Source organism: Fibrella aquatica (assembly GCF_041321135.1).
Classification (GTDB): domain Bacteria; phylum Bacteroidota; class Bacteroidia; order Cytophagales; family Spirosomataceae; genus Fibrella; species Fibrella aquatica.
Genome location: NZ_JBGGWF010000003.1, coordinates 461373 through 576715 on the forward strand (window position 1 = coordinate 461373; position 115343 = coordinate 576715).

The window sequence follows — 115343 nt, forward strand, 5'->3', positions numbered from 1 at the left end:
AAGGCTCAGGAAGGAATAGATCAATTTGCCGATCGGTGGTCGAAAGACATACTGGACAAGCAGTTGGAGATTGAAAAGATGCAGCGTGCGTATCAGGCCGAAGAGATTTTGCTAACTGATGATATGAAGCGCGAACGGCAACGGGTACTTGGCGACAAGGAGCGCGAAGCCAGAGAGTACAACAATAAAGTGTTTGGTTACGAGGGCCTGCTTTTCCAAAAAAAGAAGGAACTCATGAAAGTGCCGATGGAGTTACTGAACCGTGCCGTTGAAAAAGTGGTCTCGCAACGGAAACTCAATTTTCTTTTCGATAAAGCCAGTGAAGGGATGTTGATGTTGTACACCGACCCCCGACACGATTACACCGATTACGTGATGGAAGAGCTGGGGTTAGACCCCGATAGCCAGAAAGCGAAGCAAGCGGCTCCTTCACAACCAGCAAACAGTGCAAAACCTAAATAATAATTCAATAAACAGTCGAATGAAAAAGAATCTGGTCATGGCGCTTAGCGCAGCCCTATTGATGGGGGGCCTGAGCGCACGGGCACAAGCCCAGGCGTCGACGCCGGTTACGACATCGGCAGCGGCACCAGCCCCACGGGCAACAGCAGCTACCCCGATTAAGATTGGTTATACAAGCATGGATTACCTGCTGGGTCAGGTGCCTGAGGCAAAAGATATTCAGAACCAACTGACAATTCAGCGGACGCAGCTTGAAAATGAGCAGCAGCGGATGTCGAAAGAATTTCAGGACAAACTGGCGGCCTATGAAAAAGGGGGTGCTCAGATGTCGGAGTTGATTCGTGCTGATCGTGAGAAAGAATTGCAGGGTCTGCAAACGCGTTTCCAGGAGTTTCAGCGCAATGCCGAAACAACATTGCAGCAGAAGTATCAGCAGTTGGTAAGCCCCGTGTTGCAGAAGATCCAGAAGAACATTGATGCCGTAGCCAAAGAGAACGCGTATTCGCACGTGTTTAACCTCGATGCGGGTGCCGGTACAGCTGTAATTCTGCTATACGCTCCTGAAGATGGTAACATCTCAGATCTGGTATTGAAGAAAATGGGTGTCACACCGAAGCCGGTTACGCCGGCAGCGGCAACGCCAGCCACTACGCCTAAAAAATAAACGTATCGCAGGTACGTTAAGGCAAGCGCCCGGTCTAGTAGGCCGGGCGCTTTTGTTTTACCTAAACCCCTGAATCTTAAACAAAACAGGCGCCAAACCAGTAGATAGAGCAGTAGGTAATCAACAGATAAGATAATGCTGCACTTCGATAAACTTTCACTAAACGTTCCCGATACCAACAAACCGCGTGTGGTAATAATCGGGGGCGGATTTGGTGGTATAAATTTGGCAAAAGGCCTGAAAAACAAGGGTTTTCAGATTGTAATGTTCGATAAACAGAACTACCACGGATTTTGGCCTTTGCTTTATCAGGTTGCCACTGCAGGTCTTGAACCGGATGCCATTGCCGAACCACTCCGAAAACTTTTCGATGAGAAATACGATGATTTTCATTTCCGGCTGGTTCGGGTTACAGGTGTGAATCCGGCCACAAAAATCGTTTCCACACTCATTGGTGATCTGAAATACGACCATTTGGTTATCGCGTCCGGCTCTAAATCGAACTACTTTGGTAACGATCAGATCAAGAATAATTCGTTTCCGTTAAAAACCATTCCCGATGCCCTGAATCTGCGTAGTCAGTTATTGCAATCATTTGAACAGGCTAGCATTATCAAGGATCCGGAGACGCGGCAGAGTCTGCTGAACTTTGTCATTGTGGGGGGCGGGCCAACGGGCGTTGAATTAGCCGGGTCATTGGCCGAAATGCGGAAACACGTGCTACCTAACGACTATCCGGGGCTGGACTTCAGTAAGATGAATATCTACCTGGTTGAAGGCCTAGATCGCGTGTTGCCGCCCATGTCGCCTGAATCGGCGGCAAAAACGCAGACGTACCTGGATGAACTTGGCGTAGTTACTAAAGTCAAAACCTTGGTCGATAGTTACGATGGTCAGGTTGTGACGTTCAAATCGGGTGAGCAAATTCCGGCTCAAACGTTGATCTGGGCAGCTGGCGTAGCAGGCGCAACCATCGACGGTATGCCTGCTGAATCGGTTGAACGGGGCCGATACCTGGTTGACGAATATAGCCGCGTTAAAGGTGCAGACGGTATTTACGCCATTGGCGATATTGCCAACATGAAGTCGGAGAAGTGGCCAAACGGCCATCCGGGAGTGGCTCAACCCGCTATTCAGCAGGGGGCACACTTGGCCATGAACCTTACCTTGATGTTACGAAACGGTGAAATTCGTCCGTTCGACTACTTCGACAAAGGGTCACTGGCCATCATAGGCCGGAACCGGGCCGTGGCTGATCTATCAAAAAGCCTGCACTTGAGTGGTTTCATTGCCTGGATGGCGTGGCTCTTTGTGCACATCTGGTATCTGGTCGGTTTCCGCAGTAAACTGGTCGTACTCAGCAACTGGATCTACCGTCTGTTTACCTACGATCGGGGAACCCGGTTGATCATCCGCCCTTTTGTGCGTAAAGATGACAAAGTAGGGCAAGACTACGCTATGCGCAATGATGGACAATTGGTAACAGACCGAACCAACTCAGCTGGCTGACAATACGCTTCGCTGTCATTGGTTATGTTAACAATGAACGACAGCGAAGCGTAATAACATTTTACTCCTTAGGCTTTTCGAAGATGGCTTCGTCGATTTTTGGGTTGGCCTCAAAAGCAGTCAGGCGCACTGTAGCAGACTGACCCATCGCTTGTGTTATCACTTTGTGTGGAAGTGTCAGCGAACCTACTTTCTTATACTCGTCGTAGTCCAGCTCGGCATCAATTGTTTGGCCCATCGCCTGAATAGAGCCTTTACGTGAAGTAATCAGGTACGTTGCCGGATCAATATAGAACGTAGAGGTTCCGCCCTGAATGGGCATCGATAGCGCGAAATATTCTTTTCCGTCAACAGTCTCTTTGCCCTTGAACTCAATTTTTTGACCTTTCATCGATGCGTTGACAATTTCAAGACCGGGCAGCGTAACACTTTCAGTAACGGCTTTTAGCTGTTCGGCAGGTACGTCGCGGGCTGGCGTGTCACCTTGCTTGGCCCAACCGGTTTGGCCTTTGGTAACCACCACAATATCGTTGCCCCCCATGCTCATTTCAATGCGCGATGCCTGGTCGAAAACAACGGTAGCAGTAGCATCGATACTCTGACCCGGGGCAATAGTCGACTGGGTGTATTTGGCCGACTTAAACGCTTTTAAATTCTCGAGACCGCCCAATGCGGCCATGTGTTTATCGACAACTTCAGTGAGTGTCTGAGCATAAGAACCAACCGAGATCAGAAGAGCAGAGGTCAGTAAAATCAAGTTCTTTTTCATACGAATAGTTTGCTGGTAAGCTTTGCTAAAGGTACGAAACTACTACTTGAGGGGAAGACCGATGGCTATATCAGAATGTCATTTGCGATGGTAGAAATAGATGGGTCGGGCGAAGAGGCCTGTTTTTTCACTTGTAGTGTAGTAGCCTGATCCATCGGGGGCCCAGCAAATAGCCTCGCCCTGTGATTCATAAACGATTGGTATCATCAGCGGGGATCGTTGTAAGGCCTGTTCAACCGACTCGTCAGCCCGGCGGGTATAATAAAATAGCTCGTCATAGGCACGAATCAGTATTTCCCGGCCATTAGGCGATATGGCTGCTGCTGTCATGTAATCGAGTGGAATAACCGTTGTCAGTTCCATTGTGGTTACAGCAGTCAGCGATTGGGGGTAGCTGGCTTTGTAAACGGTGGTATATTCCTCTTTCGAAATCACGTATAGATCCAACGTACCTGGGTCGAGCATAATCGCCTCGGCGTTTTTCGGTCCATCTGGCATCTTCACCCGAATGGTCTCAATGCCGGTCACCGTTGCTCTAACGGGTTTGCTGGCTTTCGATAGCGTAGGTTCTGGAAAGCGGTAAATGATCTTAACCGGATGCTTGAATTCGTTATCGCCAATCTCTGCCACATACACATAACTTTTTCCCGGTACTGGTCCTGGTCCAACGGCAATATCTTCCCAATCGCGGTTAGTTGTCCCACTTAGTTCAAACTCGCCAACTACCGTTCCCTGCCGGTCTATCAATTGAATTTCGTTTGAGTTGCCCGAGTCTTGCTGTGTCCAGAAATAGCCGGGGTTTTGATTGCTGGGGGCAATGCCCGACGTTTCGGAAAGCGCACTGTCGGTTAATTCACCAACTTCTACCGCTTCGGCAAACAGGACCGAATCTTTCCTGACATCGCTAAAAGCATAGTCGACCAACTTGAGAGAGTCGATTGGCGCTGTAACGGCATGAGAAGCATTGTGGTGGCAACTGCTACAGGTGAGCGCGAGAAGAAGCAGTGAAGGGAGATATAACCGCATATGAATCAATGCTAATAAAATCAGTTGAGGCTATAAAAGTAGGGTTGATTACCTGAGAATGAACATGAAAAAAGGCAGGCTATGATGAGCCCGCCTTTTTCAATACAGTAAGCTACTGACCGTTACAATAAATTCCGGGCAATAACCAGTTTCTGAATTTCGCTGGTGCCTTCGCCAATGGTGCACAGCTTGGCATCGCGGTAAAATTTTTCGACCGGGTAATCTTTTATGTAACCGTAGCCACCAAGAATCTGAATGGCCTCATTGGCGACCCGAACAGATACTTCCGAAGCATACAGTTTGGCCATTGCCGACGCTTTGGTAACGGGCTTGTGCTGGTTTTTTAATTCCGAAGCGTGTTCGATCAATAAGCGTGATGCCTCGATCTCAGTAGCCATATCGGCTAGTTTAAACGATATACCCTGAAAGTTGAAGATCGCTTGGCCGAACTGTTGCCGTTCCTGCGCATAGGCCAACGCTGCTTCATAGGCGCCCATAGCAATGCCTAAACTGAGTGCGGCAATTGAGATGCGACCTCCGTCGAGAATCTTGAGCGACTGAATAAAGCCCTCGCCAACCTCGCCCAGTCGCTGACTATCGGGAATTCGGCAATCGTCGAAAATCATTTCGGCGGTTTCTGAGGCCCGCATTCCTAATTTATCTTCTTTTTTACCCCCCCGGAAACCTGGCGTACCGCGTTCGACCACAAAAGCAGTGGCGTTGCGAGGTACGTTGGGCTCACCGGTCCGGGCAATTACGACAGCCACGTTACCCGAGATACCATGGGTAATAAAATTCTTAGCTCCGTTGAGTACCCAATCGCCATTCTCCTGTTGTACGGCACGGGTGCGCATGTTACCGGCGTCTGAACCTGTGTTAGGCTCTGTTAGCCCCCAGGCACCGATATGCTCGCCTACGGCGAGTTTAGGGAGGTATTGTTGTTTCTGTGCTTCGTTGCCAAACATCAGAATATGATTGGTACAAAGTGAATTATGAGCGGCCATCGACAAGCCCACTGCCCCGTCAACTCTGGAGAGTTCAACAATGGCCGCTACGTATTCGTGATACCCCAGGCCGGCTCCGCCATATACTTCTGGAACAAGCATACCCAATAGACCCAGTGAGCCCATTTGCCGGAATTCATCGGCTGGGAAATGTTGCATTTCGTCCCACTCCCGCACATGGGGAGCTATATGCCGGGCCGCAAAATCGCGAACCGACTCACGGATAAGTTGGACATTATCAACTTGGTTTTCTACTATTTCGTTAGTCATGATAATAGGCTAAGGACTTTCGTGTTTGATGAAGTATTGCGTAAAGTATAAACAGATAACAGAATAGGGTATCCGATGTTTGTAACGACCATTTGATAAAAAAACAGCTCACGTACATATTGCTGAAATGTCAAAATAGTGTAGTGTGATCCTGATAAATTACCATATAATAATGGCTAAATCAAGTGTTACAGCCACAATACCTTCTTAGCAATAGTTTATAAATAAATCACTGAGTGAGTGTATTACGGATCAAATTCGTGCTATTCCAAAAATGATCTATTTTTGTGTCCGCTGACGGGTCATGTCAAAATAGTACAATATGGCGTGGGGCCGTTCAGTAGGTAGTAAATCGATAGATTTTAACCAATTTATATGAAAATAGCAGTAATAGGTACGGGATATGTAGGGCTGGTTACCGGCACCTGCTTCGCCGAAACCGGCAATCAGGTTACCTGCGTCGATATCGACGAGCGGAAGGTTGAAAAACTCAACAACCGGATCATTCCCATCTACGAACCCGGTCTCGATGTGTTGTTTCACCGGAACGTAGAAGAAGGTCGGTTAAAATTTACGACTAATCTGGCCGAAGGGATTAAAGGAGCCGAGGTTATTTTTCTGGCTCTGCCAACACCTCCGGGCGAAGACGGATCAGCCGACTTGAAATATATTCTGGGCGTAGCCAATGACCTGGGTCCCATTCTGGAGCAGTATGCGGTTATCGTTGATAAGAGCACGGTGCCTGTTGGAACTGCCGAAAAGGTGCATGCGGGCATTGTTAAAAACGCAAAGGTTGATTTTGATGTGGTCTCTAACCCCGAATTTTTGCGGGAAGGTGTAGCCGTTGAAGACTTCATGAAGCCTGACCGTGTGGTGATCGGTACCAAGTCAGATAAGGCCAAGGCGGTGATGAACCGGCTGTATGCGCCGTTGGTACGTCAGGGTAACCCCGTTATTTTCATGGACGAGCGTTCGGCCGAAATGACGAAATATGCGGCTAATGCGTTTCTGGCCACCAAGATTACCTTCATGAACGAGATTGCCAATCTATGTGAAAAGGTAGGCGCCAATGTTGATGATATTCGGAAAGGCATTGGTACCGACAGCCGGATTGGTAAGCGGTTCCTGTTTGCTGGCATTGGCTATGGGGGTAGCTGCTTCCCGAAAGACGTGCAGGCTCTGGCCAAAACCGCGCAGGACTTTGATTACGATTTTAAGGTTCTCCAATCGGTAATGGACGTGAACCACGCCCAGAAAAAGCGCTTATTGCCGCTCATCAAGCAGCATTTCGGGGGTGATCTGAAAGGAAAAACAATTGCTGTGTGGGGCTTGGCCTTCAAACCATACACCGACGATATCCGGGAAGCACCAGCCCTCGATAATATTCGGGAGCTATTGGCCGAGGGAGCCAAAATTACGGCTTATGACCCTGAAGCGATGGAAAACGTACGTAATATCCTGGGCAATCAGATCACGTTTGCGCACACATCATACGCCGCCCTCGATGATGCCGATGCGCTGGTAATCATGACCGAATGGCCCATGTTCCGTACGCCCGAATTCGAGAAAATGAACCTGTTACTGAAGAACAAAGTGATCTTCGACGGTCGTAACGTCTACGAACTAGAGCAAATGCGCGAGATGGGCTACACCTATTATTCAATCGGCCGCGAAGTTGTAAACAGTTAAGAGTGAATAGTTAATAGTTAAAAGTTAAAAGTTTATACGTGCCTAGTTTGTTTTCGTACGGGCGCGCCGTCAACTCTTAACTTTTAACTATTAACTTTTAACTAGTCAAACTATGAAACGTGTATTAATAACGGGCGGGGCCGGATTTCTTGGATCGCATTTGTGCGATCGATTTATCAAGGAAGGCTATCACGTCATTGCGATGGACAACCTGATCACGGGCGATCTGCGCAATATCGAGCATCTATTCAAGCTCCCTAATTTTGAGTTTTACCACCACGACGTATCCAAGTTTATCCACGTACCTGGTGAACTGGATTACATCCTGCACTTCGCGTCGCCCGCTAGTCCGATCGACTACCTGAAAATTCCGATTCAAACCCTGAAAGTAGGATCGTTGGGGATTCATAACTGTCTGGGTCTGGCTCGGGTGAAGAAAGCCCGGGTGCTAATTGCCTCGACGTCGGAAGTTTACGGTGACCCTAACGTTCATCCGCAGCCCGAAGAGTATTGGGGTAATGTGAACCCCGTTGGGCCGCGTGGCGTATACGATGAAGCTAAACGTTTTCAGGAAGCCATGACCATGGCGTATCATACGTATCACGGTCTGGAAACCCGTATTGTCAGGATCTTCAATACCTACGGGCCTCGGATGCGCCTCAACGACGGTCGGGTACTCCCCGCTTTCATCGGTCAGGCATTGCGTGGCGAAGATCTGACCATGTTTGGTGATGGTTCGCAGACCCGTTCGTTCTGCTACGTGGCCGATCTGGTCGACGGAATTTACCGTCTGCTACTGAGCGACTATGCTTACCCGGTCAACATCGGTAATCCGGTAGAGATCACCATCAAAGAGTTTGGTGAGGAGATTATTAAACTCACCGGTACGTCGCAGAAACTGGTTGTGAAGCCATTACCAGTCGATGATCCGAAACAGCGCCGCCCAGATATTACCAAAGCGAAGGAGTTGCTTGGCTGGGAGCCAAAGGTATCGCGCGAGGAAGGACTAAAGATTACGTACGATTATTTCCGGAATCTACCCCGTGAAGAGCTTTATTCGGCCGCAAATCACCGCGACTTTGCGAAAAAGTAAGGCGTATTGGTTTGGCGGTTATATTTACGTCCGGTAAGTCCATAGGGCTTACCCATTTAGCTGTCTTTAAGAAACCTGCAAGCTTTTCGTTTGCAGGTTTTTTGTTGTAATCAGCGTAGAGACGCAAAATCTTGCGTCTCTACATGCGTCAGCAATACGCTAAATCTCAAACCGTCAGAATATCTTTCTCTTTAGCTGAGTAGGTGTCGTCAACGCGGCCGATGAAGGCGTCGGTCAGTTTCTGAACGCGGTCTTCGCCTACTTTCACAGCATCTTCAGAAACGCCTTCTTTTGTTAATTTACGAATGGCGTCGTTGGTGTCTTTACGGATGTTCCGCACGTTCACTTTTGCCACTTCAATTTCCTGCTTCACCCGCTTCAGCAGGTCGCGGCGGCGCTCTTCGTTCAGAGGTGGAACGCTCAGACGAATAAGTTCGCCGTCGTTCATAGGCGCCAGGCCTATGTTGCTGTTCCGAATCGCCTTTTCAATTTCACCGATCATCTTCCGGTCAAATGGCTTGATGGCAATGGTACGGGCATCGGGTGTGGTTACCGAAGCCACGTTGGTGATCGGCGATTTCGACCCGTAATAGTCGACCTGAATGCCACCGAGCATGTCGGGCGACGCCTTCCCGGCCCGAATTTTGGTGAGTTCGATGGTCAGGTGTTTAAACGCCTTCTCCATCGTCTCTTTGGCGTCATCAAGGTATAATTCAATCTCTTCCATTTTTCTTTAAGTCTGGAAAGTCGGTTTAAAACAAATCCAAAGTCTGGAAAGTCGTTAGTATTGGGTTCCGACTTTCCAGACTTTGGACTCTGGACTTTGAACTATCTAAGCTGGTAACTCCACGGTGATTAACGTACCTACATCTTCGCCCTGCACGAGGCGGAGCAAACTGCCCTGCTCGTTCATGTTGAAAACAATGATGGGTAGATTATTTTCCTGACAAAGCGTAAAGGCCGTTAAATCCATCACGCTCAGTTTCTTTTCGTAAACGTCCTGAAAGGTAATGTGCGTGTAACGCGTCGCCGTTTTATCTTTCATCGGGTCGGCGGTGTAAACACCATCGACTTTCGTGCCTTTCAACACCACATCCGCTTCAATCTCGTTGGCGCGAAGGGCAGCTGTACTGTCGGTAGTGAAGTAAGGATTGCCCGTTCCGGCTCCGAAAATAACAATCCGTCCTTTTTCGAGATGCCGAACGGCCCGTCGACGGGCGTAGGGTTCGCAGATCTGCTCCATTTTAATGGCCGACATCACGCGGGTGTACATGCCTTGCTTTTCAAACGAACTCTGAAGAGCCATCGCATTGATCACCGTGGCCAGCATGCCCATGTAATCGCCCTGAACACGGTCGATGCCCGAGCGTTCGCCCGACACTCCCCGGAAGATGTTGCCACCCCCAATCACGACGGCCACCTCGACGCCCAGTTCCACAACCTGCTTAATTTCTTTAGCATATTGCTCTAGAATAGCCGGGTCTATGTTATAGCCGCCAGGGCCTGCGAGTGCCTCGCCGCTCAATTTGAGCAGGATGCGTTTGTACTTGGTTTGTTGAGCCATACAGAGGTGCCTTTTTTGCGGGGGCAAAGATAAGGAAACCCGCGAAAGGTAAGAAAGCTGAATGACAGGAAAGCCGCGTCTACGCAAACTCAACCAATACCTGCCCTTTCTCTACCCGGTCGCCTTTCTGAACTTTGATAGACTTCACAGTGCCGTCGCCGGGGGCTTTAATGCTGTTCTCCATCTTCATCGCTTCCAGAATCAACACGGTATCGCCTTTGCTAACTTCACTGCCCACTTCGAGACTGATGCCCACAATAAGACCGGGCATAGGGGCTTTAATGTTGTTGACTTTGCTGGCAGCCGCGTTGCTCATGCCCATTTTTTCGAGCAACAGGTCAAACCGGTCTTTGGCAAGAACGTCATGAATTCGGCCGTTGACCTTTAGCTGTACAGTCTTTGTAGCCGCATCGACCGACAACACTTCTACCGAATACGACCGGTCATCTTTCAGGATATGATACTGTCCTTCGCCCAGTTTCGACAGGTCCCAGCTATAGGGTTGGTCATTCAGGGTAATGCCCGCAGGCTGAATATCGATGCTGACGGGCGCGGCGTTGTTGACGGAAGCGGTGTACATAGGTTTGTGGTTTCGGGTTTGTAGTTTCGTGTTTGACGTTGCGCTGCCAAGTCATCAACTCCTGGACTTGGCAGCGCAACGTCAAACACGAAACTACAAACCCGAAACTATTTATTTTTTCTGCGTCAGAAAGGTACGAACGGGTTTTGTAAATACGCCTGATAAGGTCGATACGTAGACAGTATTACGGAATTGCGCTACGGAGGTAATCTTGTTGCCATACAGCCCGGTATTGTCCAGCTCAACGACAGATAAGGTTGTAGGTGTGATTATTAGCTGGAAAAGCTGGCCATTGTAGGTCGCAATGAGTTGGTCGCCCACTGTTTTATAAGTCAGGAAGCGGTATTCATTTGGCAGTTGATCAACGATAATAGACCAGGTGTTACCCTGATCGGTTGAGGCTGCCAGTTTTAGTGTACTTGTGTTGGCGGCGGTAATGCCGTAGACTGTTCCTTTAAATGTAAACAGGTTTTGAAATGAGTAAGGGTAGGTCTTTTGATAGGAGCCATCGGGCGAGATGCGGTACGTTCCGTTGCTTGTCGATACCAGAAAATAGCTGCCTATGCTACTTACTGCCTGTAAAAAATTGCCTCCCGGAAAACTGATCAATTTCGTATCGGCTGTTTTAAGCTGAACGTTTGGTGCGCGGGGTACGTCTACTGAAATCAGGGCGATGTTCGTTAATCGGCCATCAATAACCGGTGTGTTGTACGACCGGTCATACCGCCGGTAGGGGACAATAACCTGATTTTGGTCATTAGCCACCATTGTTTCGCCAATGGCAGCGGGCAACACATCAAAAGAAGCAAAGTCAGGATCAAGTGCTGGTAGACGAACAACCAGGTTAACGTAGCTCTGTACCGGGCTGGCTGTGGGAATAAGGTTGACAAAATCGTTGACGATGAACCCAATGAATGAAGGGTGCAGCAGGGGGCGGTAATCAGTACGCCCATTGGGCTGAGCCTGACCGCCATAATGAACAAAGATCGTATCTGGGCCGGGGCGCGATTGGCCCGGTGCTATGGCCGTAGTTTGGCTGCCAGCCAACATGATTTTACTGCTATCAGCGTAACTGTTGAGCTGAATTTTCCGGTCGAACAGAAAGTCTTCATTGACCTGCCAAGTCAGGCCGGGGTCAGGTAATGGTGCGGGTACGTCGATGACTTTTTCCTTGCACGACCAGATACAAAAACTGATGAGCAACAGAAGCGAAAAACCATGGGAGCGGTTCATATAGCAGGGCGGTTGAGTAATAAGGCCAAGTATACAGATCAGCTCGTAATTGACTGTTAAGTAAAGGAAAATTTAATCTACAGGGTTACCGGTAACCTATTTCTGCCGGTTCACCAGATAAATACCCAGTAGGCTGATAGATAAGCCGAGGTATTGTTGCGGGTAGATTTTCTCACCGTCGAAAAGGCCCCAAACCACGGCGACCACTGGAATCAGGTACGTTACTGAGGCCGCGAAGACACCTGAGGCCAATTGCACCACCCGAATGAACAATACCGACGTAATGCCCGACGCCAGAATGCCCAGAAACAGCACGGCACCCAGCGGCACCAATGCATCGGCGGCTATGGCCCGACTGACGAAATCGGTAGACAGCAGAAAAAAACCGGCAATGGGACCAACAAAGGCAAACGTCCAGGGTGTAGCCACAAGGGCGGGTAGGTGGCTTAAGTATTTGCCAATGAGGTTGGTGTTGATGCCATACATCAGCGTGGCCAGTACCACCAACAGTGCATAGCCATTGATGGTGAACGTACCTGTGGCGCTGAAAAATACTAGAATGAGTGAACCCACAAAGCCAAGCATAATGCCCCACACCTGATTGGCCCGAAACTGCTGCCGGAATAGCAACGTACCTGTAAGCAGTACGAATATGGGACTAAGCGAGTTTAACGTACCTGATAGTGAGCTGCTTAAGTGTGCACCTGCTTCGGCAAATAAAAAGGCGGGAAGCAGAAAGCCAAGTGTACCCGATGCCAGTAAAGCCAGCCAACGATGACGCAACGCGAGTTGCACGTCGGGCTTACGAATCTGCACCAGCATGAAGGGTAAAAAAAATAGAAAGGCAAAGAAAATGCGTCCCGAAGCCACCTGCTGTACGGTGAACGCCCCCAACGCCTTCTTCATCATGATGAACGAGCTACCCCACACCAGCGCCATACAAGTAAGCAATACCCAAGCTAGCAACGGGCGTTTTTGGGTAACAAGAACAGGCTCAGACGTAGTGGTTTCGGTCATAGATTGGTACGCTGATTTAACGGATTTAAAGGGATTGGCGCGGATTGTGTGGGTACGCGGACTAAAAGGATTCAAAACGATTTGCGCGGAATTTAGGATTTAAAGGGATTCGTGGATTGAAGCAGAGCAAATCTCTTTTAATCCAAAAATCTGTGTAGATCGTCTTAAATCCCTTTAAATCCGTGTACCATTAAACCCGCGCACTATACCATGACGCCTTCGTAGTGTTCGCTTACTTCGTGCAGGATGGTGAGCAACTCATCGTAGGTATCAGCCACGACGAAGCGCATGCGGAACTGCTTGAAATCGGGAAGGCCTTTGAAGTAGTTGGTATAGTGGCGGCGCATCTCGAAAATGCCGAGCCGGTCGCCTTTCCATTGGATAGAGAAGTCGAGGTGTTTGCGGCATGCCGTGATTCGGTCGGCAACGGTAGGCGGGGCGAGGTGCTGCCCGGTTTTTACAAAATGCTTGATCTCATTGAAAATCCAGGGATAACCGATGCTCGCGCGGCCGATCATAACGCCATCTACGCCATAACGGTTTTTGTATTCCAGCGCTTTCTCTGGCGAATCGATGTCGCCATTACCGAAAATCGGAATTGTGATGCGGGGATTCTCTTTTACCCGACCAATTAATGTCCAGTCGGCTTCCCCTTTATACATCTGCACGCGGGTACGGCCGTGAACGGTAAGCGCCTGAATGCCAATATCCTGAAGGCGTTCAGCCACGTCCATGATGTTCTTGGTGCTGTCGTCCCAGCCGAGTCGGGTTTTTACAGTCACCGGCAAATGGGTGGCATCGACAACGGCTTTGGTCATGAGCACCATTTTGGGGATATCCTGCAACAGGGCAGCCCCGGCTCCACGACAGGCCACGTTTTTCACCGGACAGCCGTAGTTAATGTCGATCAGATCGGGGTTGGCGCGGGTGGCAATGCGGGCACATTCGCCCATGGTATCGACGTCGGAGCCGAACAACTGAATACCAATGGGACGTTCGTACTCGAAAATGTCGAGTTTCTGAACGCTCTTGGCCGCATCGCGGATAAGCCCTTCCGATGAAATAAATTCTGTATACATTAAATCGGCCCCGTTCTCCTTACAAACCGCCCGAAACGGTGGATCGCTGACATCCTCCATCGGAGCCAGTAACAACGGAAAATCGCCTAATTCAATTGACCCAATCTTAACCATAATCCCAGTTTTCGCTGTACGTACTTTCCAACGTCCACTAAACTGGAATAGTTTGTTGGGGCTGAACAAGACAACAACCGCTTATCCTTTTCGCCGAAGCCAACCGGGAGTGAGCCGTACTTTTGCACCGTCAAAATTGATTCTATGCTACTTCGTCTACACATCATTGCCCTTTTTTATTTGTTTTTCACCCTTGCCGCCCACGGCCAAACCCTGCCCGTTGCGCCCACCGATTCAACCATTCGTGTCGACGGGCTGCTGACAGAAGGGGTGTGGCAGCGTGCCAGCGTGGCCGGGCAGTTTATTCAAAATTTTCCGAACGACACGGCCGTAGCCTATAACCCTACCGAGGTACGGGTTTCGTTCGATGCTACTCATCTGTACGTAGCTGTGGTTTGTTTCGACAAAGACCCGGCAAAGCGCGCCATTGCCAGCTCATTAAAGCGTGATTTCGAGTGGGATGAGAACGATAATTTTACAGTCTACCTCGACCCTTTTGGCGATCGGATCAATGGCTTCACATTCAACGTGACGCCTTATGGGGTGGAGCGGGAAGGGCAGATGTTCAACGGCGAACGGGTGGCGTCGCAATGGGATAACAAATGGCGATCAGTGGTCAAGAAATTTCCCGACCGCTGGCAGGCTGAACTGGCTATTCCGTTTAAAAGCATCCGGTACCGAAAAGGAACCACCTGGTTCCTGATGAATTTTGCCCGGCATGATCTGAAAAATAACCAACGCACCTCATGGCGGCGTGTCCCGGTTGCCTACTCCATTTCGGCCCTGTCATTTGCCGACACCGTCCGATTCAGCCGCCCATTACCCGATCCGGGGCCAAACATTTCGGTTATTCCCTATGTCAGCGGTCGGTACTGCGACGACCTGGGCGAGCCCGGCCTTGACAACAAAGGGCAACGCACGTTTGCCGGTGGTATTGGCTTCGACGCCAAAATCGGCATTACGCCTTCGCTGAACCTCGACCTGACGGTGAACCCGGATTTCTCAAATGTAGAGGCCGATCAGCAGGTAACGAACTTGAGTCGTTTCGAGATTTTTTATCCCGAACGGCGGCAGTTTTTTATTGAGAATCAGGATCTGTTTGCCAACTACGGATTTGAAAGTAATCGACCGTTTTTCAGCCGTCGCATCGGAATTAGCCTTGATACAACCACGGGTGTTATTGTGCAGAATCCGTTGCTCTATGGGGCGCGGCTGAGTGGGAAAATAGATAAAAACTGGCGGATTGGCCTGCTTAACACGCAAACGGCTAACCAACCTGGCCGGGGTATCACGGGGCAGAACTACACCATGGGCGTAGTGCAGCGGCAGGTATTTGGCCGGTCGACGGTATCAGCCATTTTCGTGAATCGGCAAAGTGTAGGCGGTTCGCCGTCAGGTACGTTGCCCGACAGTCCTGGATTTACCCGGCTGGGTGGCTTGGAATACAATCTGCAAACGGCAAATAACCGATGGAGTGGTAAAGCTTTTTACAATCAGGTATTCCGGCCGATATCGCTGAATATGGCTGGTGAGCCGGAGGGAGGGACAACTAACCGCCGCGGAAACGATACGCACGGTCTGAATTTGAATTATACGATCCGCAACCTGACCGCGTCCTGGACGCACGAATACGTGGGGCGTAATTATACCATCAACGACATTGGGTACGTGCAGCGTCGGGGTTACTGGCGAATGGTGCCTGAAGTGCAAATGACTTTCTACGTACCTGGTAACAAGCAGATTATTTCGCACGGTCCGTTTTCTGATGTCACCTTTATCCGAACGCTGGATGGGCGGCTTACTGACCGGGAGTTTAATGTGGGCTATAACGTACAGGCGCGCAACACAACAGAAGGCGGCATGGGCTTTTACCGGCATTATACATACCTGTTCAACGGCTTCGACCCAACCAATTCAGACGGACTGGAACTGGCAAGCGGTACTGACTACACCATTCAGGGGCTGTTTGGTTACCTGAATACCGATAAGCGCAATCTGCTTACCGCCTCGCTCGAAGGGTGGTCGGGTGGTTATTTTAACGGAAAAAATACGAGCCTAACCGCCCAGATTCAGTATAGATTTCAGCCCTACGGATCGGTGAGTATGTACGGCGAGTATAACAACATTCGTTTGCCGAAGCCCTATAAATCAGCAGAGTACTTGCTGATTGGACCTAGTCTGGACCTGACTTTTTCGCGAAAATTATTCTGGACAACGACCGTGCAGGTAAACAATCAAACGGCCAATACGCTATTAAACACCCGCCTTCAGTGGCGTTACGCACCGGTTTCTGACCTTTTCGTGGTGTATCAGGAAAACTACTTTCCCGGTTCATTAACCAGTAAAAACCGCGCGCTAGTGGTTAAGTTGTCGTACTGGTTTAATGTATAAGAAGGGAGTTTAGTGTTTGTTGTTTGAGGTTGCGCTGCTGAAGCAATAACTAGATTGGCTAGTAGCGCTGTCACTTAGCAAAACGCATGCTGCGCCCCGCCGGGGCTTTGGTTGGTCAGCAAATGGTGTTAATACTACCAATGCTGCGGCCCGATGGGCCTGTTTGTCGTTGTATACGTGGATGCTACCGATGGGCCCGTTGTTCGGTGTATGTGGTAATCGCATGGCGCTTTTGCTGGAGCGCGGTAGGCCCAGCGGGCCGTGGCATCGGTAGTCGGGCAGTATGGGTGCGCTAAAACTTTCAGCCCCAGCGGGGCGTAGCATGCGTTTTCTATGACAACCAGAGTTACGCTAACCTAGCAGCGCACCGCAGCGGCGAACCGCCACAAACCTCAAACGACAAACCACAAACTCTTTTAATAATCTCCCCCTGCGCCGCCGCCGCCGAAATCACCGCCGCCGAAACCTCCGAAGCCTCCACCGCCACCGCTACTTCCACCGCCGAAACCGCCCGATGAGCTACCCCAGCCAGAGAACGTAGTATAGGGTAGGAACATACCGCCGCCACCGCCGCGATACCGGGTTCCGCCTTTACCGCCGCCACCTCTGGAACGGACGACAAGGAAAATAATGACGCCAATGATGATGAGCCAGATGAGGATTTCGCCCCCGCCCGAATCACTGTCTGATGCCGGATCGGCTTTGTACTCACCCGTGGCCCGCCGGAACATTTCGTCGACGGCTTCGTCGAGGCCCTGATAGTACTGCTGCTGCTTAAAATTGGGGACGATAATCTGACTCACAATACGCTTGGCAATAGCATCGGGTAAAACGCCTTCCATACCGCGACCAGTGGCAATAAAAATCTTACGGGTACCGGTAACCCACAGCAACACAACGCCGTTATTTTTGTCTTTCTGCCCTACACCCCACTTACGACCAATAGAAAAAGCATAGTCGGCGGGTTCGTAAAGCCCTGTCGATTTCACTACGACAATGGCTAGTTGCGACGATGTTGAGTCGTTGTAGGCTACAAGCTTACGCTCCAGCTGCTGCACTTCTCCCGGCGATAGCATACCTACCAGATCATTGACCAAACGTGGTGGCGAAGGGCGGTTGGGCAGTGAATCGCTGGGTACGTTCTGAGCACGAATCGTCAACGACAGCAACGTACCGATGAGCCAGAGACCGACAAACAGCCTGGAAGAAAACAGCCGGGAAACAGAGTGAATGACAGTCACGGTTAATAGTGGAGATCAGGCCGAGATGACGTCATCTTAACCAAATGAAATATCGTCGGGCAACTCGTTGACATCGTCGCTGGCCCGGGGGAAAAATGCTTTCAGGTGCTGCCCGGCGCGCTCGATGCCCTGACTGAGGCCGGTGGTATAATCGTCGGCGGCGAAATGCTGGCGCATCAGGTCTTTAGTGCTTTGCCAAAAATCGGACGGCACTTTAGTGTCAATGCCGCTATCGCCCAGAACGGCAAACTTTCGATCATCATGAGCGAGATAAAACAGCACGCCGTTTTGCTCTTTTGTCTGGTGCATGCCCAGATGCCGAAACACCTCGATAGCCCGTTTCATGGGGTCACCATTGGGGCAGTTTGCCTCCACATGCACCCGAATTTCGCCCGACGTTTGGCGTTCGGCTTGTCGAATAGCAGCAATAATCTGCTGCTGCTGCTCAGGAGTGAGGATCATAGTTTATCAATTATCAGTGAACAGTTATTAGTGAACAGTTATAGTAGCTTTTCTGAGAAACTCCGCTTATGGGCGGGCTATGCCTGAGCAGCGCTGATAACTGTTTACTGATAACTGTTCACTGAACACTTATTTCTGCGTACCGAAATCAACGGTTGGGGCGCTTTGGGCGGCAGCGCTGGCTTCAAAGAAACCTTTCTTCTGGAAGCCGAAGATGCCAGCGAAAATGTTATTCGGGAACGAACGGACCGACCCGTTATACGTACCCACAACGCCATTGAAGTCGTTGCGGGCAACGGTAATCCGGTTTTCGGTGCCTTCCAGTTGCGCCTGTAATTCAGAGAAGTTCTGTGTGGCTTTCAACTGCGGGTAATTTTCTGACACGGCCAGTAGTCGCGACAGTGAACCACCTAGCTGATCCTGTGCTGCCTGAAATTTCTGGAGGTTTTCGGGGGTCAGCTGGTCGGCGCTGAGTTTGATGCTCGTGGCTCCCGCCCGCGCTTCAATAACACTCTGTAAGGTGCTTTTTTCGAAATTGGCTACACCCTGAACAGTCCGAACCAGGTTCGGAATCAGGTCGGCGCGACGTTGGTATTGCGTCTGAACATTAGCCCAGGTTTTCTCAACGTTATTATCTTTTTCAACGAGTCCGTTGTATGAACTACAGCCGTACATACCGAAGATGGCAACAACGACAACTAAAATGATTAATCCTTTTGACATGGTTTTACGTGGTTTGGCCGAATTGGCTTTGGTTCAGTAAACGCTTCAAAGCTAAGAACAGTTATGAATTATCAGTACCAATTATCAATGACCGGTCCCCGGCGTACAGGATTGGACGAAATGAGAGTTAAGAATTAAGAGTTAAGAATTAAGAGTTGCTTCGCTTATCAGCCAAATGGAAAATAAGCGAAGCGACTCTTAATTCTTAACTCTCAATTCTTAATTCATTAAAACGCTTCCCCGATGGTTAGGTAAATACCGCTGGCGCCGAGGCTGGCGTATGGAATGCCCCGGCCATAATCGAGGCGGAGGTTGACGAGGTCACGGTTGACGCGAAAACGGAGACCTGCGCCGTATGCGGCTTTGGGGTCGTCGAGCCGTAGAAAATCACGGCGGTTGCCCAACGTACCTACTGACCCAAAGGCTACCGCACCCAGTCGCCCCCATATGCGGAGGCGTAGTTCGGCTTGCAGCAAAGCCATGTTCTCGTCGCGGAAACGACCTTCGTAGAACCCGCGTCCACGTTTGGTGCCGCCAATCAGCGAGAGAGCGTTGAAAGGAGCTGAGCCAGCCCCTGTAACGCTCAGTACATAGTTGAGCGCCAGCGTAGCCCGTTTGCCAAGCGGGTGGTAGGAAGAGATGTCGGCAACGTACCTGTCGAAACGTACCTGACTACCTACAGCGCGGCCATGACCCAGGTACGTTAGGTCGGCCACCATGCCCCGGCCGGGGAAAAATACATTATCGCGCGAATCGTAGAAAAGGCCCGTTCCCAAACCAGAAAGCAAACTGCCCGATGCACCAGGAATCTCCCGTCCGGATACGTTGCCATTGGCTAGTGCGCCATTGGCCACCACGCTGGTAATGGCGTACTTTTCGTATTGATACCGAAGCCCCGCGTACAAGCCCCGGCCGGGTCGGGCCTGATCGACCTGCGTGATGCGTTGGAAGACATTTACCCGTACGCGGGGGAAATTGACTCCGTAGAGTTCGGCAGGTACCTCGCGCTGCCCCTGACCAAAGTAATAATAATTGTAGCGGTAGTAGCCCAGTTCACCGTTGGCGAAATACTGGTTGTTCTTGTAAAATAGCTGGAAGGGCAGGTAAAACAGCAGTTGCTTATTCTGCGTATAGGCAGCACCGAGTGTCGCCTGCGAGGGACGTACCTGCCGACTGCTATCACCCCGAAACCGGAACGTAGCGGTAGCTGCTACCCCATAAGCCAACCGGGTTTCGGGGGTGTAGTAAACTAACGGCAGCGGTAACAGGCTGAACCGTTTGGGGTTGGTGGAATCGGGCGGAGTAAGTAAGCAGGTCGACAGTAGTAGTGCGTGGAGCATATCTGTTTATACGCAGAAGGCAGAAAGAAGGTTTTGGTGGCGCACAGGCGGTTGGCTATCTTCGGCGTGGCTATTCGCCGCATTCCTATGCTTACCCGAACTTTTGTCAATTCTCTGCGTCAGTGGCCCTTACTGGTGCTTCTTTTCCTGCTCACGCTGTTGCCCGCTATGCCTGTATCGCTGGCTCTTTTTGGCACAATAGACAGCGAAGCAAACGGATCACTGGCTCCGCTGGCGGTGCTCCCCGAGTTCAATTACACCATTTTCTCCGACTTTATGCACGACCACGGAAACGCCATCTGGCCACTGATTCGGGCTGGCTGGTGGACGGCCGTGCTGTCGTTGCTGGTGAGCGTATGGGCAAGGGGAGGGGTACTGTACAGTTTCACCAACGGCTTTCGGGCGGTCTCTTTCTGGCAGTCGGGCACCCATTATTTTGGCCGGAATCTTCGCCTGTTGGGCGTCACCAGTTTGTTTGTATTGCTCTGGCTAGTGGTTTTAATTCTGGTCGGCAGCGTTATTGGCCTGTTGCTGGATGTCGTTTTCGACGATCCGTTTACCGAACGTGGGTACGTTGCCATTGGTGTGGCCGGTAGTCTGGTTTTCGGGCTTGTGCTGGTTTGTCTGCTGTGCACCAGTCAATATGCCAGTGTACTCATGTACCATACTGATGAAACTGCAGCGTTTCGGGCTTTTCGCCAAAGCTGGCGATTTATTGGGCAGCACCGGCTGGCCACGTTTGGTCGATACCTTCTGCTTATTTTAATCGGTACGGCACTGTTTGGTGGCTATTTCTGGGTTGAATCACTAGTTCAGGCGCACAACTGGCTTTCTATTGGGTTGGTCTTCGTCATACAACAAGCGTTCGTCTTCAGCCGGGTAGCGCTGACGGTATGGTCACTGCGCATTGCATTCGATACCAGCCGAACTTTACTTATAAACCCTTCCTAATCATGCAAAAATCGTTACCCGAAACCGGCTCGACTCAGAAGGCCGTTGGGCTGTTCAGCCTGCCCGTCATTGTGGCCGCCCTTGGCTATTTTGTCGATATCTATGACCTTTTACTGTTTGGTATTGTTCGTGTGCCCAGCCTGAAAGCACTGGGCCTCAGTCCCGAACAGATTTCGATCGAAGGCACGCGAATTTTTAACTGGCAAATGATTGGTCTGCTGCTGGGCGGTATTCTTTGGGGTATTCTGGGCGACAAACGGGGCAGGTTATCGGTGCTCTTTGGTAGCATCATCACTTATTCTGTTGCCAATATCGCCTGTGGATTCATTCCCAACGTGACCTTTATGGAACCAACCAGTTACTACGCCCTAATGCGGTTTGTGGCGGGTATTGGCCTGGCGGGTGAACTTGGCGCAGGCATTACACTCGTGAGCGAGGTATTGCCCACCCGGCTGCGGGCCATAGGCACCTCGCTGGTGGCGGGCGTTGGTTTGTCGGGGGCAGTTGTGGCTTATTTCACCGTTAAACTGTTCGACTGGCCGTTGGCTTATTTCATCGGCGGCGGGTTAGGCATTGGTTTGTTGCTTTTACGAGTTGGCGTAGTCGAGTCGGGCATGTTCCAGAACGTATCGGCCGATAGTTCGGTCAGGAAGGGGAATTTCTTCGCTTTCTTCACCAATTCAGACCGATTGAGCCGTTACCTGAAATGCATCGGAATTGGCATTCCAACCTGGTTTGTCATTGGCGTGCTGGCCACGTTCGCCAATGAATTTGGCGAAGCCATGGGTATCACGGAAGAGATTAAACCTGGCCTGGCCATTATGTGGTGTTACGTAGGCCTGTCGACGGGTGATTTGGCAAGCGGATTTATCAGTCAGGCGTTGGCTTCGCGTAAAAAGGCTGTTTCACTGCTCATGCTGTTTACCTTGCTGTCGACGGGCGTTTACCTCTTTGGTGGACTAAAAACCGCCGATTCGCTGTACGTTACTGCCTTGGCGCTAGGGTTCGGCATTGGCTACTGGGCTATGTTTGTCACCATCGGTGCCGAGCAGTTCGGGACTAATCTGCGGGCCACCGCCGCCACCACCATTCCAAACATGGTACGCGGGTTAACTTTTCCCATGACAACGCTGTATCAGTTTGCCAAGCCATTGCACGGCGTAATCTACGCTGGTGCCATTGTGGGGCTCATCGCTTTTGCCCTGGGTTTCTACAGCATCCTGACCATTCCCGAAACCCACGGGAAGGATATGGATTTCATTGAAGAGTAACTGGGTGAATTGGTGAGGAGTGAAGGGTGATGCTCCGCTAAGGTACCGTTACTATCCTCGGCAGAGCCTCACCCCTTACCAATTCACCCTTCACCAATTTACCCCTTGCCCTTCACCCCATGCCCCCCACCCTTCACCCCCCGCCCCTCGCCCCTTCCTTATCACCCCTGTGGTCGTTGCCCGTCATTGTGTCGGCGCTTGGCTTTTTTGTTGATGTATACGACATGCTTATTTTCAGTATTGTTCGGGTGCCGAGCCTGCAATCGCTGGGCCTGAGCAAAGAGGAGGTTTCGCGGCTGGGGGCATTTATTCTGTATTTTCAGCAGGCTGGACTACTTGTTGGGGGCATTTTGTGGGGTATTCTGGGCGATCGGCGGGGCCGAATGTCGGTGCTTTTCGGGAGCATCGTGATGTATTCGCTCGCCAATATTGCCTGTGGCTTTGTGCCGTACATCACCATCGTAGAACCCACCACCTACTATGCCCTGATGCGATTTGTGGCCGGGGTGGGGCTGTCGGGTGAAATTGGAGCTGCTATGGTGCTGGTATCCGAAATTCTGCCGCGGGCGATTCGGGGCTACGGTTCGTCGATTGTGGCGGGTATTGGGTACCTGGGTGCTGGTGCCGCCTATGCCACCAGTCGATTCTTCGATTGGCAAACAGCTTTCTTCGTTGGCGGTGGAATGGGGTTGGCTCTGCTGCTGCTGCGCGTGAGCATGTTCGAGTCGGGACTATTCACAAATCTGAAGCAGGAACAAGAAGAAGTCAGTCGGGGCGATTTTCTGTTTTTCTTTCGTCGGTATGATCGGGCTATAAAATATTTCCGGTGTGTGGCAGTCGGGTTACCAACCTGGTTTATTGTGGGTATCCTGGCCACCTTCGCCAATGAGTTTGGCGAGGCTATGGCGCTGGGTACGTCGGTAGAGCCGGGTCGTTGTGTTATGCTGCTCTATATCGGACTGGCGGCCGGCGATTTGCTGTCAGGGCCGCTGAGTCAATGGTTACGCTCGCGGAAAAAGGCGGTAACGTACCTGCTCATCAGTAGTTGTGTGTTGTGTACGGTATACCTGTTCGGAGGGGTGAGAAGCGCCGATGGCCTCTATGTCATCTGTTTACTGCTTGGAATCTGCACAGGTTATATTGCCATGTATCTGACCATGGTAGCCGAACAATATGGTACCAATCTGCGCGCAACAGCAACTACCTCGGTGCCAAGCATTGTTCGTGGCATGCTCATTCCGATGACGCTTGGTTTTCAGGCAATGAAACCAGCCCTGGGTACGTTGGTGGCGGCGGCGGTGTTGGGCATATTTGTATTTGGACTGGCTTTCTGGTCGTTATCACGTATGGAAGAAACCTTCGCCAAGGAACTTGACTACGTTGAAATATAACCCTTTCCAACCTTTGCGCTTCGTTGCGAATCAAGCGTGCATAGACTACTACTCATTATGAAAAAGATAGTGCTTATTGCGTTGATAGCGCTTTCGGCTACTTGTCAGAACAAGACGTCGATCAACGCAGATTCACCTGTTCTGGAAATAGACGCGAGGGTTATTGGCGATAAATTGCCGGTAGATGGTTGTGGCGCACATTTGTGGCTAAACATCATCAGCCCATCGTCTGACTCGCGGACGTTTATGCGTCTGCCTACCGAAGCTACCCGGAAGCTGATGGATAACGTGATTAAGGCCGAAATCGCCGCCCAGCCCCCCGGCGCCCTCTGGATGGGTAGCAAAGATGTGCGAATTCGTTACCGGGAGACGAAACAGATGGCTACGCTTCTCTGCGGCTGGAACACAAAACAGGAGCTTAAAGCCGTTGAAATTTTAGCAATTACGCCACAATAGTTATGCGCATAGAGCACTTGGCCATTTGGGTTCGTGATCTCGAAAAGATGCGTTCATTCTACGAACACTATTTTCTGGCTACCGCCAACGAGAAATATACGAATCATACTAAAGGCTTTTCGTCGTACTTTCTGTCTTTCCCTCAGGGTGGCCCACGTCTCGAACTAATGCAGATGCCCGGTATTCCCGATACGCAGAATGATGTTTTGGCCCAGTTTTCGGGTTTAGTTCATTTTGCCATCTCGGTAGGTAGTGTGGCTCAGGTCGACGCGTTGACTGAACAACTGCGTGCTGATGGGTTACCAGTAGTGGGTGAACCCCGGCAAACGGGCGATGGATATTACGAGAGTGTTGTATTCGATCCAGAACAGAACCGAATTGAAATTACTGTCTGAGGCTTACTGCGCTAATTATTGAGGCGACAAAATATCCATCAGGATAGAGGCGATATAATCCCGTTTATTGTCAACAATATCATGGCGGCTCTCTGCCAGAATGAACTGTTTGAACTCGGCGTTTTGTAGTTTTTTCCTGGCAAAAGCCACATTGGTTGGGTACACCAGTTCATCGCGTTGACCGTGAAGCATGGTAATACCTGCTGTGATACGCGACCAATCGGGCAGTATGGCTTCCAGTGCCTTGCGGTGGGCCAGTTTTTCATCGTTTGCCAACCGAAGCAGGGGCGGTACAAGCGCTCTGAGTGGTGGTTTGTCTACCCAGTAACTGATGCCGTAGGTACGTTCCAGCCCCGGACCCAGCGCCGATGAGACAAACACAACCTGATCGATAACGCCAGGATTGTTCATAGCCAGTCGTGCCGATACAGAACCCCCATACGACGAGCCCACAATGATCAATTCGGCGGCAGCCTTATAGCGATCGATCAACGGTTGCAGCAGTTTAGCCTGCCGACGAATAGATGGTTCGACCCAGCCAAAGTCAGAATATCCATAACCCGGCCGATCAACCGATACTAGCTGAGCACGTGCGAGTAGGGCAGTATCTTTGAAAAAACCATTGAAGAATGACAGGGAACTTGGTGCTCCATGTACGAAAATGATGGTTGGCTTCCCCGCTTTTCGGGGCGTTTCCATGTAGCGAATGGTGCGATCACCAACCTTGTAGCGCCTTACGGCGGGGCGAATCGATTGCGCGGAAAATTCGGCCTTAAGGTCAGCATCAGATTGACGAAAGTCAACGAGCCATGCTATTGCCAGCGAAATACCGATTAGCAGAATGAGTCCGGTAAGACTCCAGCCAAGAATTCGTCTTACCTGTTTCATAGTAGTGTGAAGCAATACTGAAGTAGAAGTCCTATTCAATCAACCTACACTACACTGGAAATTGTTTGACGTCTAAGGGTATTCTAAGTTTTAGTGTCGAGGTTTACGAGTCAGATTTCCCATTCCACGGCCAGAAAATGTGTCAATTCACCCTGACTGTTGCGCAGAGGATCGATTTCGATTTGGCAAACGTACAATTCGCCATTCTTGCGGTAGTTAACCATTGTTGCCTTCACGGGAAGGGCCCGGCGCAGGTGATCGCCAATGCGAGCTTTTTCGACGGGGTTAGTTTTTTCGCCTTGTAAAAACGCCGATGTACGGCCAAGGACTTCGGCCGTTGTATAGCCAGTTATTTGTAGAAAGCTATGACTAGCCCACAAGATGGTTTTCGACAGGTCGGTAAGAATAAGGGTAGAGCCTTCGTTCAACGCGTTTAGGTAGCCGTGTTTCTGGTTACGTGTCAAACTCCAGTCGAGTGTGGTTGCCAACTGGTTGAAGGTTGCTGTCTCTTTCAGTTTAGCTTTCCGCTCGGCTTGATCCATCAGGAAGACTTCCATGCATGGGGCTGGGTACGATCGGTATCCATCGGCGCTAAATGGCTGACGGGTTCGGTGTTGTAAGTCTACGTATGCCTGTGAAAATACCATTATGTTACGAGTAGAGTAAGTTGTATTAACCGGAATATAGCTACGTACTTATAAATAACCAAATAAGCTGCAAAAATTTTAGCAGAATACGGAAGGCATAATTTTTTTTTAATTGTATGTACCTGTAAGCCAGTTAGAAAACGATAAGAGCGCAAAAAATGTTATTTTTTTTCGATCAGAGACTTGCACCAAGTACTCTGACGCTATACTTTTGCACCACGATAAACGACAACGGCAACGCAATCGGCATCGTAAAATACATAATCTGGTTCGGTAGTTCAGTTGGTTAGAATGCCGCCCTGTCACGGCGGAGGTCGCGGGTTCGAGTCCCGTCCGGACCGCCAGATTAGTTAAAATGTCCTGTAAATCGTTGATTTACAGGACATTTTCGTTTTGTGTCAATTACGTGAACGATATGGATAGTTGGCGGAATAGAGCCAGACGTGCATTAACAAGAAACCCCAGCTTCATACTGAGCCGGGGTTTGCCATAACTACTTATCTAGCATTAAATTCGTTGGTGGCGTTTCCAAATGCTTTTGGCTTAGCCAATGAGCGTTTTGTTATCACTACCTATTTGGCAAATGACGTGCTGAAAATTCAGAAAGAGATGGCAAAGGTGTTAACCGACGTTTATTTGTGGACGAATTGAACGCCACCTAGAAAATAGGCTCATCAGTGCTTTATTTCGATACTAGTCCATATGTGGACTGGTCGTTGGCAGAGCAGCATAATTCCTTGGGAGGTATTCTGCCTGTCACTCGGCTACAGGAACTGTGCGTTTGGCTAAGAGCCTGTAAAAGAATTTATGCTGTGGATTGGTTGAGTAGAAATTGGGTAGGCTCGATAGTACACCTTCGGTATTTGTTGTCTCACTAACTCGTGGTTGCCCAAACGAACCTACACTAGTACGTATTTTGGGTGTGCCTTCAAGGGCAGGGGCCTTTATCAATAGCCAGAAAGGAGTGACCCAGGATAAGAGTAAAACAACCGCCATCACAGCCATCTTGGGGAAATAGTGCTTTTGATGGTATAATTCCCGAATAGCCAGCAAGGTAAGCACCAGAAGTACCGTTAGAACTGGTATCGATCCTCTTGTGGCAAAGTCTTGCCAAACACCAGATTCACAGGCAGGGATGAGCAACAATAGCCAAAAGGCAATCCAGTATGTTTGTTTGTTCTTCAAATAGATGGTAGGAGTAAGCCATCTTATCAGGGCAAAAAACAGACCTGCCTCCACGACGAACGTGATGAAGTAATTCATAATGAGTTCGATGTTTTCCCCCCATGGTTTTCCAACCAGTCTTTCAGGGAAAAATCGAGTACTTAACACTGAGTTGTGTGCATGGTAGAATGCAAGATATGGAAACCCAATAGCTAACACGGTTGCAACAACGCTCACGCTGTTTATCTTGCCGAATAAGTCAATAATCAGAGAAAATAGTTTACTGGTTTTATGTTGGCGATATACATCGATGCAAAAGTTAATTGCATAGAACAGTACAAGCACGATGAAGGGAAATGGGGCGTAAGCAAAGAGCATTCCGATGGGTAATATTGGTATCTTTTTTTTATAATTTAATACCCATAGTGTGATGATCCAGGTTGGAACAACTTGATTAAAAACATTGAATAGATCAGTTGTGAAGGATGTATATGAGTAATAAAAGTACATTTCTATCGCTTCAGATAGACCTACGATATGCCTCTGGATAATGAGCTTGCCTAGCACGTCTAAACCACTCCATAATATAAAAACGATTGTGGATAGGACTATCATTTTGTAATTTAATAGCCTGAATAATAGAAATAGTGCTAATAAAATTCCTATAAACGACCATACAAGCAAAGCAGCATTTGCAGCATTCGTACCATATGCCTTCCCGATCAGGGCTGCCGGTAGCCAGAAAGTTAAATAATAATTAAGACCAGCATAGTTTCCAGCCAAGAAGTCAAGATCTATGGCTGGTGAAAATTTGTAATAAATGGGCCATGAATAGTTTATCATGTCTGCAAAGACGGCATTTCTGAAATTATGATCCCAATCCTGATTTGAATAACCCCCTATTCCTGAAAGATATACCCACACAAAGGCGAGTATACTGACAGAAATTAATTTCCACATTGATAGTGTTGTATCTTCATTTCTGATTTCAGAATACGTATCTTTCAAATACGACCAAATCCCTGTAATTAGTAGTAACGCTAGCGGAATACTGATGTATAGTTTTATCCATCCGAGTAGGAAAATAAGAATCGGAATGCTTAAATAACTGAATATAACGTAAATGAGTATTTTTTCTACTGATTTATTCATGCTGAGTGTATGTACTAGTTGATTTAACGATGAGTATTTTATGTAAAATTGGTAGCATAGGTGAATGAACTCTTAATTGCAACACCTTTTACAAATCTGACGTAAAAGTCTTTACGCTTTACTGATAGCTAAGACGATTTAGAGCAATGTTATTTAATGGGATTCACCTAGTCATGTAAAAGGACGTGCGCATACCAGTTTATCTGTAGTACTGTAGTTGGCTATTGGTTTTGTCTTGTGACCAACTTTTCTCTGTAAATATGAGATTTATCATTCCTGTGGACATTGAGCTGTATAGCATTGAATATCTAATCCTCAATAATAGACAGTGTAGTCGTAAATTCGAGATAAAAAGCTGATTTTCATTTATTTGATTATGCTCTACTAACGTAAAATTTGTTTCTAACTGAGAGAAAATAGTTTTCGAAATAAGCTGTCAGTAAAAAACCAAGATTTATGCTGATTATTGAAGTTAATGCAAACAGTATATATTTATTTATAGTCAAGTAGGAAGAAACAAAATCTGTGAAAAATATATTAACAGCCATATGAATCAGGTAAATAGAGTAAGAACAGAATCCGATTTTGCTAATTATATTTACAAGGTGATCGGAAAATACAGTTGTTAATTTTTTGTCTATGTTGTTGTTGGAAATGAAAAGAATAAGAATTAGTCCAAAGCTGATATAGAGCAAGGAGAATCCAATTGTATTTACGAATAAAGATCCTAACGGATTGATGAAAGGTGTCCAGACAAGGCCGGCGATTATGATGAAATACATCAGTGACCGGTTAAACTTACTGATCGCCACGAGTTTGTCTTTATTGAATTCCTGCCAATAGCCGATCAATACCCCTGCTAATAAAGAATCGATTCTCAGATGGGTCATGGTGAAGTTATGAGCAGGTTGATCTGAAAATGCTACATTGCTGTAAACTCTGATGAGGAAACAAATTGCCATGGCCAACACAATGCCGATCTCTAGTTTATTGAAGCCATTCTTATAGGTATTGGTAGTTATATCCGTTTTTTTTCCTTTCAAGATGAGCCATAAAATGAGAGAAAGAGTAATGTAAAAATGTTCTTCTACGGCTAATGACCAGCTTGCTTCGTATGCGTAACCCCAACCCGATACATAATTCTGGGTAAAAGTTAAATCGCCAATTAATCCGGTAACTGAAACGTTTCCTACAACTAGCAAGGGAATTAAGTATATGATGTAAGTCAGGTAATACAGTGGATATATTTTAAAACCTCTTCTGATTAAAAAAATACCAGGTTTAATAGAACCGTACTTTTTGTATTCTCTGAATAATAAACCAGAAACAAGATAGCCACTCAGAACAAAAAATAAGTCAACCCCAATCCATCCCATTCGTGTTGTAAAGTCGAAAAGAGGGCGATGCCTCAGCAGAACTAATAGAATAGCTACACCTCGCAAAAAATCTATTTCTCTTAGTCTACTGGTATTAGCAAGCATACTCTCTATTTACTGATTGAACGAATTTTACCAACTAACTTTCAGAATCGATGAAAGTGTGGAATACATCTGTCTATGCACCTTGTAAGCTGAATCAAATAGAGTGTAATGACACTACTTGTTGACGTTTTGGTGTTATCAGCTACTTGGTGTTTTCGATTGAACAGGTACTTCTACGTTCAAACGCAATATCTGGTAGAATGGCTTTTTGAAATGTGTATTTCTAATATAGATCTAATATTTTTCTATTTATTGGTACATATATTAATTAGAAGGGAGTCAAATACTTCAGGCTTTTTACTAGTTATTAGTTGCTATACTTTGATTATAAAAAAAAGTACTTATTCTCAAAAAAATTTCGTGTTAAATTAGGGATTTTTGGATATATACTTAAAAAAGACGCATTAGAGCGATTGGTTATCAGTTGAGTAGGTAGTCAGGTACGTTAGCAAAGTAGGCGTGAATTGAGTCATGCCCTTGTAAGCGAGCATGGAGGGTGGGGTGGTGCTAAACACCTGAGCCAGTTGGATAGCAGCGTTGCTACGGGCGGCTAACTCGGCCGATAACTGATTTTGATAGGTGTGAATGCCGAACAAAATGGCGCCCGATCGGGGAAGCCGTGTCAGCGTTTGCCGTTCCAAACGAAGGAAAAGCCTGTTGCCAATGGTATCAAGTGTTAGGTCAGGCAGGCAGTCGGTGAGGAGTTGATCGAGGAAGGGCGTGTGCCGACTGGTCATGTCGAGCTGATCGGTTACTTTCACGCTCCAGTTTACGCGCCAAACCGGACGACCAACTGGTAGGCGTTCCATGAGTTTCTGCGCGGCCAGAATCATGGGTTCAACAATGGGTATGATGGGCGCATGAATGTGCCAGAAAGGAAGGCCTACTTTTTCGTCGAGGCACCAGCCGTTTCCGAAGCAGAGTTGACCGCCCACGAGCGTTGCCTCGGGCCCCGTTAATAGCACGAGATCTTCCTGTACCTGCCGCCCTACCCAATCGAGTGGCGCCAAGGGCAACGTACCTGAATCGCCAACGGTGAACGCTGTTTCCGTATTTAAGAGGTGGTTATGCCAGCGCCATTGATTTCCCTGTTGCTGTAGCGTGAAATGTTCCGGATAAAGCCGGATCAACTGTTTCAAAACAAGTTCCAGCACTTCCCATTGCGCCGTTTCGTGACCTGGTAATAGTTGGTAGTAATAAGCCGGGAGTTCGGTCAGTAGTTGCTGTTTCAGAGCGGTTTCGGTCTGATAGTGAGCATCTACTTCAACAAGGCGGTCGCTCTCGGGCAGAGGGGCCGTCCCCATTTTGTGGTTGAATGGCTGGCCGAACGGAAAATAAGGAAGCATGAAGATCAATATGGGCGTGTTTAGTGAAGTAAATAGCCTTCTATCCCAAATAAATAGCTGGTTTGGGCTGTTAATGCCAATGATAATTTTGTTACTTTACGACAGACTTCACGCATTTCATTAACTCATCATGACTTCACGCAGACAGTTTCTTCGTCAAACCGCCGTTGCTGCTACAGGGGCTGTAACCCTTCCGCCATTTTTACCCGAAACAGTAGGTCTGTCGTTACCGAATGCTGGGTTAAAATCGCCGGGTGAATGGGCAACAGATGAAGATTTCTGGGCACGGATCAAGTCGGAGTATACGGTATCTCCCAATATACTCAATTTGAACAATGGCGGTGTTTGTCCGCAACCCAAAGTAGTGCAGGATGCGCATATCCGGTTTTATCAGTACAGTAACGAGGCGCCATCGTACTATATGTGGCGGATTCTGGATCAGGGACGCGAAGCCCTGCGCGATAAACTGGCTGAGTTGGCGGGATGCTCGTCTGAAGAAATAGCGATTAACCGAAACGCTACCGAGGGTTTGAACACAGTCATTTTTGGCATGAACCTGAAGCCCGGCGATGAAGTGGTGCTGACCAAACAGGATTACCCTAATATGCTGAATGCCTGGAAACAGCGCGAAAAACGGGACGGTATCAAACTGGTCTTTCTGAACCTGGAATTACCCAGTGAGAATGAAGCGGCGCTCGTCAATCAGTATGTCAGTGCCTTTACGTCGCGTACTAAAGTGGTACACATTACCCACATGATCAATTGGATTGGACAGGTGATGCCGGTACGTAAGATTGCCGATGAAGCCCATAAACGCGGCATCGAAGTGATTGCCGACGGGGCTCATTCATTTGCTCTGTTCGATTTCAAAATTCCCGACCTCGGCTGCGATTATTACGCTACCAGCTTGCACAAATGGCTTTGTGCGCCATTCGGTAGCGGTATGCTGTACGTTAAGCAAAATAAGATTAAGAATGTGTGGGCTCTACTGTCGAACAACGAACCGGATGGTCCCGATATTCGTAAGTTCGAGAGTTTAGGCACCCGCTCGTTTGCCTCTGAAATGGCCATTGGTACGGCGGTCGATTTTCATAATGGTATTGGGTCGGCCCGTAAGTTTGCCCGCGCGCACTACCTGAAAAATTACTGGATGGAGCGCGTGCGCGACGTGCCCGGCGTGAAACTTCACACCTCGCTCAAACCAGAGTGGGCCGGTGCCGTGGGCCTTGTATCCATTGATGGGATGAAACCTACCGAGGTGGATAGTCAACTGATGGGTAAATACAAGATTCACACGGTAGGCATCGATTGGGAGAATATTCACGGCGTTCGGGTAACGCCCCACATCTACCATTCGCCCAAAGACCTTGACCGGCTGGTGGCGGCCATTACAGCCATTGCTGCCAAAAACCGGAAGAGCTGATCGTTACCCGATTTTTTCTTTGTGCATCAGCGTGGCCACACCGCGTGTGGTCACTTTCTGCGTCTGTGCATCCCGAATCTCACCCAGAATCTGCGCAGTGTGTTTTGCCGCGTCGATCGACTGTACGGTGAAGGTTACTTCGTAGTCGGTATCTACAAACATGGGCCGAAGAAAATCCAGCGTTTGCGCCAGATACACCGACCCTGAACCAGGAAATTCGGTGCCCAGCACTTTTGTAAAAATACAGGCACCCAACATGCCGTGAATGATAGGACGCTTGAATGGAGTTTGGGCCGCAAAATCTGCATCGAGGTGGAGCGGATTATTGTCGCCGGTAACGCGGGCAAAGTCAATTACGTCTTCCTGCGAAAAGCGAAAAGCGTGGCGGTGAGTATCGTTAATTTGCATGGGTTTAGGGGAAGAGTGAGTTACGTAGTTAACATATGGTTCTGAATAGCCTCTTGCGTCTGCCGGGCTACCTGTTCGCCGGTTAGACCGGCGGGTTCAATGGGGGGCAACACGGTCCAGGTCATGCGGCTAAACGGCCGGAGCGGAAAAAGACCCTGGGGATTAAAATGTCCCGTACCGTCGATGACAATAGGCACAATGAGGGCGTTGGGACATTTACGGAGCAGGATAGCCAGTCCGCCACCTGCAAATGGTTTGGGTTTTCCGTCGCGGCTGCGGGTGCCTTCGGGGAAAATGACAACTGAGCAAACGCCTTCCTTCAACCGTTGCCCTAATCGCCCCATCTCGCTGAGCGCCTGTCGGGGGTCGTTTCGGTCAATCAGAGCTGCGCCGCTTTTTCGTAAATTGTAAGACACGCTGGGCGTTCCCCGGCTCAATTCGATTTTCGAGACAAAAACGGGGGTGTAACGCTTCAGATACCAGGCAATCGGCGAAATGTCGAACATGCTTTGGTGGTTGGCAACAAAAATCAGGGGACGATCGGTGGGAGGGGTGTAGTTGAACAGAAAACGGTGTGTAGATCCGGTCAGTATCCACCCCTGCACAATCGAGAAATTGAGCCAGTCGGCAACCGGCTTCTGAGCGGCACGTCCTCCCAGTGTAAACGCCAAAAACTGAGCCGCATGGAACAGCAGCAGAATAAGAGAGAAATAAATGAGATAAACTGCACTGAGCAGGTATGCAATTGCCTGTTTCAAACGTTGATACTAATAATAACTTGTGTATACCGCGCAAAATTAAGTAATAAGCCCGTTCTTGCTTCTTTTTTTAGTAAACAAGCATTCGTAGTAGTAAACTCAGCTCTACAAATACCGGAGCACCACATTCCGTAACAAGATACCAATCCATGAATTCCCGCATCGAAGTCATGCAGTTCATCGGTACCAAGATCGACACGATCATGACCGACTACCTGAAGCCAATTGAGACCAACTGGCAGCCTACCGATTTTTTGCCCGACTCAACCAAACCGACGTTTTTTGATGAAGTGCGTGACTTGCGTGAGCAAGCGGCTGCCCTCCCGTATGATTATCTGGCCGTGCTGATTGGTGATACCATTACTGAAGAAGCACTTCCCACGTACGAAGCCTGGTTGATGGATGTTGATGGGATTGATCAGACCGATCAGAAGGGTTGGTCGCGTTGGGTACGTGCCTGGACCGCCGAAGAAAACCGGCACGGCGATCTGCTCAACAAGTTCCTGTACCTCTCTGGTCGTGTAGATATGCGGGCGATGGAAACGTCGACTCAATTCCTGATTGCCGATGGGTTCGATATTCAGACGGGTCGCGATCCGTACCGTAATTTCGTATACACCTCGTTTCAGGAGTTGGCAACCAATATTTCGCACCGCCGCACCGCTACGTTGGCCAAACAGGCAGGTAACAATTTACTGTCGCAGATTTGTGGCGTCATTGCCGCCGACGAAATGCGCCACGCTAAGGCCTATAAATCGTTTGTTCAGGAGATTATGGAGCTAGACCCGAGCGGGATGATGCTGGCTTTCGAAGATATGATGCGGAAGAAAATTGTGATGCCCGCTCACTTTTTGCGCGAAACAGGTGTGAAGATGGGCGATACCTACAGTCACTTCTCTGATGCAGCACAACGCCTCGGCGTCTACACGGTTCAGGATTATATCGCCATTATGCAATCGTTGTTGAAAGACTGGAAAATTGATGCGGTAACGGGCCTGAACGATGAAGCCCAGAAAGCGCGTGATTATTTAATGGCACTTCCCAGTCGCCTCGCCCGTGTAGCTGACCGCACTAAAATCCCCGAACTAGCCTACGAGTTTAGCTGGATAGCGTAGTGAGAAACAAGAGATAAGAGTCGAGAAGCAAGAGATAATAGTCAAGAAGCAAGAATGGCTTCGCTTGATCACTAGTTGGTGACCGAGCGAAGCCATTCTTGCTTCTTGACTATTATCTCTTGCTTCATACTTCTAAACCAAATGCAATGGCGCTGAGGCCATTTGGCGGTGTTTGCCGCCGGGTTGCAGTTTTTCGATCTCACGGATAACGTCGACGATCCCTTTCAGCGGAATTTTTACCCAACTGGGCCGGTAGCTGATTTCATAACCGAGTTCGTACACTGCTTTCTCGAGGAGGTAGATCAACAAGAGGTAATTGATTTCGCCGTTGTCATAAAACATCGGGTGCGGCGAGCCGAACGTACCCAGATAAGCGTCGAGGTAGGTGTCGCGGATGAGTTTGTACCAACGGTCTGAAACCACCTGTAATTTATCAGGGTCAATTCCTTCGGTCTCAGCCGAGTTGAAGAGCTTGGCCGAAACGGCGTAGTGATAGGATCGAATCATGCCCGCTACGTCTTTCAGAGGCGAATGCTTGATCTTTCGTTCGGCAATGGTGCTCTCTGGTTCGCCCTCGAAATCAATGATGACGTAGTCGTTTTGGGTGGCCAACACCTGTCCGAGGTGGTAATCGCCGTGGATGCGCGTGCGGCACGATCCTAATTCGCGGGTTTGAAAGTCAGCCACAAAGTCGTCGATCATTTCTTTGGCCTCCATAAACACCCACGCCAGCCGCTGCGACTGTTCATCCAGTTTGTCGTAATTGTTGACCAGCAAGTCGTAGCGCCGGTCGAGCAGATTGGTAAATCGGCCGGCCAGAAACGTGCGGTATTCATCCGTAAACGGTTCTGACAGAAAAGCCGGATTGTCTGTTTTGCTGTAGAGGGCCAGATGCATTTCGGCTGTACGTTGTCCGAGCAGCGCCACTTTCTCAAACACATCTTCTTTCACCGTAAATACCCGGTTGGGTACGGCATACAGAAAATCGTTGAGGTAATCGCCGGTCATGGCCCAACTGTCTTTGTCATTGGCTACCATCCGTTGCATCATGCCCAGGGTAACCTCTTCCTGCCCGGACTGATGCCACGTGAAGCTGCCCGAATAGGCTGGAATAGCCCCAAAACTGCCCGTTTCTGTCAGAAAAGCCACCATTTCAACTTCAGGATTGGTTTGTCCAAACAGTTTCCGGTACAGTTTCATGAAATACATATCGTTAAAAACCAGTGCGGAGTTACTGGAATCAACGGGCAATACGCGTGATGTAACCGTGTCGGTATCGAGCAAGCCTTTGCCTTTCTGAAAGGTGATGTCTCCTTCTGTTTGATTGGCCATTAGGTTGTGGTAGAGCATTTCCCGGAAACCCGCGTCATAGATAGCATCAATCAGCCAGCCGGTTTCACTGGCAAACGTTGCCTGCGCCAGTAAGCCTTTGTCAGGTACGTCGCCTTTCACAACCGCATCGGTGATAAACGAAAGCGGAAGCAAATACTGCTCGGGCTCACCATCGGCGTAGCTTACGTGAATGATAGCCAGGTAGTAAACGGCTGCGCTGCCCGGAAGTGGCAATACGGTAGAGAGGCGGAAGCCGGTTTGCTGACGTGCTTTTCCGGCAAACCAGCGGCTACTGTTCAGGTACGCGGGCAGAATGTCGGTAGCTAATGTTTGCGCGACTTCGGTGTCGTCAGCAAAGTGTGTCCAGGGGGTTAGGGTGTTTAACGGCATAACGTTGCAAAAGATCTGTATAACGTTAAAAAGGGTCTGTTGGCTCGATAAGTTTAAAGTTAGCGGCAAAAACGAATCAACCTACCTCCCTACTCGTTATCTCTTTGTATCTTACTTTACTATGCTGTTCGATAATCACAATCGCCCCATCACGTACCTGCGGCTGGCCGTTACCGATCGATGCAACTTGCGTTGTTTCTATTGCATGCCCGAAAGCGGCATTAAATACCTGCCCAAGCAGCAACTGCTTACCTATGAAGAAATGGAACGGGTGGTGGCCGTGCTGGCCAGAATGGGCGTGTCCAAGCTTAGGCTAACAGGCGGTGAACCGTTTGTGCGGGCAGGTCTAATGGATTTTATGGAACGGCTATCGGTTATTCCGGGATTGACCGAACTGCACATGACCACCAATGGTGTGCTTACGGCTCCCCATGTGGCACAGATGGCACGCCTTGGCGTGAAGTCAGTGAATTTGAGTTTAGACAGTTTAGACCGCGGTCGTTTCCATCAGATCACCCGCCGCGATGAGTTGCCCGCCGTGCTCGGTACGCTGGATGAACTGCTGGCGCACAACATCCGGGTGAAGATCAATGCTGTAGTAATGGATGGTCAGAATATAGAAGATCTGTATTCACTGGCCGAGTTGGCACGTACCCAGCCTGTTGATGTTCGTTTTATCGAAGAAATGCCGTTTAACGGGGAAGGGAATCACTACCCTGTTCTAACTTGGACACATCAGCGTATTTTGCAGGAGTTACGTTCGTATTATCCCACGCTCGAACAACGGCCTGCGGCCCCACACGCCACGGCTGCTACCTGGCAGGTACCTGGTTACGTGGGTACGTTAGGCATCATTGCGGCTTACACGCGCACTTTCTGCGGAAGCTGTAATCGTATCAGAATGACGGCGCAGGGCATGCTGAAAACGTGCCTCTACGACGATGGCGTACTCGATATACGAGCGCTTCTTCGTGGGGGGGCCTCTGATACGGAGTTATCGGCTGCTTTTCTGAAGGCGTTCGCGCATCGCCCGCTCAACGGTTTCGAAGCCGAAAAACACCGCCAGCCCGTCACCGAATCCATGTCGACGATTGGAGGGTGATGGAATTAAGAATGCAGAATTAAGAATTAAGAATGGCTCCGCTTACAGCACAGTACGTCTATAAGCGGAGCCATTCTTAATTCTTAATTCTGCATTCTTAATTCTTCCCCCTAACCATTATCTCTGCCACGGCTTTGATGTGCCCGGCGGGGGATGACGGCGTGTTGACGAGTTGGATATTAGCGGGCAGTCCTTGCGCAACAAGGTCGTTTATCGGGGTGCTAAACGTGCTTCCTTCCGGGCAGAATAACGTAGCCGATACGCTGAGGCGTTGCACACTGTCGGCCTGTTCATGGGCAAATGCGGCCTGATAGCTCAGCGCATAGTTGGAGTTCGTATTTAAAAAATCCAGTGCTGTTTGCTGCGTTTCTTCAGGCGTAGGGGCGGGGTTTATCCGGTGAGTTTCGTCGGTCATGAACCACGGAAAATACTGAATAAATCCGTTTGCCAGTTGCCAAACCCTGGTCAGATGACTCCCATCGGCTTGAGGCGTCAGATCGGGAAACGCGTTGGTCAATATGGCCTGTCGTTCTTCGTCAGTTGTCTGAAAAGCATCGTCGAGCAGCACATTCGCTACTTTATCGGGATACGCATTGGCATAGGCGAGGGCAAGTTGTGCGCCGGTGCCGGTACCATAGAGAATAACTTGCCGTAGTCCCATTTCCCGAAAAAGAGCCCGGAAGTGAGGGAGATAATCCTGCAATGTGGCGGGTGGTCTGGGCAGTGGGTCGGTGCCACCGTAGCCGGGAATGTCGGGGGCCAAAATTCGCATCTTGGGCCTGAGAGTGGCTAGTTCGGCGAACAAAGGGGCAAACATAGTCGAACTACGCGGCAAGGTGTGAAGAAGAACAATAGCCGTTTCAGCCGATGAGTCACCTTGTTGGCGGTAGTGCCAATAGCGGTTTTCAACAGCAAGCAGGTGGCGCGTAGGCATGGGAAACAATGGTGGTAAAAGTAGTATCGGTACATAGGTAATATAGCCCATGTAGGATATAGGAACAACGAATTTAGCCCGTTTTTAGCCTTTTCAGCGCTTCTTTATCGAGAATATGGGCTTTTACCCCGATAAGTGTACGGCCTGAGGAAGAAATCAGTTCGCTACTACACAAAAAATCCGGCGGCTTCAGTTGGTGAACTGAGGCCGCCGGATTCAGAAAAGAAAGGTAGGAATAGTCTGGAAAGTTAGTTGCTACATGGCGAACCGTTCAATAGATACGTGTTTCTTGAGATTGCCCAGCGCGCCAAAAATCAGGTTATACACCGATTGAATATTGATATCCATAAGCTTCGAAATTTCTTCGTTGCCCATGTTTTGGTAGAATTTCAGGTAAACAGCTTCGCGCTGCCGGCGTGGTAACCGGTCAAGAGCGCGGGTGAGGCAACTGTTCAGATGCGTGTCTTCTTCAGTCTGAATCAGGGTCATCTCGTAAGAGCGGTCGCTGTCGGTGAACCCTTCGCCCGGACGAAGATCGTCGGGGTTGCAGAACTTCTGTTCGGCCGTGATATGGCGAACCAACTTGCGCTTGATCGAGGCCATCAAATAAAAACGAACTGAGGTTGTTGGCCCAATATTCTGACGGTGCCGCCAAAGCTCAACAAACAGATCGTGGATGCAGTCCTTAATCAGAGCCCGATCCTGCGAAAAGTGGCTACAGTAATGAAACAAAACATTGACGTACTCCTGATAGAGGGTGGCGAAAGCCGGCTGATTACCAGACCGAAATTCGTCCCACAACTTAACTTCATCGATTTTGGGAGACGTGCGCTGCCGTGCCATATGGGTAGTGTATTAGTTGAGAGGACTACTGTAAACCTATTAATCTTTTTCTAATTATTAACGGCAAAATCCTAAAAAAAGCTACACCTGTATAAAAAGTACTATAGTTGGGTAAAATAATACACTCTTTGTAACTAGCGATTGAGAGCCATTTATTGACAGATGGTCATTTTGTAATTTCCAAGCCGGTGAATCGAAAAGTGCTACCGTCGAAAAGTCCCTTGTCGCTTAGCTTAAGGGCGGGGATGACTAGCAATGCCATGAAGCTAAGGGTCATAAACGGAGCGTTCAGCGTACTGCCCAGTTCCTCTTTCACAAACTTATCCAGTTCGGCATATTGGTTGGCCACAACGTACCCATCAACGTCGGTCATGAGGCCTGCCACGGGGAGTGGTAATAGCTTACGGATGTAGAGCGGTCCGGTTGTCTGCGATAAAACACCCACGGCCGATAAGCCACCTCGCTCACGAATCACGGCATTGACCGCCTGAGCCAGACTTTCGTCGTCGCAGCCCACAGCGGTAATATTATGCGAATCGTGCCCGACTGATGAAGCGATAGCCCCCTGGGTGAGACCAAAGTTTTTAATGAATCCGATAGCAATGGGGGCATCGGCGTAGCGATTCACTACCACAATCTTAAGTAGGTCACGGGTTGGGTCGGCTACCCAGGCACCTTTCTCAACACTACCTTCGAGGTGTAGTTCATTGGTGATTAGCTGCCCATCTATGGCTTCAATGACGCGGAGCAAACCATAGGGTCGGTGTGCCTGTAACCAGAAATCAGCGGCCTCTTTGGGGGTGCAGTTAAATTGATTTACATGTTCGCTACGCTGATCGGGAAGATAGGATTCTCCGTCTTTGGCCACAGTTTCGCCGTTAATGACGGTTTCGAGCACGCGAAAATCGGTCAGGTCGGTCACTACGATATAATCAGCGGGGTCACCTTCGCGGAGTAGCCCCACCGGGAGCCGATAGTGCAACACTGGATTGATACAGGCGGCTCGTAGCACATTCCAGCGATTATAGCCTGCCCGAACGGCCCGCATAACCAACTGATTGATGTGCCCTTCGGCCAGCGTGTCCGGGTGTTTATCGTCGGAACAAAACATGACAAGTTGCGGAAACTCATCGACCAGCGGAATCAGATCATCAAAGTTACGGGCGGCGCTTCCTTCCCGAATCAGGATGTTCATGCCCCGCCGGGCTTTGTCGAGGCCTTCGTCGTACGTCGTGCATTCGTGATCAGTTTCAATACCGGCGTCGATGTAACGTTGGGCGTCGTTTCCGCGCAGGCCGGGCGCATGACCATCTACGGGTTTGCTGAAGGCTTTAGCATACGCGATTTTCATCATCACGTCGGGGTCTTCGTTCAGCACGCCGGGGAAATTCATCATTTCGGCCAGATAGCCAATATCGCGGCGACCCAGCAAGTGTTTCACGTCGTTTACACCAATAGTAGCCCCTGCCGTTTCAAAAGGAGTAGCCGGTACGCAGGAGGGGGCACCGAAGCAGAATTTAAACGGAGTACGTTCGGCATCGTCGAGCATATACTCTACCCCGGCTACGCCAAGCACATTGCCAATTTCGTGCGGGTCAGATACGGTCGATACGGTGCCATGCACGACTGCCAGCCGGGCAAACTGAACGGGAGTCAGCAGCGAGCTTTCTACATGAACGTGGGCATCAACAAAGCCGGGCAGCACATAGGGCTCGCCAATCCGTTCGGGTCCGAGCCGGTCGATCTGCGCAATCCGGCCACGATCGAGATGAATGGTGCCGTAGTAGATCGACTTATCGAACAGATTGAGAATATTGGCAGTCAGCATAAAGTAAGTTGAAGCCCAAAGAGGGTGTGTGAAGCGGGTGAAAGATCAAATGTTGGCAAAAGGCATGCAGAATCGCAACTCTATTCAGAAAGTTTTAGCTTACGTACGCAAGGGTATATAGCCCGATAAGGCTACTTTTTTACTCACTTACCGACTGAGTGTCCAATACACATGCCAGACTCACTGTTAAAAATTCATCCTGACGACAATGTTATTGTAGCGTTGACCAACTTTCCCGCCGGAGCAACGGTCACCTATAACGGTCAGCCCTATCTGTTGCCCAATGGCGTAACAGCCAAACACAAATTCGTAACCGAGGCCCGTCAGCCCGGAGATCCCGTCTATATGTACGGTGTAACCGTGGGACGGGCCACGCAGTTTATCCAACAAGGCGAAGTAATTACCACATTCAACCTTCGTCACGAAGCCGATCCCTACGGACTAGCTCAACGGCAACCTTATACGTACTTGCCGCCCGACGCTTCGGCCTTCGCCGAGCGGACGTTTATGGGCTACCATCGGCCTGACGGACGGGTAGGAACACGCAATTATTGGCTGGTGATTCCGCTGGTTTTCTGCGAGAACCGGAACGTGATGATCCTGAAAGATGCCTTCGAGCATGAACTCGGTTACGCCCAGTCTGACCAGTACCGGACTCAAGTGCGTGAACTGCTGCATTTGTATCAGCACGGGCAGCTCGATGTGATCAAGAAGATGGAGCCGTTCGTTTCGCCCGAGCAGAACAAAACGCTGCATCTGGAATCGGACGTTGCCGGGTCAGGTACGTTACGTCGTCCGTTTCAACACATCGATGGCATTAAGTTTCTGACGCACGAAATGGGCTGCGGGGGTACCCGTCAGGATTCGGCAGCGCTTTGCTCACTATTGGCGGGCTACATCAACAACCCAAACGTGGCCGGCGCTACGGTACTCAGCCTGGGGTGTCAGCATTTGCAGAGCGATATGCTCGAAAAAGAAGTGCGCCGCCAGAATCCGCACGGGAAAAAGCCACTGCTGATGTACGAACAGCAGGCCGGTACGGAGTACGAACTGATGACTCAGGCCATTAAAGACACATTCCTGCATCTGATCGAGATCAACAAGATAGAGCGAAAACCTGCTCCGCTGAGCGCCTTGTGTGTAGGATTGAAGTGCGGCGGCTCCGATGGATTTTCGGGTATTTCGGCAAACCCTGCCATTGGCTATTTGTCTGATTTGCTGGGTACGTTGGGCGGAAGAACGGTATTGGCTGAGTTTCCTGAACTGTGCGGTGCCGAACAAAACCTGATCGACCGGATGCCTGATGATCAGCGCGCCGAGAAATTCATGAACCTGATGCAGACCTACGCGGCGCAGGCCGAAGCGGCCGGATCGGGTTTCGACATGAACCCGTCGCCTGGCAACATTAAGGATGGTTTGATCACCGATGCTATTAAATCGGCGGGGGCAGCCCGGAAAGGCGGTTTAGCGTTGATTGCCGATGTGCTCGATTATACCGAACCCATCACGGCACCGGGGCTCAATCTACTTTGTACGCCCGGAAACGACGTAGAAGCCACGACCGGCATGGCCGGGTCGGGGGCTAATTTGATTTTGTTCACCACCGGCCTGGGTACACCCACAGGTAATCCCATCAGCCCGGTCGTGAAAATTTCGACCAATACGACGCTGAAAAACCGAATGCCCGACGTGATCGACTTCGACAGCGGCCCGGTTATCGACGGTCAACAAACGATTGAACAAAACGGCGTGGCCTTACTCGACTGGCTCATCGGCCTGGCGTCAGGTACGTACCTCACCAAAGCCGAACAACTCGGCCAAGACGATTTCATTCCCTGGAAACGGGGGGTATCCTTATAAAGAGTTCAAAGTCTAAAGTTTAATGTTCAAAGTACGCTGCTGCCCTACCGTGTTAATGCTCGCAGCGCACTTTGAACATTAAACTTTAGACTTTGAACTCACTTCTCTTCTATGTTCTCACTTCAACACAAAACAGCCCTTGTTACGGGCGGGGCCAGCGGAATTGGGCTGGCTATATCGGAAACGTTTGCGCAGGCGGGAGCTAGCGTGCATATTCTGGAACTGAACCTGGCTGCTGCCGAAGCCGCCGCCGAACAGATACGGGCCGCGGGCGGGCAAGCGCAGGCGCATGGCGTCGATGTGTCGTCGCAAGCCGATGTGCAGGCGGTGGTTGATCAGATTGTGGCCGACGGCCCCATTCATGTGCTGGTCAACAATGCGGGTATCGCCCACATTGGAACGGCTGAGTCAACGGCTGAGGCTGATTTCGACCGTATTTTTTCGGTTAATGTCAAAGGCGTATACAATTGCCTGCATACCGTATTACCTCACTTGAAAGCCAACGGCGGCGGGGTGGTGCTGAATATGTCGTCTATTGCCGCCACGCTGGGATTGTCTGACCGCTTTGCCTATTCCATGAGCAAAGGAGCCGTATTAAGCATGACGCTGTCGGTAGCAAAGGATTATCTGGCGCACGGTATTCGCTGTAACTGCATCTCGCCGGCACGGGTACACACTCCTTTTGTGGATGGATTTATTGCCAAAAATTACCCCGGTCAGGAGGCCGAGGTATTTGCCAAACTGTCGGCGTCGCAACCCATCGGACGGATGGGGACGCCCGCTGAAGTGGCAGCACTTGCCCTGTATCTCTGCTCTGATGAAGCGGGCTTCATTACCGGTAACGACTACCCAATGGATGGGGGTGTGGTCAGGTTGAGTACGTAGTTTGTTAAACGCATGGCTTTTGACCCTTACCTGACTTCCTACTCAAATGAACGTTAAGGCCCTTAGCGTCTTGCTCCTGATCAGTCAGTTTGTGCTGATTGGCAGGGCGTGGGCGCAGGGGCCGGGGCCTATCGTGGGGCGGGTTTTCGATGGGGAGACGAACCAGCCGGTGCCGTTTGCCAGTGTATACGTCAATGCATCTACGCGGGGCACCACAGCCAATGCCGAGGGACAGTATCAATTGACCGGTGTGCCGTCAGGATCGGTTGAACTGGTGGCGTCGGCGGTGGGGTACGAAACCGTTCGTCAGCTTATTCGGCTGGGGGACGTTAAAAACCGGCGCGTGAATTTTATGCTCAAGACCGACGCCATTGGCTTGAAATCAGTGACGGTAACGGCCAAACGGTCAGCGGCTTATAACCGGATGCTGAAACAGTTCAAGCGTGAATTGCTCGGCGTAAATCCATCGGCCGATAAATGTGAAATCATCAATGCCGGGGTTGTTTCGCTGACCATGAACGACGGTCACTTACAGGCTACTGCCTCTGAACCGCTGGTGATCGAGAATAAGGCGCTGGGGTACCGGCTCACGTATCAACTGTTGTATTTCGATAGCTATCGGAGTGCCACCTACTATGGTGGTGCCAGTCGGTTCGAGGCGTTGACATCCCAAAACAGCGAACAGGGCGATCGGTGGGAGCGGAACCGGCAACGGGTTTACTTGGGGTCAGGACGGCATTTACTGGCTACCTTACAAACTGGTACGTATGAGCGCGAAGGTTTCCTGGTTTTTGAATCCAACTTCGCGTTGTCTTCTGATCCAGCAGTGCCTATTGCACGGTTCAGCAATGAACCGCCCTCTAAATCGGTTTCGGCCGATAGCCTGTTTACACCCGCTGAACTACCTACGGAACGTCTTTTTTACAGCTCGAAACCGCTCGAAGTGTTTTACACCCGGCAACGGGCGCTGACACCTTACAAGGGATTTCCATACGCTTACTCGCTCGTGTATATGCCCAAAGGCCCGGCTACGGTAACTACCGACGGGTGGGTAGTGCATCCGAACGGCATGGAAATGCGGGGTGCGTTGAGTAATGATCGGCTGGCTACGCTACTGCCCGCCGACTGGCAACCGGCCATAAAAGAGCTTCCCTTACTGGCATCGGTTCCTAAACAAGGTATTGTTTTGCCCACCGATGCCTTTACCGATTCGGTAGCCGTAAGCTGGAAGCGGAGGCAGACAAACCAGGCACCGGCGGTATTCCTGCACATCGATAAAGGGACCTACGCTACCGGAGATCGGCTCCAGTTTAGCGTATTTATGCTCGATTCGAAAACCCAATTGCCTATTGATAACCCCGTCGTCGACGAAGAGTTGCCCTTGCATATTGAACTCATTGCTCCCGATGGACGGCAGCGGGTTCATCAGTGGGTACGTACCCAGGCCGGGCGTACGTCGGGCAGTTTTCGGCTGTCTGATTCGCTGGCTAGCGGGTCGTATCGGCTGTTAGCCTATACTGAAGCCGATCGGGGAAACGTTCGGCCCGCCTTTGAACAACGAGTGTCGATCATTAACGCGAGTAATGTCGGCAACGGGCTGTCTACCACGATGGCTAAACCGATTCGGCCGTTGGTCGATGTGCAGTTTTTGCCCGAGGGCGGGCGTTGGGTAGCGGGTTTGCCAACACGGATGGGAATTAAAGCCGTTGATCAGCGGGGTCGGGGCGTTCTTATTACAGGCCGTATTCTATCAGATCAACAGGCTGAAGTTGGTCGGTTTACCACTAACGCATTCGGGATGGGTAGTATCGACCTGGTGCCGCAGGCAAACCGAACGTACCTGGCGCAGGTACGTTGGGCTACCGATTCGGCCCTGATTACGCTACCCGCCGTCGATTCGGTCGGGTTGGTGCTGGCTACCGATATGGTCACCGACAGCGCTACCCTCAGCATTCGGGTATGCGCCTCGGCGACGTTGGCCAGTCAACCAGTTTATCTGGTCATTCAAAGCCGGGGGACGCTGGTGCAGCAGACCAAAATTCAACTTCAGCATGGTGCGGCCAGTCTGTTTATTCCCGCCGCAAAATTACCGGTAGGTGTGGCGCAGGTGACCTTGATGAACGCGTTGGGACAACCACAGGCCGAGCGACTGGTGTTTATTCCCGAACGACTGTTGCCCACGGTAGCCGACGTTTCCACCGATAAACCGACCTACTTACCCCGCGAATCAGTTACGTTATCTGTGCGGATAGCCGACGGTTTTGGTGATCAACTCGCTATTGTTGGATCGGCGGCGGTGACAGACGCCCAACAGGTGCCGACCGATTCTATTGAGGCTACTCTGATCACGCACCTGCTGCTGACCGGCGAATTACGGGGTAGGGTAGAAGCACCTAACCAATACCTGACGAGTAACGGCATATCCGCTCGGCGAGCCATTGACGACCTGTTGCTCACCCAGGGCTGGCGGCGTATTAACTGGCGTGTAGAACCAGGTAAACCAATGCTGCCTGCTTCGTCGGTGCCCGGTATGGTTGTATCGGGTACGGTATTCGACAAGCGAAATCGCCCGCTGACCGGGGCGAATCTGTTGCTGACATTCAGTAATAAGGCTGAAAATACCTTTGCCCGAACAACCCGTTCCGATACTCAGGGGCGTTTTACGATCGATAATCTATCGCTGACTGATACGGCTCTGGTGCAGGTACGTCCAATGACCGCTGCCTTTAAAACTATTGCTGACACCCGAGTAGTGCTCGACGCACCGGGACGCTTGTTTGCGTTTACCGATACTGCCTCCGGGCTTGACCTGACCACCCTGAAACCGACCATTGCGCTGATGCAACAGCGGCAGGCTAGTGATCCTGAACAGTATCGCGATAAAGACGTGCGTCAGTTGAAGGAGATTGTAGTCCGTGCCCGCCGCCCCGACGATGACCGGCAGGCACGCCGTTTCAGCCTCCACGGCGCGGCAGATGCAACCGTTGTTTTCGATGAAAATGCCCGTTCTTTTGCCAACGCCTACGACATGATGATTGGTAGAGTGCCCGGTGTTCAGGTACGAAGGCGAACCCTTAGCGATCCGGGTGGCATGAGCGGTGGCTATACCGTTACCATGCGTGGGCCGAGCTCGCTTGGGCAGAACCTGGCACCGCTCTACGTGATTGACGGGGTTTCTATGGACGAAAATGGTGATGGAACAGCGCTGTATATGCTCAATCCGGCCGAAATTGAACGGATTGAGGTACTGAAAAATAGCGGTGGCGCTATGTACGGTGCGCGTGGCGGGGCAGGCGTCATTGCCTTCTTTTCCAAAAAAGAAACAGCCAACCAGCCTGTAGAGGCTGGAAAGGGTGAACCGGAGCTCTTTGTCAATGGCTTCCAAACCGACCGGACTTTCTACACACCACGTTACAGTAGTTTGCCGGACAGTAACGCCACCAACGTACCTGACCGGCGCGATGTGCTGTATTGGAAACCGGACATGGCCACGAGTTTGTCGGGTTTTTCGACGCTGAAATTTCCATTGACAGATATGGTTCGTACCCTTCGGCTAACCATACAGGGTATAACTACGGATGGTCGACCGATATTTATCCACCGTTTGATAAACGTTCGTTGAATGAAAACAGGCCATTCCTAGTTTTGCTCCCATGAAAAAAACGATTACCTACCTCACTATCCTCAGTCTCGTTTCCATTTTTTCGACAGCTTACGCCCAGCAATCGGCCGATTTACCACCCGATGAGCCGGTGGTGATGAACGGCATTGAATATGGCTATACGATTCGTAATGAAAGCAAAAAAGATGTTGGCAATAAAGGCTCTTTTTCACGCTATGAAGTCACACTGTATGTGACCAATCGCAGTGGGTGCAGCAAGATTATGATGCCCCGCCAAACCTTTACCGGCCTTCAATACCAGGATCTGCTGGCTGATTTCGATTGCTTAAATGCTACGGGAATGCGCCTGACATCGAAAAGTGGTACTCTGAAAGCCAAGGAGTTTTTTGTACCCTACAGCACCAGCGCCAAGGGACCGGATGGAAAGATGGTGACTACATCGGTGCAGGTGCGGGTGGGTAATATGCTGCGAAACGGGGAATCTGTGGCCAATGATGTGATCTTCATTGTTCCCGAAGGGGAAAAGCCATCATTACGCGTCCGTATGCATCAGTTGGGCGACTTCTAGCCATCAGAGCGGCATTACCAGTTTCACGTGCGTGTTCATGAAGCCCATTCGTTCATAAAATTGGTGGGTACGTATGCGCCGTTGGTTCGAGGTTACCTCCAGGCTCAGCCAGCCTTCGTCGCGGGCCAGAGCGGTTACATGCTCGATCAATAACTGCCCAATCCCCTTGCTTCGCCAATCGGGTACTACATACATCTCCTGAATTTCGGCCACCGGCCCGGCGTGGTGCAGCAACTGCTGTACGTGGCAATCCACAAAGCCAACTGGTACGTTGTCGGCGAGCGCCACAACGTACCTGATAGCCGGGTTATTTAGGTGGTCGAGAAAAATAGACTCGAAAGCGGCGTAGTTCAATATTGTCTCCTCCAGGTCGCACAGACAGTCGTAGAAAAAGGCCAGATCTGACTGGCGAGCTGGACGGAGGTTAATCATAATCGTATGTGGATTGTTGAGTGTTAATCCCGGTCGCAATCCAGCCAGTCGTAGCCGGGGTCGATGGGAGCACCATCGGGGGCAGGGAGTGTAGTGTTGGCGGCGGGTTGTTGCGGGTTGCGCTCATACTGCTGAATGAGCCACAAAAGTTGGTTGGGATACGTCTCCGTGATGGTATAATTCAGCGGGCTGGCTGTCGCTTTGTTAACCAGATACTGCTGCCGAATCCGCTGAATGGCATCATGGGCCGTTGCCCGCACTCGTCCATCAGTGTCGCGGTTGGCGGCCAGTTCAATCAGGCTTTCCAACAGGCGACGGCTGGTTAGCTGGCGAATCGCTTCGGGGTACGTTGGTGCTTCACCAAGGCTACGGTTCATGGCCCCGAAGGTGTTGTTAATAAGCCCGTTGATCAGGTCTGTCAGGCCGGGCATAGCTGGGTTCAGGGCCTTCTGATTCAGCAAACGGGCGCAGCGTTCTGGATTGAGCAGTAGCCGAAGGGTTAGGTTGGCGGCGGCTTCGGGCGGTCCCATCGGGTCGAACGTGAGCCCGGTATGGCGCTTGAACACTTCGCGCGGGTTGGCCGCAACGCCAAATGCCCGGGGTGGAATCAGACTCAGAATACCCGTTGGTAGGGCGAGAACGCTTGGGTCTAACGTACCCATCAAGGCCGTCATAGCCCGACGCTGTTGCTCGGGTGCTACCGTTTGGGTCACCACCTGCCCATCGCCGCGCAGGGCATAGCTGTAGGTAACGCCGCCCAATACTTTACTGGCGGCTTCAACCTGGTAGCGGTGAAACATATACATGGGCACCAGTACTTCTTCCAGATTGGCCATCGGCATGCCCACCGGAATTTTTGACTCACTGAACTGACTAAGCGCAATTTTGCGGACAGCCATTGTCCGAAGCAATTCGCTCGTGGCATCAGTAGCACCATCCCAAAGGTGAGTCTGGGGGTGCGCGCTACCCTCGGGCCGGGCATCCTGGTCGCTCAGGAATTTCAGGCCCCGCTTCAGGTAATTATCAATGATGGCTTTCAGCCCCGCGCTTTCGTCGGTTCCCTTCGGAAAATCCTGATAGCCGTACGCAATGGCTACTTTGTCCCATTCACCAATGCCGAGGGCATACGCACTATCTAGCTTTAGCGTGTTAGCTGGCCCAATAGTTACGTGTGGATGCGGATAGTCCATAACCGACGATCGGTTGACGGTGCTGGCAATGTAGTTGTGCGGTAGTCCAAGCGTGTGGCCAACTTCGTGAGCGGCCAGTTGTCGTAGCCGGTTTAGCGCCATGGGCATCAGCGCGGCGGTGTCGGCCCGGTTGTTCTCGTAACGGGCGGTCAACCCCTGGGCAATCAGGTAATCCTGGCGTACCCGGAGCGAACCCAGTGTTACTTTCCCTTTTAGAATTTCGCCCGTGCGTGGGTCAGTGATGCTGGCCCCGTAGCTCCAGCCGCGCGTTGACCGGTGAACCCACTGCACCAGATTGTACCGAATGTCCATTGGGTCGGCATCGGCAGGTAGTAGTTTTACCTGAAAAGCGTTCCGATACCCTGCTGCCTCAAACGCCTGATTCCACCAGCTGATTCCCTCCATCAGTGCCGACCGGATAGGTTCGGGCGCGCCGGGGTCCATGTAGTAAACGATGGGCTTTACCGGGTCGCTGATGGCTGCCGAAGGGTCTTTTTTGGCCAGCCGGTGCCGCACAATGTACCGCTTGGTGATGGGTTGACTAACCGGTGAGGCATAGTCATAAAAATCCATGCTGTTCATGCCCGACCGGGGGTCGAAGAGGCGGGGTTTGTACGAACCATCGAGCGGAGGCAGTTCAACAAACGAATGGTGCTGACGCATGCTGACCGCCGTAGCCGTGGGCACCACCTGCCGCAGGTACGTACCTGGCGCATCGCCGGTCAGGGTGATGGTTGCCTCAAATTCGGTGTTTTTCGGGAAAGCTTTGGTGCGGGGCAGATATAAGGCGCAACGGCTGGCGTCGACCCGAAACGAGCCCTGCCGGGTTTGGCTGATGGCCTGCACGGCTCCCACGGCATCCTGCAACAAAAACGGCGTCAGATCAACCAGTGCTTTGCCAGCCTCCTCGGCCACTACCTCGAATCCGGCATGAACCGATTGGGCAAACGACTCAGCCACCGCCCGGCGTTCCAGCGAATCGGCGCTCAGGGCACGGTAGCCATAGTTGGGTTCAATCAGCAGGACCTTGTTGCCGGTTCGCTCAAAACGAACCACGTGTTCGCCGCCGAGCCGCCCCCGGTCGAGGCCAATGTCGTTAGAGCCTACTCCCTGCGCCAGAGTGGGGTAATACAAAAATTCCTGCCCGAACTTGTCGATTTCGAGCCAGATTTTGCCCTTTTTGGCGTCCCAGTAATAAGTCATGAAGCCCGGATGTTTCTCCATGCCTGTCGTAAACGTGGCAATGGTCTGGGCAAATAGTGGCCTGCTCACGAGCGTGAACAGCAAAATGTACAGTAGGCGCATAGAGGAAATGATGAGTGTTCTGGAAAAATACCCCGTAGAGGCTGTAATAGCAACAAAACGCTGGATATTGGACGCTGGATGTTAGACGCTGGACATTGGATTTTCGAGATGAGCCTATTCATGTCTAGCGTCCAGTATCCAATATTCAACGTTTAACGTCCAACATCCAGCAGCTTACACTAAGTAGGTAGCCACCATGATTGACTTCTGATTATAGCTAGCTTTAACGCAATTCAGCTAAATTGGGCTGCTTCTTCGTTATTCTGCAAAACAACGGTTCTACATTTCACTTACCTATTTAACTAACCTCTGATAATGGCTCAATTGCCTGCTATTTCACGCGCCGACTTCCTGAAAACAAGTGCATTGGCGCTGACACTTCCCCTCCTGACCCGTTTCGATGCCCAGGCCAAACCGATTAAAAATGTAGGCCTGCAACTGTACACGTTGCGCGGCGACCTAAGCAAAGATCCTGATGCTACGCTGAAGCGGGTTGCTGAAATCGGCTACAAAGAGGTTGAAACGTTTGGTTATAACGACGGTAAGTTTTTCGGCAAAACCCCGCAGGCTTTCAAAGAACAACTGAAAAGTCTGGGAATGACCTCGCCAAGTGGTCACTACATGCCCAATCAGTTGAAAAGTGGCTGGGATAAAATTGTCGATGATGCCGCTACCATTGGTCAGAAATACATGGCCTGCGCCTACATCATGCCCGACGACCGGAAAAAGGCTGATGATTACAAAGGCTTTGTCGACTTATTCAACAAAGCGGCCGAAACGTGTCAGAAAGCGGGTATTCAGTTTGTGTACCACAACCACGATTTCGAATTTCAACCGCTGGATGGACAAATCGGCTACGACATTATTCTGAAAGGCACCGACCCTAAAATGGTGAAGATGGAGCTGGATTTGTACTGGACTATCATTGCCGGTAAAGATCCCGTTGAACTATTCAAGCAGAACCCCGGTCGTTTTCCGCTGGTGCACATGAAAGATATTGCCAAAACCGAGAAGAAAGAGTTTGCCGAAGTAGGCACCGGCTCGGTCGATTTCCAGCGCATTCTGGACGCCGGTAAAATGGGTGGCGTTAAGCACTATTTCGTCGAGCAGGATGCTGTTGTGAAAGGCACGCCTCTGGAAGCAATTGCCGTAAGTTACAAAAACATGAAAAAGCTTAGCGTGTAAATTAATACGCGTTTTTATTAAATCAGAAAAGCCGGATACGTAACGTACCCGGCTTTTCTGATTTAGTCGTTTGCTGTAATTAGTCGACAAACTGCCGACGAATTTTGTCGCCTGCATCGCGAAGACCAGCGCCCCATGAACTGCCGCTACCTTCGGCAAATAAATCTTTACCGGGAATGCCAAGCCTCCAGCGCACCGTTTTGTTGTCGGTCGGATTACTGCCCTCTTCGCGGAGATAAATGTCGGCCGCAACAATGTCGTTGCGGAATTTCATGATCCGACGCAACTCTTTTTCAACTTGCTCAGCTATTTCGGGAGTCTCATCGAAACCTACCGTTTGCAGGTCCATTTTTATGCTGTCTACTGTATATTCCATGGCGTTGTTCTGATTTGAAAGTGTTACCGGTAAGGTTATTTTGAGCTAGAAGCGGTATAGCGCTGCCACGTTGACGGGAGCTTCCTGACCCAGGAAGTCAACGTCGTCGAGTACATACACTTCGCCGCCATACTTAAGCGTCAGCAACGCAATTTTTTCGAGCAGTGATTCGTCGCCTTCCTGATACTCATCGTGTATGGTGGCGGTCAGCGTTTCCTGGTCGAAATGACCCCACAATTCGGCATCGGCCCGCATAAATAGCACCTCGATCCGGCCGGTAACGCCCGATTCCAGCAAATGCCGCACATCGTGTGAGATGAGGTCACCGCCGCTGCTGTTCTGGTATTGAGTGATGCGCTGTTGCCGAACCTGATCGAGTGTGTCGCCCAGCAGTTCGTTGGCCATGCGGTGCATTTCACTGGGCTGAATATGATCGAAGTTACCCGTAATGCCTTCTTCGAGCAGGTGCGGATACGTGTTTACCTGCCTGTAGATGGGTTGGTAATAGGCTACCGAAGCCAGCATCAGGGGTACATGCTGCGTACCAATCTGTTCAGCGACACCCTCGTTGATCTTGCGGAAATAATCGGCCAGAAGGTGATCTTTTTCTTTCTGCTCCCGGTTCGAATCATCGCTCGTGTACATCGTCGATGCACCTCCCTGTCCCGTGCTTCTGCCTTGTAGCTCTTCTTCAAAATCGTAGAACATCGTTACCTCATCCAGCCCCGACGTAACCACTCCCGTTGTATCGACCTCGGCCATCGAAAACGCGTTGGCCCGATGTAGTTTGATGCCGTTTTTACTAAGCTGTAACAGGTAGTAATACGGAAAAGGCTGAGCAAATGGCAATAGTGGACGTACCTGAAAACGGGTGTCGAGCCGGGATTCATCGGGTAACGGTAGCGGGCTGTGGAACACGCCGAAATAGTCGGGGCTTCTAAACACGGCCAGACCCTGCTGTTGATGATGCCAGAAGTCAGCGTCTGCCAGCAGAGCTTCCAGTGGTTGCATCAGGTCATCTACATCGTTGCTTCGCAGCGATTTTGCTTCCAGGGCAAGCCGAATGGTTTGAAGGTGGTTTTTGAAGGCAATAGTATCCTGCCGTTCATTTACTTCTTTTCCACGTTGGTGTGTTGGGATGAAAATAGAAATTGATTGCTCGTGCGTTTTACCGGCTAATTCGAGCAACGTTTCTTTCCCACTGTCTATTAAAGTCATAACGTTGTGAGTTAATTGATACTGATTCGGCGTAGATACACCGTCTTGTATTAACCCTCCCAGTTGGTATTTGGCTTTAATAAAGTAGCATTCTAACCTTTTTCTAAGCCTTGCGGCCGTCGTGATTCAATGGGAAATTTTCTGATAAGCATAAAAAAAGCCGGACTAGTCCGGCTTTTTTTATGCTTATCAGAAAGCAAAATTCTTACAAAAATGATAGTAAGTAGTAACCGTGCCGCTCCTGGCGGGAGTCCGATACTTGCTACTGTTTCAACGTCCATTCACGTATCTCTACAGGTGCTTTCTGAAGGGCATTATACAGCTCCCGGTCATCGGAAAATATGAGCTGCGATACCGTGTTGAACTCGAGATGAACGCTGAACTCAGGTACGTTATAGGGCCAGGGGTCAACGCATAAAGAGCCGTCGATACGCTGAGAAACATAATAATGCTCGCCATCAGGACCAACACTTATTTCCAGACGACGACCTTCGGGCGGAACCTGATTCTGGCAAAGAATAAGCGAAAAAGCATCGCACCACTGCACGAACTTGTAGGCAGAGAGCGCAGTGGCTTTTGTGACGCCATATTGCCGCCGCCACGACTGCTGGTTCTCCTTTTGCTGATCCAGAAAATCGGCTAGTTCGGCTGATTCACTGCGCTTTTCCTCATAAAGAAACGAAGCGTGCATGGAAACCATCAGGGCGTTCCACCGACTTTTCTGTAGGGCAACGCTGATCATATTCTTCGCCTGTTCTACAGAGAATTCCAGCACCTGAAAATGAAGGGGAGCCCCTGCTTTTGTCAGGTGGTTCCTGTCTTCGTATGGGAGTTGTCCGTCGTCGTGCTCGGTTAGGGCAATCAACGTTTCGGGCCAATGCTGAGGCTGCTTGTCCGGGAGCCAGTGCAGGGCAAGCTGAAAGGCAAGCAATCCATGAGCGGGCTGATGAATTATTTCCCAACCAGTATCGACAAGCAGAACAATCATAACAGAAGGTTTGACTAGTTATTGGTCACCTTCACGTTCTCGCCTTCTTTGTAGGTGTCGCCCGTTACAGCAGCGCGGGCCATTTCGAAGAGGCGGACAATTCGGCTGTCGTTTGAGTCCCAATACTCAGCCATTTCAGTGTGTACTTTCAAAAGAGTCAGTTCTGGGTCGCTCTTGCCATTCGGAAACCAGGGCTTGGCCATGTCGGACCATAGCTCATCAATTTTGGCCCGGTTGTCAACTTCCTGAGCGGTACCCGAAATAGATACGTAGTCGGCATCGGCCACATCGGCAAAGCTGAGGTTTACCTTACGATCGCCGTGTTCAACCTGATCGACTTTAGGCGACGATTTTTTGGTGAAGAACCAAAGTGTTCCATCGGCGTCTATCTGCATGCAGGCCATTGGTCGACTAACCAGGTTTCCCTGCTCGTCGACGGTAGTCATCATGGCGATGCGGATATCTTCGACCATATCCTTAATCTTGGTCAAACCGGCGTTTTTCTGTTGTTGAGTTTCCATAGTGTTGAGTGAAAAAAGTAAGTAATGAATAAGTCCAACGATATACGTTGCTTTACGGACGTACCGAAATGTGGTAGACCGAAGCAACGTTTATCGTTGGACTTGGCACTTAAAGTGAATTAATTGTAAAGCGCATCGCGCAGGTCGATTCCGTAAAATCTCGACACTGACGTTGCTTGTGGGGCTGTATCTGAATCGCGTTGCGTGCCCATTCGTAAAATGGCTGAGCAACTCAAAATGGTTTGCTGACACATGGCATACACCTGAGTAGCCCGGTCACCGCTAAGTTGTTGTGCTTCGTCGGCACATTTTTCGCACACTTCAATGCAGGTTTGTGCCAACAAACGGGTGTTTTCTGACCCACGAACATAAAGCATGGCCACCTGACGGCATAAATCAGCACAGTCGAGGTTTAGAAATATGAATCGGTACCAGTTTTCGATATCGGCCGCCCGAGATGACTCGGTAGCCGCTTCATCGCACAGTGTAGCACAACCTGTGAGGGTATCGTAGATGGTTTTATTCCAGGTCATTGGTTCAATCGTTTATCGGGTCATTAATCAGGCCTGAGGGAATGTGTAGACCGACGCATTCTGAGTGTCAGGAAAAGCAGCACGGGCTTGTCGACGGGCTTCTGTAATGCTGGCCTGAATAGCCTCTTGACGGTTCATGTTGCCATGCGCCATCATCAAGTTGGCTAACTCAATAGCTTTCGCCCGGGTACTAGGGCTCAACGACCGCATTGCGGCGGGAAAGTGAGTAGGGGTCCAGTTCATAGAAGTCATCATAATACCTGCTGTTCGGCTCAGATAGATAAATAATTGTGCCAGATTATCAGGATTCGGTGATAGGGTAGGGGTTGGGGCTGTAAATGATTGACTGGTAAGGAATTAATCAGCGTAAAGGTTTGCCTTTTCTGATTTTTAGATATGTAGTTGTGGAGGAACTGTGGAATTACTTGCCCACCTTTCTCCACAAAAAATCCCCGACTGTGGAAGGCCGGGGAATCAGATAAAGCATAGGTAATCTGATTAATCGTTTATCAGACGTTCTATCTACTGCGAAGTAACTGAGTAGTTTTATTTTAAATCCAGCGCATCGACGCGGTCATCAACGCCGTCTTTTACTGTTTCAATAGCCTTCTTGGTCGTTGTCCAGTTAGCGGCCGTCACCTGATCAAGTTGTTTGAGCAGCCCGGTCATAGTAGCCCGCTCCTTTTTGAGAGTCGATACGGCTGTTGTCATCTTTGTTTTGTCGGAAGCTGAAGCGGTATTCATGTCGCGCTCATACTTGGCCACTTTCTCGTCAATGTCTTCGATTTCGGCGTTCAGTTCCTTCCGCATATCATCGCGGTCGGCATCCCAGGTTTTCTTGAAATCTTTCCGGGCCGAGTCCAGATCAGCCTGTTTATCCATGACTTCCTCCTTGGTAGCGCCTTCTACCTGCGCGTTTACCACCTCCTGTTTCGCTTCGGCTACATCTTCAGCCTTGTTCTCGGTCTTCGATTCGCAACTGAGCTGGAACGTACTCAGCGAGATAGCCAGCAGCGCGGCCATGTAAGTCGACTTTTTCATAACGTGTTTTGTTTTGATTGAGTAGTCTGTTTGTTACGTGTATCCATAACTATACCCGCCTTTACCAGTAACTTTGACCAACCCTAAAGGTTCTAGTTCATTAGTTACAGCAACGAGAGAACGACTCAATTTCAGGTACGTCGATGTATATAGACAAAATAGAAATCACCAATATCCGCGCCATTGAACACTTTACGATGACGTTCAAACAGCACGCCGGATGGCATGTATTGATTGGCGATAATGGGGCGGGGAAATCGTCATTTGTCAAGGCTATGGCAGTTTGCTTAATAGGTGATGAGACCCCAGCCGTCAGAGAGAATATGTTTGAATGGCAAAGAAATATTTCTGTTAATGGTGAGATTATTGCTGATTTTATAGATCCTAAAATCGTTACTAAAATAAAATTTTTGTCAATGGGTGTCCCAGCTCATACTGGTGCTATCACATCAAGTATTGCTGGGAATCCTTTCAAGCAAGAATTTTCAATGGCGTTTGGTCCATTCCGTCGATTTACCGGTGGTCGAACCGAAGACGCTGGTATATTTAAATCTCATCCTAAGGCTGCAGCTCACTTGTCTGCGTTTGGCGAAGATGTCGCTCTAACAGAGGCGCTTACATTTATTCGTGAACTGTATATTCAAAAGATTGACAATAAATCTAACGGAGAAGAACTAGCTGGAATTGAGCGTTTTGTGAACGAATCAAGTCTGCTTCAATCTGGAGTTAAAATCGAGAAGATAGATTCTACAGGTATTTTCTTCCGTGATGCAAACGGCAGCACCGTTCCTGCTACTCAGCTGAGTGATGGATATAGGTCGATTCTCAGCCTTACATTCGAGATGTTCCGCGAGATGATTCGCCTTTTTGGAGCTGAGAAAGTGTTTGAAAATATTTCGCAGGGGAAAATGACCATCGACGTACCTGGCGTAGTCCTGATTGATGAAGCCGATGCTCATTTACACCCTACCTGGCAAACGCGTATCGGTCATTGGTTTGTAGAGCATTTTCCGAACATTCAATTTATCGTTACTACCCATAGCCCGCTCATTTGCCGTGCTTGCGAGAAAGGCTCAATCTGGCGTTTGGCCGCACCCGGTAGCGATGAAGAATCAGGCGAGATAACGGGTACTCAGCGTGACCGGCTGATTTATGGTAATGTACTCGAGGCATACGGTACAGAGGCATTTGGCGAAAATGTTAGTCAATCAGAAGCCGGTAAAGGTATGGGTGAGCGGTTAGCCTATTTAAATATGCGCTCCTTTCAGGGGTTAATTACTGAAGCCGAACGCACCGAACTTTTTGCTCTGAAAGCTAAACTGCCTACTGCCGGATGATTCAGCTTACTTCGTCGGGACTTGAGCCGGAAACCATAACATCACTTGCTCAGTATCAACAGGAACTGACTGATAAAGGCGATTACACTGCTCAGGTACGTTCTGTAGAAACGGTGTTTAACAGATATAACAAAAGGGGAAATAAGGCTTTTGACGATGTTAAGAAGAAACTAACCGATATGTGCTGTGGAGCTATTCGCTGCCATTATTGTGAAGATAGCGAAGCTGATTCTGTTGAACATCATGCCCCCAAAAACTTGTATCCTGACTTGTGCTTTAGTTGGGATAACCTATTCTACGCCTGTAGCTCATGCAACCGGCCCAAGCGCTCCCAGTATGCCGTATTTGGTTTGGCAAGTAACCAACTTATCAATGTCCCCGGCCATCCGCGACAGTTTCAGGGAGAACAGCTAACACCACCACCGCAAGGCCGACCCGTGCTGTTGAACCCCCGCGTCGATAATCCGCTTGATTACCTTTTTCTTGACATACAGGGCCGTTTTGAGTTCTCCATTTTCAGCCAGCCAGGTACGTTGGCTTATGATCGGGCAAAGTATACCCGTGATACGTTGAAGCTGAACAGGCCTGCCCTTTATGAGGCACGAAAGTCGGCTTATCTGAGTTTTGAAACAGCACTGGAACAATACATTTCGTTGAAAAACGCGGGCGTACCAGCAGATCGTTTAGCTAAAAGTAAAAACGCAATTCAATCGGCGCATCACCAAACGGTGTGGCAGGAAATGAAGCGACAACGTCATCTTATCTCTGAATTGTCTTCTCTTTTTGCTGAAGCACCCGAAGCGCTAAACTGGTGAATAACTCTGCGTAACTCTGTGTTGCCTCTGCGTAACTCCGTGGCCAACCTTTTTTGCTCTAAAATTTCGTACCTTTGCAGTCTGATTCTTAGAAAAGTACAAATGAACAGAGAGCAGGAAATAGCCCGTCGGCGGACCTTCGCCATCATCAGCCACCCCGATGCCGGCAAAACAACACTGACCGAAAAATTGCTGCTTTTTGGCGGAGCCATTCAAACCGCGGGCGCTGTAAAATCCAATAAAATCAAGAAGTCGGCTACCTCCGATTTCATGGAGATCGAAAAGCAACGGGGTATCTCCGTGGCTACATCGGTGATGACGTTCGACTATGACGGCAAGAAGATAAATATCCTCGATACACCCGGTCACAAAGATTTCGCCGAAGACACCTACCGCACATTGACCGCAGTGGACAGCGTTATTCTGGTGATCGACTGCGTGAAGGGCGTGGAAGAACAGACCGAACGGCTGATGGAAGTGTGCCGCATGCGCGATACACCCGTCATCATCTTCGTGAACAAAATGGACCGCGAAGGGCGTAACCCGTTCGATCTGCTCGATGAGCTGGAAGAAAAACTGAACATCCGGGTACGTCCCCTGACGTGGCCCGTCAACATGGGTTCCGACTTTAAAGGTGTATATAGCCTCTACGAGAAAAAGTTATATTTCTTCCGTGTCAACAAAACCAAAGTTGAAGACGATGTACTGCCCATCGACATCAACGATTCGTTGCTCGATGAGAAAGTAAGTGCCCGTGATGCGGCGCAACTGCGCGAAGATGTAGAACTGATCGAAGGTGTATATGACCCTTTCGATGTAGAAGAGTACCGCGCCGGCCGTATTGCTCCCGTCTTTTTCGGATCGGCGGTAAACAACTTTGGCGTGAAAGAACTCCTCGACGGTTTTTGTCAGGTATCGCCCGAGCCCATTGCCCGGCCCACCGATAAACGCATTGTGGAGCCCGAAGAGCCCAAGTTTAGCGGCTTTGTCTTCAAAATTCACGCTAACCTCGACCCGCGTCACCGCGATCGGATTGCGTTTCTGCGCGTTTGTTCGGGACTTTTTGAACGCGGTAAGTTCTATCACCACACCCGCCTCGACAAAGATGTTCGGTTCTCGAGTCCATTCAGCTTCATGGCCGATGCCAAAGCGGTGGTTGATGAAGGATTTCCCGGTGATGTGATCGGCCTATATGACACAGGTACGTTCAAGATTGGCGATACGCTAACCGAGGGTGAAGACTTTAAATATCAGGGTATTCCAAGTTTCTCGCCAGAACTTTTCAAAGAGTTGGTGAATCTGGATCCCATGAAAACCAAGCAGCTTGACAAAGGCATTCAGCAATTGACCGACGAAGGGGTAGCGCAGTTATTTACGTTAGCTTTGGGTAACCGTAAGATTGTTGGAACAGTGGGTGAACTGCAGTTCGAGGTAATTCAGTACCGCCTTGAACACGAATATGGTGCCAAGTGCCGATGGGTACCTATGAACACAAGTCGCGCCTGCTGGATTACGGCCGACGATAAAGTAAAACTGAACGAATTTATTCGTTTGAAGGGCAATCAGGTGGCTTATGATAAAGATCAAAACCCGGTTTTTCTAGCCGAATCGGACTGGATGTTGCGGATGAATCAGGATAACAACCCCGATATCACGTTCCATAAAACATCAGAGTTTAAGACCGAAATGGTGTAAGAAACTAACATATACACCCTGTAAAAGGGCCAGTCTGTACCCAGGCTGGCCTTTCTTTTTGCCTGAGATGAAGCTACTTGTTTAAAGAAGCTACTTGCTTAGAGCGGCTGTAAAGAAATTTTAATATAACAAGTCTATAGGATGAGTAGTTAGTTCTGAAAAATCAAACAAACTGTTATGAAAAAGTTAATCTTGTTTGCCGCCCTCCTTATTGCTGGTACGTCCGTTTCTTTTGCGCAGGACGATGCCGCTAAAGCCGCTAAGAAAGAAGCCAAAATGGCCAAGAAAGAGGCTAAGAAAATGAAGCAGAGCGCTGATGTTAACGGAAGCGATATGGCAAAAGATGTGGCTAAGGATAGCAAGAAAGCTGCCAAAGCCGCTAAGAAAGAGGCTAAAGACATGAAGAACTAATAGCCTGTCTATTCTGAACTGGTAAATGCTCATACCGCCCGGCCAACCGGGCGGTATTGGTTTATGTGGATGAGCCACTCAACTCGCATAGAACTCAACAGGATGAATACTAACCAACATTTTTTGGCTAAACAGCAGGCGCGGCGCGCGTTCATGCAACACCTTGGTCTCGCTGCTTTGTCTATTCCTACATTAGGATCCATTGGACTCCAAGGATGCTCTTCCGGGTCAAAATCAGATTCGTCGGATACCGGCGCTGATTCGGCTGATACCGCTAATGGAACAGCTACCCGAAAACTCGGTATTGCGCTGGTTGGGTTAGGGTTATATAGTGAGGGTGAACTGGCTCCGGCTCTACAGGAAACACAATACTGCACGCTATCGGGTATTGTGACAGGAACACCCGAAAAAGCTGAGAAGTGGAAGCAGAAGTATAACATACTCCCGGCTAACGTATACAACTACGAAAACTTCGATCAAATTGCCAATAACCCTGCTATAGACATCGTGTATGTAGTGCTTCCCAACTTGCTTCATGCCGATTTCGTGGTTAGGGCGGCAAAAGCAGGTAAACATGTGATCTGCGAAAAGCCAATGGCTACCACTACCGCCGACGCCGAACGGATGATTGCTGCCTGTAAAGCCGCCGACAGACAGCTGTCTGTTGGTTATCGCTTACACTTTGATCCCTATAATCGCGAAATGATGCGATTGGGACAAGGGCAGGTCTTCGGTTCAGTAAAGCAACTTGTTGCTGAGCATGGCCAGAAACAGGAAAACGACACACCCTGGCGCTTACAGAAGGGAGCCGGTCCGTTGCGCGACGTTGGCATTTATGCGCTACAGGGGGCTATTTATACGAAGGGCCAAATTCCGGTTTCGGTAACGGCCAAGTTTCATCCGGTAACCGATCGCGAGAAATTCAGTGAAGTAGAAGAGGGCCTGGATTTTCAACTCCAGTTCGCCGACGGGTCGGTTGCTGATTGCAAAACCAGCTATAACGACAAGTTCAATAAACTACGCGCTGAGGCTAGCAAAGGTTGGTTTCAGCTCGATCCGGCTTTTGCCTACAGAGGACTGAAGGGCGAAACAAGCGAGGGGAAGATGGACATCGAGAAGGTGAACCAGCAAGCCCGCCAGATGGACGCTTTTGCTCAGTGTTTACTTAACGACACGCCCACGACGGTTCCGGGTGAATTGGGTTTACGTGATGTTCAACTGATCGAAGCCATTTTTGAAGCAGCTCGCACGGGCAAAAAAGTAGACACCAGTCGCGTTAGTCAGGTAATGGGTACAAAAATGGCGTAGCTACTGGTACGCTGGCAACGATTAATTGGCAACGTACCCAATAATCAACCTTTTCGTGCTACTGAACGCCGATTAAGCCGTATTTTTCGGGGTAATGATTCCACTATACCAAATCATACCCTATGCGTCAATTTTTCACTTCATCTTGCGTACTGCTCACGCTGCTGGCAGGGCTAAGTCCGGCCCAAAGCCAGGCCCAGTCGAAGCGTGGCAAAACGGCGGTTGTTAAGCCTGCCGCTGCCACTTCTGTCAACGCCAGTCTGCTGGGCGGTATGCGCTGGCGAAACATCGGGCCGTTCCGGGCGGGACGGTCACTGGCCGTAGCCGGTCACGCCGATCAGCCGCTCACGTTCTATTTCGGCGCCACGGGCGGCGGCGTTTGGAAAACCACCGATGGCGGTCAAAATTGGGCCTGCACATCGGATAGTACGTTCGGCTCTTCGTCGGTTGGGGCTATTACGGTGGCTCCGTCTGACCCGAATATCGTGTACGTAGGCATGGGCGAAGCCGAGATTCGGAGCAATATCAGCTACGGTGACGGAGTCTACAAAAGCACCGATGGTGGACAATCGTGGCGGCATATGGGGCTCAAGCAGGCCGACGCTATCGGCAATATCGAGGTGCACCCGCAAAACCCGAATCTGGTGTATGCGGCCGCGCTGGGAAATCCATTCGCGCCAAACGCCGAACGGGGTGTGTTCCGGTCAACCGATGGAGGTACGTCGTGGACAAAAGTTCTATTTAAAGATGATAGCACCGGGGCCGCCACGGTCCGGCTCGATCCCAGTAACCCGAGTATTGTGTATGCTACCCTCTGGCAGGCGTACCGCAATGGCTATTCGATGAGTAGTGGCGGTAAAGGTTGCGGCCTTTACAAAAGTACCGACGGTGGTACTACCTGGGCCTGTTTGAACGAAAAGCCAGGAATGCCCCGTGGTATGCTGGGTAAAATTGGTCTGGCCGTAGCAGCCTCGAACAGCAATCGACTGTATGCCCTGATCGAAAATGCGAAGGGCGGACTTTATCGTTCCGACGATGGGGGCGAGCATTGGTCGCTGATCAACGAAGATAAAAATCTGTGGCAGCGTCCCTGGTATTATATGATGCTGGGCGTTTCACCACAAAACGACAATGACCTGATTGTGTTGAACGTGAATGCCTTACGGTCGAAAGATGGTGGGAAAACCTTTGCCCGTGTTCCGGTTCATCATGGTGACACACACGATGTTTGGTTTAACCCGAAAAACCCGTTGAACTTCGCTATTGCCGATGATGGCGGCGGCGAAATTACTTTCGACGGCGGGCGCACCTTTACCGATATCGACGTACCCACGGCGCAGTTCTACCACGTCTCGCTCGACAATGATTTTCCGTATAATGTCTATGGGGCGCAGCAGGATAATTCATCCGTTCGCATTGCCAGCCGCACCGATGGATACAGTATTGATCAGAAAGCCTGGTACCCGGTAGCGGGTGGCGAAGCGGGTTATATCGCAGCCGATCCGAAAAACTCCAAAATTACGTTTGGCGGTGAATACGACGGGTTTATGTCGAAACACGATGCACAGACGAACCAGACTTCTGCCATTTCGGTCTACCCGGAAGGAGCTATCGGCGCGCCTGCTTCAGTGAAGAAATACCGGTTTCAGTGGACGTACCCCATCCTGTTTTCGCCGCATGACCCAACCGTACTGTATGCCACCTCGAACCACGTTCACCGCTCAACCGACGCCGGTCACTCGTGGGAGGACCTGAGCCCTGACCTGACGCGCCACGACCCCAAAACGATTGGCGAAACTGGTGGCCCGATCACCAAAGACATGACCGGCGCCGAGATTTACGCCACCATTTTCACCTTCGCCGAAGCGCCCACCGAAAAAGGCATTCTCTGGACCGGGTCAGATGATGGCCTTGTACACGTAAGCCGCGATGCAGGTAAAAACTGGCAGAACGTGAGCCTGCCCACAAGTCAGCTTCCCGATTATTCGATGATGAGCCTGATTCACCCGTCGGAGCACGTACCTGGAAAAGCGTACCTCGCCGCCAACCGGTATCTGGGTGGCGACCGGAAACCGTATCTCTTTAAAACAACCGATTACGGTAAAACCTGGACCAGCATTGTTACTGGCATTCCCACCGACGAGTATTGCCGGGTCGTACGCGATGACCCTGAACAACCCGGACTTCTCTTCGCTGGTACCGAACGCGGTATATATGTATCGTTTAACGATGGCGGAAGCTGGCAGAAAATGAACCAGAATCTGCCCATCACGCCCATCCGTGATTTGCAGATTCACAAGCGGGAAAAAGATCTGGTGGTAGCCACCCACGGCCGCGCTTTCTGGATCATGGACGATATTACGCCGTTGCGTCAATTTGCTCGCGAAGTACAGGCCGGCGAGGTACGTGCCGATAAAATGCGACTGTTTGCGCCCCGTCATGCCTACCGTATGGAGGGTGGAAATGCCAGTCGGGGTGGGGTGATGAGTGCCGGTGAAAATGCCGAAAACGGCGTTATGGTGCGGTATTTTCTGCCCGCAAAACCCACTAAAGAACTTCGTATGCAGTTTTTGACCGAAAAAGGCGATACCATCATTAGTTATTCGGATCGGAAAGACAAGAAGGGCAAACCGCTGACGATCTCGAAGGAGTTTTACGAAGATGTGAAGGTGACACGCGCCGGAATCATAGCAGCACAACCCGGTCTGAATCAGTTTGTGTGGGATATGCGCTACCCCGATGCCGCGGCGGTAGAGGGCCTGAACGTGATGTGGTCGGGCGATGGTATCGGTGCCAAAGCAGTGCCGGGTCGGTATCGGGTGCGTTTGCTGCACGGCGATTCGCTGGTAAGTGAGCAACCGATCGAAATCCGCAAAGATCCCCGCCTGACAATTTCTGACGCTGACTACGCCGAGCAGTTCGCGTTCATCAAAAAATGTAATGACAAACTGTCTGAAGCGCATCGAGGTATCAACCAGATTCGGGCTGTACGCTCAGCGGTGAACGGGTATCTGGGTGCGGTGAAAGACAGTACGGTGACGAAGAAGTTCACCACCGTCACCAAGCCCATGCTGGCTGAACTCGATGTATTGGAAGGTACGCTGATGCAACCGAAGGCCAAAGCGCAACAGGATGTACTGGCTTTCCCGATCCGCCTGAACGACAAAATGGCTGGACTGGCCTCTATGATGGCCAACGCCGATGGTAAGCCAACTAAAGCGGCGCACGTTGTTTACGCTGACCTGGCCAGCCAGATCGATGCTGCATTGGCAAAGCTGAAAGAAGTAACCGGCAAACAGGTACCGGCCTTCAATCAACTGGTCACCGAGCAAAAAATTCCCGCTATCGTTGTTGATAACAAAGGGTTCTGATTGCTTTTACAACCTGGTCGGGTGTTTCTTGCGGAAGCAGGTGACCCGCGCCGCGAATGATGTGCAGCCATGCCTGAGAAAGGTATGGCTGCACCTGTTTTGGCTGTACTGAAGGAGATAACGCTCTGTCCTGATCACCCGCCAGAATAGTGACAGGTACGTTCACCCGGTGCATGCGATCGGTAATATCGTCGCGGCTACCAACGGCGGGCCACGCAACCCACCCTTCGGGCGAGCTACGTAAATTGTCGTCTATAATAGTTTGTCGAACATCTGCTGAAATGGGTAGATTGGTAATGTTGTCGGCGGTTTTTTCGGCAGCTTTGCGTTGTTTGGCTGGCGAAAGGCCGGGCTTGTCGAGCATCTCTTGCCGATCTTTGTCTGCGATTGGCTCAGGGCCGGGCGGCGAAGGAGCTAGCAAGAGTAAGCTCTGTAAGCCGGGAAACGAAGGCGTTGCCAACGTACCTGCAGCTATAGCCAGCGCAATCTTTCCGCCCATCGAATGGCCAACCAACAGAAACGGTTTGTCGCCAACCTGGGCAACTAATACGTTGGCCACCGCCTCTGCTACGTCATCAACAGTCTGATGAGCGGATAGCGCCGGAGAGTCACCAAAACCGGGCAGGTCAATAGCCAGGCAGTGAAATTCCGTGGCCAGTTGGTCCAGCACTGCATCCCATGACCGGACGGAGCCACCATAGTAATGCAGAAAAATAATAATGGGTCCGGTTGGCTCTGGCGGGGTTCTGGTAAGGGTGTAGAGCATTTTTTTAGTCAATGTTTAAAGTCTAATGTTCAAAGTTGCTTTGCTGATCAACGTTTGGTCTAGTACTCTTCCAATCTAATTTCTAGACGTCGGGATGACAAAAGCGATGCTTATTCAAACAATTAAATTGGCAAAGCACTAATAGCGGAGCAACGTTAGACCTTGAACATTAGACTTTGAACCATTTAAAATTCCACCTTCAACTTCGCGGGCTGATCGGTGATTTCCAGCATTTGGCCGTAGGGAACAATGGTGATCTGACCGAACTCCTCCAGAATGAGCCTATAGGCATCGGCAACGGGGCGGGGTTTGCGGTCGAGGTCGTAGAGGCCACAGGCATTTACGCGGTTGTTTTCTTCGGCAAGGCCGGTATCCCAGTCAATCTGATCGATAAGGCTGTACCAGGTGAACCCCATTACCGGAACCCCGTCGCGCCGCATCTGCATGACGTTGATCCACTGCTTGTAGAGCCAGGTAGCGGCGTTTTCTGCCTCGAAAACGTTCGTCTCCGTGTGCATCACCGGCTTGTGATACCGGTTGTAATACTGCTTTGTAATCTGATACCAGCCCAGCACATCCATCGAACTCATCATCTCGCCGTTCGGTAGCTTAATCTTTTCGTTTCGACCGTAATAGTCGTTACCCATCACCTGATAACCCGGTGGCTGACCCGCCATGAACCACTCGTATTCCTTACGGGTCATGCCATTATCGAGCAGGTAAAGGCAGACATCAGCACTGGGTGAATGCGCATACAACAGATCGAGCGATAGAAAACGCAATTCGTTGTGTAACTTAATTTCTGCCGTGGGTTGCGAGCACACTTCATGGATAAATTCGGCGCTTTCGCTCTGCACAATGACCACATCGGGGCGCTGTTTGGCAATCTGCTGCGTACCCATGATACTGGCTGCCACACAGTGTTTCAGGGCCGTTACAAAAGCTTTGTCAGTTTTTAGCTGCTCATTCCAGATGCCGTCTTTAGCGCTGTGGCGGGCTGTTACATAAATCTCGTTGACCGGCGTGTAGAAACGTACCCACGGATACCGTTTGGCTACGGCAGCGCAGTACTCGGCAAAATGAATGGGTAGTTCGGGGTTCTGAAAATTACCCACCCAGTCGGGTACGCCGAAGTGCATCAAGTCAAGAATAGGGGTGATTCCCTGCTTCTTGATCTCATTCATGACCAGATCGGCAAACTCCCAGTCAAATTTTCCCGGCCCCAAATGAATGTTGTAATAAGGCAGGCCGTAACGCAACACCTTCAACCCCAGTTCTTTCACCAGGCCAATGTCTTCTTTGTAACGGTCGTAATGCCCACATTCGCGTAGCTGATCGCGCCGAACTTTCCCCTTCCTGATGGTGGGGTATGAACATTCGATGCCCGTGGCGAACATGAAGTTTGAGGGCGACCCGTCGGGGAGGCCATTGCCGTTGGAAGCCGTTGAGCCGCCGTACTGATCACCTTCGTAGTTGCCCGACCCGAAGTGTTTTTTGATGTGTCCTAAAAATTCCATGTTGAGTAAATCAGGTTATGACTGGCGAAGAAAATGGTCGGCAGTACGGAGTGAAAGGGCCATAATGGTAAGGGCAGGATTAACACTCAGGGCCGAAGGGAACGTAGAGTTATCGCTGATGTACAGATTGGGAACGTCGAATGATCGGCCGTATGCATCGACCACTGCCTGATCGGGTGAGTGACCCATTCGGCAGGTGCCAATCACGTGAGCCGATCGTGGAAAGGCCCAGACGTTTTTGGCACCCGCCGCTGCCCATATGTCGCGCATGACGCGGTCTGCATGGGCGTTCATCTTACGTTCATTTTCGCCGTTGGTAAAGTAGATACGTGGTTTTGGCAGACCACGGACGTCTTTTTCATCCGACAATTCGAGGTAATTGTGCGCATAAGGCAATCCGTCGCCGAGAATGTTGATGCCCGCCACATGATTGTAGCGGCTCATGGCGTTGTGCAGGGCCGGCCCCCAGAGCCCAATCCCGCGCGCTATTTGTTTTACGTAAGTAACCGGCATTACGCCAATAGATTGCAACAAATAACCGCCCGCAAAATCGGCAGAACCACCGGCAAAAGGGCGGTGCATATCTTCCGAAATCAGGCCGCCCGGAATGCCTTTGTAGGGGCGTACAGTCTCCTCAAATTCACCCCAGATTTGTAAGCCAGCGTGCGCCATTACGTTACGCCCTACCTGACCACTGCTATTGGCTATCCCATTGATCAGCAGTAAACGGGGTGTTTCAACGGCCCCGGCGCAGAGAAAAACGGCCTTACATCGCTGCCGGTAGGTTTGCCCGTTTTGTACATAAACAACCGCCGTGATCCGTCCCTGACTATCGCGCTCGAAACTGGTGACGAACGAATCGGGGCGAATCTCTGCCCCGTGCTGTCGGGCCAGGGCCAGGTACGTTACATCCATACTGGCTTTGGCTCCGGTGCTACAACCGGCCTGGCAGAACCCCCGATTGGTACAGGATTCTCGCCAACCCACACCGGGCTGGAAATATCGTCCCGACAGCGCTGCGTTGGCTGCCGGTGAGGTACGTATACCTACTGCCTCCGAACCGCGTTGCATGAGCTGAGCAGCTCCGTTCAGTGGGAGCGGAGGGAGTGGGTAGGCCTGGGTACGTGCCGGCCCCCAAGGATAGTGAGCCGGTCCTGAAACGCCCAGAAACTGTTCTATTTCGTTGTAATACGGTTCAATCTCGGTGTGAAAATCAACCGGCCAGTCGGCAGCAACGCCAAACTCGGTGTGCATCCGTAAATCGTCGGGTTGAGCACGGGGGGTATAGGCGGTAAAGTGCAGGGTAGAGCCACCCACGCCCGTTCCCGAATTATTGGCCCCAAAGGCGAGTGGATCCCGGCCCGCACTAAGACGTTCGTCGTTCCAATAGAGAAAGTTCTGCGCCCGCTCGTCGGTGGCATAGTCGGTCTTCGGATCTTTCTCCGGGCCGGCTTCCAGCGCCACTACCTGCTTACCTGCCTGAGCAAGGCGGGCAAGGAGAGGTGCGCCTCCGGCACCAGTGCCAATGATCACGGCATCAACGATGTCGCTTGTTTTGTAAGTACGTCCTGCTTCAGACGGTTCAGTGCTCGATAAAGTCGGCATAGGTAAAGTAGCACCGAAGCTCCAGCTTCGGTAGTAGTTTCTGGTCTAATGACTACCGAAGCTGGAGCTTCGGTGCTACGTTACAATTCGTTGGGCTCCCAGTCTTCTCGTTCGTTGAGACCAATTCGTTTCCAGCCGGGTTTGTCGGCCATGCCAACGTACCCAAACGTTTCCTGAACAAGGGGGTGGCTGTAATAAATGGATACTAACTCGGACAACAAATCTTCGAAAAAACGTTTTGGGGGCAGGGTCTGCCAAATCACTCCAGGTGCTGCGCCTTGCTGAATCTGCCCGATTAGTTCATCCTGCTGTTCTTCGGTCAACTGGTCGAATGACTGACCATATGCGGCTTGTGCCGATTCGTGAAAGCCCTTTATTCCCTGTCTAAATGCTTCATGGTCAGCGGGTAATGCATCAAATCGCCAGCCATCGCCTTCGTTGTTCGCCAGTCTTTTGTCAATCGGTTCAACCAGCTTCACAACGTACCCGGCATCGGGGTTTTGTGGAATCAGTCGGTCGGCAATTCGTTGCAGCGTGTCGGCTTCCTCGGGACTGAAAAAGCGGAGTGGCGTTGGAGACTGCGTGAGTCGTTGACTAAGAACTTCACGGGTCTTCGGGCTCACATGCTCGGTGTTCAGTAAAGCCCGAACGGTCCCGGCCGGGTAGTGGGTCGACTGGCTCATCCGAGTTTGCCGCCTGTTACTTCCACTAAACTACCCGTCATGAAACTACCGTCCGACGAAGCCAGCAATACATAGGCCGGGGCCAGCTCTTCAGGTTGTCCGGGGCGAGCCATAGCCACTTCGTATCCAAAGTTCTCAACTTCATCCATCGGCATCGTACCTGGAATGTTGGGCGTCCAGACGGGGCCAGGTACTACGGCATTCACACGAATACCGCGCTCGCCTAACTGAATGGCCAGCGACTTGGTAAAGGCATGAATAGCCGCTTTGGTAGCTGTGTAGTCGACCAGAATGGGGTTTCCGGTAATACCCACAATACTGCCTGTATTCACAATGGCGTCGCCCGGCTGCAAGTGGGGTAGGGCAGCCTGCGCCATGAAGAAGTAGCCGAAAATATTAGTCTCGAAGGTACGGCGAAGCTGCTCTTCCGAGATGTCTTCAAACTTTTCCTGGGCCATCTGGTAGGCGGCATTGTTGACCAGAATATTCAGCTTGCCATACTCATCAACTGTTTGCTGAACGGCGTCGCGGCAGGCATTCGACTGGCGAACGTCAGCCTGAATAACCAGGCATCGCCCCCCTTTTTCTTCCACCATGCGTTTTGTTTCGGCGGCGTCGTCGGTGTTTTCATTATAAAGAATGGCCACATCTGCGCCTTCCATTCCGAACGCAATGGCTACGGCCCGGCCAATGCCCGAGTCGGCACCGGTAATGAGCGCTACCTTACCGCGTAGTTTGTCGGCGGGTTTATAGTTCGATAAATCGCTGTCGGGTTGGCGTTTCATGTCCGCCTGACGGGCTGGATAGGGTAATTTCTCCCCTTTTATATCGTCGGAACTGGGACGAGATTCCTGGTTTTGCATACCGTTAAGGAAATAGTGTACGTGTTATCTGCTCAACTGGCAAAGGTTTGTGTTGGTTAAAAAGAGGCCTGAACGGGCCTTTTTTTGTACTTAATATAATTTTAACGGCGCTTTGTCGCTATTTTAATGAGTGAGAAAGAGTTTAGCCAATAATCTGCCCAAATCGGGATTGATTGCAGGGGGAGTTCATTGGATAAGTAGTCTTTTTCACTCGTTCTAATTGTGATGGATACCCTGTATTTTTCTGATATGAAAGTTCTGGTAGTAGAAGATGAGCCTAAACTAGCCTCCTTTGTGAAAAAGGGGCTCGAAGAGCAAAAATGCGAAGTCGATTTGGCCTTCGATGGTCAGATTGGCCGTACTATGGCGCTTGGTAACAGCTATGATGTCATTGTGCTGGATGTAAATCTGCCCAAAATCAACGGCTTTGAATTAGCCCAGATCATTCGGCAGGAGCAGGTACACACACCCATCCTGATGCTGACCGCCATGGGGTCTGTCGATGATAAAGTAGCCGGTTTTGAAGCGGGTGCCGACGATTATCTGGTGAAGCCCTTCGAGTTTCGCGAGCTGATGGTCCGTATCCGGGCACTGCATAAACGCGGGGCGGAGGGGGGGAGTGGCCTCAGTGTGTTGCGGGTGGCCGACCTGGAACTGGATCTGAACGAAAAGATAGCCCGGCGCGGAGGGAAACGAATTGAGTTGACAGCCAAAGAGTTTGGCCTGCTCGAATACCTGATGCGAAACCGGGGGCGGGTTGTTTCCCGCGTGGACATTGCCGAAAAAGTCTGGGATATTCATTTCGACACGGGTACAAACGTGATTGACGTATACGTGAATTTTCTGCGCAAAAAGGTCGATAAAGAATTTCCGACCAAGCTCATTCATACCGTGATTGGAATGGGTTATATCATGAAAGACGAGTGACGATCCGTGCCCGGCTAACGCTGCTATTTTCACTGTTGGTAGGTTCTATCCTGCTGTTGTTTTCGGTCTCGATCTACATTCTTTACAACCAGTATCGGGAGGTCGACTTCTATGATCGTTTGCGCGAAAAAGCGCTGACGATGGTGCGGGTACGTGAAGACGCCGGCGATGTAGCCAGTGCCGATCTGCCTGTGCTGGTTAGCGAGCGAATTGCCATTTACGGGCCGCGTAACCAGCTTATTTTCTCTGCTGGTAAAAAGCCAAATGTTGCTTTGTCAGCTACCCAATTCCAGCAAATTCGGGAGGGGCGTGAGGTTCGGCTAATGCGTCAGGATTTTGAAACAATCGGTATTCGCTATCAGAGTAAGGTGGGGCAAAAGCTGGTGGTGGTGGTTACAGCCTATGACCAGTATGGGTTTATCAAGCTGCGGCGGCTACGCGAAATTCTAGTGTTCGGGTGGCTGGCCAGCTTTTTCATTGTTGGTGTAGCAGGCTGGCTGTTTGCCTCCGATGCGTTGCGGCCGGTTTCTGAAATCATTGATCAGGTAAATGATATTTCGGCCACCAATATTCACGAACGACTCCATGTAAACCGAAAGCGCGACGAACTGGCCGAACTGGCGCGGACGTTCAACAACATGCTGCATCGGCTTGAAGAAGCTTTTGTGAGCCAGCGCAGTTTTGTTTCCCACGCCTCACATGAGTTGCGTACGCCCCTGGCCATCATGCGCGGAAATATTGATGTGGCCCTGATGCTGCCCCGTGATGTGCCTTACTACGAACAAACGCTGGCCGATGTGCTCGATGAAGTGCAAACCATGATCGACCTGTCGAACGGGTTGCTCGATCTGGCGCGTGCCAGTTCTAAATCAACGGCGGTTTCTTTCCGCCCCACTCGTTTGGATGAGTTGCTGTGGCAGGCCCGGACCAAGCTTTTGTCGACCAACGCGGCATACGTCATCGACATCGATTTTGAGAATTTACCTGAGCAAGATGACGACTTAATCATTGGGGGTGAAGAGGCATTGCTGCGAACGGCGTTTCAGAATCTGATGGAAAATGGCTGTAAATATTCTAAAAATGGCAGCGTAACCGTGCGTATCGCGTTTGCTCCCAACCAGATTCAGCTCACCTTTGCCGACACTGGCTACGGCATTCCGCAGGAAGCCCTTCCGCATTTGTTTGAGCCCTTTTATCGGTCGCCGCACACAACCAGCGTGGCACCGGGGCACGGTATCGGCCTGGCGCTCACCCACCGGATTGTCTTGTTGCACAATGGGCAAATCACGGTTCATTCTGTAGAAGGAAAAGGAACTACCGTTACGGTGCAGCTGCCGTCAACAACGGTGCATCGGGTAGCGGCAAGCGCCTGAAAAAGCCTACATATAGCCTGCTGAACAGAAATTTTTGCCCGAACAATACCCAAAAATCGCATTTTTCTGCTTTCCCCATTGAGCGGCCGAACGTACCTGAGCCAGCCTGATGCTGCTGTTTGTCTGCCAGTTCCTTACCCTTTTTTCTATATACTCTATGTATCAACGACTTATTCTGGTAAGCGCCTTGTGGCTTACTGTGTTTTTAAGCTGTGCACAGCCTCGGTCGGCTGATGTGCCGTCGGCACCCGGCCGCTGGTCATCGGCAAGAGCGAGTACCTGGTACGCCAAAGAACCGTTTTTGTTCGGTGCCAATTATAACCCGGCCAACACCATCAACGAACTTGAATTCTGGCAAGCCGAAACCTTCGACCCGGCCACCATCGACAAAGAGTTAGGCTGGGCCGAGCAGATGGGTGTCAATACCATGCGGGTTTTTCTGCACGACCTGCCTTATCAGCAAGACGCCAAAGGGTTCATCAAACGAATTGATACCTTCCTGAGCATTTGTCAGAAGCACAAAATCAGGCCGATGCTGGTACTTTTTGACTCGTGTTGGGATCCTCAACCCAAATCGGGCAAGCAGCGCGATCCTATGCCGGGCATCCACAATTCTGGCTGGGTACAGTCGCCGGGGGCCGATGCGCTGACCGATGTGTCGCAACACCCGAGGCTAGAGGCGTATGTAAAAGGTATTGTGGGCGCGTTTGCCAACGATAAGCGCGTGTTGATGTGGGATATGTGGAATGAGCCCGACAACACCAACGATAACAGTTACGGCGCTAATCATACCATTAAAACGGAGTTACCCAAAGACCGGAAAATAGCGATCATTGGTCAACTGTTGCCGCAGGTATTTCAATGGGCCAGAGCCGTGAAGCCGACTCAGCCGCTCACGTCGGGCATCTGGAAATCGTTTGTGGATGATTGGACCAATGCCTCCGCTATTCCCGAATTTAACCGCATGCAACTGGCCAACTCAGACATTATCACTTTTCATCAGTATGCCGATGCGCCCGCTCTGGAAAAGTTGATTGCCGGTTTGCAGAAATTGGGTCGGCCGTTAATCTGTACCGAATTTATGGCGCGTGGAGTGAATAGTAAATTCCAGACGCACCTGCCCATTGCCAAACGTGAAAAAGTGGGGATGATCTGCTGGGGATTCGTGGCTGGTAAATCACAGACATACATGCCGTGGGATAGCTGGCAGAGACCATACGTGAACGGCCGAGAGCCAAGTGTGTGGTTCCACGAAATTCTGAAGGGCGACGGCACGTTTTATGACCCTGCCGAAGAGGTCGCGATCAAAGCCGCGATGGGGAAGAAATAATAGGGTAAAGGGCTTCACCGGGCCTTGCCCGCTGGGACATAAAAAAGCCGCACTGGAGACCCCAGTGCGGCTTTTACTTTGATAGTCAGTGACCGACTATGCTTTTTTTGTTTTGGCAGCTGGCTTTTTAGTCGCCCCCTTCTTGGCTGGTGTGCCATCGAGAGTGTTGATCCAGGTAGCCAGTTTCAACGCATCTTCTTTAGGAACCTGCTTCATAGGAGCCATGGCAATGTAGCCTGGCCAGTTGCTTGGTTTTGGATTATAAATCAACTCCACAATCTGTTCGTTTGTGTAGTTGCGTTTGGCCACGTCTTTGTAAGCCGGACCAACCAAACGCGCCTCTACCTTATGACAGGCGATACAGGTGTATTTGGTCATGAGAGCCTTCATATCGTCAGGAATGTTATCCTGGGCCTGGGCCGAGAATGATGCCGACAACAGACCGGCGGAAGCAAGGAGGAAGCCGAACGCTTTTTTCATCGTAGAAACTTGATTGGCAATTGGGTGACTAAGTTGTATTGTCGAAATAAAGAGGAAACAAAGGTAAACCGGTGTTGGTGCTCAATACAAGCGATTACCGACTTGTTACCCCTGTAACAGTTATAAGACTGCTTTTTACCCGAAAAGTTTAATCGGAGTTGAAAATGAACTGAACGAACTTGCTCAGCCCGGGTTGGGTTTTGCCTCTATGACAACCTACGACTTCAGAACGTACCATACCCGGTCGATCAATGCCGCTACGGCCGAGGAACGGGCAGCTATCAATCAGGAGCTGAAAGACGTATACGCTAACCTGCCCGACGATGAGAAAGTAGCCTTCAACGAGCAACTTCAACGTTTCCTTGCCAGGGAGGTGGGCCGCCTGAAATCAGATTACGAATCGGTGAAAGGGGGCATGCAATGATAAGAGCCAAAAAAAGCTGGGTACGTTAGAGACGTACCCAGCTTTTTTACGAAAACAGGTGCTAATCAGTCTTTCAGGCTACTCAGGTACGTTTTGTTGCCGTTTTTATTGATGTAGTATTTACCACCGCGTGGGCCGGTCATCACCTGCTCACCGTTCGGGCCTTTCATCGACCGATCTACGGGGGCTTTGTAATCAGCGGGTGAGGCTTTTACTTCCTTCGTTTTGGCAACTTTGTCGGCTTTCTTCTCCGCTTTGTCGGCTACTTTATCGGCCTTCTTTTCTGCTTTATCACCCACTTTCTCCGCTTTCTTTCCAGCCTTGTCAGCTTTATCGACGGTGGCCTCTTTTTTAGCCTCCTTAGCTGCTTTCTTTTCTGCTTTAGCTAGTTTGGCGGCTTCTTTATCTCCGTCGTCTTTTGCCTTTTTCTTGTCGGCCTTTGCTTCTTTCTTGTCGTCTTTCGCGGCCGACTTATCCGCTTTCTCTTTCTTGGCTTTCTCTTTCTTAGGCTTGGCGTCCTGAGCAGGGGCCGTAAACGCAATCATCAGGCCGAGGAGGAAGGTCAGCCACAACGTGGATTTTTTCATGTGAATGGTTTGATTAAGGTTAACTCGTTCATTGGACGAAAAAGTGAGGGGGAAGTTGCCGAAAAACATCCAATTGCCCAAAGAAACAGTGTATTTCTGTTAAGTAATAACTACAAACTGTTTAAGGATACCAGTTAAACCGCCTGCTCGTCAGTTTGCGGAGCGGGTAAGCCGGTTGCTGTTGCTTTGCAGCGCTCACCTTTCGCCGACTCTCTGGTTTTCCGTATCTTTACTAGACTAAATTTTCGCTTTGCCACCGTATGTTAACAGGACAATCGCCCCTCCCAACTCGTCAGGAACCCACCGGTCAGGACCCCGTTTCGTACCTGAAACGGTACTATGGTTATGATCGCTTCCGGCCAATGCAGGAGGCTATTATTCAGTCGATTGTGAGTGGCCGGGATACCGTTGTGCTCATGCCGACCGGCGGCGGAAAATCGGTCTGTTTTCAGATTCCGGCCCTGATGATGCCCGGCCTGTGTGTGGTTGTCTCGCCGTTGATTGCGCTGATGAAAGATCAGGTAGAAGCCTTGCACCTGAATGGTATTGCGGCGGCATTTATCAACAGTTCGCAGGGCGCAAAAGAGATGCGGGCGGTGGAAGCCAACTGCCTGAACGGTACGATTAAGTTGTTGTACGTGTCGCCCGAAAAGCTGCTGTCCGAATCGTTCTACGTGTTCCTGAATCGGATGAAGCTGTCGATGTTCGCCATCGATGAAGCACACTGTATTTCGTCGTGGGGGCACGATTTCAGACCGGAGTATACGCAGTTGAATACCTTACGAAAGTGGTTTCCGAGCGTACCGATTATTGCCCTGACCGCCACCGCCGACCGCCTTACGAGGCAGGATATTTCTGACCGGCTCGATATGCGAGATCCGGCCGTGTTTATCGCCTCGTTTAATCGCCATAACCTGAGCTTACAGGTGATGCCCGGCACCAACCGCATTGGGCAGATCACCAAACTGCTGAGCCTGAAACCCGATACGTCGGGCATTATCTATTGCCTGAGCCGGAAATCGTGCGAAACGCTGGCGACGAAGTTGATGGAGAAAGGTTTCTCGGCCGCGTTCTACCATGCTGGTATGGAATCGGGTGAACGTGCCCGGATTCAGGAAGCGTTTCTGCGCGACGATGTGAAGATCATGTGTGCCACCATTGCCTTCGGTATGGGCATCGATAAAAGCAACGTGCGCTGGGTGATGCACTACAACATGCCCAAAAATATTGAGGGCTATTACCAGGAAATTGGCCGGGCCGGGCGCGACGGATTGCCCTCGCAAACGGTGCTGTTCTACAGTTTTGCCGATGTGGCCACCTATACGCAGATGCTCACCGAAAACAAGCCGGCCAACCTGGAATTGCAGTTGGCCAAGCTGGAACGGATGAAGCAGTATGCCGAAGCCAATACCTGTCGCCGCCAGATTCTGCTTTCGTACTTCTCGGAACAGCTACCCGAACCCTGCGGCAACTGCGACGTTTGCCGCAACCCCCGCGTAACCTTCGATGCCACAACGGTGGCACAAAAGGCGTTGTCGGCCATTATCCGACTGGGCGAACGCGTACCTATGAACGTGCTGATCGATGTATTGCGTGGCTCGCGGAGTAACGCGGTGATCTCCCAAGGCTACGATAAGATTAAGACTTACGGAGCCGGAGCCGATCTGAAATTTGAAGAGTGGCGCAGTTACCTCCATCAGCTCATTAATATCGGTGTAATTGAGGTAGCCTACGAAAATCACTACGCCCTGCGCAAAGGGTTATTGGCCGACGATGTGCTCTTCAACGGAAAAACGATCAGCCTTGTCCGGCCCGACGATGCCCCCAAGCCGGTGGTGGAAAAAGCGGCACGTACCCGCACCGACGGAAACCGCGACGAATTGTTCGAGCGGTTGCGTGTACTTCGCAAGCGCATTGCCGATGCACAGAACGTGCCGCCGTATGTGATTTTTACCGACTCAACGCTGGAAGATATGGCCCGTCAGCGACCCACTTCGCCCGACGCCTTCCGAAACGTATCGGGTGTGGGTGAACGAAAGCTGGAAATGTTTGGCACCACCTTCCTGACCGAGATTGCCGGCTATTTGGGAGTTAGTGTGGGTACGGCTTCCACGCCGGGAGGCCCGGATGTCCGTCGCCCGCGCGAAACGGCGAAGCCTAAAGGCACCACCCAACAGATGACGCTGGAGCTGTATCAGCAGGGCATGACTATTCAGCAGATTGCGCAGGCACGCGAGCTAGGGCCATCGAGCATCGCCAATCACCTGATTCAGCTCAGCCAGGGCGGATTTGATGTAGACCTGGAAAGCCTGATTACGCCTGCCGAACGCCGCGAAATCGAAGCCGCTATTGCTACGGTTGGCCTCGAAGAAAACCGCACCAAGCCCGTTTTCGAACACCTGGAAGGCCGCTACGATTACGGAAAAATCAACATCACGATTGCGTTAATGGGGCGATGAGAAGGTTATTTCTCCAGAAAATTACCGGACTCGATCAACGTCTGTTGACCGTCTGGCTTCAGAAATACATACATCTGGCAACGTACCTGGGTTTCACCCATCTGCACAGGTACATCGAGGCGGGCGTATTCATCGTCAGCCTGGTTTTCGATGCCTTCGTACTCGTCAAGCTGTTCTAGAATCGTTTCGTCGATCAGTGTAAATACATCGCCCCAAACGCGGTAGGGGCTGTCGGGTTCGTAGGTAGCGCCGGGGTACCAGCCTAAGTTGAACAGGCGACCAGGTACGTAGCCGTGACCAAGCAGTGTTGCATTTTTTCGCAACAGTTGCGCCATCGGGTTGTCATAGGTATTGCGTAGGGTGCCGTAGACGAATAGATGCATGTAAACTTCGTAAAGTAAACTGAGGTTGTACAAATTTGCGTCCGTAAAATTGTACAACATACTAACAGAGGAGCATGTAAGTAGTTAGCTTGTCGGATTTCCGGCAGAATTTACGCGAAAAACTAGACGCCGTGGTCAACGACGCAGATGTTGTGGTGGTAACCGTCCTAACAACAAGAATGCCGTGGTGATTTCGCTGCATGAATACAATGGCTGGCAGGAAACGATGCATCTATTAAGCTCGGAGCGTAATCGCCAACGACTGGCGGCCGCTATTGCGCGCGCTGAACAGGGGCACTACGAAGCGCATGATCTGATGGATGACGAGTAATCGTATGAAACGACAACTATCGTGGGATCCTGATGCCTGGTCAGATTATTTGTATTGGCAACCGACTGACAAACAACTACTAAAGCGTACTAATGGGTTGATTAAAGATTGCATGCGATCCCCGTTCGATGGGATTGGCAAGCCGGAGGCCTTGAAAGCCAATTTACGCGGCTACTGGTCATGGCGTATTACCGATGCACATCGGTTAGTGTACAAAGTAGATGATGAACGTATGCTGATCATTCAGTGTCGCTTTCACCACTAGTTTGATCGTTTCAAAACTCACTTCTTTTCGAAATCATATATGCATTCTGAAGAACCGCAAACCCGCCATAGTCAACGATTGCCCACGTTGCTCTCGGCGCTGCATATGCTCTATGTAGGCCGGGCATTGGCAGGTTTTGTTGCCGACGAACAGTCCCCACGCCTGCTGGTGGATTTAGGAGTGGTAGATACGACCATAGAAGCATTCACAGATGAAATCTGTGCAACCGAACTACTCCATGAGGCCGCGGTGCTGGTAGGGGATGTAGAGTAGGGTCTAAAGTTCAAGGGTTCAACCTCTAAAGTTGCTTCGCTTTATTTCAATGCGGAGCAACTTTAGAGGTTGAACCCTCTAATTTTCAAAAAACAAAGGGTTCAACGTAGATCCGCATTTATATATAGCGGAGCAACCTTGAACACTTAGACATTGGACTTTTGAACCAAGTTTATTTCACCGCCATTGCCATCTTCACGGCTTCGTAGGCGTTGACAATGCCGCCCGATTTGCTGAGGGTGCTGAATGGTACCATTGACCCACCGGCGCGGCCCGGCAGACGAACCATTATATCGGGTTTATAGGCGCTCTTCATCAGAATGTCTTTCACCTGAATGGCGGTCAGATTTGGGAAATACGAGCGAAGTAACGCCGCCACACCCGCTACGCAGGGAGCCGCCATGCTGGTGCCTGTCAGAGCCTGATAAGTATTGCGCGGCGTTGTGGCATCAATATCGGTGCCGGGGGCAAACAGATCCACGCGGGTGCCGTAGTTCGACGATGAAGCAGGCAGGGCAGAACCCAACCGACGGGTCGAATTGCCTACTGTCATATAATTTTTAGCGATGGTGCCGTTTTCGTACTCCGGGCGTGGGTACGTTGGTAGTGAATCAACGTTTTCACCGTTGTTGCCCGCCGCATGAACCAGCAGCACATCTTTCTCTTCGGCATATTTGATAGCTGCATCAACGGCTTCTTTATACGGCGAAAACCGCTTTCCGAAACTCATGTTGATCACCTTCGCTCCGTTGTCAACGGCGTAGCGAATACCATTGGCTACGTCTTTGTCGCGTTCGTCGCCGCCACTTGGGACCACGCCAACCATCATCAAGCGTACGTTGTCGGCTACACCGTCGACGCCAGTGCCGTTGCCCCGTTTTGCGCCAATGATACCGGCTACGTGGGTGCCGTGCATGGCCAGTTCTTCCGAATTGCCAATAATCAGTTTAGGGCTTCCGTAAAAGCGCTCATTCGGATTGTTCGGGTCATCGCCAACAGCTTTACGTGCGCTTGTGGGCGGTGTTTCGCCGCCAACGTCAGAAAGCACAAGCGGTTTCAGTTGACCGTACACCATTTTGACGCGGGTGATCAGGTTATCGAACGTACCTGCCTGTGGCGAGAAAATTTCGGTCAGCAGGTTTTTGGCGCCTAAAGCGGCTGTGTCTGTACCCGTTTGGGCGCTGGTAATACTTTCGCGCTCAAACGGCTTGCCGACCAGCAGTTTAGCCATAGCATCCATGCCTCGGCCGTAGGTAACCGAATCGCGCACAAGTACGCGCAATGAGTTGGCGCGGGCGTTGGTAATCTGATACCTTCCTTTTGCTTGTTGGTAAATGGCGTACTGCTTTTTCTCAGCAGCCGATAATTTAGTAGTATCGGCTTTCTCAAATTTAGCACCCCATTCCGTCGTGATCTGCCCTACTTCGTCCAAGTCGGCTTCATAGGTCGTGCCGTCTTTGGCACCCATGAAATTCCAGCCGTTTATATCATCGACGTACCCGTTTTTATCATCGTCTGCGTTATTGCCGGGTGTTTCTCTTGGGTTTTTCCAGATCACATCACGCAGGTCTTCATGCGCAAGATCGATTCCGGAATCGACTACGCCGACAGTAACGGGAACCGATTTGCGGCCTTTCAGCAGTTGGTACGCTTTATCGAGACTGATGCCGGGAATAGAATCGGTGGCGGGATCTTTATACGACCACTGGTTGAACCTCGTGGATGGATTGAGCGATTGCGCCGCCCCGCAGATAGGCAGGCTGAGGCTGGCCATCATGGCCAGCGCTAAAGGCCCGGAGAGTGATGTTTTTTTCATTACCCTAAATAACGCTGAAATCCTCGTTTATGTGTAGTCACTTACAGGTTATAGCAAGAGTAAATCTATTTTAGACCTAACTTGCGGGCATTAATCAACGCGTGTTGCTGTCCGTATGAACATCCACGAATATCAGGGTAAAGAAATATTGAAACGCTACGGCGTTCGGATTCAGGAAGGCATCGTTGCCGAGTCGCCCGAAAAAGCGGTTGAAGCCGCCAAATTGATCATGGCACAAACAAACTCGAAGTTTGTCGTCGTGAAATCGCAAATCCATGCCGGTGGGCGCGGAAAAGGCCAGATTAAAGGCGGTACGCAACGCGGCGTAGCCCTCGCCAAATCGGTCGACGACGTGCGCGAAATCTCTAAGAACCTGATCGGAAACGTGCTGGTAACTATCCAGACTGGTCCCGAAGGTAAAAAAGTGAATAAGGTGTTGGTAGCTCAGGATGTATATTATCCGGGCGAAAGCGATACCAAAGAGATGTATATCGGCATTCTGCTCGACCGCGCAAAAGCGTGTAACGTCATCATGGCCAGCACCGAAGGGGGCATGGACATTGAAGAGGTTGCCGAGCATACGCCCGAAAAAATCGTTAAAGAATGGATCGACCCAACGGTTGGTCTGCAACCGTTCCAGGCTCGGAAAATCGCGTTTGGACTGGGTATGACCGGTGAGGCGTTTAAAGAGATGGTCAAATTCGTGACTGCCCTTTACAAAGCCTATGTAGACTCAGACGCGTCGATGTTTGAGATCAACCCCGTTCTGAAAACATCCGATAACAAGATTCTGGCCGTTGATGCCAAAGTAGACATCGACGACAATGCCTTGTACCGTCACCTCGATCTGGCCAACTACCGCGATGCTTCGGAAGAAGACCCCCTCGAAGTAGAAGCATCAGCCAACGATCTGAACTATGTAAAACTCGACGGTAACGTGGGTTGTATGGTAAACGGAGCCGGTTTGGCGATGGCTACCATGGATATCATCAAACTGTCGGGTGGTGAGCCGGCCAACTTCCTGGATGTTGGGGGTGGAGCCAACGCCAAGACGGTAGAAGCCGGTTTCCGGATCATTCTGAAAGACCCAAATGTAAAAGCCATTCTGATCAATATCTTCGGTGGTATCGTTCGTTGCGACCGTGTGGCCACGGGTGTTGTTGAGGCGTACAAAGCCATCGGCGATATTCCGGTTCCAATCATCGTGCGCCTTCAGGGCACCAACGCCGCCGAAGGCGCACGCATCATCGACGAGTCGGGCCTGAAAGTGCAATCGGCCGTTGAGTTGAAAGAAGCCGCTGAGAAAGTTCGTCAGGTGATTGCTGCTCTGTAACGTACCTGCTTTTTTACATAATAAGGGCGCTCTTGGAAACAGGAGCGCCCTTATTATGTAAAAAAGCAGGCTAGGCTAGAGGCTGGCACGAGTAAACACTCGCGCCAGCCCGTAGGTACGTTTGTTAACTAACTATTTGTTCGAACGGCTGCTTTGAAGTGTAATCACCTCAATCCGCTTCAATTCATCATTGACTTTGTAATAGAGGATTATTTGCCGATTTACTATGCACTTACGGCAACCTGGCATGTGTGCTGACGCTCTGTACATGTAAGGCATGGAAGCCAATAATTACACTTTATCTGAGACAGCTGAAAGGAAATCTGTCTTTACTTTTTGAGACCAGTTTTGGCCCAAATAGTTTACGATGTAGTCCAGTTTTGTAACGGCGTGTTCTGAAAAAACAACTTCATAAGGCGTGTCCATTACTGATATCGGGCAAAGACTGTAGCCGCTGATTTGACTCGGTTCGCCTCCAAATCGGCCAAGCCTAGTTGAATGTCAGCTTGTTGTTCAGGCGAAAGGTCATCCCAGAAATCACGTTCGTTAGCCGCTTGACTATCTAACAACGTATACACTGCTGTCAGCAGGGTTTCATCGGAAACGACATCAACCAAGCGATGAATGCCTGTTTTTATATCTGTAACGCTCAGGTCTTTTTTAGTCAATTTACGTAAGATCTCTTGTTTTTACAATAGTCTTACTCTACAAACTCACCATCTGTTTTCCCGGCTTCAATTGCTGGGTACGTCCCTGCCAGCGAAGTGTGCCGGGAATGCCGTCGGGTAAGGTTACTTCGCCGGTTAGCGTGTTGTTGGGGCCTTTCTCGAAGCGAACAGAGATCGTACCAGCGGGGTGGGGGAGGCTACCGGCTACGCGGGCTAACGTACCCAGATAGGGCGTGATGTTGACCGAACGGAACCCCGGCTCGGCAGGATTGATGCCGCACACCGTCGACAGAAATTCGTAAACCGGCGAGGCACTCCAGGCGTGGCAATCCGAGCGGGTTGGCTCGGGCTGTTCGGCGAAAGTGGTTAGGCCGTTGGCAATCATGGTGTGCCAGGGTTGCAACTCAGAAATGAATGCGTCGCCCATGCCGGTTTTTTTCAGCGCCTGAAACAGATAAAACTTGAAGTAATACGTAGCGGGTCGTAAACTGTCCGCCGACGTGGGGCGCATTAACGTCGTCAATACGCTGCGTTGCTGAGCGGTCGGTATGGCGTTGGTCAGTATAGCCAATAGGTTGGCGTGCTGGCTGAACTGAGCTTTGTCGGGCGTATCGGCCAGCAGGCCACGGGCCGGAACCCAGCACCGATCCATCACTACTTTGTTGAGTCGGCGGGCTACTTCGCGGTAGTGTTCGGCTTTCTGATTCTGGCCGTAATGCGCAAACAGATCGGCGGCGCGCAGGTACGTATACGCCTGTTGCAGGGTCAGAATGCTCGAACCGCCCTTATGTGCCCCCGCCGGAACGCCCCCAATGTTATCGGCCTGATTCCAGGGCCACGCCCAGTCCACGAAATTCCACCAGGCAAGGTCGCCATTCAGGCCGGTAACGGGGTCGAGGCGAGTTTCGTGCCAGTTCAGCACGCGTTCAATACCGTCGAGGCGTGCGCTGACAAAGGCGTCGTCGCGACGGTGCATCCAGAAATCGTGAACCATGCACACCCAGAACAGCGAAAATGGGGGAATCACCTGCTGGTCGGCAGAAGGGTAACGGCTTTGGGTGAGGCCTTCGGGAAGGCGGCTGTTGTCATATTCGAGCAGTGCTTTCCGCATCAATCGATCGTCGCCGGTAACATACAGCGAAATCAGCGATTGAATCCGGGTGTCGCCTACGTATTGCAACTGTTCATAATAAGGGCAGTCGAAATAGGTTTCTCCCGCGCAGAGCTGGGCTGTGCGCCAACCTACGTCCCACACGCGGGAAAGGCTACTGTCGGGGGTGGAAAAGGTTGCTTTTTGTTCGAACGGATAAGCCGAGTAATCGCCCTGTAAGCGGTTAACGGTGAGTGGCTCGTCGGCCGTCTGAATCGATAATTGCAGATAACGGTAGGTCCTGAACCAGAGCGGCCGAAAGAGCCGTTGTTGCCCGCCATCGGCAACGAACTGATCGTCGAAACCAATAATTTCTTTGCCGTCTATCTCGTCTCGGTTGCCTTTTTGGCCTTTCGCGTCGACCAGACTTTCGGCGTAGGTCAACGTCATCGACGCGCCTTTCCCCGCCGAAACCGTTAGCTCGGGATAGGCGTTGGTCAGCGTTTTCTGGTCGAAAAGAATCGTGGCTTTGGTTTTAGCGGGGACAACGAACGTAGTTTTACCTGCTACAAACCCGCCCGGAACGGTAACTCCTTCGGCCCGGCGTATACCGGACAGTTGTACCGGCCGACTCTCCATTGGCGGGATGGTTCGTGGTACTAAACCCCAGTTTCCGTCGGATCCCAGACCACGCGCTTTGGCCGAAAACCAGGTTGGCTTAGCGGGTACCCAGGCGCTATCATTGAAATCGGTTTTTTCCCAACCCCACGGATAGAGACTGGCATCGACCCGATCACCATCGCCAACCACGATATACGTTTTCAGGCGAGCAATATCATTTTTTACAGGTACGTAGGCGGGGTTCTGCAACACTTTCCAGGTGGCATTGGTGTTCACGATTTTCTCGGCCTCACCATCGCCCTGCATAATAAAGCCCAATTGGTAGCTCATTTGTGATACCGGAGCCGACTCGCCGAGGTGCCATACCTGAGCCGCCAGCACGTTGGTACCCGCCTGCATGAACGGAGCCAGATCCAGCGTTTCGTAATTCCAGTGCTGCGGGTCGCTCCGGGCAGGGCCAATGGCCACCGCTTTGCCATTCACAAACAACCTATACCGGTTATCGGCCGATACATGAACCACAAACCGTGCGGGTTTCTGCGGAAGACTAATGCTTTTGCGGAAGTGATAAACGCCGTATTGCCGGACCAATGTTGATGGGTGAACCAACCACTTCGCGTCCCAGGTTTTCGTTTCCCATTTTGAAGACGGGGTACTTTTGGGCGGCTGGTAAACAGGCTGGGCACAGAGCGTAGAACCGAATAAAAAGAGGAGGAGTAGAGGTAGGTGGCGCATGAAGCAAAGATAGGCAACACAGGCTTCAGCCCGTCTGATAGGGTTTTCCGTGTTTGATGCGATAACCCGCGCGCGTTAAAGCGGGTAGATCTTCCCGTGAATACCCGATCCTGTAAGCGTAATACACTTTACCGGATTAAAACTACGGTCTGAATCGCACAGACTGCGATCGGTCACTGTTATGATTACGTTATGCTATGACAAATTGCCTTGCTGAGTTGTTAACTAGTCAGGCCCATACTCTGGTTACGAATTACTTTTATGCATATACAAAATACACGTCGTCAACGGGCTGAAAAATTGGAACCTTTGTTCCTCACGAAAGATAGTCGGCAACTGCATCTTAACCGCTGGTTTAACCGACTTTGTGGCGTAACCGGGTTATTGTTGCTAATGGGTAGCCCGGCACAAGTATGGGGGCAGAAAGGACCCGGTACTTTTTTTAAACGCGTTGCTGACCAATTTCTTAATGATACATTGCCCCCTTCCAGCCCCCGGTTGCTTTTCTACCCAACGCTGGCCTATTCGCCGGAGACCAGTTTCGAACTGGGACTGTCAGGATTGTTACTGTTTCATGCCCGAAATGACCTTAAACGCAGCCGATTAAGTGAGATTCAGGCGTTTGGCTTTGGTACACTAAAAGGGCAGTACGGGTTGGCTATCGATAATTTTGTGTACGGTTTCGATGATCGCTGGGTTTTGTTGGGCCGCAGCCGATTCCAATATTTTCCCCTACTTTATTATGGTGTTGGACCCGTTCAAAACGAGAACGAACCCGCCCGCATCGATGGGACGTACCTGCAAATTCGGCAACGGGCTCTCAAAAAAATTGTGCCTAATCTGTTTGGCGGTATTGAGGTAGATTTTCAGTCGTTGGCTGGTGCTCAGTTTATTCAGCCTATAGACAGAACTTATGAACGTCCCCGTGGCAGCAGCGGTACGACCAACTTAAGCACTGGAGGCGGTCTGGTGTACGACAGCCGCCGAAATCCGCTCAATACCCGACGTGGTATCTACGCGGAACTCGCCTACCTGCGTTCGTACGATGGCTTTATCAGTGACTATTCGTTCTATAGCGCCCTGCTCGATTTTCGTAAATATTTTGCCTTATCCAAAAGAAGTGTTTTCGCTACGCAGGTATATGGTTTGCAAACCGGGGGGGCTGTGCCGTTCAATCAGCTGGCGCTGATGGGGGGCGAAATGATTCAGCGGGGTTTCTACGCCGGGCGTTACCGCGATCGCAGTCAACTGGCGGCTCAGGCCGAATACCGGCTATTGCCTTTCCCGTTCAGCAAGCGGTTTGGCGGGGCCGTATTTGCCTCGGCCGGAGCCGTCGCGCCAAGCTGGGACAAGCTCCGCTGGCGCGACGTGCAGCCTACCGGTGGGGCGGGATTACGCTATCTGTTGTATCCCAAAAAAGATGTTTTTTTACGGTTCGACGTGGGCTTTACCCGTCAGGGTACCGGATTTTATATTTTCACGGGTGAGTCTTTTTGATGGAAGCGCGCGTACCTAGTTGCCCGATCTAAGCAATCCTGCCGGCACGCTGAGTTCGCCGGTTTGGGGGTCTATCAGGCCATTGCGTTCGTCTTCAATGTCGGTAGCCTGGGTGTACACGTCTCCGGCAATAGATCGGGCGCGAAGTTCGGTTTTGAACTGGCGAATACGCGACGTACGGTCTTCAGCATCTTCGGGGCCGCCGTAGTTGGCAAAGCCAAAGCCGCCCCACTCGCTCACAATAAGTGGCACCTGTTTCCGGTAAAAGAATGGATCGCCCACTACCAGCGGAAAAGCCGCCACGCCTTCCAGATCACCGCGCGTAAGCCGGTCGAGCAGGTTGCGCCAGTGGCTGATATCTGGTGTGTAAAGGTGAACGGTGAGCAGATCAGACTTCAACCGACCTTCCTGCGAAATGTGCCGCCAGCCATCGTTATCGACCACCAGAAACTGTGGGTGATTGATATGCATATGGTGATACATATCTACGATATACTGCCGTGTTTCGGGGTTGGTGGCAATGTCTTCGGCACCCCAGTCTTCGTTGTACAAACTCCAGATAATGACCGACGGATGGGTTTCAATCAGGGTCAGCATTCGCTCCAACTCGGCGCGGTGGTTGGCGCGGCTTCGGGCGTTTGATCGGTGCGGACTGGGCACTTCCACCCATAACAGCAAGCCTAGCTCGTCGGCCAGGTTGTAAATGCGCGGATCGATACCGGCAATGTGTACGCGTACCAGATTACAGCCCAGGGCCTGCATGGCGTAGAAATGGCGTTTCATTTCTTCGTATGTAGCACGACCGGGTTGGTAAAGAATACCGTCCAGGTACGTCGACTGTCCGTTGAGATACACACAACACCCGCGCGATTCCACTTTGCGTAGTCCGAAGTGGGCTTCTATCTGGGCTTTGTTGCCTTTCTCGTCAATCAGTTGTGCCGTTAGGCGGTATAGCTGCGGGCTGTCGGGCGACCATAGTTTAGCGTCGGGCAGTTTGACAACCACGCGTTGGTTTTTCTGGCCAAACTCGAGGTGCAACGGAAAATCGTCGGTAGCCAGTGGACCTGCCTCCGGGTTGGCCTGATCATCAATCTGAAGATGCAGCGTGTAGTGACCGGGGTCGTGAATGCGGGTGGTAAGGTTGAAGCGCACGAGGTCATCTTCAATGATGCTGACCACGCCTATCCGTGACCGGAGGCGGTTGCGTTCAACGGGTTCGAGCCATACGCTGCGTACAGCTCCGGTGTAAGTTTGATACCAGATGCCACCCCGTTTATACACCGACGACTCCTGCTTTCCGCGCGGCAGATCGGCATCCATGGTATCGGCAATGCGCACCGTTAGTCGATTGGTGGGCAACAGTAAACTCTCGCCCAATTCGTAGGAAAAGGACGTGTATTCGCCGTAATGCACACTTTCCCCTTCAATGGTTTGCAAAGGCTTGCCGTTCAGCCACACCTGTGTTTCGTAGCCGCAGGCACCAAACGTAAGCTGGAACATGGGTTGCAACTGGTTACCGCTATTGGGTTCGCGGTCAGGTAAGTTGAATTCCCGTTCGTACCAAACGACCACTTTATCCTGCCAACCCGGTCCGTCTTCTAGCTGATGGGCCTGGGCAATGTGGTCTTCCACCGATCCGGGCCAATGGGCTGTGTGTGGGTATTCGTGACCCAACTGCCACTGTTGCTCGAGTCCCTCATCGTTGAGGTCGTGCGTAAACCGCCATTCGCCGTCGAGCAGCAGGTACGTATTCGAGCGCAGAACGGCGCGCGGAAGTTCGTTGATTGGACCAGTCACAACGGCAGGCGCTGGCAGACTCTCTGTTAAGTTGAAATTTCGGTACGTTGGGTGCATGTTCAGGAACGTAGTTGATACGTACCAAACCCGCCCCGGCCCAACGGGTTCACCGAAACTGATTTTAGGGTGTTTGGATATCAGATATCGGATACTGGACGCTACACTTGCTTACCAAATCCGACAGCCAAAATCCGACATCCAACATCCTATTTCATTTCCCTGAGGCAGAAGCCGTACATAACGGCGAAGAGAACGCTGAAGAAAACACTGAACGATGTACCCAGACTAGCTAGCCCGACGAAGTAGAGGGGAAGACCGAAGCCTAGCAGAGCGCCTACGATATAGATGTAGAACCCGATTTTACGAAGTCTGAACATCAGGCCCACGCCGAGCAGTGTAACAAGGGAGTAAACGAGTTGGGCCATGCTAAGTTGCCGCACCACACGCGGGTCTTCGGGCATTGGGTTGTCGCTGTTGGCTCCGCTGTCTTCGTAGAAGTTACGAGGGTCGCGCCGATCGGGGTTGGCTTCGTTGCTTGGTTTGTGGCCCGTAAACGGCGTTTTCGCCACCTGATCAGGATCAGAAAGTGCCACGCTACTTTCAATGATGCCCCAGCCACAGCTAAGAAACGAGAAAATACAGAGTATGGTAAGAAATTGAGAGCGCATAAAGGGAAGTTTGATGTTTGTGGTTTGATGTTTGAGGTTGCGCTGCCAACCAACTAACTTTTCTCAAGCAGCGCAACCTCAAACATCAAACCACAAACATCAAACTATTATTTAGTTGTGAACTTCTGGTTACGGCAATAGTTTTACCCCGTAGAGTTTACAAAAAAACCATATTTAAACCAGAAACATGACACTTCAGGAACTGACTGACAATATCCGCACCCGCGTAGCAAGCGCTGATAGTCTGGATGCTACCGCTAAACTCGTTACAGATCAGGGTATTGTCTTTATCGATGCCAAACAATCGCCCACTGTTGTGACAAACGACGATCAGCCTGCTGACACGGAATTACACGTTAAAGTGGCCGATCTGGAGCGCATGGCAACGGGCGACCTGAACCCGATGATGGCCTTTATGACGGGAAAATTGAAAGTAAAAGGCGACATGGGCATTGCCATGAAGATGGGGCAGGTAATGGGCTAGTTTTGATGAGTGAAAGAGTGAATGGCGAAAGAGTGCACTGGAATTGAAAAGGGGGGAGAGCGAATGAGTTAACAAATTAGTAATTTGACAGCTTGATCACTTTTTTACCATTCACTCTTTCGGCATTTACTCTTTCACTCTCGTGACTTCTCGTAGAACCTTCATCAAATCGGGTACGCTGGCTGCGGCGGCGTTCACTATTGTGCCTCGTCATGTACTTGGAAAAGGATTTATAGCTCCTTCCGATAAGCTGAACATAGCAGCCGTGGGGTGCGGCGGAAAAGCAGACGTAAATATTCGGTTGGCCGTTAACGGCGGAACCGACAATGTTGTGGCTCTATGTGATGTCGATGACCGGCAAGCTGTGAAATATCGCGCTCAGTTTCCGAAAGCCCCTTATTTCCGTGATTATCGGGAAATGCTCGACAAGGCAGGTACGTCTATCGATGCCGTCATTATTTCGACGCCCGATCATATGCACGCGCCTATTGCCATGGCGGCCATGAACCTTGGCAAGCATGTGTACGTAGAAAAACCGCTGACCCACGACATCTACGAAGCCCGAATGCTCACTGAAGCTGCCCGGCGTAACAAGGTCGTGACGCAGATGGGCAACCAGGGCAGTAGCGGTGATTCGACCCGATATATTGAGTCGCTGATTCAGGCAAAAACAATCGGTCACGTGCACACCGTGTATTGCTGGACCAACCGCCCGGTTTGGCCGCAGGGTGTTCAGTCGCCAAAAGACAAGAGAGAATCGCAACCGATTCCGGCCGAAGTAGACTGGAACAAGTGGCTCGGCACCGCACCGTACCGCGATTATCACTCGGCTTATATGCCTTTCCGGTGGCGCGGCTACTGGGATTTTGGCACCGGTGCGCTGGGCGATATGGGTTGCCATTTCATGGACGTACCTTTCCGGGCGCTGAAGCTCAAATACCCCACTTCGGTAGAGTGTAGTGTTGGCTCGGTGTACGCCGATTTTTTCAAAGAAGCGCACTTCGATGACGTTTGCCCCCCCTCGTCAAGCGTACACATGACCTTTCCTTCCGATGATAAGAAGGTGAAGGAAATAAAACTGTCGTGGTTCGACGGCGGCATTCGACCACCGTTGCCGGAAGGTGTTTCGTATGAGCAGGTCTTTTTTAATCAAGATGGCGGAATGCTGTTTATTGGGTCGAAGGGAATGCTATCGGCGGGGCTTTTTGGTGATGGCTACAAGCTACTGCCCATTGAAAAATTTGCAGCCTACAACAATGGACGTACCCAGGTTGCACCCATTCGCCCGCTGGTAGATGGCAAAGTAGACGGTCATCAGCAGCAGTGGGTAAAGGCCTGTAAGCAGGGGTACGGTGCCTACACCTCGTCGTCGTTCGATCAGGCGGGGCCACTGACAGAAACCGTACTAATGGGTAATCTGGCCACCCGCAGCTACCTCGCCCGCGAAAACGGTCAGTTTACCGGGCGTAAAAAGCTGCTGTGGGATGGTGAGGCCATGAAAATCACCAACTTCGATTACGCCAATCAGTTTGTTAAACGTGACTACGCAAACGGTTACACGCTATAGAAGTCGTTTTAGGCTTGGCGTAACCTCCTCCATGGAGCTACGCCAAGCCTGGAATTGACGCGTATTTGCTTGTCGCTTTTTTAACAAGTCATGTCGGCCAGACTTTTGCGGGCGGCGTCTAGGTCGGCTTTGGGAATGGTGGTGCACCGTGCGGCGGCATCAATGTAGGCGTTGGCTGCTGTTTTGTAGGCCTGGCAGTTGGCCGGTGTCGACGACGTAGTAAGGTTAACGGCGGCCTGCTGAAGGGCCTGAGCCCGGGTTTCGGCTAGCTGGCAACCATCGGGGCTTACGGTATCACTGCTTTTTTTGCAGCTAAACAGTAGAACAACACCGGTGAAAAGGGCGAGAGACGTGGTGCGGATTTTCATGATAGCGTTATGACTAAATTGGTTTATTAGCCCAAAACTGATGGCATCAATCAAATAGTCAGGTACGTTGTTGAGTAAACGGCTCACTGACTGACTAAACGGTAGGTGAGGCGGCGATGCAGTGCATTTTGAGTAGGTTTGCACCTCTAAGTCAATATGATGCGCGCCTTATTACTGCTTTTTACTTTTATCCTCGCCGTTCCTTCCCTTTTAATAGCTCAATCGCCGGTACGATACACGGTTAGTGGCTACGTTCATGAAGCAGGTAGCCGCGAGGCTTTGTTGGGGGCAACCGTTCAGCTCAACGGACGGCCTGTGGGTACGCAAACCAACACGTTCGGGTTTTATTCCATCACCCTGCCCGCCGCCGACTCGGTCACGTTGACCTTTTCGCTCATTGGCTATCAGGCCCAAACCCGCACGTTCGGCCTCCAACAAAACCAGGTGGTGGGGGTTGAACTCGCCGCGGGTGAACTGCTCAATGAAGTAGTCATCAACGAAAAACGGCAGCAGGATCGGGTCAGCGATAATCCGCAGATGAGTCAGATCGATTTGCCTATTGCACAAATCAAGAAGATTCCGGCTCTGTTGGGCGAGAAAGATGTGCTGAAAGTATTACAACTGATGCCCGGCGTGCAAAAAGGCTCGGAAGGCCAGAGCGGACTGTATGTGCGCGGCGGTGGCCCCGACCAAAACCTGATTGTGCTCGACGATGCGGTGGTCTACAACGCCAGCCATCTGTTCGGCTTTTTCTCGGTCTTCAACGGTGATGCGCTGAAAAGTGTGGAGCTGACCAAAGGCGGTTTCCCGGCTCGTTATGGCGGACGGCTCTCGTCGGTGCTCGATTTGACCATGAAAGACGGAGCCCGGGATAAACTTCATGGTGAAATTGGCCTTGGCCTCATTGCCAGCCGGGTTATGCTGGAAGGGCCATTGACAAGCGGCAAAAAGCCGGGACAGCGAGCCGGGTCGTTTGTTGTTTCGGGTCGCCGAACGTACCTGGATGCTATTCTGGCGCCCATCGTTAAGGCACAAACTGACGGTGAAACGGCGGCAGGTTATTATTTCTACGACCTGAATGCCAAAGCCAATTACGATCTGGGGCCCCGCGACCGTATTTACCTGAGCGGCTATTTCGGGCGCGATAAGTTCTATGCCAACGATAACACCGACAACACGGGTATTGCTATGGGTTGGGGCAATGCCACCGGTACCCTGCGTTGGAATCACCAGTTCAATCAGAAGCTTTTCGCCAATACGTCGCTGATTTTCAGTAATTACGAGTTCATCATTAACGCCAATCAACTCATTGATTCGCAAAATCGATTTGTGCTGGATTACACATCGGGCATTCGTGATTTTTCGCTGAAACACGATCTTGATTTTTACCCTGCGCCAAATCACGCTCTTCGTTTTGGCGTGCAAACAACGGCGCACCGCTTCACGCCGTCGGCCATTGTGTTGCAGAATAACAGCCTCGCTAATCTCAGGCGCGAAGTAGATCAGATTGATGTGCTCGAATCGGGTATTTACGCCGAAGACACCTGGCGGCCCAACGATCACTGGCGACTGAACGGTGGTCTGCGCATTAGTTCTTTCCTGGGTAACGGACTTGGGTACGTTCGGCCAGAGCCGCGTTTGTCGGTAGCCTATGTGGTAAAACCCGATATGTCGTTCAAAGCGTCGTATGCGCTGATGAATCAGTATGTTCACCTCCTGAGCAACACCGGTATTGGCTTGCCCACCGACTTATGGGTACCGACTACCGACCGGGTACGTCCGCAACAATCGCAGCAGTGGGCCGTGGGGTTTGTCACCGATTTCCCGAAGCAGAATCTGGCGCTTACGGTGGAGGGGTATTACAAACGAATGGACAACATTATCAATTACCGGGAAGGAGCCAGTTTCTTGCTGGTCGATGATCCAACGTCGGCTAATCGGGTGCGTTGGGAAGATAACGTAACGGCGGGTCGGGGCTGGAGTTATGGCGCTGAGTTTTTGCTCCACAAAAAAGAAGGTCGGTTCAGTGGTTGGCTGGGCTACACCCTTTCCTGGACTCAATGGCAGTTTGCCGAACTCAACAACGGAAAACCGTTCTTTCCGCGCTACGATCGCCGGCACGATATATCGCTGGTGGGCATGTATGATCTGAACAAACACATCACCCTTTCGGCCACGTGGGTGTATGGAACGGGTCAGGCATTGACGGTGCCTAATGCCCGCTACCGATCATTCGGACTAAGCAATAATCTGGCCTACACCCAGGATGAAAACGGAACCATCACGGGTGTCAATCGCGTGCTGTTCGACGGGGGATCGGGTGTGCGTGATTTTGGGCAGGATAAGAATGCGTTCCGCGCCGAGCCCTACCACCGGCTCGATGTAGGAATTCAATTTCACCGGAAGAGGCGTCGGCACGAAAGCGTCTGGGATATCAGCGCGTACAACGCTTACAACCGACGTAATCCGTTTTTCTATAATATCGAGAGTAAACGACAGACTGCTGGTCAGCCCGATATTACGGTGCTTTACAAGTATTCGGTGTTTCCGGTAGTACCTGCCATTAGCTATTCGTATAAATTTTGATCCGGCTGTATTCGTAAGTCAGTATGAAAATAGTACACTACTTCCCGGTCTGCCTCCTGTTCTTATCCGCCTGCGGAAGTCTGAAAAATGAGGTAAGCCCCACGCTATTATCGGGCGAGGGCGAAAAACTGGTTGTCAACAGTTACATCTCTCCGCAAGACACCATCTTATCGGTTAAGGTGTCGCGGTCTAAACCGGTCATTGGCGAACAAACCGATGAACTACCCTACAACGTAACCAACGCCACCGTGTCGCTTAGCGATGGCAGTCAGGTAGTGGTGTTGCGCTACCAGGGCGACAAGCAATGGTATCAGGCCAATGCCCGCTTGTTGCCTATTCTTACCGGGAAAACGTATACCCTCACTGTCCGTACACCCGATGGTCGGCAAGTTACGGCTAACGCAACGGTGCCCAGGCCAGTACCTGTCAATCAGGGCGTGCTGGATTCAGTGGTGGTTACATTGGGAAACCGATTACAGAAAGTATACTCGGTGCGGTTTGATTGGCAGGACCCGGCCAATGAGCGCAACTTTTACGAATATGCGGCCTACTTCAACTGGAATCCGGGGAATACGTACCCTATCAACGGGCAGGTAAGTGCAGCCATAAACACACTACGGTTGCTGGTTTTCCCACGAGAAAGCAGAACAGGCAATCTCATCACCGATGATCGGCAGGATGGTGCCTTACTAACCTCGCTTTCTGCGGAGGTGGGGCTGGTAGAAGTAAACGCTACATCGGCGAATGCACAGGCCGCGCTGAACAGGTTAACGTTGGGAAACGTATTGCCCGAACCTCAGGTACGTATGCAACTACTCAGCACCGAAGAACTTTATTTTCGGTATACCGATGCCATTATTCGTCAGCGCGAAAACCGCAGTAATCCCTTCGCTGAACCGGTCTTGATACCTACCAACATCCAGGGCGGATTAGGCTGTTTTGCCGCTTACAATCGCAGCGAAAAAGTGTTTAAGATCCGGTAGACGAATAGTTGTAGTCTGACAAACGAAACCTGTAACGTACCTGTAGGACGTGGTTAAAGCGGCCATCGCTTTCCTGACCACACGATTTTCGGGCAGTAGCAACAGGGCCAAATGGGGTGTCTGGTTAGTTTGGTTTGGTCACGGTTTCCAGCCGGGTCTGAATCTGTTTGATGGCGTTGAGCGTTTCGCGTTGCAGGTCACGCATCTGGTCGGCGGGTAAATCCTTCAGAGTAGCATCTGCGTGCTTGTGATGCGCATGATCGCCATGTTCATGACTGTGATTATGCGGCATACCCGGCACTTCAACCAGGTTCGCTTCCCATTCTTCGAAAGCAGATTTCAGGCTGTCGAGCGTAGCCATTCTGGCTTCCGTAGCGGGCATTTTAGCGGCCATCATCATCGTTTTTAGCGAGTCTATCTGCCCAATCTTTGGCTCCAGTTCGGCCTGAATGGCTGTGGCCTGTTCGTGGTAACGCGCCGCTTCTTCCAGCGTTGAGTCTTTTTTATCAGACGACGAACAGGCCGACAGCAAGCCGCTCAGTACGAGTGTGCAAACGGAATGAGTAATCTTCATAGCCTGTAGTATTAAACGAATTTATGCGTTAGGCCACTGTAATCTGAACGCGTTGTGTCAGGTCTTCAGTAAGCAGTTCCCGATTGATCCAGGCGGCGGCTTTAGAACCATTAGCAACGGCTACTGCCACCTGTCGGAACGGCGTGGTGATATCACCGGCGGCGAACAGGCCAGGTACGTTGGTCTCGCCAAATTCAGTCACCTGAACGAAGTTTGTCTCGGTTAAAGTACACCCTAACTGAGTCGCGATGTCGGTATGGTGCCGGAACGGAATACGCGAGAAAATAGCTGTCGGATGCGTCCGCGTTCCGTCGGTGAAGAGCAGCGCCGTTAGCTGTCCCGCATTGTGTTCAATGGCCTTGAGGGGCGTTTCTATCAGGGGAATATGAAGCTGTTCCAGTGTTTGTCGTTGTACATCGGTTAGCGTCGACGGGCCATTGGTGTAGAGGGTCAGCTGATTCGTCCAGTGCTGAATAAGGGTGGCCATTTCGTAGCCCATTTCGCCATTGGCCAATACACCCAGCGGCTGTCCATACACCTCGTAGCCGTGGCAGTAGGGGCAGTGCAGCACCAAACGGCCCCAGCAATCGGCGAAGCCCGGCAGGTCGGGCATGATGTCGGCCACGCCAGTAGCCAGTAGTAGTTTCCGGGACGAAAAAACGACGCTATCGGCTGTTGTGACTGTAAATCCGTTGGGTGTCTGCGTAGCCGAAACCACTGTATCGCTCCAAAACTGAATGGTTGGGTAGTGGCTCACCTGCTCGCGGGCGATGGCCAGAAGCTGAGTTGGCGTTTCGCCATCGCGGGTCAGGAAACCGTGCGAATGAGGCGTTTGGCGGTTGCAGGGTCTGCCTGCGTCGATCACGAGCACCCGGCGTAAGGAGCGACCAAGTAGCATGGCGGCACTCAGCCCGGCATTACTGCCACCCACAATGATGACATCGTATGGTTGTTTCACGTTCATGTTGTTGTAGAGGTTACTATTTATTCCCAGACGGGGAAGGGGTCTTTAAACGGGCCTTTGTTGTCCATATGCGCTAGTTCCAGATCAGTACAGAGGCAATCCTGTAACTCGGCCAGAATTTGCGCCTGTTGCAGGTCCTGCCCAATAATGACCAGCTCATTTTGTCGATCGCCGTAGCGTTTGTGCCAGCGCGATTCTATGCTTTTCTGATTCTCCAGAAAGGAAGCATACTGAGTACGTTGCCCAAAAGGCATAGATGCCCACCAAACACCCGCCCGCTCGGCCCGCAGGCTACCCCCGGCCTGACTGAAGTTCAGGGCGTCATTGGGCCGCGAAGCCAGCCAGAACAGGCCTTTGCTGCGAATGATGCCCGCCGGAAAGTTTTCGCTCAGGTATCGCCAGAACCGAACCGGATGAAACGGCCGACGGTCGCGAAAAACAAACGAAGCAATACCATATTCTTCCGTTTCGGGCGTGTGGGCAATGCCATCGGTGTGGTTCTGCAACTCCTGAATCCAGCCCGCCGATTGTGAAGCTTCCTCAAAATCGAACAAGTGCGAATTGAGAATCTGAGCCGGGTCGACTTTCGAGAACGTAGATTCTATGAGCCGCGCCTTCGGATTCAGTTTGTGCAGAATGGTCTTTAGCTCGCCCACTCGGTGGCGGCTCAGCAGATCCGTTTTGTTGATGATGATGACGTTGGCAAACTCGATCTGCTCGGTCAGCAGGTTCACGATCGTGCGCGTATCGGCCGGGTCGTTGTTTAACTCACGGTCATATACGTTGTCGGTTGAGCCAAAATCGGCGGGAAAATTGAACGCGTCGACGACCGTCACCAGCGTGTCGAGACGAGAGAACCGGGAAAGATCGATGCCTTTCTCGTCGTCGACAAAGCTGAAGGTCTGAGCCACGGGCAGTGGCTCAGAAATGCCCGACGATTCGATGAGCAGGTAATCGAATCGGTTTTCGAGTGCCAGCTTTTCCACTTCCAGCATCAGGTCTTCGCGCAACGTGCAGCAGATACAGCCGTTACTCATTTCGACTAGCTTCTCCTCCGTGCGCGAGAGCATGTTCTGCTCTTTCACCAGTTGCGCGTCTACGTTCACCTCGCTCATGTCGTTCACAATCACGGCTACCTTCAGACCTGCTTTGTTGTGCAGAATGTGATTGAGTAAGGTTGTTTTTCCCGCGCCCAGAAAGCCACTGAGCACAGTCACGGGGAGTTTTTTTGTCAGTTTCATTGGTCAGTGACTATTAGTGAGCATGGTGATTACGGCAGTAACGAATGTTGGCCAGATGACTGATAACAAGCCCTAACGAGGCAGCATAGGCCATATACTCGAAGCGCGGGTCAAGGTCTTCCAGTAACAAGCCGGTGGCAAACAGAGTCAACAAACTCCACAGAGCCAACCGGATCGGTCGAGACGTATGGCGCGTGGCCGACCAGACAGCCACAATGTTGATGGCTATAAAGAGATAATCCAGGCTCAGAAACCCAATTCTCAATGAATCGTGGTTCAGTAGGGTGGAGGTCATTACCAGAATAGGCGTGATGAGGCAATGAATAATACACAGCACAGAGCCGGTAATGCCGATATAATCGGCTTTTGAGTGAGCAGGCAGCGATTTCAACATAACGGTACAAGTAGCTGGTCAATAAGCTAGTGTTCTCATAAATGCAACAATGTTGCAAATAGAAGTGTTTTTTCTCTGGTAAGCAAATCTGATTGATATTATTTGCAGCAATGTTGCAAATGAATTATAAACTGTCAGTCAAGCGGCTATTAGCCAGTCAGTAAGTCATAGTGGCCAAGTCATGCCGTAATACGTATGCTAGGTTTCGCAGTGTTTTTGCGTTCGGCATGGTCAGTAAGTTGATCCCGGAACCGCTTAACTGCATACAGACTATTCTTTCTTCGGCGTATTTTCCAACCCGATTGGCTTAAATATCCTCTTACTCAAAAACACGTTTATGAAAGCACTAGTACTGGCAGCATTGCTCAGTTGGTTTACCGTTCACAGTACATACAGTCAGTCAAGCCCGTCGTCGACCGTTACCATCAGTGGGTACGTTCGGGAGGCGGGTTCGCAGGAAGCCCTGATTGGCGTAAATGTGTACCGAACAGGTTCAACTATTGGTACTACCACCAACACGTATGGTTTCTATTCGCTAACTCTACCGGCGCAGGATAGCCTTCAACTTACGTATTCAATCGTCGGATACGATACCCGGTTAGAGCGAGTTGCTGCTCGGACAAGCCGAAAAATAGACGTGTCGCTTACTGCCGGAAAGTTGCTCGATGAGGTGGTGGTGCGTTCGAAAGTCGATCAGACTGTGAGCGATAGCCCACAGATGAGCCAGATCGATGTACTTATCTCGCAAATCAAGAAGATTCCGGCGCTATTGGGCGAGAAAGATGTGCTGAAAGTACTGCAGCTAATGCCGGGGGTGCAGAAAGGCTCGGAAGGGCAAAGCGGCATTTACGTACGCGGCGGTGGCCCCGACCAAAACCTGATTGTGCTCGACGATGCGGTGGTGTATAACGCTAGTCATCTATTCGGTTTTTTCTCGACTTTTAATGGTGATGCGCTGAAAAGTGTGGAACTGACCAAGGGTGGTTTCCCGGCCCGCTTTGGCGGTCGTCTTTCATCGGTTATTGATCTGAATATGAAAGATGGGAATAAGGAAAAACTGCACGGCGAAGGTGGCATAGGTCTGATCGCCAGTCGTTTGACCTTGGAAGGGCCACTAACAAAGAAGAAATCAGGTCCGGGCTCAACCTCGTTTCTAATCTCGGGCCGCCGAACGTACCTGGATGTGCTGGCTGCTCCGTTCATTGCCGCCGAAAGCAACGGCGAAACCAGCGCGGGTTATTATTTCTACGACCTGAATGCCAAAGTCAATACCGAACTGGGGGCTAAAGACAAATTGTATCTGAGTGGTTATTTTGGTCGCGACCGGTTCTATGCCAACGATAATTCATCGGATAACGAGAGCCTTAAAACGGGTATCGGCTGGGGAAATGCTACCGGTACGTTGCGTTGGAATCACCTGTTCTCCGATAAAATCTTTGGCAATGCGTCGTTAATCTTCAGCAAGTATGATTTCTCGATTTCGGCCGATCAGAAAGATACCTTCGCCAATGAAACCAACGAATTTTCTCTCCGTTACACCTCTGGCATCCGTGATTTCGGTATCAAATACGACCTCGACATTTACCCTAACCCGCTTCATTCACTGCGGGTTGGCGTGCAGGCTACAGCCCACCAATTCACGCCCAGCGCCATTGTGGTGAAAAACACGGAAATAGCCGAGAACCGGAGCGAGGTCGATAAGATCAACGTAGTTGAGGCGGGGCTTTATATTGAAGATACGTGGAAGCCCAATGCGAAATGGCGAGTGAACGGAGGGTTGCGACTCAGTACATTTCTGCACGATGCCGTTACCTATGTTCGGCCAGAGCCCCGACTGTCGATGGCCTACGTAATCAAACCCGATTTGTCGGTGAAAGCATCGTATGCCCTGATGAATCAGTATGTTCATTTGTTGAGCAACACCGGTATCGGCCTGCCCACCGATCTGTGGGTGCCCACCACCGACCGGGTACGTCCTCAGCAATCGCAGCAGGTTGCGATTGGCATAGCGAAGGATTTTACCAACGGACCTTCCTTTACCCGCGACCTCACGCTGACAATAGAAGGGTACTACAAAGGCATGGATAACATCATCAACTACCGGGAAGGTGCCAGCTTTTTGCTCGTCGATGACCCTACCTCGGCCGAGACAGTACGTTGGGAAGATAATGTAACGGCAGGTCGGGGCTGGAGCTATGGGGCTGAATTTCTGCTGCAAAAGAAAGTGGGCCGGTTTAGTGGCTGGCTGGGCTACACCCTCTCCTGGACTCAATGGCAATTCGCTGAGCTGAACAGCGGTAAGCCCTTCTTCCCACGCTACGACCGCCGACACGATCTTTCGCTGGTAGGTATTTATGAGCTAAGTCCACGGGTTACGCTGTCGGGTACATGGGTGTATGGCACGGGTCAGGCATTAACGTTGCCAACGGCCCGCTATAATGGCTATGAGCAGGGGAGTGGTAATTTTTACAGTGGCTCACCGGCCAACATTCCGCTGGTTCAGCAGCTATTCGGTTACGGTCGTGAAGTAGATGAGTATGGCGAGCGAAACAGCTTTCGGGCCGAGCCCTACCACCGTTTCGATGTCAGTTTCCAGTTTCACAAGAAAATGAAGCGACACGAACGTACCTGGGAATTTAGCGCCTACAACGCCTATAACCGGAGAAATCCGTTTTTCTATCAATTAGACGATGTGTACACGCAGGGTGCAAACGGACAGTCGGGAACCGTGCGCACGGTGCTGAAACGGTATTCGGTGTTCCCAATCGTTCCTTCTGTTAGCTACAACTTCAAATTCTGATGAAAGCAATTCACATCGCCCATCTCGCTCTTGCTCTGATCCTGTTAGCCGGGTGCGACAGTCTACAGCAGGAAGTCGATCCATCGAAAATACCTACGGCGACGGCAAAACTAGTGGTGCATAGTTATATCTCGCCCCAGGATACGCTGTTGACGGTTGTTGTTGAACGCCCTAAAGCCATATTAGGCGAACAGTCGGGTACCAGTTTCAACAGGCAATACTTAAGCGACGCCACGGTTGAGCTGTCGGACGGGAGCCGTTCGGTTCAGTTGCCTTTTTCGTATCAAGATCAGCTGTATGTGCTGAGGGCTAGTAATCTACCCATTCTGGCCGGACGTACCTATACCCTTAGGGTAAGTGCGCCCAATTACCCCGCCACCACGGCCCAATGCACCGTTCCCGAGGCGGTTGTTCCTACCGATATCCGGGTTGATTCGTTGATTGAAAATCAGTTTGGGCAGCCGCGCACCATCATTTACGGGCGCCTATACTGGAACGATAAAGCTGGTCAGCCCAACTATTACCGCGTAATGGGTCGGTTGAGGCAGACTCTCCTGAATGCCCCAAACAACTCGGGAGACCGCACATCGTTCACGTTTGAGAGCCCGCTTTCTTTTCCAGAAATTACGTTTACGACTGATAAAAACAGGGATGGGGAAGACTTTTTTTCGCCACGGGGCGAGCAAAATCTCTACTATTCCCCCACAAATCCGGTAGTGTCCAGTTTGCTGACGATGACATTGAACAATATCGACGCGGAATCGTATCGGTACTATGACGCCATGAGACGGCAGAGTAGTGCCGGCGACAATCCCTTTGCTGAGCCGGTTCAGGTACCTACTAACATTCAGAATGGTCTCGGTTGCTTCGGCGCCTTTAATCAGGCCACACGAACGGTGAGGGTGAAGTGAAAAGGGGTCTAAATGTCTAAGGTCCAATGTCTAAAGTGGCTCTGCTGATAAGCAAGGCTGCTTTGAACATTGGACCTTAGACATTTAGACCCTTTTTATTAAACTACGGGTGCGCTGTTGATCACCTCGGTTTGCTTACGGATCGATTCCATGTGGATGATCTTGTAGATCTCTTCCACCAGTTCAGGATACAGGTTGAGCTTAGTGCCCAACTGTTTCCGTGACTCCAGAATTTCTTTCCAACGATCGGGCTGGAACATCGATACGTTGTTATCGCGCTTGTATTCGGCCAGTTTTTCAACCAGAGACATACGAGCGGCCAAGTGTTCAACCAACTGACGGTCAACGCTATCGATTTTCACACGGATCTGCTCCATCGCACTCTGGAACTCCCGATCGCTCGATTCGAGCTGACGGATGTGCAGGTGTTCGAGCATCTCGCCGAAAGCGGCAGGAGTCAACTGCTGAGCCGCATCGCTCCACGCTTTATCGGGGTCAATGTGTGATTCAACGATCAGACCGTCGTAATTGAGGTCCATGGCCATTTGAGCCAGTTCGTTCAGGTATGCCCGTTTGCCGGCCATGTGGCTAGGATCACCGATGATCGGCAGGTGCGGGAACATGGTACGCAGTTCGATCGCCATTTGCCACATCGGAATGTTGCGGTATTTGCTGGCTTCGCCCGTCGAGAAACCACGGTGAATGGCACCCAGTTTGGTGATACCGGCACCGGCAATCCGCTCGAATGCACCAACCCAAAGGGCTAGATCAGGGTTAACCGGGTTTTTCACCAGTACAGGTACGTCAACCCCTTTCAAGGCGTCGGCAATTTCCTGTACGTTAAACGGATTCACAGTTGTGCGGGCACCTACCCAAAGTATATCGACGCCATATTTCAGGGCCAACTCAATATGTTGTGGAGTAGCTACTTCAACGGCAAACGGCAAGCCTGTTTCGGCTTTGGCGCGCTGAATCCAGGCCAGAGCGGGTTCGCCCATGCCTTCAAAGCTACCGGGACGTGTCCGGGGTTTCCACACGCCGGCACGAATCGCATGAACCTGCCCCAGCGCAGCTAATTGGCGGGCGGTCTCAACGAGTTGTTCTTCTGTTTCTGCACTGCAAGGCCCTGCAATAATGAGGGGTTTGCCGTCGGTCTTAATCCACGAATCGAGCGGCTCTACGGCTAAATCTGGTTTCATGATGTTACTTGTACGCTAGTTGTAAAATTGACTATTTCGCTTGTGAAATTTCCGGTTTCAAATTTATAGTATCTTTGCAGGAGCAGAAGCCCATACAGAGGCTAATTATCACCCAAAAGTTGTACGATTAGTAGTCTGTTGAAAAAGTAGAGTATAGCTTGAAAACCTTTTTTGGCCTAAAATACGTTTATCTGTCGGCTGTTAATCTCAAGCTACTGAACGACCGTATGGCGAACGCACCGGAGACGGCGCATTGACTATGTCGAACCGAAGTAATCTAATCACATCCCCCGTCCAATCGGCTCAAGTTCCACAGGGAACTACTGTAACTCAGCCGGTATCTTTTGAGGACACGTCGATTGCCTTCTCTTCCCAGTCGAATTTCAAACTTCGAAAAACGTACTGGCTCTTTGCGTTGATGAACCAAGGATGGCTCGTAAAAGTAGGGACTTTTTTTATAAAACTGGCCTTCAAGTTACAGCTTCCCATTAAAAAGCTCATCAAGATGACCGTTTTCGAACAGTTCTGCGGAGGTGAATCTATCCGCGATTGTGAGAAAACAATCTCTGACCTGCACACGGCGCAAGTTGGTACTATCCTCGATTACTCCATTGAGGGTGAAGAGAATGAGAAGTGCTTCGACAGCACGGTACTGGAAATCCTGCGCACCATAGAACGCGCCAGCGAGTCGGCTGATATTCCGTTTTCTGTCTTCAAGGTCACTGGCCTTGCCGAAACAGAGTTGCTCGAAGCCGTGCAACGCGGCGATCAGTTGACCGAAGCTGAACAGGCTGCTTTTGAACGCGTGCGGGAGCGGGTAAATACGCTCTGTAATCGGGCTCACGAGCGTAATGTTCGTATTTTCATAGACGCAGAGGAAAGCTGGATTCAGGACACAATCGACTGTTTGGCCTACGACATGATGGACCGCTACAACCATGAGCGTTGTGTGGTGTATAATACGTACCAGATGTACCGTTGGGAGATGTATGATCAACTGGTGAAAGCAACCGAACAGGCCCGCGAAAAAGGATACCTGCTGGGAGCCAAACTAGTTCGGGGAGCTTATCTGGAAAAAGAACGCATTCGTTCGCACGAAGACGAATATCAGGATCCGATTCAGGCAACGAAAGAAGATACCGACCGCGATTTCAACCGCGCTATCGACTTCTGTTTATCAAACCGTGATGAAGTGTCGATCTGCTTAGGCACACATAACGAGTATAGCTGCCAGTACACGATTGCCCTGATGAAGCGCATGGGTATTGCGCCAAATGACCCCCACATTTTCTTTGCCCAGTTGCTTGGCATGAGCGACAATATCTCGTATAACCTGGCAAACTCGGGCTATAACGTGGCCAAGTACGTTCCTTATGGCCCCGTAGAGGCAGTGATGCCCTACTTATTCCGCCGGGCCGAAGAGAATAAATCAATAGCCGGTCAAAGCAGTCGTGAATTTACCCTCGTGAAAAGCGAGCTCGAACGCCGTAAAGGCTGTAAAAATTAGTCCAAAGTTCACCGTCTAAAGTCCAAGGTTGCTCTGCTGTAAGTGTGCCAAGGCAGCACAACTTTGGACTTTAGACGGTGAACTTTGGACCCTTTTTCTATGATTCAGAAAAACCCGATCCGTTTTTTTTTGCTGGCGTTAGTGCTGATTGGTATTGATCAGGCGTCCAAACTTTGGATTCTCCAGTATATGCAGGAGCACCTGTATATGCCGATCAATGTGATTGGCGACTGGTTCAAATTCCAGTACGTACTTAACCCCGGCATGGCGTTTGGGATGGAGCTGAATCACCAGTACGGGAAGCTGGTTCTAAGCATTTTCCGGTTGTTTGCTATGGTGGGTATCGGATGGTATCTGGTTTATCTGGCTAAACACGGTGCTCCAAATGGCTTACTCTACGCCATGGCCCTGATTTTAGCCGGTGCCATTGGCAACGTAATCGACAGCACGTTCTACGGAGTTTACCTGCATAACGCACCCTATGGAGCCCCAACTCCCTGGTTTCACGGTCAGGTAATCGACTTTATTTTCTTTGATCTGTGGGAAGGCGTTCTACCTCGATGGATACCAGTCTGGGGCGGCAGCTACTTCTCCATGCCCATTTTTAACTTTGCCGATGCCTGCATCTTCGTGGGCGTTTGCCTGATTCTGTTCTTCCAACGCCGGTTTTATCAACTACAGGCTGAACGCGAAGGCTTGCTCGCCGATGAGCCTGATGCTAACAATGAGTCGGTTTTGCCGATGTATGAAGCTACCCATGAATTGAGCACTAATGAGGTACAGGAAGTGCACACTACACCCGAAACCAACGCCAGCGTTGAACAACCGGCTACTGAAGACATACCCTCACCATCGTCAACGGATAAGCCATTCCCGGTTTCAGACGAGCCATTGAAAGAGAAAGAGGCTTAAATAATTGATGTTGCCATGAAAAGAGGGTCATTACCACACGGTGATGACCCTCTTTTTATAATACGAGAACGTACTTACTTCAACACTGTCAACTTCACTGAGGAATCCGTGCCGATCCGGATCGTATTCTTTTTGAAATCAGCTTCTGATGCCGTACTGATATTGACGAAGGTTTGCGGGTTCCGGTCGACCAGCGGAAACCACGATGATTGCACCTGAACCATGAGGCGGTGTCCTTTTTTGAACGTGTGAAGAGCGTCGTTCAGCGTAAAAGTTACAGGCGTGGTTTGACCCGGCACAAAGGCTTCCGGCTTCTCCATCGATCTTCTGAATTTTCCCCGCATCACATCGCCACGTACCAGCCGCTGATAACCACCCATCGTGATGTTCTTTGAGTTTGGGCCAGGCGGTCCGACGGGTCGGTTGGCTGTAGTGTCGGGCAGTACGTCGATGAGCTTTACGATAAAATCAGCATCACTGCCTGTCATTGCTACCCGTAAGTCAACGGTAATGGGGCCGGCCAACGTAAGATCAGTTGCGAGCGGTTCGGTTTGAAATACTACTACGTCGGGCCGTCGGGCTGCGAAACGCTGGTCTTCGATCATGTAAGCATTGTTCCGGCGCGCCCAGGTCCCGTCTGTATAAGGCACTGGTTTGGCCGGGTCGCTGACGTATTCCAGAGCGACAGCGGGGTTGCCGTTGAAGGTGGAGTTCAGTTTGCCATTGGCCGATAGAAAGAACGACTGCTCGGTAGCGGCTTTAGGCGGCCAGGTCTCGAACGTGCGCCACTGATTCGCACCGGTGTCGAACATGCGGGCTTCGGTGGGTACGTAGCGCCCCTGATCTTTCAGGTGATACAGGAAAAACGGCGTTTCCACCGAATCGCGGTACATTTTGGCGGTGTTGCTGCCAAACTGAAAGTCGCCGAAAGACGTCCATTCGCGGCGTGCCCAGGCTCCGTGGGTCCACGGCCCCATCACCAGTTGATTTCGGTTATTGGCGTTCTTCTCCAGCGTTTGGTACGTATTCAGGGCACCGAATAAATCTTCGGCATCGTACCACCCACCCACAACGAGCGTAGCTGGCGGCGTAGCACCGGAACGTACCTGACCAAGATGCCGCCGAATGTCGCGGCTTTGCCAATAGGCATCGTAGGTTTCGTGCGCCAGGTATTCATTCCAGATCTTCCCCTTGTTGTTGTAATAAGCGGGGCCATTGGCATTTTTCAGGGGCCCAAGGTCAAGGAAGAACTGATACGCGTCTTTGGCTTTGTAGCTGAACACTTCGGGATAATCCTGGACTGGTCCGGTGCGCGGAGCATCGAAATAATTCATGAACGAGAAATTGTCGAGCAGGAAAAATGCGCCATTGTGCCGTGCATCATCGCCCATGAACTCATCGGTGACCGGTGCCTGTGGCGAAACGGCCTTAATAGCCGGATGCGCGTTGGGCAGGGCTGCTGTGGCGTAGAAACCGGGGTAGGAGATGCCCATGATGCCTACGCGCCCATTGTTGTTGGGTACGTTCTTCAATAGCCATTCTACCGTATCGTAGGTATCGGTACTTTCGTCGGTTGGCCCCGCAGGTACAGCCTGCCCCGCCACAGCGGGGTTAGCGTTGGATGTCGATTTGCGAGCCGACCGGGCGGGCCGGGGTTTCTGATGTGGTGATGAACTGGGCGTATTCTGACCTGGCGTGGATTCGCCCGGAGTCATCTCTTCGAACTGACCTTCGCTCATGTAGCGACCGCGAACGTCTTGATTCACGAAGATGAATTTCTCCCGCGAGAGTTCTGGTGATGGGCCGGGGCCTTGTTTGGGGTAGTTTGTTTCGCCGTAGGGGCCTGCCGAGTAGGGGGTACGTTCCATCAGAAACGGATACGGCTTTGCCGACGACGCATCCTTTGGTACATAAATAACCGTATAGAGTTTGGTGCCATCGCGCATCGGAATCTGCCGATCGATCTTTGTGTAATTGGCGCGAACAAAGGCTGTGTCGGCTGGAGACTGTGCGAAGGTGCAGGAAGCGAGTAGCCAAAACGACAGCCCGGCGAGTACGCGAAAGTTCATTGGAGGAGTGTATGTTACAGGAACAAAATTACAATGAATAGCTCGTATCCGAGTTCTGTGAAATGTCTTCTTGAATAGCGTAAAAGTGCAATTGTAAGGGTGATTTGAATTAAAAATGGTGTATGTGCTTGAGTGAATCTAATTTTTTCGTTAGTTGGGAAATCGAACTCATTCAAAACACTTGATAACGCCCCCATACACCTTACTAATTGACCTGCATTACTTTCCTTGCCTCGATGTGATGCGTGGAATGGCTAATGCCGATCAAGTACTGATTGAGGCCTACGAGAACTACCAAAAGCAAAGCTACCGTAACCGTTGCTATGTACTGACCAGTAATAAAATCGATTGCCTGACCGTACCTGTACTGAATAGTAACCGCCGGCAACCGGTTCGTGACGTACAGATTGACTATAGCCAACACTGGATTGACCGGCACCTGCGCTGTTTGCAATCGGCTTACGCTAAATCGCCGTATTTTGAATACCTGATGCCGGAGATAGAACAAATTTTAAAGCAGCACCCTCCGTTATTATTTGACCTGAATTGGTCGCTACTGACATTGTGTCGGAAGTGGCTCCGATTGAGTACTCCGATAAGCCTGACAGAATGGTATGAAAAGACGCCTGAAACCGGCGTTTTTGACGCCCGTTCACTCTTTGAACCGGGTCAACATACCGAAATTGGACTGTTTGGTCCAATACCCGCTTATCAGCAAAACTTTGGTGCTGAATTTGTACCAAATCTCAGTGTATTAGACTTGATGTTTGCGGGAGAAACAATGAGTTAAAGAGTGATTAACTCCCCTGAACAAACCCAAATTAAAATACGTTATTTCAGTAAGACGCTAATACGATTAGGAACCCCAAGCGAATGGAAGCAAAATTCTCAAACCGCGTAAAAGAAGTTATTTCTCTCAGTCGGGAGGAAGCTTTGCGGCTCGGTCACGACTATATCGGTACCGAACACTTGCTGCTGGGCATGATTCGCGAGGGCGAAGGCGTGGCGGTGGGGCTGCTCAAGAAATTGTCGATTTCACTCGACGAACTGCGCATCACTATCGAACAAGCCACGAAAGGAACCGCAACCAATAACGTTAAAAATCTGGCTAATATCCCCCTGACCCGTCAGTCGGAGAAAACCCTGAAGATTACGTACTTAGAAGCGAAGATTTTCAAGAGCCCGCTGATCGGCACAGAACACCTGTTACTGTCGATTCTGCGCGACGAAGACAACGTTGCCACGCAGATTCTGCACAAATTCAACGTCAACTACGAAGTAATCAAGGAGATGCTGGAATATCAATCAACCGGAACTCAGCCCAATATGGCGCATGATACCGACGACGACGACGAAGCCTCTCGGGGTATGTTTGGCGGCGGCAGTGGTAGCGGCACCGGGCAGGGTAAAGACAAAGGCTCAGAGAAATCGCGTACACCTGTACTCGATAATTTTGGCCGTGATCTCACTAAATTTGCCGAAATCGGCAAGCTCGACCCAATCGTTGGTCGTGAAAAAGAAATCGAACGCGTAGCCCAGATTTTGAGCCGCCGTAAGAAAAATAACCCGATTCTGATCGGCGAGCCTGGTGTTGGTAAAACGGCCATCGCCGAAGGTCTTGCTCTTCGTATCGTTCAGAAAAAAGTATCGCGGGTGCTGTTTGGCAAGCGCGTCGTTACCCTGGATTTAGCTTCTCTGGTGGCCGGTACCAAATACCGTGGTCAGTTCGAAGAGCGGATGAAGGCTGTAATGAACGAGCTCGAAAAATCGCCCGAGGTCATTCTGTTCATTGATGAGTTGCACACGATCGTGGGTGCAGGTGGTGCCTCCGGCTCGCTCGATGCCTCGAACATGTTCAAGCCTGCTTTAGCGCGCGGCGACATTCAATGTATTGGTGCTACTACCCTGGATGAATACCGTCAGTACATCGAGAAAGATGGCGCTTTGGCCCGTCGTTTCCAGATGGTGATGGTGGATGCTACGTCGATCGATGAAACCATCGAAATCCTGCACAACATCAAGGATAAGTACGAAGATCACCACCACGTAAACTATACGCCTGAGGCTATCGAAGCATCGGTAAAACTGTCGGAGCGTTATATCTCTGACCGGTTCCTGCCCGATAAAGCCATCGACGTAATGGATGAAGTAGGTGCCCGCGTACACATCAGCAACATCACTGTTCCCGAAGATATTCTGAAGCTCGAAGAGTCGATCGAGAATATCAAGAAGGAGAAAAACCAGGTGGTGAAAAGCCAGAAGTACGAAGAGGCCGCTCAACTCCGCGATAAGGAGAAGCGCCTGATCGATCAACTGGACCGTGCCAAGCAGGCTTGGGAAGAAGATACCAAGAAGCGCCGCTACACGGTGACCGAAGAAAACGTGGCCGAAGTGGTGGCCATGATGACTGGTATTCCCGTGACGAGCGTATCTAACGACGAGGGTAAGAAACTCGTTCGGATGGGCGACGAACTGAAAGGCAAAGTAATCGGGCAGCAGTCGGCGATCGACAAACTCGTGAAAGCCATTCAACGTACCCGCGTTGGTCTGAAAGATCCCAAAAAACCAATCGGTTCGTTTATCTTCCTCGGTCCAACGGGTGTAGGTAAAACCGAACTGGCGAAAGTGCTGGCAACGTACCTGTTCGACAAAGACGATGCGCTGGTTCGGATCGACATGTCGGAATACATGGAGAAATTCAGCGTATCGCGGCTGGTTGGTGCACCTCCAGGCTATGTAGGCTACGAAGAAGGTGGTCAGTTGACGGAGAAAATTCGTCGCAAGCCTTATTCAGTTGTGCTGCTGGATGAGATCGAAAAAGCGCACCCGGATGTGTTCAACATTCTGTTGCAGGTGCTCGACGATGGTATTCTGACCGATGGTCTGGGTCGCCGCGTCGACTTCCGGAACACGATCATCATCATGACCTCAAACATTGGGGTACGTGACCTGAAAGATTTTGGTGCCGGTATCGGTTTTGCTTCGAAGCGTTCTGCCGAAAGCCAGGATGAAGTCATGAAGGCTACCATTCAGTCGGCGCTCAAAAAAGCGTTCTCGCCTGAGTTCCTCAACCGTCTCGACGATGTGATTGTGTTTAACTCACTGCAACGTGAAGATATTCACCACATCATCGACTTGATGCTTGGCAAGTTGCTGGGCCGCGTACTAAACCTGGGGTACAACGTTGAACTCACCGAGAAGGCGAAAGACTTCCTGGCCGAGAAAGGCTACGACCCGCAGTATGGTGCCCGTCCATTGGCCCGTGCCATTCAGCGTTACCTCGAAGATCCCGTCGCTGAAGAAATTTTGAAAGGCGAGTTGAAGGAGGGCGACGTAATTCAGGCCGACTACAGTGGCGAAGGCGAATCGCTGACGATTAACGTGAAAAAACCGGAGACAGTAGCTGAATAAGCAGAGTCCCGTTTCATAAACAAAACCCCGGATGGTGCATCACTGTCCGGGGTTTTTCGTTGTAAGAATACGCTCTATATATCTATTAAATCGATGTATGAAATATTCTGTACAACTTTTCGCGTCTTTATTCTTCCTGATTCAGGTGTTTAATAGCCATTTGGTGCTGGCTCAAACAGAGAAAGGCGTGGGTTGGTGGTCGGGTAGAGTGGGCTGGCAGCAGCGTAACAATGAGTCGTTTCAGAATACGGCTGAGCAGTCTACACTCACAATTTTGCTGACACAGGGTACCTTCCTGCGCGATAACCTGCTGGCGGGAGCCGACCTCGGGCTAACCCGAAATCGGGATTTGAACCGGCAGGGATTCAACTTCGATGCCCTCACCGATTCGCGCCAAACGAGCTTTGGCGCCACTCCTTTTTTGCGGCGTTTCTGGGGCGAAGGCACCTTGCGTGGGTACGTTGGCGGTGGACTGGCCGTCTCGTATGGTCGCGATCGGCTATTTACGGCCAACACGCAGCAGCGCGTTTCTGAGCAGGAATCAACGCAATGGCGGTTGAGCCCGGAATTTCAGGCGGGTATGCTTTATGCTATTACATCGCGGTGGGGGCTGGAATTGAGCACCCGGTCGGGGTTGGCACCCGTAGCGTTTACTAACCTGAACCTGGGGCTGGTTGTCTTGACCGATGTGCCTGACAAACGTAACGTGATCTCGTCGAAGCGAGTACAGAATCAACTGCTATCGGGCAACTGGGTGGTAGGCGGCACGTTTGAAGCAGGTAGCAACCGGCAGCAACTGACATCGGGCAGCGATCAGTTAACGACCGTTCAACGGCAAATTACGCAACAGTTCGCCTTTAGCCCCTCGGTGGGCTACATGTCGGGTAAACGATGGGTAGTAGGCGTGGCCGTACCATTTCGGCAACAGGAATTAACGAATGAGTTCAACCGTTCGCCCACCAATACCCAAACGGGGAGCGTACTCACCCGATCAATCGGCGTTGAGCCGTTTGCCAAAAAATACCTGTCGAAAAGGCAGTTTGGTCCCTATGTGGCGGGGCGTGTGGGCTGGCGTAGTGAACAAATCTCCGGCGCGGCTACCGCCGAATCGAGTGCAGAAGGCTACAACTGGCGGCTGAGTGGAGGTCTGGCGTATCTGCTTGGCACCCGTTTTATTGTGGAAGGCGAAATAGGCGGCATAGGCCGTGAATGGAACGTGAACCAGTCTAGTGAAGACAGTAGAAACACTACTGATTTGAGCCTGTCACTACGCCCGGCCTTTTCCCTGACCTACGTGTTTTTGTGACTTTAAATAGATTTAACACGAATTAATAATATATCTTGTTAAACAATGAGTACGTTTGGTTGCATTAAATGGCAATAAACAGACTCATTATGAAAAAGCTTTTCACGCTCGTTGTCGGCGCTATGGTTGCCTTGCCAACGTTTGCACAAACACAAAAGGGGCAATCCATTACGTCGGGAAGTGTCAATCTCTCGTTCAACAGAGGCAATCTTGATGATAATAAGATCACTACGTATTCAGCAGGTTTTCTGGTTAATCGCGGCCATTTTGTCAAAGACAATTGGCTATTTGGGTACACGGGAGGGTTTAGCTATACCTATGGTGAAGCAAAGTCGGATGGCTTGAACTTCACAAGTTCAATTACTGCGCCTTCATTTAGCGTAGAAGCAGGGCTTCTCCTACGTCGATACTGGCCTATATTGGATCGGCTTCATGTATATGCAGGTGGTGGCCTGGGTGGCAATCTTTTCAAATCCAGATATAATGATCGCGCGTTCTCGGGTGGTACTATTGTTAGAGAATCGACTGCCTCATCGTCGAACTGGCAATTGAGACTAAACGGACAGGTTGGAGCACTTTACACGCTCACAAACCGGATTGCCATCGAAGCGGGCATCAGCAATGATTTTCCGACGGGGTTGTACAACGCTAATTTTGGTGTGGCTATTCTAGCCGGAAAACAAAGGGCAACAACCTCTAATTTGTCTGACTTCACCGCGCCACAGACACAAAAAGGGCGTTGGTTGCTCGGCGCATCAGCTTCTTCTTCAGGAAATAGCCAGACTACTGAAGATACTGGTACATCCCGTCAGTCGACGGCTACAACGGGTTTATCGGCCGGGTATTTTGTGAGTAACAACAGGCTGGTCGGTCTGGCTCTTGGTTATTCGGCCAATCGTCAGGGAAATGCCGATGCACCGGGTGCGGTAGGGTATGCAGCAACAGCCAATCTCTTTGTTCGTTCCTACATGGGCATAAGCCGGTTACGACCATTCATAGAGGGTAGCGGAGGATACGGAATAGATAGGTCGGTGGCTAGTAATACTGTAGGGGCACGTCATGTAGGGGCAAGTGTCAGCGCCGGGTTAGCCTATATGGCTGGTGAGCGGTTCATTATTCAGACAACACTGGGGTCACTGGATGGGCGCTACAACTGGTATCCCACAGAAGGAGAGGGCTCGGTTATTTCCAATTACACGATCAACGCTCGGGCCACCACGCTGTCGAATATATCGGTAGCCTATTCGCTATAATCACTTCATGGCGGTAACGCACTCGGCAACCTTATCGGTGTTGATGATGTCGACACCGAGTTTACGCAGCTTTTTCCAGGCTTCGGGTTGGTCGGGTGCGTTCCAGAAGCGGATGGGGCAACCAGCTTCGTGCGCCCGTTTGATGATGCGTTTCAGT

At 50.8% G+C, this 115343-nt stretch carries 101 protein-coding genes and 1 tRNA gene (2 of these 102 cut by a window edge); 48 read left to right on the forward strand and 54 right to left on the reverse strand.

Annotation, left to right across the window (positions count from 1 at the left end):
- The 3 genes from ACAW87_RS09565 to ACAW87_RS09575 all read left to right on the forward strand — a co-directional run.
- Window positions 1–462, forward strand: the 3' portion of a protein-coding gene (locus ACAW87_RS09565) for an OmpH/Skp family outer membrane protein (protein ID WP_370723150.1). 120 nt of this gene lie to the left of the window's left edge; 462 of the gene's 582 nt are visible here — the last part of the coding sequence; its start codon lies beyond the left edge, outside the window; its stop codon occupies window positions 460–462.
- A gap of 19 nt (window positions 463–481) precedes the next feature.
- Entirely contained in the window at window positions 482–1126 is a 645-nt protein-coding gene (locus ACAW87_RS09570; RefSeq protein WP_370723151.1) for an OmpH/Skp family outer membrane protein, read from the forward strand.
- A 135-nt stretch (window positions 1127–1261) separates the two neighbouring features.
- Complete coding sequence (locus tag ACAW87_RS09575) at window positions 1262–2635, forward strand: NAD(P)/FAD-dependent oxidoreductase (RefSeq protein WP_370723152.1); 1374 nt, start codon at window positions 1262–1264, stop codon at window positions 2633–2635.
- A gap of 61 nt (window positions 2636–2696) precedes the next feature.
- Here ACAW87_RS09575 and ACAW87_RS09580 read toward each other — a convergent pair whose 3' ends face one another.
- From ACAW87_RS09580 to ACAW87_RS09590, 3 genes are all read right to left on the reverse strand, one after another.
- Window positions 2697–3404: a hypothetical protein gene (locus ACAW87_RS09580; protein WP_370723153.1), complete on the reverse strand. Its 708-nt coding sequence runs from the start codon at window positions 3402–3404 to the stop codon at window positions 2697–2699.
- Window positions 3405–3482: 78 nt separating this feature from the next.
- Window positions 3483–4430, reverse strand: a complete 948-nt coding sequence (locus ACAW87_RS09585) for a hypothetical protein (protein WP_370723154.1) — start codon at window positions 4428–4430, stop codon at window positions 3483–3485.
- A gap of 122 nt (window positions 4431–4552) precedes the next feature.
- Window positions 4553–5704: an acyl-CoA dehydrogenase family protein gene (locus ACAW87_RS09590; RefSeq protein ID WP_370723155.1), complete on the reverse strand. Its 1152-nt coding sequence runs from the start codon at window positions 5702–5704 to the stop codon at window positions 4553–4555.
- A gap of 375 nt (window positions 5705–6079) precedes the next feature.
- On the opposite strand from ACAW87_RS09590, the gene ACAW87_RS09595 reads away from it, so the two are divergent.
- Window positions 6080–7393, forward strand: coding sequence for a UDP-glucose dehydrogenase family protein (locus tag ACAW87_RS09595; protein ID WP_370723156.1), 1314 nt, complete (start codon window positions 6080–6082; stop codon window positions 7391–7393).
- A gap of 112 nt (window positions 7394–7505) precedes the next feature.
- The gene (locus ACAW87_RS09600) at window positions 7506–8486 is read left to right on the forward strand and encodes a UDP-glucuronic acid decarboxylase family protein (protein ID WP_370723157.1); all 981 of its coding nucleotides are present in this window, start codon (window positions 7506–7508) and stop codon (window positions 8484–8486) included.
- Between the two features lie 166 nt (window positions 8487–8652).
- Here the strand turns inward: ACAW87_RS09600 and frr are convergent, their stop codons facing one another.
- The 6 genes from frr to dusB all read right to left on the reverse strand — a co-directional run bounded on the left by frr (window position 8653) and on the right by dusB (window position 14073).
- Window positions 8653–9213, reverse strand: a complete 561-nt coding sequence (gene frr / locus ACAW87_RS09605; RefSeq protein ID WP_370723158.1) for a ribosome recycling factor — start codon at window positions 9211–9213, stop codon at window positions 8653–8655.
- Between the two features lie 105 nt (window positions 9214–9318).
- Entirely contained in the window at window positions 9319–10050 is a 732-nt protein-coding gene (pyrH, locus tag ACAW87_RS09610) for a UMP kinase (protein ID WP_370723159.1), read from the reverse strand.
- Window positions 10051–10129: 79 nt separating this feature from the next.
- Window positions 10130–10630: an acyl-CoA carboxylase biotin carboxyl carrier protein subunit gene (locus tag ACAW87_RS09615; RefSeq protein WP_370723160.1), complete on the reverse strand. Its 501-nt coding sequence runs from the start codon at window positions 10628–10630 to the stop codon at window positions 10130–10132.
- 111 nt (window positions 10631–10741) lie between these two features.
- Window positions 10742–11863 carry a hypothetical protein gene (locus ACAW87_RS09620; protein ID WP_370723161.1) on the reverse strand — a complete coding sequence of 374 codons (1122 nt, stop codon included), beginning with the start codon at window positions 11861–11863 and terminating at the stop codon, window positions 10742–10744.
- Window positions 11864–11959: 96 nt separating this feature from the next.
- Window positions 11960–12880 (reverse strand): DMT family transporter, encoded by a 921-nt coding sequence (locus ACAW87_RS09625; protein WP_370723162.1) that lies wholly within the window; start codon window positions 12878–12880, stop codon window positions 11960–11962.
- 203 nt (window positions 12881–13083) lie between these two features.
- Window positions 13084–14073, reverse strand: coding sequence for a tRNA dihydrouridine synthase DusB (dusB, locus tag ACAW87_RS09630; RefSeq protein ID WP_370723163.1), 990 nt, complete (start codon window positions 14071–14073; stop codon window positions 13084–13086).
- A 144-nt stretch (window positions 14074–14217) separates the two neighbouring features.
- Here dusB and ACAW87_RS09635 point away from each other — a divergent pair, with 144 nt between their 5' ends.
- Complete coding sequence (locus ACAW87_RS09635; protein WP_370723164.1) at window positions 14218–16464, forward strand: DUF5916 domain-containing protein; 2247 nt, start codon at window positions 14218–14220, stop codon at window positions 16462–16464.
- A gap of 416 nt (window positions 16465–16880) precedes the next feature.
- Here the strand turns inward: ACAW87_RS09635 and ACAW87_RS09640 are convergent, their stop codons facing one another.
- The 4 genes from ACAW87_RS09640 to ACAW87_RS09655 all read right to left on the reverse strand — a co-directional run bounded on the left by ACAW87_RS09640 (window position 16881) and on the right by ACAW87_RS09655 (window position 20230).
- Window positions 16881–17705, reverse strand: coding sequence for a TPM domain-containing protein (locus ACAW87_RS09640; RefSeq protein WP_370723165.1), 825 nt, complete (start codon window positions 17703–17705; stop codon window positions 16881–16883).
- Window positions 17706–17741: 36 nt separating this feature from the next.
- The gene (locus ACAW87_RS09645; protein ID WP_370723166.1) at window positions 17742–18167 is read right to left on the reverse strand and encodes a TPM domain-containing protein; all 426 of its coding nucleotides are present in this window, start codon (window positions 18165–18167) and stop codon (window positions 17742–17744) included.
- A gap of 129 nt (window positions 18168–18296) precedes the next feature.
- Window positions 18297–18890: a LemA family protein gene (locus ACAW87_RS09650; protein WP_370723167.1), complete on the reverse strand. Its 594-nt coding sequence runs from the start codon at window positions 18888–18890 to the stop codon at window positions 18297–18299.
- A gap of 227 nt (window positions 18891–19117) precedes the next feature.
- Window positions 19118–20230, reverse strand: a complete 1113-nt coding sequence (locus tag ACAW87_RS09655) for a BamA/TamA family outer membrane protein (RefSeq protein WP_370723168.1) — start codon at window positions 20228–20230, stop codon at window positions 19118–19120.
- An 87-nt stretch (window positions 20231–20317) separates the two neighbouring features.
- Between ACAW87_RS09655 and ACAW87_RS09660 the strand changes: the two genes are divergently transcribed.
- The 5 genes from ACAW87_RS09660 (at window position 20318) to ACAW87_RS09680 (ending at window position 24694) form a co-directional block, all read left to right on the forward strand.
- Window positions 20318–21181, forward strand: a complete 864-nt coding sequence (locus tag ACAW87_RS09660) for a hypothetical protein (RefSeq protein ID WP_370723169.1) — start codon at window positions 20318–20320, stop codon at window positions 21179–21181.
- A gap of 2 nt (window positions 21182–21183) precedes the next feature.
- Complete coding sequence (locus tag ACAW87_RS09665) at window positions 21184–22452, forward strand: MFS transporter (protein WP_370723170.1); 1269 nt, start codon at window positions 21184–21186, stop codon at window positions 22450–22452.
- A gap of 119 nt (window positions 22453–22571) precedes the next feature.
- Window positions 22572–23843, forward strand: coding sequence for an MFS transporter (locus ACAW87_RS09670; RefSeq protein WP_370723171.1), 1272 nt, complete (start codon window positions 22572–22574; stop codon window positions 23841–23843).
- Between the two features lie 57 nt (window positions 23844–23900).
- The gene (locus ACAW87_RS09675) at window positions 23901–24299 is read left to right on the forward strand and encodes a hypothetical protein (protein ID WP_370723172.1); all 399 of its coding nucleotides are present in this window, start codon (window positions 23901–23903) and stop codon (window positions 24297–24299) included.
- 2 nt (window positions 24300–24301) lie between these two features.
- Window positions 24302–24694, forward strand: a complete 393-nt coding sequence (locus tag ACAW87_RS09680) for a VOC family protein (protein ID WP_370723173.1) — start codon at window positions 24302–24304, stop codon at window positions 24692–24694.
- Window positions 24695–24709: 15 nt separating this feature from the next.
- Here ACAW87_RS09680 and ACAW87_RS09685 read toward each other — a convergent pair whose 3' ends face one another.
- Together ACAW87_RS09685 and ACAW87_RS09690 are read right to left on the reverse strand one after the other, a co-directional pair.
- Window positions 24710–25582 (reverse strand): alpha/beta fold hydrolase, encoded by an 873-nt coding sequence (locus ACAW87_RS09685; RefSeq protein ID WP_370723174.1) that lies wholly within the window; start codon window positions 25580–25582, stop codon window positions 24710–24712.
- A 110-nt stretch (window positions 25583–25692) separates the two neighbouring features.
- A complete protein-coding gene (locus ACAW87_RS09690; RefSeq protein WP_370723175.1) occupies window positions 25693–26229 on the reverse strand; it encodes a PAS domain-containing protein in 537 nt (178 codons plus the stop codon).
- A gap of 267 nt (window positions 26230–26496) precedes the next feature.
- On the opposite strand from ACAW87_RS09690, the gene ACAW87_RS09695 reads away from it, so the two are divergent.
- Window positions 26497–26573: transfer RNA gene (locus tag ACAW87_RS09695), tRNA-Asp, on the forward strand.
- A gap of 412 nt (window positions 26574–26985) precedes the next feature.
- Here the strand turns inward: ACAW87_RS09695 and ACAW87_RS09700 are convergent.
- The 3 genes from ACAW87_RS09700 to ACAW87_RS09710 form a co-directional block, all read right to left on the reverse strand.
- Entirely contained in the window at window positions 26986–28545 is a 1560-nt protein-coding gene (locus ACAW87_RS09700) for a hypothetical protein (RefSeq protein WP_370723176.1), read from the reverse strand.
- 374 nt (window positions 28546–28919) lie between these two features.
- A complete protein-coding gene (locus ACAW87_RS09705; RefSeq protein WP_370723177.1) occupies window positions 28920–30026 on the reverse strand; it encodes an acyltransferase family protein in 1107 nt (368 codons plus the stop codon).
- 404 nt (window positions 30027–30430) lie between these two features.
- A complete protein-coding gene (locus tag ACAW87_RS09710) occupies window positions 30431–31372 on the reverse strand; it encodes a heme-dependent oxidative N-demethylase family protein (protein ID WP_370723178.1) in 942 nt (313 codons plus the stop codon).
- A 130-nt stretch (window positions 31373–31502) separates the two neighbouring features.
- On the opposite strand from ACAW87_RS09710, the gene ACAW87_RS09715 reads away from it, so the two are divergent.
- On the forward strand, window positions 31503–32795 hold the full coding sequence (locus ACAW87_RS09715) for an aminotransferase class V-fold PLP-dependent enzyme (protein ID WP_370723179.1): 1293 nt from the start codon (window positions 31503–31505) through the stop codon (window positions 32793–32795).
- A 3-nt stretch (window positions 32796–32798) separates the two neighbouring features.
- Here ACAW87_RS09715 and ACAW87_RS09720 read toward each other — a convergent pair whose 3' ends face one another.
- Window positions 32799–33203 carry a MaoC family dehydratase gene (locus ACAW87_RS09720; protein WP_370723180.1) on the reverse strand — a complete coding sequence of 135 codons (405 nt, stop codon included), beginning with the start codon at window positions 33201–33203 and terminating at the stop codon, window positions 32799–32801.
- A 20-nt stretch (window positions 33204–33223) separates the two neighbouring features.
- The gene (locus ACAW87_RS09725; protein ID WP_370723181.1) at window positions 33224–33961 is read right to left on the reverse strand and encodes a lysophospholipid acyltransferase family protein; all 738 of its coding nucleotides are present in this window, start codon (window positions 33959–33961) and stop codon (window positions 33224–33226) included.
- 149 nt (window positions 33962–34110) lie between these two features.
- On the opposite strand from ACAW87_RS09725, the gene ACAW87_RS09730 reads away from it, so the two are divergent.
- Complete coding sequence (locus ACAW87_RS09730) at window positions 34111–35076, forward strand: acyl-ACP desaturase (protein WP_370723182.1); 966 nt, start codon at window positions 34111–34113, stop codon at window positions 35074–35076.
- Window positions 35077–35208: 132 nt separating this feature from the next.
- Here ACAW87_RS09730 and ACAW87_RS09735 read toward each other — a convergent pair whose 3' ends face one another.
- Window positions 35209–36798 (reverse strand): putative maltokinase, encoded by a 1590-nt coding sequence (locus ACAW87_RS09735; protein ID WP_370723183.1) that lies wholly within the window; start codon window positions 36796–36798, stop codon window positions 35209–35211.
- Between the two features lie 121 nt (window positions 36799–36919).
- On the opposite strand from ACAW87_RS09735, the gene moaA reads away from it, so the two are divergent.
- Window positions 36920–37900 carry a GTP 3',8-cyclase MoaA gene (gene moaA, locus ACAW87_RS09740; protein WP_370723184.1) on the forward strand — a complete coding sequence of 327 codons (981 nt, stop codon included), beginning with the start codon at window positions 36920–36922 and terminating at the stop codon, window positions 37898–37900.
- 97 nt (window positions 37901–37997) lie between these two features.
- Here the strand turns inward: moaA and ACAW87_RS09745 are convergent, their stop codons facing one another.
- The 3 genes from ACAW87_RS09745 to ade all read right to left on the reverse strand — a co-directional run bounded on the left by ACAW87_RS09745 (window position 37998) and on the right by ade (window position 41505).
- Window positions 37998–38834 (reverse strand): alpha/beta fold hydrolase, encoded by an 837-nt coding sequence (locus ACAW87_RS09745; protein WP_370723185.1) that lies wholly within the window; start codon window positions 38832–38834, stop codon window positions 37998–38000.
- A gap of 255 nt (window positions 38835–39089) precedes the next feature.
- Window positions 39090–39677 carry an RNA polymerase sigma factor gene (locus ACAW87_RS09750; protein WP_370723186.1) on the reverse strand — a complete coding sequence of 196 codons (588 nt, stop codon included), beginning with the start codon at window positions 39675–39677 and terminating at the stop codon, window positions 39090–39092.
- 166 nt (window positions 39678–39843) lie between these two features.
- Window positions 39844–41505 (reverse strand): adenine deaminase, encoded by a 1662-nt coding sequence (gene ade / locus ACAW87_RS09755; RefSeq protein WP_370723187.1) that lies wholly within the window; start codon window positions 41503–41505, stop codon window positions 39844–39846.
- Window positions 41506–41676: 171 nt separating this feature from the next.
- On the opposite strand from ade, the gene ACAW87_RS09760 reads away from it, so the two are divergent.
- The 4 genes from ACAW87_RS09760 to ACAW87_RS09775 all read left to right on the forward strand — a co-directional run bounded on the left by ACAW87_RS09760 (window position 41677) and on the right by ACAW87_RS09775 (window position 48440).
- Complete coding sequence (locus tag ACAW87_RS09760; protein ID WP_370723188.1) at window positions 41677–43365, forward strand: UxaA family hydrolase; 1689 nt, start codon at window positions 41677–41679, stop codon at window positions 43363–43365.
- Between the two features lie 111 nt (window positions 43366–43476).
- The gene (locus ACAW87_RS09765) at window positions 43477–44250 is read left to right on the forward strand and encodes an SDR family NAD(P)-dependent oxidoreductase (RefSeq protein ID WP_370723189.1); all 774 of its coding nucleotides are present in this window, start codon (window positions 43477–43479) and stop codon (window positions 44248–44250) included.
- A 46-nt stretch (window positions 44251–44296) separates the two neighbouring features.
- The gene (locus ACAW87_RS09770; RefSeq protein ID WP_370723190.1) at window positions 44297–47872 is read left to right on the forward strand and encodes a carboxypeptidase-like regulatory domain-containing protein; all 3576 of its coding nucleotides are present in this window, start codon (window positions 44297–44299) and stop codon (window positions 47870–47872) included.
- Window positions 47873–47903: 31 nt separating this feature from the next.
- Window positions 47904–48440: an ABC transporter permease gene (locus tag ACAW87_RS09775; RefSeq protein WP_370723191.1), complete on the forward strand. Its 537-nt coding sequence runs from the start codon at window positions 47904–47906 to the stop codon at window positions 48438–48440.
- 3 nt (window positions 48441–48443) lie between these two features.
- Here the strand turns inward: ACAW87_RS09775 and ACAW87_RS09780 are convergent, their stop codons facing one another.
- Both ACAW87_RS09780 and ACAW87_RS09785 read right to left on the reverse strand, forming a co-directional pair.
- Window positions 48444–48872 (reverse strand): GNAT family N-acetyltransferase, encoded by a 429-nt coding sequence (locus tag ACAW87_RS09780; protein WP_370723192.1) that lies wholly within the window; start codon window positions 48870–48872, stop codon window positions 48444–48446.
- Between the two features lie 23 nt (window positions 48873–48895).
- Window positions 48896–51367 carry a zinc-dependent metalloprotease gene (locus ACAW87_RS09785; protein ID WP_370723193.1) on the reverse strand — a complete coding sequence of 824 codons (2472 nt, stop codon included), beginning with the start codon at window positions 51365–51367 and terminating at the stop codon, window positions 48896–48898.
- A 315-nt stretch (window positions 51368–51682) separates the two neighbouring features.
- Here ACAW87_RS09785 and ACAW87_RS09790 point away from each other — a divergent pair, with 315 nt between their 5' ends.
- Window positions 51683–52552 carry a sugar phosphate isomerase/epimerase family protein gene (locus ACAW87_RS09790; RefSeq protein WP_370723194.1) on the forward strand — a complete coding sequence of 290 codons (870 nt, stop codon included), beginning with the start codon at window positions 51683–51685 and terminating at the stop codon, window positions 52550–52552.
- Between the two features lie 79 nt (window positions 52553–52631).
- On the opposite strand, the gene ACAW87_RS09795 is transcribed toward ACAW87_RS09790, so the two are convergent.
- From ACAW87_RS09795 to ACAW87_RS09825, 7 genes are all read right to left on the reverse strand, one after another.
- Window positions 52632–52928, reverse strand: coding sequence for an HPF/RaiA family ribosome-associated protein (locus ACAW87_RS09795; protein WP_370723195.1), 297 nt, complete (start codon window positions 52926–52928; stop codon window positions 52632–52634).
- A gap of 45 nt (window positions 52929–52973) precedes the next feature.
- A complete protein-coding gene (locus ACAW87_RS09800; RefSeq protein ID WP_370723196.1) occupies window positions 52974–54146 on the reverse strand; it encodes a baeRF7 domain-containing protein in 1173 nt (390 codons plus the stop codon).
- 262 nt (window positions 54147–54408) lie between these two features.
- Entirely contained in the window at window positions 54409–55134 is a 726-nt protein-coding gene (locus tag ACAW87_RS09805) for a DUF3891 family protein (RefSeq protein ID WP_370723197.1), read from the reverse strand.
- 14 nt (window positions 55135–55148) lie between these two features.
- Window positions 55149–55655 carry a pyridoxamine 5'-phosphate oxidase family protein gene (locus ACAW87_RS09810; RefSeq protein WP_370723198.1) on the reverse strand — a complete coding sequence of 169 codons (507 nt, stop codon included), beginning with the start codon at window positions 55653–55655 and terminating at the stop codon, window positions 55149–55151.
- 119 nt (window positions 55656–55774) lie between these two features.
- Complete coding sequence (locus tag ACAW87_RS09815) at window positions 55775–56188, reverse strand: four-helix bundle copper-binding protein (protein ID WP_370723199.1); 414 nt, start codon at window positions 56186–56188, stop codon at window positions 55775–55777.
- Between the two features lie 27 nt (window positions 56189–56215).
- Entirely contained in the window at window positions 56216–56431 is a 216-nt protein-coding gene (locus tag ACAW87_RS09820; protein WP_370723200.1) for a hypothetical protein, read from the reverse strand.
- Window positions 56432–56734: 303 nt separating this feature from the next.
- On the reverse strand, window positions 56735–57229 hold the full coding sequence (locus tag ACAW87_RS09825) for a hypothetical protein (protein ID WP_370723201.1): 495 nt from the start codon (window positions 57227–57229) through the stop codon (window positions 56735–56737).
- Window positions 57230–57372: 143 nt separating this feature from the next.
- On the opposite strand from ACAW87_RS09825, the gene ACAW87_RS09830 reads away from it, so the two are divergent.
- From ACAW87_RS09830 to ACAW87_RS09855, 6 genes are all read left to right on the forward strand, one after another.
- On the forward strand, window positions 57373–58566 hold the full coding sequence (locus ACAW87_RS09830) for an AAA family ATPase (RefSeq protein WP_370723202.1): 1194 nt from the start codon (window positions 57373–57375) through the stop codon (window positions 58564–58566).
- A complete protein-coding gene (locus ACAW87_RS09835; RefSeq protein ID WP_370723203.1) occupies window positions 58563–59381 on the forward strand; it encodes an HNH endonuclease family protein in 819 nt (272 codons plus the stop codon). The genes ACAW87_RS09830 and ACAW87_RS09835 overlap by 4 nt, the downstream gene beginning before the upstream one ends.
- 102 nt (window positions 59382–59483) lie before the next feature.
- The gene (locus ACAW87_RS09840) at window positions 59484–61076 is read left to right on the forward strand and encodes a peptide chain release factor 3 (protein ID WP_370723204.1); all 1593 of its coding nucleotides are present in this window, start codon (window positions 59484–59486) and stop codon (window positions 61074–61076) included.
- 177 nt (window positions 61077–61253) lie between these two features.
- Window positions 61254–61487, forward strand: a complete 234-nt coding sequence (locus ACAW87_RS09845; protein ID WP_370723205.1) for a hypothetical protein — start codon at window positions 61254–61256, stop codon at window positions 61485–61487.
- 102 nt (window positions 61488–61589) lie between these two features.
- Complete coding sequence (locus ACAW87_RS09850) at window positions 61590–62795, forward strand: Gfo/Idh/MocA family protein (RefSeq protein WP_370723206.1); 1206 nt, start codon at window positions 61590–61592, stop codon at window positions 62793–62795.
- A gap of 122 nt (window positions 62796–62917) precedes the next feature.
- Entirely contained in the window at window positions 62918–66166 is a 3249-nt protein-coding gene (locus ACAW87_RS09855) for a WD40/YVTN/BNR-like repeat-containing protein (RefSeq protein ID WP_370723207.1), read from the forward strand.
- Here the strand turns inward: ACAW87_RS09855 and ACAW87_RS09860 are convergent.
- The 5 genes from ACAW87_RS09860 to ACAW87_RS09880 form a co-directional block, all read right to left on the reverse strand.
- A complete protein-coding gene (locus tag ACAW87_RS09860) occupies window positions 66138–66932 on the reverse strand; it encodes an alpha/beta fold hydrolase (protein WP_370723208.1) in 795 nt (264 codons plus the stop codon). The two genes, ACAW87_RS09855 and ACAW87_RS09860, sit on opposite strands and share 29 nt — an antisense overlap.
- Before the next feature lie 185 nt (window positions 66933–67117).
- Window positions 67118–68449 carry a family 1 glycosylhydrolase gene (locus tag ACAW87_RS09865; protein ID WP_370723209.1) on the reverse strand — a complete coding sequence of 444 codons (1332 nt, stop codon included), beginning with the start codon at window positions 68447–68449 and terminating at the stop codon, window positions 67118–67120.
- Between the two features lie 15 nt (window positions 68450–68464).
- On the reverse strand, window positions 68465–70054 hold the full coding sequence (locus tag ACAW87_RS09870; protein WP_370723210.1) for a GMC family oxidoreductase: 1590 nt from the start codon (window positions 70052–70054) through the stop codon (window positions 68465–68467).
- A gap of 80 nt (window positions 70055–70134) precedes the next feature.
- Window positions 70135–70737, reverse strand: coding sequence for a gluconate 2-dehydrogenase subunit 3 family protein (locus ACAW87_RS09875; protein ID WP_370723211.1), 603 nt, complete (start codon window positions 70735–70737; stop codon window positions 70135–70137).
- Window positions 70734–71600 (reverse strand): SDR family oxidoreductase, encoded by an 867-nt coding sequence (locus ACAW87_RS09880; RefSeq protein ID WP_370723212.1) that lies wholly within the window; start codon window positions 71598–71600, stop codon window positions 70734–70736. The genes ACAW87_RS09875 and ACAW87_RS09880 overlap by 4 nt, the downstream gene beginning before the upstream one ends.
- A gap of 249 nt (window positions 71601–71849) precedes the next feature.
- Here ACAW87_RS09880 and ACAW87_RS09885 point away from each other — a divergent pair, with 249 nt between their 5' ends.
- The 3 genes from ACAW87_RS09885 to ACAW87_RS09895 all read left to right on the forward strand — a co-directional run bounded on the left by ACAW87_RS09885 (window position 71850) and on the right by ACAW87_RS09895 (window position 75230).
- Entirely contained in the window at window positions 71850–72527 is a 678-nt protein-coding gene (locus ACAW87_RS09885) for a response regulator (RefSeq protein ID WP_370723213.1), read from the forward strand.
- A complete protein-coding gene (locus ACAW87_RS09890) occupies window positions 72524–73900 on the forward strand; it encodes a sensor histidine kinase (RefSeq protein ID WP_370723214.1) in 1377 nt (458 codons plus the stop codon). Before ACAW87_RS09885 ends, ACAW87_RS09890 begins: the two co-directional genes overlap by 4 nt.
- A 157-nt stretch (window positions 73901–74057) precedes the next feature.
- A complete protein-coding gene (locus tag ACAW87_RS09895) occupies window positions 74058–75230 on the forward strand; it encodes a cellulase family glycosylhydrolase (RefSeq protein WP_370723215.1) in 1173 nt (390 codons plus the stop codon).
- A gap of 96 nt (window positions 75231–75326) precedes the next feature.
- Here ACAW87_RS09895 and ACAW87_RS09900 read toward each other — a convergent pair whose 3' ends face one another.
- Entirely contained in the window at window positions 75327–75710 is a 384-nt protein-coding gene (locus ACAW87_RS09900) for a c-type cytochrome (RefSeq protein ID WP_370723216.1), read from the reverse strand.
- Between the two features lie 208 nt (window positions 75711–75918).
- On the opposite strand from ACAW87_RS09900, the gene ACAW87_RS09905 reads away from it, so the two are divergent.
- Window positions 75919–76134: a hypothetical protein gene (locus ACAW87_RS09905; RefSeq protein ID WP_370723217.1), complete on the forward strand. Its 216-nt coding sequence runs from the start codon at window positions 75919–75921 to the stop codon at window positions 76132–76134.
- A gap of 65 nt (window positions 76135–76199) precedes the next feature.
- On the opposite strand, the gene ACAW87_RS09910 is transcribed toward ACAW87_RS09905, so the two are convergent.
- Entirely contained in the window at window positions 76200–76721 is a 522-nt protein-coding gene (locus ACAW87_RS09910) for a hypothetical protein (RefSeq protein WP_370723218.1), read from the reverse strand.
- A 260-nt stretch (window positions 76722–76981) separates the two neighbouring features.
- Here ACAW87_RS09910 and recQ point away from each other — a divergent pair, with 260 nt between their 5' ends.
- Window positions 76982–79180 (forward strand): DNA helicase RecQ, encoded by a 2199-nt coding sequence (gene recQ / locus ACAW87_RS09915; RefSeq protein ID WP_370723219.1) that lies wholly within the window; start codon window positions 76982–76984, stop codon window positions 79178–79180.
- A gap of 5 nt (window positions 79181–79185) precedes the next feature.
- On the opposite strand, the gene ACAW87_RS09920 is transcribed toward recQ, so the two are convergent.
- A complete protein-coding gene (locus ACAW87_RS09920; protein WP_370723220.1) occupies window positions 79186–79563 on the reverse strand; it encodes a gamma-glutamylcyclotransferase family protein in 378 nt (125 codons plus the stop codon).
- A gap of 187 nt (window positions 79564–79750) precedes the next feature.
- Between ACAW87_RS09920 and ACAW87_RS09925 the strand changes: the two genes are divergently transcribed.
- The 3 genes from ACAW87_RS09925 to ACAW87_RS09935 are packed head-to-tail and all read left to right on the forward strand — an operon-like array spanning window position 79751 to window position 80432.
- Complete coding sequence (locus ACAW87_RS09925) at window positions 79751–79894, forward strand: type II toxin-antitoxin system Phd/YefM family antitoxin (protein ID WP_370723221.1); 144 nt, start codon at window positions 79751–79753, stop codon at window positions 79892–79894.
- A 4-nt stretch (window positions 79895–79898) separates the two neighbouring features.
- Window positions 79899–80159, forward strand: a complete 261-nt coding sequence (locus tag ACAW87_RS09930) for a Txe/YoeB family addiction module toxin (protein WP_370723222.1) — start codon at window positions 79899–79901, stop codon at window positions 80157–80159.
- Window positions 80160–80198: 39 nt separating this feature from the next.
- On the forward strand, window positions 80199–80432 hold the full coding sequence (locus ACAW87_RS09935) for a hypothetical protein (protein ID WP_370723223.1): 234 nt from the start codon (window positions 80199–80201) through the stop codon (window positions 80430–80432).
- A gap of 172 nt (window positions 80433–80604) precedes the next feature.
- Here the strand turns inward: ACAW87_RS09935 and ACAW87_RS09940 are convergent, their stop codons facing one another.
- Window positions 80605–82248 (reverse strand): S8 family serine peptidase, encoded by a 1644-nt coding sequence (locus ACAW87_RS09940; RefSeq protein ID WP_370723224.1) that lies wholly within the window; start codon window positions 82246–82248, stop codon window positions 80605–80607.
- Between the two features lie 115 nt (window positions 82249–82363).
- Between ACAW87_RS09940 and sucC the strand changes: the two genes are divergently transcribed.
- Window positions 82364–83581, forward strand: coding sequence for an ADP-forming succinate--CoA ligase subunit beta (gene sucC / locus ACAW87_RS09945; protein ID WP_370723225.1), 1218 nt, complete (start codon window positions 82364–82366; stop codon window positions 83579–83581).
- A 425-nt stretch (window positions 83582–84006) separates the two neighbouring features.
- Here the strand turns inward: sucC and ACAW87_RS09950 are convergent, their stop codons facing one another.
- Together ACAW87_RS09950 and ACAW87_RS09955 are read right to left on the reverse strand one after the other, a co-directional pair.
- Window positions 84007–84249 (reverse strand): hypothetical protein, encoded by a 243-nt coding sequence (locus tag ACAW87_RS09950; RefSeq protein WP_370723226.1) that lies wholly within the window; start codon window positions 84247–84249, stop codon window positions 84007–84009.
- Between the two features lie 37 nt (window positions 84250–84286).
- A complete protein-coding gene (locus ACAW87_RS09955; protein ID WP_370723227.1) occupies window positions 84287–86695 on the reverse strand; it encodes an alpha-L-rhamnosidase-related protein in 2409 nt (802 codons plus the stop codon).
- 300 nt (window positions 86696–86995) lie between these two features.
- Between ACAW87_RS09955 and ACAW87_RS09960 the strand changes: the two genes are divergently transcribed.
- Entirely contained in the window at window positions 86996–88192 is a 1197-nt protein-coding gene (locus ACAW87_RS09960; protein WP_370723228.1) for a BamA/TamA family outer membrane protein, read from the forward strand.
- 15 nt (window positions 88193–88207) lie between these two features.
- Here ACAW87_RS09960 and ACAW87_RS09965 read toward each other — a convergent pair whose 3' ends face one another.
- Both ACAW87_RS09965 and ACAW87_RS09970 read right to left on the reverse strand, forming a co-directional pair.
- Window positions 88208–90046: a glycoside hydrolase family 2 protein gene (locus tag ACAW87_RS09965; protein ID WP_370723229.1), complete on the reverse strand. Its 1839-nt coding sequence runs from the start codon at window positions 90044–90046 to the stop codon at window positions 88208–88210.
- Between the two features lie 149 nt (window positions 90047–90195).
- On the reverse strand, window positions 90196–90657 hold the full coding sequence (locus ACAW87_RS09970) for a hypothetical protein (protein WP_370723230.1): 462 nt from the start codon (window positions 90655–90657) through the stop codon (window positions 90196–90198).
- Between the two features lie 187 nt (window positions 90658–90844).
- Between ACAW87_RS09970 and ACAW87_RS09975 the strand changes: the two genes are divergently transcribed.
- Both ACAW87_RS09975 and ACAW87_RS09980 read left to right on the forward strand, forming a co-directional pair.
- Window positions 90845–91141 carry an SCP2 sterol-binding domain-containing protein gene (locus ACAW87_RS09975; protein ID WP_370723231.1) on the forward strand — a complete coding sequence of 99 codons (297 nt, stop codon included), beginning with the start codon at window positions 90845–90847 and terminating at the stop codon, window positions 91139–91141.
- Between the two features lie 142 nt (window positions 91142–91283).
- Window positions 91284–92708 (forward strand): Gfo/Idh/MocA family oxidoreductase, encoded by a 1425-nt coding sequence (locus ACAW87_RS09980; protein ID WP_370723232.1) that lies wholly within the window; start codon window positions 91284–91286, stop codon window positions 92706–92708.
- An 80-nt stretch (window positions 92709–92788) separates the two neighbouring features.
- On the opposite strand, the gene ACAW87_RS09985 is transcribed toward ACAW87_RS09980, so the two are convergent.
- Complete coding sequence (locus tag ACAW87_RS09985) at window positions 92789–93076, reverse strand: hypothetical protein (protein ID WP_370723233.1); 288 nt, start codon at window positions 93074–93076, stop codon at window positions 92789–92791.
- Between the two features lie 159 nt (window positions 93077–93235).
- Between ACAW87_RS09985 and ACAW87_RS09990 the strand changes: the two genes are divergently transcribed.
- Window positions 93236–95662: a TonB-dependent receptor gene (locus ACAW87_RS09990; RefSeq protein WP_370723417.1), complete on the forward strand. Its 2427-nt coding sequence runs from the start codon at window positions 93236–93238 to the stop codon at window positions 95660–95662.
- A 23-nt stretch (window positions 95663–95685) separates the two neighbouring features.
- Window positions 95686–96645, forward strand: coding sequence for a DUF4249 domain-containing protein (locus ACAW87_RS09995; RefSeq protein ID WP_370723234.1), 960 nt, complete (start codon window positions 95686–95688; stop codon window positions 96643–96645).
- A gap of 124 nt (window positions 96646–96769) precedes the next feature.
- Here ACAW87_RS09995 and ACAW87_RS10000 read toward each other — a convergent pair whose 3' ends face one another.
- Genes ACAW87_RS10000 through ACAW87_RS10015 form a run of 4 tightly spaced genes read right to left on the reverse strand, consistent with a single transcriptional unit; the run spans window position 96770 to window position 99818 of the window.
- Window positions 96770–97219 carry a hypothetical protein gene (locus tag ACAW87_RS10000; protein ID WP_370723235.1) on the reverse strand — a complete coding sequence of 150 codons (450 nt, stop codon included), beginning with the start codon at window positions 97217–97219 and terminating at the stop codon, window positions 96770–96772.
- 28 nt (window positions 97220–97247) lie between these two features.
- The gene (locus ACAW87_RS10005) at window positions 97248–98183 is read right to left on the reverse strand and encodes an NAD(P)/FAD-dependent oxidoreductase (RefSeq protein WP_370723236.1); all 936 of its coding nucleotides are present in this window, start codon (window positions 98181–98183) and stop codon (window positions 97248–97250) included.
- Window positions 98184–98203: 20 nt separating this feature from the next.
- Window positions 98204–99424 (reverse strand): GTP-binding protein, encoded by a 1221-nt coding sequence (locus tag ACAW87_RS10010; RefSeq protein WP_370723237.1) that lies wholly within the window; start codon window positions 99422–99424, stop codon window positions 98204–98206.
- 13 nt (window positions 99425–99437) lie between these two features.
- Window positions 99438–99818, reverse strand: a complete 381-nt coding sequence (locus ACAW87_RS10015; RefSeq protein ID WP_370723238.1) for a MerC domain-containing protein — start codon at window positions 99816–99818, stop codon at window positions 99438–99440.
- 337 nt (window positions 99819–100155) lie between these two features.
- Here ACAW87_RS10015 and ACAW87_RS10020 point away from each other — a divergent pair, with 337 nt between their 5' ends.
- Both ACAW87_RS10020 and ACAW87_RS10025 read left to right on the forward strand, forming a co-directional pair.
- Entirely contained in the window at window positions 100156–102618 is a 2463-nt protein-coding gene (locus ACAW87_RS10020) for a TonB-dependent receptor (protein WP_370723239.1), read from the forward strand.
- Entirely contained in the window at window positions 102618–103529 is a 912-nt protein-coding gene (locus ACAW87_RS10025; protein ID WP_370723240.1) for a DUF4249 domain-containing protein, read from the forward strand. The genes ACAW87_RS10020 and ACAW87_RS10025 overlap by 1 nt, the downstream gene beginning before the upstream one ends.
- 98 nt (window positions 103530–103627) lie before the next feature.
- Here ACAW87_RS10025 and ACAW87_RS10030 read toward each other — a convergent pair whose 3' ends face one another.
- Window positions 103628–104728, reverse strand: coding sequence for a chorismate mutase (locus ACAW87_RS10030; protein ID WP_370723241.1), 1101 nt, complete (start codon window positions 104726–104728; stop codon window positions 103628–103630).
- Window positions 104729–104987: 259 nt separating this feature from the next.
- Between ACAW87_RS10030 and ACAW87_RS10035 the strand changes: the two genes are divergently transcribed.
- Together ACAW87_RS10035 and ACAW87_RS10040 are read left to right on the forward strand one after the other, a co-directional pair.
- Window positions 104988–106235: a proline dehydrogenase family protein gene (locus ACAW87_RS10035; protein WP_370723242.1), complete on the forward strand. Its 1248-nt coding sequence runs from the start codon at window positions 104988–104990 to the stop codon at window positions 106233–106235.
- A gap of 99 nt (window positions 106236–106334) precedes the next feature.
- Window positions 106335–107147, forward strand: coding sequence for a lipoprotein signal peptidase (locus ACAW87_RS10040; RefSeq protein ID WP_370723243.1), 813 nt, complete (start codon window positions 106335–106337; stop codon window positions 107145–107147).
- Window positions 107148–107221: 74 nt separating this feature from the next.
- On the opposite strand, the gene ACAW87_RS10045 is transcribed toward ACAW87_RS10040, so the two are convergent.
- Complete coding sequence (locus tag ACAW87_RS10045) at window positions 107222–109216, reverse strand: CocE/NonD family hydrolase (RefSeq protein WP_370723244.1); 1995 nt, start codon at window positions 109214–109216, stop codon at window positions 107222–107224.
- Between the two features lie 181 nt (window positions 109217–109397).
- Between ACAW87_RS10045 and ACAW87_RS10050 the strand changes: the two genes are divergently transcribed.
- The 4 genes from ACAW87_RS10050 (at window position 109398) to ACAW87_RS10065 (ending at window position 115186) form a co-directional block, all read left to right on the forward strand.
- Complete coding sequence (locus tag ACAW87_RS10050; RefSeq protein WP_370723245.1) at window positions 109398–110006, forward strand: WbqC family protein; 609 nt, start codon at window positions 109398–109400, stop codon at window positions 110004–110006.
- 83 nt (window positions 110007–110089) lie between these two features.
- Window positions 110090–112627 carry an ATP-dependent Clp protease ATP-binding subunit gene (locus tag ACAW87_RS10055; protein ID WP_370723246.1) on the forward strand — a complete coding sequence of 846 codons (2538 nt, stop codon included), beginning with the start codon at window positions 110090–110092 and terminating at the stop codon, window positions 112625–112627.
- A 97-nt stretch (window positions 112628–112724) separates the two neighbouring features.
- Window positions 112725–113933, forward strand: a complete 1209-nt coding sequence (locus ACAW87_RS10060; RefSeq protein ID WP_370723247.1) for a hypothetical protein — start codon at window positions 112725–112727, stop codon at window positions 113931–113933.
- Window positions 113934–114022: 89 nt separating this feature from the next.
- Complete coding sequence (locus ACAW87_RS10065; protein WP_370723248.1) at window positions 114023–115186, forward strand: outer membrane protein; 1164 nt, start codon at window positions 114023–114025, stop codon at window positions 115184–115186.
- Here ACAW87_RS10065 and ACAW87_RS10070 read toward each other — a convergent pair whose 3' ends face one another.
- Window positions 115187–115343: the 3' portion of a PI-PLC domain-containing protein gene (locus ACAW87_RS10070; protein WP_370723249.1), read on the reverse strand. It continues 608 nt past the right edge of the window; only the last 157 of its 765 coding nucleotides appear in the window; its start codon lies beyond the right edge, outside the window; the stop codon is at window positions 115187–115189.

Coding starts and splice junctions, on each gene's coding strand:
- ACAW87_RS09570 (WP_370723151.1), top strand. CDS start 482: ATGAAAAAGAATCTGGTCATGGCGCTTAGCGCAGCCCTATTGATGGGG.
- ACAW87_RS09575 (WP_370723152.1), top strand. CDS start 1,262: ATGCTGCACTTCGATAAACTTTCACTAAACGTTCCCGATACCAACAAA.
- ACAW87_RS09580 (WP_370723153.1), bottom strand. CDS start 3,404: ATGAAAAAGAACTTGATTTTACTGACCTCTGCTCTTCTGATCTCGGTT.
- ACAW87_RS09585 (WP_370723154.1), bottom strand. CDS start 4,430: ATGCGGTTATATCTCCCTTCACTGCTTCTTCTCGCGCTCACCTGTAGC.
- ACAW87_RS09590 (WP_370723155.1), bottom strand. CDS start 5,704: ATGACTAACGAAATAGTAGAAAACCAAGTTGATAATGTCCAACTTATC.
- ACAW87_RS09595 (WP_370723156.1), top strand. CDS start 6,080: ATGAAAATAGCAGTAATAGGTACGGGATATGTAGGGCTGGTTACCGGC.
- ACAW87_RS09600 (WP_370723157.1), top strand. CDS start 7,506: ATGAAACGTGTATTAATAACGGGCGGGGCCGGATTTCTTGGATCGCAT.
- frr (WP_370723158.1), bottom strand. CDS start 9,213: ATGGAAGAGATTGAATTATACCTTGATGACGCCAAAGAGACGATGGAG.
- pyrH (WP_370723159.1), bottom strand. CDS start 10,050: ATGGCTCAACAAACCAAGTACAAACGCATCCTGCTCAAATTGAGCGGC.
- ACAW87_RS09615 (WP_370723160.1), bottom strand. CDS start 10,630: ATGTACACCGCTTCCGTCAACAACGCCGCGCCCGTCAGCATCGATATT.
- ACAW87_RS09620 (WP_370723161.1), bottom strand. CDS start 11,863: ATGAACCGCTCCCATGGTTTTTCGCTTCTGTTGCTCATCAGTTTTTGT.
- ACAW87_RS09625 (WP_370723162.1), bottom strand. CDS start 12,880: ATGACCGAAACCACTACGTCTGAGCCTGTTCTTGTTACCCAAAAACGC.
- dusB (WP_370723163.1), bottom strand. CDS start 14,073: ATGGTTAAGATTGGGTCAATTGAATTAGGCGATTTTCCGTTGTTACTG.
- ACAW87_RS09635 (WP_370723164.1), top strand. CDS start 14,218: ATGCTACTTCGTCTACACATCATTGCCCTTTTTTATTTGTTTTTCACC.
- ACAW87_RS09645 (WP_370723166.1), bottom strand. CDS start 18,167: ATGATCCTCACTCCTGAGCAGCAGCAGCAGATTATTGCTGCTATTCGA.
- ACAW87_RS09650 (WP_370723167.1), bottom strand. CDS start 18,890: ATGTCAAAAGGATTAATCATTTTAGTTGTCGTTGTTGCCATCTTCGGT.
- ACAW87_RS09655 (WP_370723168.1), bottom strand. CDS start 20,230: ATGCTCCACGCACTACTACTGTCGACCTGCTTACTTACTCCGCCCGAT.
- ACAW87_RS09660 (WP_370723169.1), top strand. CDS start 20,318: ATGCTTACCCGAACTTTTGTCAATTCTCTGCGTCAGTGGCCCTTACTG.
- ACAW87_RS09665 (WP_370723170.1), top strand. CDS start 21,184: ATGCAAAAATCGTTACCCGAAACCGGCTCGACTCAGAAGGCCGTTGGG.
- ACAW87_RS09670 (WP_370723171.1), top strand. CDS start 22,572: ATGCCCCCCACCCTTCACCCCCCGCCCCTCGCCCCTTCCTTATCACCC.
- ACAW87_RS09675 (WP_370723172.1), top strand. CDS start 23,901: ATGAAAAAGATAGTGCTTATTGCGTTGATAGCGCTTTCGGCTACTTGT.
- ACAW87_RS09680 (WP_370723173.1), top strand. CDS start 24,302: ATGCGCATAGAGCACTTGGCCATTTGGGTTCGTGATCTCGAAAAGATG.
- ACAW87_RS09685 (WP_370723174.1), bottom strand. CDS start 25,582: ATGAAACAGGTAAGACGAATTCTTGGCTGGAGTCTTACCGGACTCATT.
- ACAW87_RS09690 (WP_370723175.1), bottom strand. CDS start 26,229: ATGGTATTTTCACAGGCATACGTAGACTTACAACACCGAACCCGTCAG.
- ACAW87_RS09700 (WP_370723176.1), bottom strand. CDS start 28,545: ATGAATAAATCAGTAGAAAAAATACTCATTTACGTTATATTCAGTTAT.
- ACAW87_RS09705 (WP_370723177.1), bottom strand. CDS start 30,026: ATGCTTGCTAATACCAGTAGACTAAGAGAAATAGATTTTTTGCGAGGT.
- ACAW87_RS09710 (WP_370723178.1), bottom strand. CDS start 31,372: ATGCTTCCTTATTTTCCGTTCGGCCAGCCATTCAACCACAAAATGGGG.
- ACAW87_RS09715 (WP_370723179.1), top strand. CDS start 31,503: ATGACTTCACGCAGACAGTTTCTTCGTCAAACCGCCGTTGCTGCTACA.
- ACAW87_RS09720 (WP_370723180.1), bottom strand. CDS start 33,203: ATGCAAATTAACGATACTCACCGCCACGCTTTTCGCTTTTCGCAGGAA.
- ACAW87_RS09730 (WP_370723182.1), top strand. CDS start 34,111: ATGAATTCCCGCATCGAAGTCATGCAGTTCATCGGTACCAAGATCGAC.
- ACAW87_RS09735 (WP_370723183.1), bottom strand. CDS start 36,798: ATGCCGTTAAACACCCTAACCCCCTGGACACACTTTGCTGACGACACC.
- moaA (WP_370723184.1), top strand. CDS start 36,920: ATGCTGTTCGATAATCACAATCGCCCCATCACGTACCTGCGGCTGGCC.
- ACAW87_RS09745 (WP_370723185.1), bottom strand. CDS start 38,834: ATGCCTACGCGCCACCTGCTTGCTGTTGAAAACCGCTATTGGCACTAC.
- ACAW87_RS09750 (WP_370723186.1), bottom strand. CDS start 39,677: ATGGCACGGCAGCGCACGTCTCCCAAAATCGATGAAGTTAAGTTGTGG.
- ade (WP_370723187.1), bottom strand. CDS start 41,505: ATGCTGACTGCCAATATTCTCAATCTGTTCGATAAGTCGATCTACTAC.
- ACAW87_RS09760 (WP_370723188.1), top strand. CDS start 41,677: ATGCCAGACTCACTGTTAAAAATTCATCCTGACGACAATGTTATTGTA.
- ACAW87_RS09765 (WP_370723189.1), top strand. CDS start 43,477: ATGTTCTCACTTCAACACAAAACAGCCCTTGTTACGGGCGGGGCCAGC.
- ACAW87_RS09770 (WP_370723190.1), top strand. CDS start 44,297: ATGAACGTTAAGGCCCTTAGCGTCTTGCTCCTGATCAGTCAGTTTGTG.
- ACAW87_RS09775 (WP_370723191.1), top strand. CDS start 47,904: ATGAAAAAAACGATTACCTACCTCACTATCCTCAGTCTCGTTTCCATT.
- ACAW87_RS09780 (WP_370723192.1), bottom strand. CDS start 48,872: ATGATTAACCTCCGTCCAGCTCGCCAGTCAGATCTGGCCTTTTTCTAC.
- ACAW87_RS09785 (WP_370723193.1), bottom strand. CDS start 51,367: ATGCGCCTACTGTACATTTTGCTGTTCACGCTCGTGAGCAGGCCACTA.
- ACAW87_RS09790 (WP_370723194.1), top strand. CDS start 51,683: ATGGCTCAATTGCCTGCTATTTCACGCGCCGACTTCCTGAAAACAAGT.
- ACAW87_RS09795 (WP_370723195.1), bottom strand. CDS start 52,928: ATGGAATATACAGTAGACAGCATAAAAATGGACCTGCAAACGGTAGGT.
- ACAW87_RS09800 (WP_370723196.1), bottom strand. CDS start 54,146: ATGACTTTAATAGACAGTGGGAAAGAAACGTTGCTCGAATTAGCCGGT.
- ACAW87_RS09805 (WP_370723197.1), bottom strand. CDS start 55,134: ATGATTGTTCTGCTTGTCGATACTGGTTGGGAAATAATTCATCAGCCC.
- ACAW87_RS09810 (WP_370723198.1), bottom strand. CDS start 55,655: ATGGAAACTCAACAACAGAAAAACGCCGGTTTGACCAAGATTAAGGAT.
- ACAW87_RS09815 (WP_370723199.1), bottom strand. CDS start 56,188: ATGACCTGGAATAAAACCATCTACGATACCCTCACAGGTTGTGCTACA.
- ACAW87_RS09820 (WP_370723200.1), bottom strand. CDS start 56,431: ATGAACTGGACCCCTACTCACTTTCCCGCCGCAATGCGGTCGTTGAGC.
- ACAW87_RS09825 (WP_370723201.1), bottom strand. CDS start 57,229: ATGAAAAAGTCGACTTACATGGCCGCGCTGCTGGCTATCTCGCTGAGT.
- ACAW87_RS09830 (WP_370723202.1), top strand. CDS start 57,373: ATGTATATAGACAAAATAGAAATCACCAATATCCGCGCCATTGAACAC.
- ACAW87_RS09835 (WP_370723203.1), top strand. CDS start 58,563: ATGATTCAGCTTACTTCGTCGGGACTTGAGCCGGAAACCATAACATCA.
- ACAW87_RS09840 (WP_370723204.1), top strand. CDS start 59,484: ATGAACAGAGAGCAGGAAATAGCCCGTCGGCGGACCTTCGCCATCATC.
- ACAW87_RS09845 (WP_370723205.1), top strand. CDS start 61,254: ATGAAAAAGTTAATCTTGTTTGCCGCCCTCCTTATTGCTGGTACGTCC.
- ACAW87_RS09850 (WP_370723206.1), top strand. CDS start 61,590: ATGAATACTAACCAACATTTTTTGGCTAAACAGCAGGCGCGGCGCGCG.
- ACAW87_RS09855 (WP_370723207.1), top strand. CDS start 62,918: ATGCGTCAATTTTTCACTTCATCTTGCGTACTGCTCACGCTGCTGGCA.
- ACAW87_RS09860 (WP_370723208.1), bottom strand. CDS start 66,932: ATGCTCTACACCCTTACCAGAACCCCGCCAGAGCCAACCGGACCCATT.
- ACAW87_RS09865 (WP_370723209.1), bottom strand. CDS start 68,449: ATGGAATTTTTAGGACACATCAAAAAACACTTCGGGTCGGGCAACTAC.
- ACAW87_RS09870 (WP_370723210.1), bottom strand. CDS start 70,054: ATGCCGACTTTATCGAGCACTGAACCGTCTGAAGCAGGACGTACTTAC.
- ACAW87_RS09875 (WP_370723211.1), bottom strand. CDS start 70,737: ATGAGCCAGTCGACCCACTACCCGGCCGGGACCGTTCGGGCTTTACTG.
- ACAW87_RS09880 (WP_370723212.1), bottom strand. CDS start 71,600: ATGCAAAACCAGGAATCTCGTCCCAGTTCCGACGATATAAAAGGGGAG.
- ACAW87_RS09885 (WP_370723213.1), top strand. CDS start 71,850: ATGAAAGTTCTGGTAGTAGAAGATGAGCCTAAACTAGCCTCCTTTGTG.
- ACAW87_RS09895 (WP_370723215.1), top strand. CDS start 74,058: ATGTATCAACGACTTATTCTGGTAAGCGCCTTGTGGCTTACTGTGTTT.
- ACAW87_RS09900 (WP_370723216.1), bottom strand. CDS start 75,710: ATGAAAAAAGCGTTCGGCTTCCTCCTTGCTTCCGCCGGTCTGTTGTCG.
- ACAW87_RS09905 (WP_370723217.1), top strand. CDS start 75,919: ATGACAACCTACGACTTCAGAACGTACCATACCCGGTCGATCAATGCC.
- ACAW87_RS09910 (WP_370723218.1), bottom strand. CDS start 76,721: ATGAAAAAATCCACGTTGTGGCTGACCTTCCTCCTCGGCCTGATGATT.
- recQ (WP_370723219.1), top strand. CDS start 76,982: ATGTTAACAGGACAATCGCCCCTCCCAACTCGTCAGGAACCCACCGGT.
- ACAW87_RS09920 (WP_370723220.1), bottom strand. CDS start 79,563: ATGCATCTATTCGTCTACGGCACCCTACGCAATACCTATGACAACCCG.
- ACAW87_RS09930 (WP_370723222.1), top strand. CDS start 79,899: ATGAAACGACAACTATCGTGGGATCCTGATGCCTGGTCAGATTATTTG.
- ACAW87_RS09935 (WP_370723223.1), top strand. CDS start 80,199: ATGCATTCTGAAGAACCGCAAACCCGCCATAGTCAACGATTGCCCACG.
- ACAW87_RS09940 (WP_370723224.1), bottom strand. CDS start 82,248: ATGAAAAAAACATCACTCTCCGGGCCTTTAGCGCTGGCCATGATGGCC.
- sucC (WP_370723225.1), top strand. CDS start 82,364: ATGAACATCCACGAATATCAGGGTAAAGAAATATTGAAACGCTACGGC.
- ACAW87_RS09955 (WP_370723227.1), bottom strand. CDS start 86,695: ATGCGCCACCTACCTCTACTCCTCCTCTTTTTATTCGGTTCTACGCTC.
- ACAW87_RS09965 (WP_370723229.1), bottom strand. CDS start 90,046: ATGCACCCAACGTACCGAAATTTCAACTTAACAGAGAGTCTGCCAGCG.
- ACAW87_RS09970 (WP_370723230.1), bottom strand. CDS start 90,657: ATGCGCTCTCAATTTCTTACCATACTCTGTATTTTCTCGTTTCTTAGC.
- ACAW87_RS09975 (WP_370723231.1), top strand. CDS start 90,845: ATGACACTTCAGGAACTGACTGACAATATCCGCACCCGCGTAGCAAGC.
- ACAW87_RS09985 (WP_370723233.1), bottom strand. CDS start 93,076: ATGAAAATCCGCACCACGTCTCTCGCCCTTTTCACCGGTGTTGTTCTA.
- ACAW87_RS09990 (WP_370723417.1), top strand. CDS start 93,236: ATGCGCGCCTTATTACTGCTTTTTACTTTTATCCTCGCCGTTCCTTCC.
- ACAW87_RS09995 (WP_370723234.1), top strand. CDS start 95,686: ATGAAAATAGTACACTACTTCCCGGTCTGCCTCCTGTTCTTATCCGCC.
- ACAW87_RS10000 (WP_370723235.1), bottom strand. CDS start 97,219: ATGAAGATTACTCATTCCGTTTGCACACTCGTACTGAGCGGCTTGCTG.
- ACAW87_RS10005 (WP_370723236.1), bottom strand. CDS start 98,183: ATGAACGTGAAACAACCATACGATGTCATCATTGTGGGTGGCAGTAAT.
- ACAW87_RS10010 (WP_370723237.1), bottom strand. CDS start 99,424: ATGAAACTGACAAAAAAACTCCCCGTGACTGTGCTCAGTGGCTTTCTG.
- ACAW87_RS10015 (WP_370723238.1), bottom strand. CDS start 99,818: ATGTTGAAATCGCTGCCTGCTCACTCAAAAGCCGATTATATCGGCATT.
- ACAW87_RS10020 (WP_370723239.1), top strand. CDS start 100,156: ATGAAAGCACTAGTACTGGCAGCATTGCTCAGTTGGTTTACCGTTCAC.
- ACAW87_RS10025 (WP_370723240.1), top strand. CDS start 102,618: ATGAAAGCAATTCACATCGCCCATCTCGCTCTTGCTCTGATCCTGTTA.
- ACAW87_RS10030 (WP_370723241.1), bottom strand. CDS start 104,728: ATGAAACCAGATTTAGCCGTAGAGCCGCTCGATTCGTGGATTAAGACC.
- ACAW87_RS10035 (WP_370723242.1), top strand. CDS start 104,988: ATGTCGAACCGAAGTAATCTAATCACATCCCCCGTCCAATCGGCTCAA.
- ACAW87_RS10040 (WP_370723243.1), top strand. CDS start 106,335: ATGATTCAGAAAAACCCGATCCGTTTTTTTTTGCTGGCGTTAGTGCTG.
- ACAW87_RS10045 (WP_370723244.1), bottom strand. CDS start 109,216: ATGAACTTTCGCGTACTCGCCGGGCTGTCGTTTTGGCTACTCGCTTCC.
- ACAW87_RS10055 (WP_370723246.1), top strand. CDS start 110,090: ATGGAAGCAAAATTCTCAAACCGCGTAAAAGAAGTTATTTCTCTCAGT.
- ACAW87_RS10060 (WP_370723247.1), top strand. CDS start 112,725: ATGAAATATTCTGTACAACTTTTCGCGTCTTTATTCTTCCTGATTCAG.
- ACAW87_RS10065 (WP_370723248.1), top strand. CDS start 114,023: ATGAAAAAGCTTTTCACGCTCGTTGTCGGCGCTATGGTTGCCTTGCCA.